The sequence below is a fragment of the Kitasatospora herbaricolor genome, assembly GCF_030813695.1.
GTDB lineage: Bacteria > Actinomycetota > Actinomycetes > Streptomycetales > Streptomycetaceae > Kitasatospora > Kitasatospora herbaricolor.
The window spans coordinates 5136027-5247786 of record NZ_JAUSVA010000002.1 but is presented as its reverse complement, the minus strand read 5'-3'; the positions used below and the strand labels follow the sequence as shown (position 1 = coordinate 5247786).

General features: G+C 74.0%; 111 protein-coding genes, 1 pseudogene and 1 riboswitch (2 of these 113 only partly in view). Of the genes and pseudogenes, 44 read left to right on the top strand and 68 right to left on the bottom strand.

Features of this window, described 5'->3' with window-relative positions:
* Positions 1-818: the 5' portion of a DUF4231 domain-containing protein gene (locus J2S46_RS23360; RefSeq protein ID WP_191290644.1), read on the bottom strand. It extends 106 nt beyond the left edge of the window; only the first 818 of its 924 coding nucleotides appear in the window; it begins with the start codon at positions 816-818; the stop codon falls past the left edge of the window.
* A gap of 264 nt (positions 819-1082) precedes the next feature.
* Here J2S46_RS23360 and J2S46_RS23355 point away from each other — a divergent pair, with 264 nt between their 5' ends.
* The gene (locus J2S46_RS23355) at positions 1083-1847 is read left to right on the top strand and encodes a CDP-alcohol phosphatidyltransferase family protein (RefSeq protein WP_191290643.1); all 765 of its coding nucleotides are present in this window, start codon (positions 1083-1085) and stop codon (positions 1845-1847) included.
* 106 nt (positions 1848-1953) lie between these two features.
* Here J2S46_RS23355 and sigJ read toward each other — a convergent pair whose 3' ends face one another.
* Complete coding sequence (gene sigJ / locus J2S46_RS23350) at positions 1954-2838, bottom strand: RNA polymerase sigma factor SigJ (protein WP_191290642.1); 885 nt, start codon at positions 2836-2838, stop codon at positions 1954-1956.
* A gap of 188 nt (positions 2839-3026) precedes the next feature.
* Positions 3027-4484 carry an NCS2 family permease gene (locus tag J2S46_RS23345; protein ID WP_191290641.1) on the bottom strand — a complete coding sequence of 486 codons (1458 nt, stop codon included), beginning with the start codon at positions 4482-4484 and terminating at the stop codon, positions 3027-3029.
* Between the two features lie 267 nt (positions 4485-4751).
* On the opposite strand from J2S46_RS23345, the gene J2S46_RS23340 reads away from it, so the two are divergent.
* A complete protein-coding gene (locus J2S46_RS23340) occupies positions 4752-5063 on the top strand; it encodes a DUF2530 domain-containing protein (RefSeq protein ID WP_191290640.1) in 312 nt (103 codons plus the stop codon).
* A 166-nt stretch (positions 5064-5229) separates the two neighbouring features.
* Entirely contained in the window at positions 5230-7752 is a 2523-nt protein-coding gene (locus J2S46_RS23335) for an HAD-IC family P-type ATPase (RefSeq protein ID WP_307351005.1), read from the top strand.
* Between the two features lie 22 nt (positions 7753-7774).
* Here the strand turns inward: J2S46_RS23335 and J2S46_RS23330 are convergent, their stop codons facing one another.
* The 11 genes from J2S46_RS23330 to J2S46_RS23280 all read right to left on the bottom strand — a co-directional run bounded on the left by J2S46_RS23330 (position 7775) and on the right by J2S46_RS23280 (position 18099).
* Complete coding sequence (locus J2S46_RS23330; RefSeq protein WP_191290638.1) at positions 7775-8284, bottom strand: hypothetical protein; 510 nt, start codon at positions 8282-8284, stop codon at positions 7775-7777.
* A gap of 85 nt (positions 8285-8369) precedes the next feature.
* Complete coding sequence (locus J2S46_RS23325; RefSeq protein WP_191290637.1) at positions 8370-9599, bottom strand: ATP-grasp domain-containing protein; 1230 nt, start codon at positions 9597-9599, stop codon at positions 8370-8372.
* The gene (locus J2S46_RS23320) at positions 9596-10651 is read right to left on the bottom strand and encodes an EamA family transporter (protein WP_191290636.1); all 1056 of its coding nucleotides are present in this window, start codon (positions 10649-10651) and stop codon (positions 9596-9598) included. Before J2S46_RS23320 ends, J2S46_RS23325 begins: the two co-directional genes overlap by 4 nt.
* A gap of 92 nt (positions 10652-10743) precedes the next feature.
* Entirely contained in the window at positions 10744-12105 is a 1362-nt protein-coding gene (locus J2S46_RS23315; protein ID WP_191290635.1) for a TrpB-like pyridoxal phosphate-dependent enzyme, read from the bottom strand.
* Positions 12089-12787 (bottom strand): transglutaminase-like domain-containing protein, encoded by a 699-nt coding sequence (locus J2S46_RS23310; protein ID WP_191290634.1) that lies wholly within the window; start codon positions 12785-12787, stop codon positions 12089-12091. Before J2S46_RS23310 ends, J2S46_RS23315 begins: the two co-directional genes overlap by 17 nt.
* Complete coding sequence (locus J2S46_RS23305; protein WP_191290633.1) at positions 12784-13962, bottom strand: acyl-CoA dehydrogenase family protein; 1179 nt, start codon at positions 13960-13962, stop codon at positions 12784-12786. The genes J2S46_RS23310 and J2S46_RS23305 overlap by 4 nt, the downstream gene beginning before the upstream one ends.
* A 42-nt stretch (positions 13963-14004) precedes the next feature.
* Positions 14005-14382, bottom strand: coding sequence for an ectoine synthase (locus tag J2S46_RS23300; RefSeq protein WP_190212769.1), 378 nt, complete (start codon positions 14380-14382; stop codon positions 14005-14007).
* Positions 14383-14407: 25 nt separating this feature from the next.
* Positions 14408-14656, bottom strand: coding sequence for a phosphopantetheine-binding protein (locus J2S46_RS23295; RefSeq protein WP_191290632.1), 249 nt, complete (start codon positions 14654-14656; stop codon positions 14408-14410).
* On the bottom strand, positions 14653-16119 hold the full coding sequence (locus J2S46_RS23290) for an AMP-binding protein (protein ID WP_191290631.1): 1467 nt from the start codon (positions 16117-16119) through the stop codon (positions 14653-14655). Before J2S46_RS23290 ends, J2S46_RS23295 begins: the two co-directional genes overlap by 4 nt.
* A 145-nt stretch (positions 16120-16264) precedes the next feature.
* Complete coding sequence (locus tag J2S46_RS23285; RefSeq protein WP_229912814.1) at positions 16265-17653, bottom strand: FAD-binding oxidoreductase; 1389 nt, start codon at positions 17651-17653, stop codon at positions 16265-16267.
* A gap of 269 nt (positions 17654-17922) precedes the next feature.
* Positions 17923-18099: a hypothetical protein gene (locus J2S46_RS23280; protein WP_191290630.1), complete on the bottom strand. Its 177-nt coding sequence runs from the start codon at positions 18097-18099 to the stop codon at positions 17923-17925.
* Between the two features lie 120 nt (positions 18100-18219).
* On the opposite strand from J2S46_RS23280, the gene J2S46_RS23275 reads away from it, so the two are divergent.
* Positions 18220-19263: a helix-turn-helix transcriptional regulator gene (locus J2S46_RS23275; RefSeq protein ID WP_229912813.1), complete on the top strand. Its 1044-nt coding sequence runs from the start codon at positions 18220-18222 to the stop codon at positions 19261-19263.
* Between the two features lie 97 nt (positions 19264-19360).
* On the opposite strand, the gene J2S46_RS23270 is transcribed toward J2S46_RS23275, so the two are convergent.
* Both J2S46_RS23270 and J2S46_RS23265 read right to left on the bottom strand, forming a co-directional pair.
* Complete coding sequence (locus tag J2S46_RS23270; RefSeq protein WP_191290629.1) at positions 19361-22666, bottom strand: sacsin N-terminal ATP-binding-like domain-containing protein; 3306 nt, start codon at positions 22664-22666, stop codon at positions 19361-19363.
* A gap of 475 nt (positions 22667-23141) precedes the next feature.
* Entirely contained in the window at positions 23142-24023 is an 882-nt protein-coding gene (locus tag J2S46_RS23265) for a DUF3027 domain-containing protein (protein WP_191290724.1), read from the bottom strand.
* A 650-nt stretch (positions 24024-24673) separates the two neighbouring features.
* On the opposite strand from J2S46_RS23265, the gene J2S46_RS23260 reads away from it, so the two are divergent.
* The 4 genes from J2S46_RS23260 to J2S46_RS23245 all read left to right on the top strand — a co-directional run bounded on the left by J2S46_RS23260 (position 24674) and on the right by J2S46_RS23245 (position 28334).
* Positions 24674-26041 carry an MFS transporter gene (locus tag J2S46_RS23260; RefSeq protein ID WP_191290723.1) on the top strand — a complete coding sequence of 456 codons (1368 nt, stop codon included), beginning with the start codon at positions 24674-24676 and terminating at the stop codon, positions 26039-26041.
* Between the two features lie 130 nt (positions 26042-26171).
* Positions 26172-26696, top strand: a complete 525-nt coding sequence (locus J2S46_RS23255) for a hypothetical protein (RefSeq protein ID WP_191290628.1) — start codon at positions 26172-26174, stop codon at positions 26694-26696.
* A gap of 11 nt (positions 26697-26707) precedes the next feature.
* Positions 26708-27469 carry a futalosine hydrolase gene (locus tag J2S46_RS23250; RefSeq protein ID WP_191290627.1) on the top strand — a complete coding sequence of 254 codons (762 nt, stop codon included), beginning with the start codon at positions 26708-26710 and terminating at the stop codon, positions 27467-27469.
* Positions 27462-28334 (top strand): 1,4-dihydroxy-6-naphtoate synthase, encoded by an 873-nt coding sequence (locus J2S46_RS23245; protein WP_191290626.1) that lies wholly within the window; start codon positions 27462-27464, stop codon positions 28332-28334. The genes J2S46_RS23250 and J2S46_RS23245 overlap by 8 nt, the downstream gene beginning before the upstream one ends.
* Positions 28335-28376: 42 nt before the next feature.
* On the opposite strand, the gene J2S46_RS23240 is transcribed toward J2S46_RS23245, so the two are convergent.
* Positions 28377-28760, bottom strand: coding sequence for a cold-shock protein (locus tag J2S46_RS23240; protein ID WP_191290625.1), 384 nt, complete (start codon positions 28758-28760; stop codon positions 28377-28379).
* 501 nt (positions 28761-29261) lie between these two features.
* Here J2S46_RS23240 and J2S46_RS23235 point away from each other — a divergent pair.
* Entirely contained in the window at positions 29262-29498 is a 237-nt protein-coding gene (locus J2S46_RS23235) for a hypothetical protein (protein ID WP_191290624.1), read from the top strand.
* A 69-nt stretch (positions 29499-29567) separates the two neighbouring features.
* On the opposite strand, the gene J2S46_RS23230 is transcribed toward J2S46_RS23235, so the two are convergent.
* Entirely contained in the window at positions 29568-30254 is a 687-nt protein-coding gene (locus tag J2S46_RS23230; protein WP_191290623.1) for an HAD family hydrolase, read from the bottom strand.
* Positions 30255-30435: 181 nt separating this feature from the next.
* Between J2S46_RS23230 and J2S46_RS23225 the strand changes: the two genes are divergently transcribed.
* From J2S46_RS23225 to J2S46_RS23195, 7 genes and pseudogenes are all read left to right on the top strand, one after another.
* Positions 30436-31464 (top strand): FecCD family ABC transporter permease, encoded by a 1029-nt coding sequence (locus J2S46_RS23225; protein WP_191290622.1) that lies wholly within the window; start codon positions 30436-30438, stop codon positions 31462-31464.
* Positions 31461-32510, top strand: coding sequence for a FecCD family ABC transporter permease (locus tag J2S46_RS23220; RefSeq protein WP_191290621.1), 1050 nt, complete (start codon positions 31461-31463; stop codon positions 32508-32510). The genes J2S46_RS23225 and J2S46_RS23220 overlap by 4 nt, the downstream gene beginning before the upstream one ends.
* Positions 32510-33406, top strand: a complete 897-nt coding sequence (locus J2S46_RS23215) for an ABC transporter ATP-binding protein (RefSeq protein ID WP_191290620.1) — start codon at positions 32510-32512, stop codon at positions 33404-33406. Before J2S46_RS23220 ends, J2S46_RS23215 begins: the two co-directional genes overlap by 1 nt.
* Positions 33407-33454: 48 nt before the next feature.
* Positions 33455-34357 (top strand): ABC transporter substrate-binding protein, encoded by a 903-nt coding sequence (locus J2S46_RS23210; protein WP_191290619.1) that lies wholly within the window; start codon positions 33455-33457, stop codon positions 34355-34357.
* A 110-nt stretch (positions 34358-34467) separates the two neighbouring features.
* Positions 34468-34599 (top strand): annotated as a pseudogene (locus tag J2S46_RS23205) (AAA family ATPase); the annotation flags it as partial.
* Positions 34600-34963: 364 nt separating this feature from the next.
* The gene (locus J2S46_RS23200; protein WP_229912812.1) at positions 34964-35893 is read left to right on the top strand and encodes an AAA family ATPase; all 930 of its coding nucleotides are present in this window, start codon (positions 34964-34966) and stop codon (positions 35891-35893) included.
* The gene (locus tag J2S46_RS23195; RefSeq protein ID WP_191290618.1) at positions 35890-36519 is read left to right on the top strand and encodes a hypothetical protein; all 630 of its coding nucleotides are present in this window, start codon (positions 35890-35892) and stop codon (positions 36517-36519) included. The genes J2S46_RS23200 and J2S46_RS23195 overlap by 4 nt, the downstream gene beginning before the upstream one ends.
* Positions 36520-36529: 10 nt before the next feature.
* Here the strand turns inward: J2S46_RS23195 and J2S46_RS23190 are convergent, their stop codons facing one another.
* The 3 genes from J2S46_RS23190 to J2S46_RS23180 form a co-directional block, all read right to left on the bottom strand.
* Complete coding sequence (locus tag J2S46_RS23190) at positions 36530-36823, bottom strand: hypothetical protein (RefSeq protein ID WP_191290617.1); 294 nt, start codon at positions 36821-36823, stop codon at positions 36530-36532.
* Complete coding sequence (locus tag J2S46_RS23185) at positions 36820-37059, bottom strand: hypothetical protein (protein ID WP_191290616.1); 240 nt, start codon at positions 37057-37059, stop codon at positions 36820-36822. Before J2S46_RS23185 ends, J2S46_RS23190 begins: the two co-directional genes overlap by 4 nt.
* 61 nt (positions 37060-37120) lie before the next feature.
* Complete coding sequence (locus J2S46_RS23180) at positions 37121-37534, bottom strand: ATP-binding protein (protein WP_191290615.1); 414 nt, start codon at positions 37532-37534, stop codon at positions 37121-37123.
* A gap of 296 nt (positions 37535-37830) precedes the next feature.
* On the opposite strand from J2S46_RS23180, the gene J2S46_RS23175 reads away from it, so the two are divergent.
* Together J2S46_RS23175 and J2S46_RS23170 are read left to right on the top strand one after the other, a co-directional pair.
* Complete coding sequence (locus J2S46_RS23175) at positions 37831-38694, top strand: helix-turn-helix domain-containing protein (protein ID WP_229912811.1); 864 nt, start codon at positions 37831-37833, stop codon at positions 38692-38694.
* Positions 38687-38890 (top strand): DUF397 domain-containing protein, encoded by a 204-nt coding sequence (locus J2S46_RS23170; RefSeq protein ID WP_191290613.1) that lies wholly within the window; start codon positions 38687-38689, stop codon positions 38888-38890. Before J2S46_RS23175 ends, J2S46_RS23170 begins: the two co-directional genes overlap by 8 nt.
* Before the next feature lie 40 nt (positions 38891-38930).
* On the opposite strand, the gene J2S46_RS23165 is transcribed toward J2S46_RS23170, so the two are convergent.
* Positions 38931-39341: a hypothetical protein gene (locus J2S46_RS23165; protein ID WP_307350994.1), complete on the bottom strand. Its 411-nt coding sequence runs from the start codon at positions 39339-39341 to the stop codon at positions 38931-38933.
* Between the two features lie 216 nt (positions 39342-39557).
* Positions 39558-40418 (bottom strand): energy-coupling factor transporter transmembrane component T family protein, encoded by an 861-nt coding sequence (locus tag J2S46_RS23160; protein ID WP_191290611.1) that lies wholly within the window; start codon positions 40416-40418, stop codon positions 39558-39560.
* A gap of 135 nt (positions 40419-40553) precedes the next feature.
* Between J2S46_RS23160 and J2S46_RS23155 the strand changes: the two genes are divergently transcribed.
* Both J2S46_RS23155 and J2S46_RS23150 read left to right on the top strand, forming a co-directional pair.
* A complete protein-coding gene (locus J2S46_RS23155; RefSeq protein WP_191290610.1) occupies positions 40554-43100 on the top strand; it encodes a helicase C-terminal domain-containing protein in 2547 nt (848 codons plus the stop codon).
* Positions 43101-43215: 115 nt separating this feature from the next.
* Entirely contained in the window at positions 43216-43614 is a 399-nt protein-coding gene (locus J2S46_RS23150) for a hypothetical protein (protein ID WP_191290609.1), read from the top strand.
* A gap of 60 nt (positions 43615-43674) precedes the next feature.
* Here the strand turns inward: J2S46_RS23150 and J2S46_RS23145 are convergent, their stop codons facing one another.
* On the bottom strand, positions 43675-43941 hold the full coding sequence (locus J2S46_RS23145) for a hypothetical protein (protein ID WP_191290608.1): 267 nt from the start codon (positions 43939-43941) through the stop codon (positions 43675-43677).
* Positions 43942-44049: 108 nt separating this feature from the next.
* Between J2S46_RS23145 and J2S46_RS23140 the strand changes: the two genes are divergently transcribed.
* Positions 44050-45687, top strand: coding sequence for a DNA repair helicase XPB (locus J2S46_RS23140; protein WP_191290607.1), 1638 nt, complete (start codon positions 44050-44052; stop codon positions 45685-45687).
* Positions 45688-45817: 130 nt separating this feature from the next.
* Here the strand turns inward: J2S46_RS23140 and J2S46_RS23135 are convergent, their stop codons facing one another.
* Positions 45818-46030, bottom strand: coding sequence for a hypothetical protein (locus J2S46_RS23135; protein WP_191290606.1), 213 nt, complete (start codon positions 46028-46030; stop codon positions 45818-45820).
* A gap of 299 nt (positions 46031-46329) precedes the next feature.
* Here J2S46_RS23135 and J2S46_RS23130 point away from each other — a divergent pair, with 299 nt between their 5' ends.
* Positions 46330-48399 (top strand): HelD family protein, encoded by a 2070-nt coding sequence (locus tag J2S46_RS23130; RefSeq protein ID WP_191290605.1) that lies wholly within the window; start codon positions 46330-46332, stop codon positions 48397-48399.
* Between the two features lie 101 nt (positions 48400-48500).
* Here J2S46_RS23130 and J2S46_RS23125 read toward each other — a convergent pair whose 3' ends face one another.
* The 3 genes from J2S46_RS23125 to J2S46_RS23115 all read right to left on the bottom strand — a co-directional run bounded on the left by J2S46_RS23125 (position 48501) and on the right by J2S46_RS23115 (position 50639).
* The gene (locus J2S46_RS23125) at positions 48501-49205 is read right to left on the bottom strand and encodes a copper homeostasis protein CutC (RefSeq protein WP_191290604.1); all 705 of its coding nucleotides are present in this window, start codon (positions 49203-49205) and stop codon (positions 48501-48503) included.
* A gap of 148 nt (positions 49206-49353) precedes the next feature.
* Entirely contained in the window at positions 49354-50295 is a 942-nt protein-coding gene (locus J2S46_RS23120) for a hypothetical protein (RefSeq protein WP_191290603.1), read from the bottom strand.
* Positions 50292-50639: a PadR family transcriptional regulator gene (locus J2S46_RS23115; protein ID WP_191290602.1), complete on the bottom strand. Its 348-nt coding sequence runs from the start codon at positions 50637-50639 to the stop codon at positions 50292-50294. The genes J2S46_RS23120 and J2S46_RS23115 overlap by 4 nt, the downstream gene beginning before the upstream one ends.
* Before the next feature lie 121 nt (positions 50640-50760).
* On the opposite strand from J2S46_RS23115, the gene J2S46_RS23110 reads away from it, so the two are divergent.
* The gene (locus tag J2S46_RS23110) at positions 50761-51396 is read left to right on the top strand and encodes an HD domain-containing protein (protein ID WP_191290601.1); all 636 of its coding nucleotides are present in this window, start codon (positions 50761-50763) and stop codon (positions 51394-51396) included.
* 69 nt (positions 51397-51465) lie between these two features.
* Here J2S46_RS23110 and J2S46_RS23105 read toward each other — a convergent pair whose 3' ends face one another.
* The 5 genes from J2S46_RS23105 to thrC all read right to left on the bottom strand — a co-directional run bounded on the left by J2S46_RS23105 (position 51466) and on the right by thrC (position 56442).
* Complete coding sequence (locus tag J2S46_RS23105) at positions 51466-51822, bottom strand: DUF8819 family protein (RefSeq protein ID WP_191290600.1); 357 nt, start codon at positions 51820-51822, stop codon at positions 51466-51468.
* A 160-nt stretch (positions 51823-51982) separates the two neighbouring features.
* Entirely contained in the window at positions 51983-53605 is a 1623-nt protein-coding gene (gene groL / locus J2S46_RS23100) for a chaperonin GroEL (protein ID WP_073924018.1), read from the bottom strand.
* 408 nt (positions 53606-54013) lie between these two features.
* Positions 54014-54217, bottom strand: a complete 204-nt coding sequence (locus J2S46_RS23095; protein ID WP_030289665.1) for a cold-shock protein — start codon at positions 54215-54217, stop codon at positions 54014-54016.
* Positions 54218-54830: 613 nt separating this feature from the next.
* Positions 54831-55109: a MoaD/ThiS family protein gene (locus tag J2S46_RS23090; protein WP_073924017.1), complete on the bottom strand. Its 279-nt coding sequence runs from the start codon at positions 55107-55109 to the stop codon at positions 54831-54833.
* Between the two features lie 31 nt (positions 55110-55140).
* The gene (gene thrC / locus J2S46_RS23085) at positions 55141-56442 is read right to left on the bottom strand and encodes a threonine synthase (RefSeq protein ID WP_191290599.1); all 1302 of its coding nucleotides are present in this window, start codon (positions 56440-56442) and stop codon (positions 55141-55143) included.
* A 17-nt stretch (positions 56443-56459) separates the two neighbouring features.
* A riboswitch (SAM riboswitch) is annotated at positions 56460-56593 on the bottom strand.
* A gap of 179 nt (positions 56594-56772) precedes the next feature.
* Here thrC and J2S46_RS23080 point away from each other — a divergent pair.
* The gene (locus J2S46_RS23080) at positions 56773-57804 is read left to right on the top strand and encodes a glucosyl-3-phosphoglycerate synthase (RefSeq protein ID WP_229912810.1); all 1032 of its coding nucleotides are present in this window, start codon (positions 56773-56775) and stop codon (positions 57802-57804) included.
* 38 nt (positions 57805-57842) lie between these two features.
* The gene (locus tag J2S46_RS23075) at positions 57843-59312 is read left to right on the top strand and encodes an alpha,alpha-trehalose-phosphate synthase (UDP-forming) (RefSeq protein WP_191290597.1); all 1470 of its coding nucleotides are present in this window, start codon (positions 57843-57845) and stop codon (positions 59310-59312) included.
* Here the strand turns inward: J2S46_RS23075 and otsB are convergent.
* Positions 59296-60162 (bottom strand): trehalose-phosphatase, encoded by an 867-nt coding sequence (gene otsB / locus J2S46_RS23070; RefSeq protein ID WP_191290596.1) that lies wholly within the window; start codon positions 60160-60162, stop codon positions 59296-59298. The two genes, J2S46_RS23075 and otsB, sit on opposite strands and share 17 nt — an antisense overlap.
* 101 nt (positions 60163-60263) lie before the next feature.
* A complete protein-coding gene (locus J2S46_RS23065; RefSeq protein WP_073924125.1) occupies positions 60264-60491 on the bottom strand; it encodes a DUF3263 domain-containing protein in 228 nt (75 codons plus the stop codon).
* A gap of 124 nt (positions 60492-60615) precedes the next feature.
* Here J2S46_RS23065 and J2S46_RS23060 point away from each other — a divergent pair, with 124 nt between their 5' ends.
* Complete coding sequence (locus J2S46_RS23060; RefSeq protein ID WP_191290595.1) at positions 60616-60975, top strand: cupin domain-containing protein; 360 nt, start codon at positions 60616-60618, stop codon at positions 60973-60975.
* 99 nt (positions 60976-61074) lie between these two features.
* Here J2S46_RS23060 and J2S46_RS23055 read toward each other — a convergent pair whose 3' ends face one another.
* Complete coding sequence (locus J2S46_RS23055) at positions 61075-62343, bottom strand: extracellular solute-binding protein (RefSeq protein ID WP_191290594.1); 1269 nt, start codon at positions 62341-62343, stop codon at positions 61075-61077.
* Positions 62344-62533: 190 nt separating this feature from the next.
* Positions 62534-63328 carry a DeoR/GlpR family DNA-binding transcription regulator gene (locus J2S46_RS23050; protein WP_191290593.1) on the bottom strand — a complete coding sequence of 265 codons (795 nt, stop codon included), beginning with the start codon at positions 63326-63328 and terminating at the stop codon, positions 62534-62536.
* Positions 63329-63639: 311 nt separating this feature from the next.
* Here J2S46_RS23050 and J2S46_RS23045 point away from each other — a divergent pair, with 311 nt between their 5' ends.
* Together J2S46_RS23045 and nagA are read left to right on the top strand one after the other, a co-directional pair.
* Positions 63640-64596: an ROK family protein gene (locus J2S46_RS23045; RefSeq protein WP_191290592.1), complete on the top strand. Its 957-nt coding sequence runs from the start codon at positions 63640-63642 to the stop codon at positions 64594-64596.
* A gap of 157 nt (positions 64597-64753) precedes the next feature.
* Complete coding sequence (nagA, locus tag J2S46_RS23040; RefSeq protein ID WP_229912809.1) at positions 64754-65953, top strand: N-acetylglucosamine-6-phosphate deacetylase; 1200 nt, start codon at positions 64754-64756, stop codon at positions 65951-65953.
* 7 nt (positions 65954-65960) lie between these two features.
* On the opposite strand, the gene J2S46_RS23035 is transcribed toward nagA, so the two are convergent.
* Complete coding sequence (locus tag J2S46_RS23035) at positions 65961-66914, bottom strand: carbohydrate-binding protein (RefSeq protein ID WP_191290591.1); 954 nt, start codon at positions 66912-66914, stop codon at positions 65961-65963.
* Positions 66915-67076: 162 nt separating this feature from the next.
* Positions 67077-68921, bottom strand: coding sequence for a GGDEF domain-containing protein (locus tag J2S46_RS23030; protein ID WP_191290590.1), 1845 nt, complete (start codon positions 68919-68921; stop codon positions 67077-67079).
* A gap of 399 nt (positions 68922-69320) precedes the next feature.
* Between J2S46_RS23030 and J2S46_RS23025 the strand changes: the two genes are divergently transcribed.
* Entirely contained in the window at positions 69321-69857 is a 537-nt protein-coding gene (locus J2S46_RS23025) for a flavin reductase family protein (RefSeq protein ID WP_229912808.1), read from the top strand.
* Between the two features lie 89 nt (positions 69858-69946).
* Here the strand turns inward: J2S46_RS23025 and arfB are convergent, their stop codons facing one another.
* Positions 69947-70378, bottom strand: coding sequence for an alternative ribosome rescue aminoacyl-tRNA hydrolase ArfB (gene arfB / locus J2S46_RS23020; protein ID WP_191290588.1), 432 nt, complete (start codon positions 70376-70378; stop codon positions 69947-69949).
* A 137-nt stretch (positions 70379-70515) separates the two neighbouring features.
* Between arfB and J2S46_RS23015 the strand changes: the two genes are divergently transcribed.
* On the top strand, positions 70516-71013 hold the full coding sequence (locus J2S46_RS23015; RefSeq protein WP_190213821.1) for a hypothetical protein: 498 nt from the start codon (positions 70516-70518) through the stop codon (positions 71011-71013).
* Between the two features lie 197 nt (positions 71014-71210).
* Entirely contained in the window at positions 71211-71786 is a 576-nt protein-coding gene (locus tag J2S46_RS23010) for a TerD family protein (RefSeq protein WP_073927450.1), read from the top strand.
* A 73-nt stretch (positions 71787-71859) separates the two neighbouring features.
* Here J2S46_RS23010 and J2S46_RS23005 read toward each other — a convergent pair whose 3' ends face one another.
* The 7 genes from J2S46_RS23005 to J2S46_RS22975 all read right to left on the bottom strand — a co-directional run bounded on the left by J2S46_RS23005 (position 71860) and on the right by J2S46_RS22975 (position 78573).
* A complete protein-coding gene (locus J2S46_RS23005) occupies positions 71860-73044 on the bottom strand; it encodes a hypothetical protein (protein ID WP_191290587.1) in 1185 nt (394 codons plus the stop codon).
* Positions 73045-73313: 269 nt separating this feature from the next.
* The gene (locus tag J2S46_RS23000; RefSeq protein WP_191290586.1) at positions 73314-73802 is read right to left on the bottom strand and encodes a DUF3180 domain-containing protein; all 489 of its coding nucleotides are present in this window, start codon (positions 73800-73802) and stop codon (positions 73314-73316) included.
* Between the two features lie 215 nt (positions 73803-74017).
* Positions 74018-74617: a 2-amino-4-hydroxy-6-hydroxymethyldihydropteridine diphosphokinase gene (gene folK / locus J2S46_RS22995; RefSeq protein WP_191290585.1), complete on the bottom strand. Its 600-nt coding sequence runs from the start codon at positions 74615-74617 to the stop codon at positions 74018-74020.
* Between the two features lie 42 nt (positions 74618-74659).
* The gene (folB, locus tag J2S46_RS22990; RefSeq protein ID WP_073926649.1) at positions 74660-75019 is read right to left on the bottom strand and encodes a dihydroneopterin aldolase; all 360 of its coding nucleotides are present in this window, start codon (positions 75017-75019) and stop codon (positions 74660-74662) included.
* A gap of 220 nt (positions 75020-75239) precedes the next feature.
* Positions 75240-75752 carry a nuclear transport factor 2 family protein gene (locus J2S46_RS22985; RefSeq protein ID WP_073926597.1) on the bottom strand — a complete coding sequence of 171 codons (513 nt, stop codon included), beginning with the start codon at positions 75750-75752 and terminating at the stop codon, positions 75240-75242.
* 12 nt (positions 75753-75764) lie between these two features.
* Complete coding sequence (folP, locus tag J2S46_RS22980) at positions 75765-76637, bottom strand: dihydropteroate synthase (protein WP_191290584.1); 873 nt, start codon at positions 76635-76637, stop codon at positions 75765-75767.
* A gap of 85 nt (positions 76638-76722) precedes the next feature.
* Positions 76723-78573 carry a phosphatidylglycerol lysyltransferase domain-containing protein gene (locus J2S46_RS22975; protein WP_191290583.1) on the bottom strand — a complete coding sequence of 617 codons (1851 nt, stop codon included), beginning with the start codon at positions 78571-78573 and terminating at the stop codon, positions 76723-76725.
* A 374-nt stretch (positions 78574-78947) separates the two neighbouring features.
* On the opposite strand from J2S46_RS22975, the gene J2S46_RS22970 reads away from it, so the two are divergent.
* Both J2S46_RS22970 and J2S46_RS22965 read left to right on the top strand, forming a co-directional pair.
* Positions 78948-80129 (top strand): alpha/beta hydrolase, encoded by a 1182-nt coding sequence (locus J2S46_RS22970; RefSeq protein ID WP_191290582.1) that lies wholly within the window; start codon positions 78948-78950, stop codon positions 80127-80129.
* Positions 80130-80307: 178 nt separating this feature from the next.
* Positions 80308-81093, top strand: a complete 786-nt coding sequence (locus J2S46_RS22965) for a ferritin-like domain-containing protein (protein WP_191290581.1) — start codon at positions 80308-80310, stop codon at positions 81091-81093.
* Positions 81094-81163: 70 nt separating this feature from the next.
* Here J2S46_RS22965 and folE read toward each other — a convergent pair whose 3' ends face one another.
* The 6 genes from folE to dacB all read right to left on the bottom strand — a co-directional run bounded on the left by folE (position 81164) and on the right by dacB (position 89149).
* A complete protein-coding gene (folE, locus tag J2S46_RS22960) occupies positions 81164-81769 on the bottom strand; it encodes a GTP cyclohydrolase I FolE (protein WP_073926602.1) in 606 nt (201 codons plus the stop codon).
* A 131-nt stretch (positions 81770-81900) separates the two neighbouring features.
* Positions 81901-83958 carry an ATP-dependent zinc metalloprotease FtsH gene (gene ftsH / locus J2S46_RS22955; protein ID WP_190213830.1) on the bottom strand — a complete coding sequence of 686 codons (2058 nt, stop codon included), beginning with the start codon at positions 83956-83958 and terminating at the stop codon, positions 81901-81903.
* Positions 83959-84184: 226 nt separating this feature from the next.
* Complete coding sequence (gene hpt, locus J2S46_RS22950; protein ID WP_073926604.1) at positions 84185-84739, bottom strand: hypoxanthine phosphoribosyltransferase; 555 nt, start codon at positions 84737-84739, stop codon at positions 84185-84187.
* A 73-nt stretch (positions 84740-84812) separates the two neighbouring features.
* The gene (gene tilS, locus J2S46_RS22945) at positions 84813-85952 is read right to left on the bottom strand and encodes a tRNA lysidine(34) synthetase TilS (protein WP_191290580.1); all 1140 of its coding nucleotides are present in this window, start codon (positions 85950-85952) and stop codon (positions 84813-84815) included.
* Positions 85953-86199: 247 nt separating this feature from the next.
* Complete coding sequence (locus tag J2S46_RS22940; RefSeq protein ID WP_191290579.1) at positions 86200-87378, bottom strand: Rv3626c family coenzyme F420 biosynthesis-associated protein; 1179 nt, start codon at positions 87376-87378, stop codon at positions 86200-86202.
* A gap of 160 nt (positions 87379-87538) precedes the next feature.
* On the bottom strand, positions 87539-89149 hold the full coding sequence (dacB, locus tag J2S46_RS22935; RefSeq protein ID WP_191290578.1) for a D-alanyl-D-alanine carboxypeptidase/D-alanyl-D-alanine endopeptidase: 1611 nt from the start codon (positions 89147-89149) through the stop codon (positions 87539-87541).
* Between the two features lie 76 nt (positions 89150-89225).
* Here dacB and J2S46_RS22930 point away from each other — a divergent pair, with 76 nt between their 5' ends.
* Positions 89226-89717 (top strand): inorganic diphosphatase, encoded by a 492-nt coding sequence (locus J2S46_RS22930; RefSeq protein WP_073926608.1) that lies wholly within the window; start codon positions 89226-89228, stop codon positions 89715-89717.
* Between the two features lie 248 nt (positions 89718-89965).
* Complete coding sequence (locus J2S46_RS22925) at positions 89966-90637, top strand: biliverdin-producing heme oxygenase (protein WP_191290577.1); 672 nt, start codon at positions 89966-89968, stop codon at positions 90635-90637.
* A 205-nt stretch (positions 90638-90842) separates the two neighbouring features.
* Here J2S46_RS22925 and J2S46_RS22920 read toward each other — a convergent pair whose 3' ends face one another.
* Both J2S46_RS22920 and J2S46_RS22915 read right to left on the bottom strand, forming a co-directional pair.
* Positions 90843-92414 (bottom strand): HtaA domain-containing protein, encoded by a 1572-nt coding sequence (locus J2S46_RS22920; RefSeq protein WP_191290576.1) that lies wholly within the window; start codon positions 92412-92414, stop codon positions 90843-90845.
* Between the two features lie 42 nt (positions 92415-92456).
* Positions 92457-94046 carry an HtaA domain-containing protein gene (locus J2S46_RS22915; protein ID WP_191290575.1) on the bottom strand — a complete coding sequence of 530 codons (1590 nt, stop codon included), beginning with the start codon at positions 94044-94046 and terminating at the stop codon, positions 92457-92459.
* Between the two features lie 158 nt (positions 94047-94204).
* Here J2S46_RS22915 and J2S46_RS22910 point away from each other — a divergent pair, with 158 nt between their 5' ends.
* Genes J2S46_RS22910 through J2S46_RS22900 form a run of 3 tightly spaced genes read left to right on the top strand, consistent with a single transcriptional unit; the run spans position 94205 to position 97145 of the window.
* Entirely contained in the window at positions 94205-95218 is a 1014-nt protein-coding gene (locus J2S46_RS22910; RefSeq protein ID WP_191290574.1) for a heme/hemin ABC transporter substrate-binding protein, read from the top strand.
* Positions 95215-96333 carry a FecCD family ABC transporter permease gene (locus J2S46_RS22905; RefSeq protein WP_370882226.1) on the top strand — a complete coding sequence of 373 codons (1119 nt, stop codon included), beginning with the start codon at positions 95215-95217 and terminating at the stop codon, positions 96331-96333. Before J2S46_RS22910 ends, J2S46_RS22905 begins: the two co-directional genes overlap by 4 nt.
* Positions 96330-97145: a heme ABC transporter ATP-binding protein gene (locus J2S46_RS22900; RefSeq protein ID WP_191290573.1), complete on the top strand. Its 816-nt coding sequence runs from the start codon at positions 96330-96332 to the stop codon at positions 97143-97145. The genes J2S46_RS22905 and J2S46_RS22900 overlap by 4 nt, the downstream gene beginning before the upstream one ends.
* A gap of 98 nt (positions 97146-97243) precedes the next feature.
* Here J2S46_RS22900 and J2S46_RS22895 read toward each other — a convergent pair whose 3' ends face one another.
* The 3 genes from J2S46_RS22895 to J2S46_RS22885 all read right to left on the bottom strand — a co-directional run bounded on the left by J2S46_RS22895 (position 97244) and on the right by J2S46_RS22885 (position 99353).
* Positions 97244-97459, bottom strand: a complete 216-nt coding sequence (locus tag J2S46_RS22895; protein WP_073926615.1) for a dodecin — start codon at positions 97457-97459, stop codon at positions 97244-97246.
* 139 nt (positions 97460-97598) lie between these two features.
* Positions 97599-98558: an asparaginase gene (locus tag J2S46_RS22890; RefSeq protein ID WP_191290572.1), complete on the bottom strand. Its 960-nt coding sequence runs from the start codon at positions 98556-98558 to the stop codon at positions 97599-97601.
* 69 nt (positions 98559-98627) lie between these two features.
* Entirely contained in the window at positions 98628-99353 is a 726-nt protein-coding gene (locus J2S46_RS22885) for an RsiG family protein (protein ID WP_229912806.1), read from the bottom strand.
* Between the two features lie 440 nt (positions 99354-99793).
* On the opposite strand from J2S46_RS22885, the gene dtd reads away from it, so the two are divergent.
* Complete coding sequence (gene dtd, locus J2S46_RS22880) at positions 99794-100240, top strand: D-aminoacyl-tRNA deacylase (RefSeq protein ID WP_191290571.1); 447 nt, start codon at positions 99794-99796, stop codon at positions 100238-100240.
* Between the two features lie 72 nt (positions 100241-100312).
* Here the strand turns inward: dtd and ygfZ are convergent, their stop codons facing one another.
* The 3 genes from ygfZ to J2S46_RS22865 form a co-directional block, all read right to left on the bottom strand.
* Entirely contained in the window at positions 100313-101275 is a 963-nt protein-coding gene (gene ygfZ, locus J2S46_RS22875) for a CAF17-like 4Fe-4S cluster assembly/insertion protein YgfZ (RefSeq protein WP_191290570.1), read from the bottom strand.
* Positions 101276-101285: 10 nt separating this feature from the next.
* Positions 101286-101750, bottom strand: a complete 465-nt coding sequence (locus tag J2S46_RS22870; protein ID WP_191290569.1) for a Fur family transcriptional regulator — start codon at positions 101748-101750, stop codon at positions 101286-101288.
* A 147-nt stretch (positions 101751-101897) separates the two neighbouring features.
* Positions 101898-102482, bottom strand: a complete 585-nt coding sequence (locus J2S46_RS22865) for a heme-binding beta-barrel domain-containing protein (RefSeq protein ID WP_073926620.1) — start codon at positions 102480-102482, stop codon at positions 101898-101900.
* A gap of 277 nt (positions 102483-102759) precedes the next feature.
* Here J2S46_RS22865 and J2S46_RS22860 point away from each other — a divergent pair, with 277 nt between their 5' ends.
* Positions 102760-103122: a DsrE family protein gene (locus J2S46_RS22860; RefSeq protein WP_191290568.1), complete on the top strand. Its 363-nt coding sequence runs from the start codon at positions 102760-102762 to the stop codon at positions 103120-103122.
* Positions 103123-103157: 35 nt separating this feature from the next.
* Here the strand turns inward: J2S46_RS22860 and J2S46_RS22855 are convergent, their stop codons facing one another.
* The 7 genes from J2S46_RS22855 to J2S46_RS22830 all read right to left on the bottom strand — a co-directional run bounded on the left by J2S46_RS22855 (position 103158) and on the right by J2S46_RS22830 (position 107670).
* On the bottom strand, positions 103158-103430 hold the full coding sequence (locus tag J2S46_RS22855) for a DUF3099 domain-containing protein (protein ID WP_191290567.1): 273 nt from the start codon (positions 103428-103430) through the stop codon (positions 103158-103160).
* A gap of 141 nt (positions 103431-103571) precedes the next feature.
* Entirely contained in the window at positions 103572-103862 is a 291-nt protein-coding gene (locus J2S46_RS22850; RefSeq protein ID WP_073926623.1) for a DUF1416 domain-containing protein, read from the bottom strand.
* Between the two features lie 39 nt (positions 103863-103901).
* Positions 103902-104735: a sulfurtransferase gene (locus tag J2S46_RS22845; protein WP_073926624.1), complete on the bottom strand. Its 834-nt coding sequence runs from the start codon at positions 104733-104735 to the stop codon at positions 103902-103904.
* A 217-nt stretch (positions 104736-104952) separates the two neighbouring features.
* Positions 104953-105033: an Ms5788A family Cys-rich leader peptide gene (locus J2S46_RS40905; RefSeq protein WP_353652343.1), complete on the bottom strand. Its 81-nt coding sequence runs from the start codon at positions 105031-105033 to the stop codon at positions 104953-104955.
* Between the two features lie 234 nt (positions 105034-105267).
* Positions 105268-105981 carry an LmeA family phospholipid-binding protein gene (locus J2S46_RS22840; RefSeq protein WP_191290566.1) on the bottom strand — a complete coding sequence of 238 codons (714 nt, stop codon included), beginning with the start codon at positions 105979-105981 and terminating at the stop codon, positions 105268-105270.
* Between the two features lie 127 nt (positions 105982-106108).
* On the bottom strand, positions 106109-107356 hold the full coding sequence (locus J2S46_RS22835) for a hypothetical protein (RefSeq protein WP_191290565.1): 1248 nt from the start codon (positions 107354-107356) through the stop codon (positions 106109-106111).
* 5 nt (positions 107357-107361) lie between these two features.
* Positions 107362-107670: a MoaD/ThiS family protein gene (locus J2S46_RS22830; RefSeq protein WP_073926626.1), complete on the bottom strand. Its 309-nt coding sequence runs from the start codon at positions 107668-107670 to the stop codon at positions 107362-107364.
* A gap of 726 nt (positions 107671-108396) precedes the next feature.
* Between J2S46_RS22830 and J2S46_RS22825 the strand changes: the two genes are divergently transcribed.
* From J2S46_RS22825 to J2S46_RS22810, 4 genes are all read left to right on the top strand, one after another.
* Complete coding sequence (locus J2S46_RS22825) at positions 108397-109128, top strand: response regulator transcription factor (protein ID WP_073926627.1); 732 nt, start codon at positions 108397-108399, stop codon at positions 109126-109128.
* Between the two features lie 123 nt (positions 109129-109251).
* Positions 109252-110295, top strand: a complete 1044-nt coding sequence (locus J2S46_RS22820; RefSeq protein ID WP_191290564.1) for a LacI family DNA-binding transcriptional regulator — start codon at positions 109252-109254, stop codon at positions 110293-110295.
* A gap of 101 nt (positions 110296-110396) precedes the next feature.
* The gene (locus J2S46_RS22815; protein WP_191290563.1) at positions 110397-111611 is read left to right on the top strand and encodes a S1C family serine protease; all 1215 of its coding nucleotides are present in this window, start codon (positions 110397-110399) and stop codon (positions 111609-111611) included.
* 113 nt (positions 111612-111724) lie between these two features.
* On the top strand, positions 111725-111760 hold the start of the coding sequence (locus J2S46_RS22810; protein WP_073926629.1) for a response regulator transcription factor. The gene runs 738 nt beyond the window's last position; 36 of the gene's 774 nt are visible here — the first part of the coding sequence; it begins with the start codon at positions 111725-111727; its stop codon lies off the right edge, out of view.

Here is a 111760-nt window from a genome sequence, read left to right as displayed (position 1 = left end):
TTCAGGTCCAGGTCGGAGAGCTGGTTCCCGACGTTCTCCAGCTCACGGGCGGCCAACTGGTACGCGGAGGCCAGCGGCCGGAGCTGCTTCAGCTGGGTCCAGGCGATCACCGAGGCGGCCGCCGCCGAGCAGGCCCCGAAGATGTGCACCGGCAGCGCGCCCATCGCCTGCGCCACCGCCGCGGCCCCGCCCACGATGATCAGCGCGACGGTGGCCAGCCCCCAGGAGACCGACTGCGACTCGCAGGCGTCCGCCCGTGCCCGGTACCAGGTCCGCTGCCCCTCCACCCGGGCCCGCAGGTACAGGGTGCGACGCTCGGTCAGCCCGGCCGCCCGTACCCGGCGCATCTCCGGGGTGATCTCGGGCACCGTCCCCGGCGGGACAACGGACGGGTCCTCGAAGGCCTTCAGCACGTCGGCGACCTGCAGCAGGTAGCCGCGCTCCACCTCGGCGGAGTCCGCCGGCCCGTCGAACGGCCGGGCCCGCACGGTGTACTTCCACGCCAGCGTCTTGACCGACTCCGCCGCCGCCCGCGCCTCGTACCAACGCCCCTGCGGGTTGTTCTGGCGCAGCCGGAACCAGAAGTAGCCGGCCGCCAGGAACGCCGCGACCGAGAACAGCGGTGTGACGTCCGCGTCCCCGCGGTGGCTGGGCCCCGGCACGGTGCTCACCACCGCCGCGACCACCAGCATCACGATCTGCCCCCGGTACCAGCGCAGTGTCTGCCGCTGCCCCTGCAGCGACGCCTTGTCCGCCGTCCAGAACGGCTCCGGCAGCAGCCGTGCCTCGTCCGTCCCCGGTGGATCCTCTTGGACCATCGCGAAAGCCCCTCCCCGTCTCCCGTCCAGGCAGTATGCCCACCACCAACTGGGCTACACAGAACCTTGGTTGGAGATCGGCCCCGCGGGCCGTGCGGCACCGGTCGGGCGACCCCGCCGGGCCCGCGGCCCCGGGGGCGGCCGGCCCGGCCGCGCACCCGCCCGCCGGCCGTTTGCGCTGACGCCGTACCGTGCGCTTGCGTGTGATCGCACACCCGGCCGAATCAGCCGCACGGGTGCGCCCGAGCCAGCCACGGAGACAGCATGACCAGGGTCCAACTCGAAGAACTGCGCGGGGTCGTCCACCCGCCCGGCAAGCTCGACAGCCGGGCGGAGCACTGGGCCGGCCGCCTCTACATGCGCTCCGTCTCACTGCGGATCACCCGCCTCCTGCTCGACACCCGCTGGTCGCCGAACCAGATCACCGGCGTGATGGTGGTGGCGGGCGTGCTCTCCGGGGCCGCCCTGCTGGTCCCCGGCATCGGCGGGGCGGTGCTGTCCGTGCTGTTCATGCAGCTCTACCTGCTGCTGGACTGCGTGGACGGCGAGGTCGCCAGGTGGCGCAAGCAGTACAGCCCGCTCGGCGTCTACCTGGACCGCCTCGGCGCCTACCTCGCGGACGCCGCCGTGATGATCGGCATGGGCTGCCGGGCCTCCTCGCTGCACCTCGGCCCCTACCTGGTGGCCGGCCTGGCCGCGGCGATCGGCGTGCTGATCCTCAAGGCCTCCTCGGACCTGGTCCACGTGGCCCGGGCCGACAGCGGCCTGGCGAAGGCCACCGACGCCTCGGTGGTCCCGCGCTCCTCCGGTCTGGCCCGGGTCCGCCGGCTCGCCTCGGCCGTCGGGATCCACCGTCTCTGCAACGGGATCGAGTGCACCCTGCTGCTGCTGGTCGCGGCCCTGGCCGATCTCGCGCTCGGCGGCCTCACCGCCACGAGGATCGCGGTCGCCGTCGTCACCGCCGTCGTGTGGGTACTGGTCCCGGCGCACATCGTCTCGATCGTCGCCTCCTCGCGACTCAAGAAGTAACGCCGCACGGGCCTGCGGGCCCGACCACCGTCGGGCCCCGCCGCTGCGGGGCCCGACGGCGTTCCGGCCGCGGCACCCCCGGCGCCGGGGGTGCCGGGGCACCGCCTCAGGCTTCGAGGCCCGCGAGGTCGATCCTGCCGAGCCGGTCCGGGTCCGCGATCACGTCGATGGCGACGATCCGGCCGCCGGTGACGGTGAAGGCCATCACGGACATCGCCCGGCCGGCCGCGGCCACCACCACTCCCGCCGCCCCGTTGACCAGCGCCGGGCGGACGAACGGGGACAGCTTGCGGAAGGTGAGCGCCTGCGAGGCCACCGTCCGCGCACCGTCGAGCCGGACCGTGCGGCGGGCCCGCAGTCCGCCGCCGTCGGACCGCAGCACCACGTCCGGGTCGAGCACCGCGACCAGCGCGTCGAAGTCGCCGTCCCGGGAGGCGGCGAAGAACGCGGCGACCACCTCGCGCTGCCGGGCCCGGTCCGGGTCCGGCGCGGGGGCCTGCCCCTGCACGCGGCGACGGGCCCGGCTCGCCAGCTGCCTGGTCGCGGCGGAGGACTTCTCGATCATCGGGGCGATCTCGTCGAAGGGCACCGCGAACATGTCGTGCAGCACGAAGGCGATCCGCTCGGCCGGTGTCAGCGACTCCAGCACCACCAGCAGCGCCAGCCCGACCGAGTCGGCCAGCAGCACCTCGTGCTCCGGGTCCAGCGCGTCCTCGCGGCGGACGACCGGATCCGGCATCCGCACCTCCAGCGGGTCCTCGCGGCGCTGCGCGCGCCGGCGCAGCCCGCTCAGGCAGATCCGCGCCACCACCGTGGTCAGCCAGCCGCCGAGGTTCTGCACCTCGGTGACGTCCGTCCGGCCGAGCCGCAGCCAGGTCTCCTGGACGGCGTCGTCGGCCTCGCCGAGGGAGCCGAGCATCCGGTAGGCCACGGCCCGTAGATGCGACCGGTGCTCCTCGAACCGCTCGGCCAGCACGTCGCTCTCGTCCACCTGTCGCGTTCCTTCCGCCTGAGGGTCCTTGCAGTAGATCACCGGAAGGACGACCGCGGCCGAAAGTTCGCACAGTTGGGCGGGGCCCCGGGCCCGGACGCGGACGGGCCCCACCGCTGCGCACACGCGGTGGGGCCCGTCCTGCGTACCGGCCGGGCGCGGGGGCGGCCCGGGCACGGCGGGGTGGGTCAGAGCAGCCCGAGGGCCGGCATCAGGTAGTAGAAGGCGAAGACGGCCGCCACGCCGTACATCGCCACCGGGACCTCACGACCCCGGCCGACGGCCACCCGCAGCACGCAGAAGGTGATGAAGCCGATGCCCAGGCCGTTGGTGATCGAGTAGGTGAAGGGCATCATCACCATGGTCAGGAAGGCCGGGATGGCGATGGTGTAGTCGCTCCAGTCGATCTCGCGGATGGAGTTCGCGAGGATCAGGAAGCCGACCGTGACCAGGGCCGGGGTGGCGGCCTGGGCGGGCACCATGGTGGCCAGCGGGGTGAGGAACAGCGCCACGGCGAACAGCCCGCCGGTGACGATCGAGGCGAAGCCGGTGCGGGCGCCCTCGCCGACGCCGGCGGTGGACTCGACGAAGCAGGTGTTGGCGGAGGCGGAGGTGGCGCCGCCGGCGGCGGTGGCGATGCCGTCGACCATCAGGATCTTGTTGATGCCCGGCAGGTCGCCGTTGCGGTCCAGCAGGTGCGCCTCGTCGGCGACGCCGAGGATGGTGCCCATCGCGTCGAAGAAGCAGCTCATCAGGACGGTGAAGACGAACAGGATGCCGGTCAGGATGCCGACCTTGCCGAAGCCGCCGAACAGGCTGACCTCGCCGACCAGTCCGAAGTCGGGCGCGGCGACCGGGTTGCCCGGCCAGGCCGGGACGGTCAGGCCCCAGCTCATCGCGGGGATGTCGGCGAGCTTGTCGATCACCAGCGCGACGCCGGTCATCACCACGATGCTGATCAGGATCGCGCCGGGCACCTTGCGGACCAGCAGGACGAGGGTCAGCAGCAGGCCGAGGATGAAGACCAGCACCGGCCAGCCGTTGAGGTGCCCGTTGCTGCCGAGCTGGAGCGGGACGGTGGTGTGGGCCGCGTCCGGGATCCGGCTGACGAAGCCGGAGTCGACCAGGCCGACCAGCACGATGAAGAGGCCGATGCCGATGGCGATGGCCTTGCGCAGGCCGAGCGGCACGGCGTTCATCACCCGCTCGCGGAGCCCGGTGGCGACCAGCAGCATGATCGCGAAGCCGGCCAGCACGACCATGCCCATCGCGTCCGGCCAGGTCATCCTGGGGGCGAGCTGGAGGGCGACGATGGTGTTGACGCCGAGGCCGGCCGCCAGGGCGATCGGGACGTTGCCGATCACGCCCATCAGCAGGGTGGTCAGCGCCGCGGTGAGGGCGGTCGCGGTGACCAGCTGGGCACTGTCGAGGTGCCGCCCGTTCATGTCGACGGCGCTCGACAGGATGATCGGGTTCAGGACCAGGATGTACGCCATCGTGAAGAAGGTGGCGACACCGCCGCGGACCTCGCGGGAGAGGCTGGAGCCCCGCTCGGAGATCTTGAAGAAGCGGTCGAGGGCGCCGGAGGGGGCCGGCGTCGTCGGGGAAGGCTCGGGCGACTCGGTGGTCGGCTGGGCCACTGGCATACGTGCATCCTCGGGTGGGGGCGGAGGAGAGGGCGTGCACCCGAGCGTCGGCGGCCGGGCGATCCGGGCGGACCTGGGGGTGGTCAAGGCGACACGCCGGGGCCGGCCGGAGATCCAAGTATGAGGACCTTGGTCGTGCACGCGCTATCTTCGCGCGTAGAACGCACTTCAGGTGGGCATGGACCGATCGCGCCCGGCACTTCTCCGATCATCCTCCGCCGGATGGGCGCTGCACAGGACCGCCACGCCGGCCGTACTCTAGGGCCCATGCCGAAGACCGCGCTGCGCCCCTCCCCCCCGCCCCTGGAGGCGAACGACGTCGCCATCGTCGGCGGCGGCACGGTCCTGTGGTTCGTCGCCTTCCTGGTGCTGCTCCCCTTCCACGGCACGCTCGCCGCCCAGGGGCGCGGTGACTGGCAGTGGATCTGCCTGGCCGGCGCCGGCCTGGGCCTGATCGGCCTCTGGTACTGCCGGGCCCGCCGGGCGGCCATCGCCCGCGACCGCGCGGCCGCCGCCGACGCCTCCGCCGCCGGGGGCCCCGAGCGCGAGACGGACGGCCGGAGCCCGACCAACGGCTGACCCGGCCCGCGCCCCGGCCCGCGCCCGTCCGGCGGGGCCCGCGACGGGCCCGCGGGACCCGCCGGACGGGCGACGCCGAGCAGGCGCCGGACCTCGGCCACCCGGTCGGCCCGAATCGGCCGTTACCACCACGCACCGGACAAAACCCGCCCGTACAGTCGGTGCCATGACGCACCCCGCGGAAGACACGGCCGGCAACGGGAGCGACGGCTCGCCGGAGTCCGCCCCGGGCGCCCGTCCGCTGGGGCTCGTGCCCGGCCGGCGCGGCGGGCTGACGGCGGCCGAGGTCGCCGAACGGGTCGCCCGCGGTGCCGTCAACGACGTGCCGGTGCGGTCCAGCCGTTCGGTGAAGGAGATCGTCCGGGCGAACGTCTTCACCCGGTTCAACGCGATCATCGGCGTCATGTTCGCCGTCATCCTGGTGGTCGGACCGATCCAGGACGGTCTCTTCGGGCTGGTCATCGTGGCCAACACGGCGATCGGGATCATCCAGGAGATGCGCGCCAAGCGCACGCTGGACAGCCTCGCCCTGATCGGCGAGGCCAAGCCGCAGGTCCGCCGGGACGGCCGGGTCGAACAGGTGGCGGTCGCCGGGATCGTGCTCGACGACACCGTGCTGCTCGGCATCGGCGACAAGGTGATCGTCGACGGCGAGGTGACCGAGGCGGACGGCCTGGAGATCGACGAGTCACTGCTGACCGGCGAGCCCGACCCCGTCCTCAAGCAGCCCGGCGACCAGGTGATGTCGGGCAGCTTCGTGGTGGCCGGCGCCGGCGCCTTCAGCGCCACCAGGGTCGGCCGCGAGGCGTACGCGGCCCAGCTCGCCGAGGAGGCCAGCCGCTTCACCCTGGTCAGCTCGGAGCTGCGCAGCGGCATCAACAGCATCCTGAAGTTCATCACCTGGCTGCTGATCCCCACCGCGATCGGCCTGATCATCAGCCAGCTGGCGGTGGAGGGCAGCGACTGGCGCGAGGCCGTCCGGCGGATGGTGGCCGGGATCGTCCCGATGGTGCCCGAGGGGCTGGTGCTGCTGACCTCGGTGGCCTTCGCGATCGGCGTGGTGCGGCTCGGCCGCAAGGACTGCCTGGTGCAGGAACTGCCGGCGATCGAGGGCCTGGCCCGGGTCGACACCGTCTGCCTGGACAAGACCGGCACCCTCACCGAGGGCGGCATGGACGTGGTCGAGCTGCGGCCGCTGCCCGGCCCGCACCCGGCCGGGGGCCCACCAGGGGCGGACGAGGCGCCCGGGGCGGCCGGGCCTCCGGGCGCGGACGGCCCCGGCGGTGCGGTGGACCAGGCCGTGCTGCGCACCGCCCTCGGGGTGCTGGCCGGGGCGGACGCCCGGCCGAACCCCAGCATGCGGGCCATCATCGACGCGTACGGCAGCGCCGCCGGCTCCGACGGCGAGTGGCGGGTGATCGAGGCGATGCCGTTCTCCTCGGCCCGCAAGTGGAGCGGGGTGCAGCTGCTGGAACCGCAGGGCGCCGAGGCCAGCTGGCTGCTCGGCGCCCCCGACGTGCTGCTGACCGAGGGGCACCCGACGCTCGCCGAGGTCGACGAGCTGGGCGCCAAGGGCCTGCGGGTGCTGCTGCTCGGCCGCACGCTCGTGCCGCTGGACGCGCCCGACCCGGCCGCCGGCCTGCGGCCGCTCGCGCTGGTGGTGCTGGAGCAGCGGCTGCGCGACGACGCGGCCGACACCCTGCGCTACTTCGAGAGCCAGCAGGTCCGGGCGAAGGTGATCTCCGGCGACGCGGCCGTCTCGGTCGGCGCGGTGGCCGCCAACCTGGGCCTGCCGGGGGCGGAGCACCCGGTGGACGCCCGGACGCTGCCCACCGACCCCGAGGAGCTGGCCGACACCGCCGACCGGACGTCCGTCTTCGGCCGGGTCACCCCGCAGCAGAAGCGTGAACTGGTCGGCGCCCTGCAGGCGCGCGGGCACACCGTCGCGATGACCGGCGACGGCGTCAACGACGTGCTCGCCCTCAAGGACGCCGACATCGGCGTCGCGATGGGCTCCGGCAGGGAGGCGACCCGGGCGGTGGCGCAGATCGTGCTGCTGAACGACAGCTTCGCCACCCTGCCCTCGGTGGTCGCCGAGGGCCGCCGGGTGATCGGCAACATCGAGCGGGTGGCGACCCTCTTCCTGGTGAAGACGGTCTACTCGGTGCTGCTGGCGATCCTGGTGATCTGCACCCATTCGCCGTACCCGTTCCTGCCCCGGCACTCCACCGTGCTCTCCACCCTGACCATCGGCGTGCCGGCCTTCTTCCTGGCGCTGGCCCCGAACAACGAGCGGGCCCGGCGGGGCTTCGTCCGGCGGGTGCTGCGGCTGGCCGTGCCGGGCGGGCTGATCGCGGGCACCGCGACCTTCACCGCCTACGCGCTGGCCCGCGCCAACCACACCACCGACCTGGAGGCGGACACCAGCGTGGCCACCCTGACGCTGTTCCTGGTGGCGATCTGGGTGCTGGCGATCGTCGCCCGGCCGTACAACTGGTGGCGGCTGCTGCTGATCGCCACCATGGGCGGGGCGTTCGCGCTGGTCCTGCTGGTGCCGTGGCTGTCGGACTTCTTCCAGCTCTCGCTGGCCGGCACCCGGGACCCGTGGGCGGGGGTGGGGATCGCGATGATCGCCGGGGTGGCGCTGGAGGTGGTGTGGCGGTACGTCGGGCGCGGTTCGGAGCCCTGACGTACCGCCGTCACCGGACGGATCAGACCAGGATGCCCGTGCAGCGGTCGTCCAGGTAGGCCTGCTTGGCCGCCTCGTCGCGGTCCGAGCTGAGGTAGCGGGACCAGCCGCGCCGCTCGTGCGAGGTGACGTCCAGCTCCAGGATGTCCATCGTCGGCCTGGGCACCTCGGCCCGGACGGGGTAGGGCAGGAAGCCCGCGTCGTCCTTGAAGTACAGGCCGGTGTGCAGCTCGTTGATGTTGCGCCAGACGCAGATCATCAGGAAGTACTTGTCACCGGCCCGGTGCAGCAGCGCGTAGCCGATCTCCTGGCGCAGCTCCAGCCGCCCGGCCGCCGCCTCCGAGCGCAGCCACTCCTGGGCCTCCTCGCGGACGTCCTTGGGGACGTCCTGGTCGGCGCGGAAGATGTCGTACCACTTGAACACCGCGGTCGGGAGCAGCAGCTCGTCGTCCGGGCGGATGGTCTTCTCGGTGTGCACGTACTCGGCGGGGATGCTGCCGAGCTCGCCGAGGTTCGGTATGGCCTGGGTCATGACTTCCACCTTCGTAGGATCGGACGGCTTCACGGGGTCGGACATGTGACGGGGTGGGACAGTGACGGGGCCGGGCCGCGGACGCTCAGGCGTCGTACAGCCCGTCCGCCTCCAGTTGCCGCAGGCGCCGGTAGTCGGCCTCGACCTGGCCGGCGTCGTCGGAACTGAGGTAGAGGTAGCCGGGCACGGTGGCCAGGTCGACCGTGCGGGCGACCGGCTTGCCCGGCGGGATGGTGAGCACCATGTCCAGGAAGGACGGCAGGGCGCGGACCTCCGCCCAGGCCTCCTCGGACGGGACCACCCCGTCCCGGGGGCTCATCAGGTTGAGGTACCGCAGGTGGGTGAGGAGCCGGTACGGCGGCAGGGTCCGGCCGGTGATCCGCTCGGGTCGGGCGATGGCCAGGGCCAGCAGGTCCACCTGGTCGGTGCCGATGGCACGGTTGACCACGTCGGGCAGGTGGGCGCCGCCGAGCCGGGCGCCGCACTCCACCAGCACCGGACCGCGTGCGGTGAGCATCACCTCGGTGTGCGCCGAGCCGTTGCGGATCTCCAGCGCGTCCAGCACCTTCGGCACGTAGTCCCCGAGCTGCCGGGCGGCCGGGTCCTCCGGCGGCACCGGGTGCTCGAAGGCGGGCGGAATCGAACGGCCGCCGCCCTTCGGGAGGTCGTGGTAGCGCCAGACCTCCACGATGTGGTGAACGCCGTCACGGCTCACGGTGTTGACGAAGTACTCGTCACCGTCCAGGAACTGCTGGGCCAGCACCTGCGTGTTGCGCCGGCCGTAGCGGTCCACCGCGGCCAGCACGGTAGCGTGCGCGGTGCGGATCTCCTGCGGCGAGTCGCAGAAGAAGACGTGGTCGGTTCCGGCGCTGGCCACCGGCTTCAGCACCACCGGCCACTCGCCGAGCCGCTCCGCCCAGGCGACGGTCTCCTCCGCCGAGGCCGAGAGCAGCGACTCGGCGGCGGCCAGGCCGGCCTCCTTGACCGCGGCGGCCATCGCGAACTTGTCCCGGCGCGACGCGGGCCGGGTCATCCCGTTGCCCGGGGTGCCCAGCTCCGCCGACAGCGCGTCGGCCAGCAGCACCCCGGACTCGGCGCCCGCCACCACGAAGTCCACCCCGTGCTCGCGCAGCCGGGCGGCGGTGGCCGCCAGGTCGCCCTCGTGCTGGAGATCGACCGTGAAGTCCTCCGGCCGGTAGGCCAGGTGGATGTCCGGCTCCTGCGAGCGGACGTGCAGGTACTCGACGCCGTACCGCCGCAGGGCGGCGGGCAGGAACCGGGCGATGCCGTAGGCGTCGACGACGGCGGTTGTCACGAGGGCTCTCCTTGGGTGTCCGTGCCGAGGGCCGCGCGGGCGGCCCGGTCGCCGGCCGGGCGGCCGGCGGCCCCCGCCGGCACGGGCGCGGGCCGGGCCGCGGCCTCCCGCACGCGCAGGTCGTGGCGGCCCCGGGCCGCCGTGCCGACCCCGACCAGCAGGGTGATGACGAGGATGCAGAGCAGCGTCAGCGTGGACTGCGTCAGCCGCCGGTCGGGCAGTTGCAGCAGGTAGGCGAAGAGCGGCGACAGGGTGCACAGCAGCGAGGCGGTGATCGGCTCGGTGTGCTTGATGCCGACCTGGATCAGGTACAGCGGCAGGCCGACCCCGATCACCGCGATCACCGCCGCGGGCAGGAACACCGCGCCGAGCCCCGGCTGGTCGCCGAGGCCCACCGCCGCCCAGGTCACCACGATGGTCAGGAAGAACCGCACCGACAGCACCGACTGCGGCCCGAGACCGGCCTCGCTCAGCCGCTTGGAGTAGATGACGTTCCCGGTCGACGCCAGCCCGCAGACCAGCGTCAGCACCAGGCCGAGCGCGGCGTCCCCGGCGTCCACCGCGCCGACCCCGCTGCGTCCGGTCACCGAACCCCAGACCAGGACGGCGATGGAGAGGCAGATCCCGGCCGAGACCACGGCCTCCGCGCGGAGCACGGTGGTGCCCCGGCGCAGCAGCGGGCCGAACACCAGGGTCAGCACCGGGCCGATCGCCAGGCCGACCACGTTCACCACCGCCGGCTCCAGGTACTTCAGCGCGTAGAGCATCGACAGCCAGGTGACGGCGGTGGAGACGTTCAGCGCCAGCACGTCCCAGCGCTGGGCGGAGAGCGGCCGCAGGGCCGCCGCCAGGCCCTTGCGGGCGATGTCCAGGCCGAGGAAGAACACGGCCGTGAGCGAGAACGACACCGCCGCTATCGCCAGCGGATCGAGCGACTGCAGGCGGTTCCCCGCGTACACGTCGACCGCCGCGGTGAGCGCGGCGAACCCCGTCAGCGGGGCCACCCCGCGCCACAGGCCGCCGGTCTGGCCGGCCTTCTGTCCGTCCGTCATGTTCTTCCCTTCCGGGGCCGCCCGGCGCGGGCCGCCCCGGGTGGGGGCGGCCCGCACGGGCGGTCGAAGCGAGGCGCCGTCGACCGGTCCGGTCAGAGCGCGGGGATGCTGGCGTCGGCCGCCGCGAGCACCGCCTCGTCCAGCACGTCGTCCTCCAGACTGCCCGCGAAGTACTTTTCGTACGCGACCAGGTCGAAGTGCCCGTGCCCGGAGAGCCCGAACAGGATCGCCTGCGAGCGGCCCTCCTCCCGGCAGCGGATCGCCTCGTCGATCGCGACCCTGATCGCGTGGGTCGACTCGGGCGCCGGCAGGATGCCCTCGGTGCGGGCGAACTGCACGCCCGCCTCGAAGCACCGGGTCTGCGCGACGGCCACCGGCTCGATCAGCTTGTCCTCGACCGTACGGCTGATCAGCGGGCCGATGCCGTGCGCCCGGAGGCCTCCCGCGTGCATCGCCGGCGGCACGAAGGAGTGCCCGAGGGTGTGCATCCGGAACAGCGGGCCGACCCGGCCGGTGTCGGCGTAGTCGTACGCGATCCGGCCGCGGGTCAGGGTCGGGCAGGAGGCCGGCTCGACCGCGATGATCCGGACGTCCGGGCCGCCGCGCAGCTGCGCGCCCAGGAACGGGAAGGCCAGCCCGGCGAGGTTGCTGCCGCCGCCGGCGGCGCCGATCACGATGTCCGGGTAGTCGTCCGCCAGCTCCATCTGGCGCAGCGCCTCCTGGCCGATCACGGTCTGGTGGGCCAGCACGTGGTTGGCCGCGCTGCCGAGCACGTAGCCGAGCGAGGGGTCGCCGGCCGCCGTCTCCAGCGCCTCCGAGGTGGCGATGCCGAGGCTGCCCGGCGACTTGGGGTCGGCGGCCAGGATGGCCCGGCCGGCCGCGGTCTCGACGCTGGGGCTGGGGGTGCAGACCGCGCCGTAGGTCTCCATCAGCGACTTGCGGTACGGCTTCTGCTCGAAGCTGACCCGCACCATGAACACCTTGGCGGTCATCCCGAAGAAGGCCGCGCTGAGCGCGGTGGCGCTGCCCCACTGGCCGGCGCCGGTCTCGGTGACCAGCCCGGTCTTGCCCGCCTCCTTGTTGTAGAAGGCCTGCGCGATGCCGGTGTTGGGCTTGTGGCTGCCGGCCGGCGAGACCCCCTCGTACTTGTAGTAGATGCGCGCCGGGGTGTTCAGCGCGCGCTCCAGCCGGCGGGCCCGGAACAGCGGGGCCGGGCGCCACATCGCGTAGATCTGCCGGACCGGCTCGGGGATCTCGAACTCCCGCTCGGTGCCGATCTCCTGGTCGATCAGCGGCTCGGGCATGAGCGCCGCCAGCTCGTCGCGGCCGAGCGGGGCGCCGGTCGCGGCGCTGAGCGCCGGGGCCAGCGGCGCCCCCGGCAGGTCCGCCGCCAGGTTGTACCAGGTGGTCGGGACGTCCTTGTCGTCGAGCTGGAACTTAACCCTGTCCACCATCGGAGCCTCCCTCTGCGGCCGCCTCGTCCATGAGGGAGCCTGATGTGGTCGTGTGCGAGCCTGCGAAGAGCAGCGGGTGGGCGTCCCTGATGCCGCCCACCACCTGGTCGTACGGGACGTCGTCGAACTCCCCGCGGTCACGCAGGAATTCCATGTGCCGACGGCCTTCGAGGTCGTAGGGGTGGTAGACGCTGTCGGAGCGCCCGTCGAAGTCCAGCGGCCGCATCCGGTAGAGCCGGCAGAGCATCTTGTTGAAGACCGGGGTGGCCTTCAGCCAGGCGCCCTCCAACTGGACGGACGTCCAGCTGTGGTAGCGGAACACGTCACCGCCCACCAGCCGGCGCAGCCGCTCGGAGGCCAGGTGGTTGCGGACGTCGCCGTAGACGATCCGGCTGGGCACCCCCACCGACCGGACGGCGGCCGCGTACACGATCGACTTGTGCACGCAGAAGCCCTTGCCGCGCTCCAGCACCGAGCTGGCCCGCAGGCCCTCCCGGGACAGGTCGGCGTCGTACACCTCGTAGTTGATGCCGTCACGGACGGCGTAGTAGAGCGCGACCGCCCGCTCCACCTCGGTGAGCCGCCCGGGCTCGGGCAGCGCCTTGTCGACGAAGGCCCGTACGGTCGCGGATTCGTAGTCGAGGAACTCGGTCGGCTTCAGCAGTTCGTCGGTAGTAGTCATTCCAACCCCTGTTCGGTTCGGGCCGGGGCGGGGCGGCCCAGGCCCATCAGCGCGGCGATCCGCTGCTGCTGGATCTGGGTCGTCCCCGAGTAGAGCGTCCCCGCGACGGCGTTGCGCAGTTCCTTCTCCAGCCCCACCTCGGCCATGTAGCCGTGTCCGCCGTAGATCTGAATGGCCGTCAGCGCGCTGCGGACGTTGGCCTCGCTGACCACCAGCTTGCTGATCGCCACGTCGACGGCCGCGTTCTCGCGGCCGACGATCTTCTCCGCCGTGTCGTACAGCCACTTCCGGGAGGTCTCCACGTCGACCCGCATCCCCACGATCAGGTTGGAGACCGACTGGTAGGAGCCGATGTGCCGGCCGAACTGCCGGCGGGTCCTGGCGTAGGAGACGCACTGCTCCAGCCGGTGCTGCATCTCACCGACGTTGATCACGAAGGAGCAGAGGATCTCCCACTTCATCACGTGGTCGAGCACCAGGAAGCCCGCCCCGGCCGAGCCGATCACCTGCGACCTGGGCACCCGGACGTCGTCCAGGAACAGCTCGCACAGCGGCGAGCTGCGCAGTCCCATCTTGGCGATCGGCCGGCCCACCGTGAGGCCGGGCGTGTCCCGCTCGACCAGGAAGGCGGTCAGCCCCGCCGGGTTGCCCGGCCGGCCCGTCCTGGCGTACACCACGATCAGGTCCGCGATCGGGCCGTTGCTGACGAAGGCCTTGGAGCCGTTCAGCACGAAGGCGTCATCGCCGTCGGGGACGGCGGTGGTCCGCATCCCCATCACGTCGGAGCCGCCGTCCGCCTCGGTGATGGCGTGGGCGCCGATCGTGCTGCCGTCCACGATGCCCGGCAGGAAGCGGCGCTTGAGTTCGGCCGAGCCGAACCGCTGCACCGGGACGCCCGCGCTGACCAGATGGGTGGAGGCCGAGAAGTTCAGCCCGGCGTCCCGGCAGCTGTGGCCGAGGCCCTCCAGGACGTACATCGTGGTGGACAGGGACTGCCCGAGGCCGCCGTACTCCGGCTCGAAGGGCAGGGCGGGCAGCCCCGCCTCGCACAGTCGCTTCCAGCCGTCGTGGGAGAAGCTCGCCCCGGCGTCCCGCTCCAGGTGACCGTCGCCGATCACCTGGCCGAGCGCGGTGACCGCCGCCCGCAGGGCCTTCTGGTCCTCGTTCCACTGCATCGGTTCCCCCGCGTGGTTGGTGGTCGGGTGCCGGCGGGCCGCTCAGTAGTGCGAGAAGCCGTCGCCGTCGAGCTGGTGGCGTTCCTCGCCGTGCAACGGCGGGTTGAAGACGCTGACCAGTTCCAGGTCCTCGTGCGGGGAGGCGATCAGGAAGTGGGCGTCGTGCTCGTCCAGCGCGTACAGCACGCCGGGCCGGATCTCGTAGCTCTCGCCGGTCTCGGCGCTGACCACCTGGCCGGACCCGCCGATGCAGTAGCAGGCCTCCAGGTGGCGCCGGTACTCCAGCTTCGACTTGCTGCCGGCCCGCACGACGGTGTGGCAGACGGTGAACCCCATCCGGTCCCGCTCCAGCAGGAACCGGTGGCTGGTGCCGTTGCCCCAGTCGACAGCCTTGATCTCGTCCATGCTTCTGATGAACATCTTTCGTACCCCCTGTCGGAAGCGCTCAGGCGCTCTTGGTGATCTCGATGAACCGCAGGATCGCGTCCACGGACCGGAAGTCGTCGGGCGAGATCTCGACCTCGTCGACCGGGACCCCGAACCGCTCCCCCACCCAGGTGATCAGCCCCAGCAGAGCCAGGCTGTCCACCAGACCGGTGTCCAACAGGTCGTAGGACGAAGGGAGTTCGTCAACGGACGTGTCCGGTGCGTACTCCGAGACGATGTGCTGCTTGATGACGGTCGCGGCGCTCACGTGCTCTCCTCCAACAACTCGGCCCTCAGCCGGCCTCGGTCGACCTTTCCGGTGGACGTGCTGGGCAGCGGTTCGCCGGTCAGCCGGAAGGCCGCCGGGATCGCTGCCTTCGACAGCCGCTCGGCGCAGTACGCCCGCAGCGCCAGAGAGTTCAGCCGTTCGGAGCGGCGCCGCACCACGGCGTGCAGCCGCACCCCGGCCGCCGGGTCGGGCAGCGCGAGCACCCCCGCCTCGGCGATCTCCGGGTGGCCCAGCAGCACCCGTTCGACCTCCTCCAGGCTGACCCGCACCCCGCGCACCTTGACCTGGAAGTCGGTCCGGCCGACCAGCGTCAGCGTGCCGTCCACGGCGCGGGTGACCAGGTCGCCGCTGCGGAAGTACCGGGTGCCGTCCGCGGCGGTGGTGAACCGGCCGCCCTGGTCCCCGTCCGCGAGGTAGCCCTCGGTCTGGAACGGGGTGGCCACCAGCAGTTCGCCGGTGCCGGCGCCCGCCAGCAGCCCGTCCGGCCCGGCCAGCGCCGTCCGGACGCCCGGCAGCGGACGGCCCAGCGGCACCGTCCCGCCCTCGCTCAGGTCCGCGGGCCCGAGGGTGTGCAGGAAGCTGTCGTTGGTCTCCGTGCAGCCGTAGACGCTGTGGAACTCCGCGGCGGGGAACAGTCCGGGCAGCGCCCGGCGCACCGGTGGCGGGGTGTGGTCGCCGGTCAGCACGACGTGCACGACCTCGGGCGCGGGCGCCGCGCCCGCCTCCGCGAGGATGCGGAACAGCATCGGCACGGCCTGGACGACCTGCGGGCGGGTGCGCTCGAACAGCTCCACCAGCCGGCGCGGGTCCACCGCGTGCTCCGGGTCGACCAGGGCGGCGCAGCCGCCGGCCCGCAGGGTGGCCCAGATGTCCAGCAGGCAGAGGTCGAAGTTGAGCGGCGCGTAGTTGAGCACCGTCCGGCCCTCGCCGAGCCCGAACCGCTCGTGCGCCCAGCGGGTGAAGCGGTCCAGCGCGGCGGCGCCGAGCGGCACCAGTTTGGGCGTGCCGGTGGAGCCCGAGGTGGTCAGCACCAGGCAGGCGGCGGCCGGGTCGAGGGCCGCGGCGCCGGGCCGGGCCGGGCCGAGGTCCGTCCACTCGGTCGTGTGCTCGTCGGCCTGGGCCAGCCAGCCGCAGCCGGCCCGCTCGACCAGCTGGTCCAGCGTGCGGCGGCCGAGGCTCTCGGAGACCAGCAGCAGCGGGCGGCCCGCCCGCAGGCAGGCCAGCACCAGGGCGATCGCCCGGGGGGACTTGCGGGCGGGCAGCGCCACCGGGCCGCCCGGATGCGCGGCGAGTTCGGCGTACGCCAGGTCGGCCAGCGCGGCGAGGCCGCCGTAGTCGACGACGGTGTCGTGCCAGTGCAGCGCCGGGGCGTCGGGCCGTCGGACGGCCCGGGCGTGGAAGTCCTCGTAGAGGGGGTTCGTCGGGAGTGTTCCGACCGGCATGTGGGGGTTCCCTCCTTCCGGTGTCACAGGGGGCGCCGCCCCGGGTGGCGGGGCGGCGGGGCGGAGCCGGCGGGTGGCCGGCCGCCGCCCGGCCGTGCGGGGCGGAGCGGTCGGGGCGCGCGGGGCGCCCCGGGACGGGTGCGGTTCAGACCGCCGGCACGACGTTGCGCCGGCCCCGGAAGAGGTTCTCCGGGTCGTAGCGGTCCTTGACGTCGGCGAGCCAGGCGTCGGCGGCCGGGGCCGCGGACTCGTCCTCCGGGACGTAGTTGCCGTAGCTGCCGGCCGTCTGCCAGGGCGACAGCGCGGCCATGGTGCCGCGCGACCAGGCGACGTTCGCCTCGTCCTGCTCGGGGTCGAGCCAGGCGGCCCAGGCGGTGCACAGGTAGGCGGCGTCCCGGTGCGGGAAGGCCGAGGGGCGGCCGGTGCCCTCGGTGATCGCGCCGCGCAGGAACTCGACGTCGATCGAGGACAGCCGGGACGGGTTGCGGCGGGCGGCCTCGACCAGCTGCTCGATGGTGCCGTCGGCGAGGTCCGCCAGGTAGCAGGTCTTGGTGAAGTAACGCCGTCCGGCGGGGCCGCTGGCGTCCAGCCGAGCCTGCAACTCGTAGTAGGACATGGTCTGTTCGAAGTAGGAGGCGGCCGGCACGGCGTCCAGCAGCTGCCCGCTCAGGGCCAGGCTCTCCGGGTCGTCCGCCGAGCAGACCACCGCGAGGTCCAGGGCCTGCCGGCCCCGCAGCTCGGCCGGGACGGACTCGTCGTGGCCGAGCTCCTGGAAGGCGCCGAAGACCCGGAGGTCGTCGGGCTGCTTCTCGGTGAACGAGCGGAAGGCCCGCAGGACCGCCGGGGCGTCCTCCATCGGGTACAGCGCGCTGCGGTAGCTCAACGGGCCGACCGGGCGCAGCTCCAGGGTGAAGGCGGCCACCACGGCGAAGTTGCCGATGCCGCCGCGCAGGGCCCGCAGCAGGTCCGGGTGGCTCTCGTCGGTGGCCCGGACCACCGTGCCGTCGGCCAGCACGACCTCGGCCTCGACGATGTGGTCGCAGGTCAGGCCCCACTTGCGGGTGAGCCAGCCGTAGCCGCCGCCGAGCGCGAGGCCGCCGAGACCGGTGTGGCCGACCACGCCGGCCGGGCAGGCCAGGCCGTGCGCGGCGGTCGCGGTGTCGAGGTCCTTGAGCAGGCTGCCGCCCTCCGCGCGGGCCCGCCGGGCCTGCGGGTCGACGGTGACGGTGCGCAGCAGCGAGAGATCGATCATCACGGCGTCGTCGTCCACGGCCGTCCCGGCGACGTTGTGGCCGCCGCCGCGGACCGTCGCCGGCAGCCCGGCGGCCCGGGCGAAGCGCACGGCGGCGGCGATGTCGGCGGTGGAACGGCAGCGGGCGATCAGCGCGGGCCGGCGGTCGTGCATGCCGTTCCAGATCGCGCGGACCTCGTCGTACCCCTCGTCCGCGGGGAGCAGCAGCGGCCCCTCGAAGCCGGAGCGCAGTTCGTCGAGCGCGGCGGCGGAGCCCGGGAGGTCCGCGTCGGTGATACCCATACCCATCCATCCTCATCCGTGCGGCCGGGCAGGGCGGAGCCCGTGCGCGGCCGACTGCTGTACGTGGGGTGGTTGTTGCGGTGTGCCGCCGCCCGGCGGGTGGCCGGTGGCGCGCGGTGCGGCCCGCCCGGCGGCGGGCCCGGCGCGACGGGCGCGCCGCTCCCGGGGCGCGGGAGGCGTGGCGGGGGAGCGGGCGCCGGACGGCGGCCGCGGTACTGGTGGTGGTGGAGGTGCCGGGCGCCCGGCGCCGGGGGACGGTGCGGCGGGGATCAGCCCCAGCCGGTGTCGCCCCCGGGAATGGGGCCGGAGGGCCCGGTGGCGGCGCCCGCGACGACGGCGGTTGCGGCGGTGGCGCTTGCGGTTGCGGCCTGAACTGCACCGATGACGGTGATGCCGGGCACTGCCGCGACGATCAGCAGGAGGAGGAAGGAGCGGGCGATCTTCATGATTTCCGGGTGTCTCCTAGCAGCGGCGAACACGTCAACAATCACACTGGCAACAGGTCGAGGTCGAGATAGTTTGGAGGCGGAAACACGCCTGACGGATGACTGAGGGGGAGCCAATCAATGGCGATTGGTGACATACCAGGGCTAACAAGTACTCCGGAACTGAGCGAAACCGCCCACCGCGTCTACGCCTACGCGGTGAACCGGATGCGCTTCTCGCCCGAGGAGTTAGAGGCGGCCCTCGGGCTGCCGGCCGAGACCGCGGAGCAGGTGGTGGACGAGCTGGAGCGGCTCCACCTGGTCGGCAGGATCATCAACGACGATCGTCAACTCACACCGGTGGCACCGCAGTCCGCCGCCGCGCGGGTGCTGGCCCCGCTGGAGAACCTGCTCCGCGACCTCCAGCTGACGATCGACCGGACGCGGTGTCAGATCCTGTCGCTGGAGCCGGAGTACCACGCGGGCGCCGCCCATCTGGCGCGTATCGAGCGGGTGGAGCTGGTCACCGACCTGGCCTCGGTGCGGGCGATCATCCAGGACGCCGCGCACCGCTGCCTGAACGAGGTGCTGACCGCCCAGCCGGGCGGCGGCCGGCGGACCGAGGTGCTGGCGGAGGCGGCCGCGCGGGACGAGGAGATGCTGGCGCGGGGGGTCGCGATGCGCACCATCTACCAGCACACCGCCCGGTACAGCCCGCCCACCATCGCCTACGTCGAGCACATCACCGCGCTCGGCGGCCAGGTGCGCACCACCGGCGACCGGGTGCGGCGGATGCTGGTCTTCGACCGGAGCGTCGCGGTGATCGAGGTCCAGGAGAACCCGGACGCCGCGCTGGTGATCCGCGAGCCGAACATCATCGACTTCATGCGGGCGACCTTCGAGCAGAGCTGGCTGCGCGGCCTGCCGTTCGCCACCTCGGTGGACCGGGCGCAGGCCAGCGCGATCTCGGACGACCTGCGGCAGGCGATCATCAGCCTGCTCTCGCTGGGCATGGACGACAAGTCGATCGCCCGCCGGCTGGGCATGTCGGACCGCACCTGCCAGCGCCACATCTCGGACATCATGTCCAGGATCGGCGCGAAGAGCCGCTTCCAGGCCGGGTACCTGATCCGCGACCGGCAGGGGCCGGACCCCGCGCGGCCGCCGGACGGCGCCGCCGCCTGACCCCTCCCGGGCGCCGGTGCGGCCGGCGGCGGCCAGGAGCAGCAGGCGGCCCCGGCCGGCCGGCACCCGCAGGCGCCGCCGGCCGGGGCGGGCGGCGTCAGCCCTCGAAGTCCCGGGCGGCCGAGAGCTCGTAGGCGCGGTCCGGCTCGGCGAGGGCGGCCAGCACCTCGAAGCGGCGGTGCCACTGGCCGACCGACCAGGCGAGCCCGGCGGCCAGACCTTCCGGGGTGGCGGCGTGCAGCAGTCCGGGGGCCGGCGGCACCTCGAACTCGTCGTCCTCGTCGGCCTCCTCGGCCGTCTCGGGGTCGTACGGCGCGTCCGGGGTCCCGGCCGAGGTGTCCCAGCGCCAGTCGACGGCGGCCTCCTCGCCGTCGGGGCCGACCACCAGCAGCTCCTCGTGCTCCTCGTAGGCGACCGGGCAGCCGGGCAGCAGCTCCCGCACCACCGCGGGGACCCGGTGCAGGGTGCCCTCGGAGAGCACCCGCCCGCCGGCCACCTCGCTGGCCAGCGAGACGTGCAGCCGTTCGGCCAGGGCGCCGGCCAGCGCCGGGGCGACCGGCAGCAGCGGGTAGGGGTGGAGCAGCTGGACCAGGTCGGGCGCGTCGGCGACGACCGCCTCGGTGGCGTCCACCAGGACGGTTCCGGCCGGCCGGCGGCCGGTCTCCGGGTCCATCGGCGGCACCGCGCGGACGACGTCCAGCGGCTCGATCCGCTCGGGGTCCACCCCGGCCAGGGCGCTGTGGATGCCGTGCAGCTGGCGATGCCCGACGATCGAGGCCGGGTCGGTGAGGCGGTCCAGCAGCTCGTCCGGGCCGTGCGGCTCGGCCAGCAGCGCGGCCAGCGTGGTGCGCACCCCGAGGGCGTGCAGGAACTGCTCGTCCAGGGTGGTCCTGGCCTCGTCGTAGAGGCCGCGCAGCAGCGGGTCGGCGCCGGCCGCGCGCAGGCCGGCGGGCTCCCGGCCGTCCAGCACCGGGTGGTCCCGCAGCCACCAGGCGGTGTAGGGCGGCAGGTCGACGTAGCCGCCGTCCGGCAGCAGCGTGCGCACCGGGTTGACCACGGCCTCCCGGTACGGCGGGCGGGCCAGCAGGGCGAGCGCCTCGGGCCAGGCCCGGTCGTCCACCAGGTCCAGGTCGCGGACGGCGAGCAGTTCCGCGGCGACCGGCGGCACGCCCAGTTCGCCGTCGTCGTCCGCGTGCAGGGCCTCCAGCGCGTCCTCGCACCAGTCGGCCAGGCCGTCGGGGGCCTCGTCGATCAGGCCGGTCGGGGCGCCGCCGGCCGCGCGGTCGGCGGGGACGGTCGGGTCGAGCCGCTCCAGGTCGTCCGGGTCGAGCGGGACGTCCTCGGCGCGGACCAGCACGAAGGCGCTGAGCACGCCGACGGCGGCCAGCACCTCGGGGCCCCAGCGCTCCAGCAGGTCCTCGTCCGGGTAGCCGGCGTCGTCCTCGCGGGCCAGGGCGGCCAGCGGACTGTCCGGCAGCACCAGCTCGCCGGCCCGGCTGGCCTCGCCCTCGTCGTCCAGCAGGGCGAGACGGGACAGCCAGGGGTGCTCGCCGGGGGTCGTCCCGGCGGCCTTGACCAGGGCCAGGACGGCGTCGGCGAGGTCCACGGCGGCGTCCAGGTCGTCCTCGGCCACGTCGTAGGAGCGGGCCACGGCGGCCCGCACCTCGGGCGTGTCCAGCACCCCGGCGGGGGTGGCGGTGCCGGCGCCCAGCTTGGCCAGCAGCGGGTGCGCGGCCTCCGGGTGGGCGAGGCGAAGGTCGAGCAGGGCGAGCGCCCCGGCCAGCGCGTCGGGGTAGCCCGGGTAGGCGGCCCAGTCGGCGGCGTCGGAGGGCAGCAGGACGCGGCGCGGGCCGGTCACCGTCCGGCCGTCGGCGAGCGGTACGGGCAGCGCGCCGAGCGACTCCGGGTCGGCGGCGGCCAGCGCCGCGTACAGGTTGCGCCACCAGGCGGGCTCCCGCTCCAGGCCGCCGAGCTGGTCGACCACCTCGGCGAGCGGGATCCGGCGGACGTTCAGCACCCGCAGTTCGCTGCGGCGCTCCAGCCCGGCCGGCAGCAGGCCGGGGAAGATCGGCGCGAGGGCCTCGACCACCGAGGTGTCGGCGCCCTCCAGCAGCGTGGCGTCCCGGGGGCGCAGCGCGGGGGTGCCCTCCTCCACCGGTGCCGGGTGCGGCAGGAAGGGGATGCCGGGCAGCCGGCCGAGCACCGCAGCGCGCACCGCGTTGTCGAGCGCGCCCTGGCCGAGCGGACCGGGCACCAGGCCGAGCGAGCCGAGGTCGCCGCCCCGGGCGCGCAGCAGGTCGGCGTAGGTGTCGGCGGCGCGCTCGGTGAGGAAGTCGGTGAGCGGGCCGGGCGCGACGTGCCGGCGGGTCGGGTCCAGCGGGTACGAGGCGATCAGCAGCGCGGGCACGCCGAGCGGCTCGTCGCTCGGGGTGGGGGCGTGCACCACGGGGGTGGTGCGCAGCGCCTGCGGGACCCCGGCGGCGCTCACCGGGACGGCCCAGGTCACCGTCCAGTACGGGCGGGCCCGCTCCTCGGTGGGGCGGTCGGCGAGCAGGTCGGCGGTGAGGGTGCCGGAGGCGCCGGCGATCTGCCAGGTGGTGCGGGCAGCCTGGCCCCCGGCGTCGTCGGTGAGGGTGACGAGGGTGAGGCCGTCGGGGCTCTGCTCGCCGGCCGAGCGGGTCAGCACGCGGGTGCCGTCCGGGGTCTCCACGACGATCTCGGCCAGGCCGGGCAGGGTGAGCAGCAGGGCGTCGTCGATCTCGGTGAGCAGCCGCCGGGCGAGGTCCTCGGCGGCGGCGTCGCGCAGCGGCAGGACCACGACCGTGTCGTAGTCGGCGGGGGCCTCGCCCTCGGCGGCGAACGGCAGCCGGAGCAGCGGCACGTGTCCGTCGCGGCGGCGCAGTTCCTCGGTCAGCACGGGTTCGGTCCCGGCCAGCGCGTGCGCCTCGGCCAGCGACCAGCGCACGCCGCCGGCGGCGCCGAGCACGGCGGGCTCGTCCGTGACGGCGAGCACGGCGGCGAAGCCGACACCGAACCGGCCGACGGTCGGGGTGCCGTCGGCGCGCTTGGAGGAGGCGCGCAGGGTGGAGAGCGACTCCACCGCCGCGGCGTCCAGCGGCGCGCCGGTGTTGGCGGCGGCGAGCACGCCGCCCTGCAGGGTCAGCCGGAGCCGGCCGGGGGCGCCGCCGGCCCGGGCGGCCGCGTCGGCGGCGTTCTGCGCCAGCTCGACCACCAGCCGGTCGCGGTAGCCGCCGAGCGCCAGCTCCTCCTCGGCGTTGGCGTCCTCCCGGAACCGGGCGGGCGAGGCCGACCACGCGTCCAGCACCCGCCGCCGCAGCGCCGTGGTGCCGAACGGGTCCGCGGCCTGCTCGTCCGAACCGCTGCCGATGATGCGAGGCTCCACTGGACCTGCCTTCCGCCGCCCTGTACTTCGTCCTTCGTACGAGGGCATTCTTCCCTGCGCCGGGGTGGGCGGCGGACCAGGGGCGGCGGCCGGGCCCGGACGGCCACCCGGCGGGGCGGCGGGGCGGGGCTCAGACGGCGCTCGCGGCGGGGCTCGGGGCGGGGCTGAGTGCGGTGCCCGGCGCGGCCGGGGCCCCTGGTCGGCCTCGGCCCGCGGGGCCTTCGGCGGGGTGCCGCGGAGCGTGCGGGCCCGGGCCGGCGCGGCCGGACGGAAGGGGGCCGGGGCGGGCCCGGACGGCGCCGCCGCCGGGAGTTGATCCCCCGCCAGGACGCCACCGGCACGAGGACGCCACCGGGACGCCGCAGGGCGGGCCCGCCGGCCGCGCGGCCCGGGGCCGGACAGCCCGGAGGCCGCCCCGGGCCTGGACGGCCCCGGACGGCCTCGGACGTGACAGCGCCCGGAGGGGACGGACCCCTCAGGAGTGGCCGAGCTCCTCGGCCGGGGCGTCGGGCTCGACCGAACCGCTGGAGCGGTCCGGGTGGAGCTGGAGCGGCTCGATGACCAGTTCGTCGAGGATCAGCTCGGACGGCGCCGGCGGCGCCGGGATGACGGCGGCCTCGGAGTGACCGCCGCAGCCGTAGGCGAAGGACACGATCTGGCCGTCCGCCGGGCCGAACTCGTTGCCGCAGACACCGAAGGCCTGGCCCAGCGAGCCGCCGATCGGGATCAGGAACCCACAGCTGTTGCAGGACGCCGGAGCGGCCTGCGCCATCGGGGTCTGCGGGCCGTGCGCCTGCTCCCAGCGGTCGGCTGCCAAGTGCAGGCCGAGCCGGGAGAGCACCCGGGGGCGGCCCAGGCCCAGCTCCTCGGCGATCGCCCCGATCCGGGCCCGCGCCGGGGCGGGCTGGATGGTCGGGTCGGTGATCTCCAGGTCGTCGGCGTCGGCGAGGGCCACGACCGAGTTGGGTGCGGGCTCGTCCTCGCCCGTCCAGCCCGGCTCCAGCCGGAGGTCGTCGGCGTCTGTGGGCAGCAGGTCGCCCGGGCCCATGTCGCCGGGGCGCAGCCGCTCGCTCCACGGCACCCACTGCGGGGCGAGGACGGCGTCGTCGCCGGGCAGCAGGACGACCTCGTCCAGGGTGACGTTCTTGGCGCGCGGGGCGCGGGCCACGGTGACGGCCCAGTGCCAGCCCCGGTAGGCGGCGTCCAGACACTCGAAAGTGTGGGTGACGACCCGCTCGGCGTCCGCCTGGGCGCCGAGGTGTGCCCCCACGGTTTCCGCTCCGACCGCCTCGGCCGCTGCCTGCCGGGCGAGTTCGACGGCCTCGGCACAGAGCCGATCGGGGGTACGGCTTCGCATCGCAGCACTCACGGCGTCGATTCTCTCCCAGTTCTTCTGTTGCCTACGGCGTGTTGCCTGTTCCGTCGCGGCTCGGGTTCTCTCGTCCATTCTGCGCGACCGCGAGCCCCTCCGGGTACCGACCGCGCCGCTCGCCTCGCCCGGTTCCCCCCTCGGCGGCCCTGCGGTACGTGTGGTGACGCCCAGGGTGGTGACGCACAGGGCAGGCTACCCGTCGGTCAGCCACCGGGGACAGCCCGGGGCCCGAGCCGTCCGACCGTCGGACACCCCGGCGGGTGCACGGGCCGCGCCGAGCGGAGCCCAATCCCTCGTCCCGGCCGGGTTTCTCGGGCAGGATGGCCTATGTGGCGGAAGATGACCCGTCGCAGCACGCACGGCACGCCTCGCAGGCCGGCAGCCCCGACGAGTCGGCCGCCGTGCCGCGACGACAACCCCAGGTCCTCCCTGCTGACGGCGACGAGCCGCGGCCGGTGGACGGTTCGCCGCCGCCCGGCGCGGGCGCCGAGCACGGCCCTGTCGCAGGGCCCGGCACCCGTCCTGACCTCGACAAGGCCCCCGAGCTCGACGAGGCCTCCGGCGGGGAACCCGGCCTCGGCGAGGCCCCCGAGGGGGATCCCGGCGAGGACGAGTTCCCCGACACCCGTAATTTCCTGGTCCGCGGCGCCTCCGCCGCCGGGCTGCGGACCGGCCGGGTGGTGCACGGCACCGGCCGGCGGATCCGCAAGGCCACCTCGGCCGAGGGCGCCGGCGAGTCCGGTCTCGCCAAACTGATCGAGCTGCACGCGCTGAACTCCTTCGGCGACATGCTGATCACCATCGCGCTGGCCTCCACGATCTTCTTCTCGGTGCCCACCGGCGAGGCCCGCGGCCGGGTCGGGCTCTACCTGCTGATCACGATGGCGCCGTTCGCCCTGCTGGCCCCGGTGATCGGCCCGCTGCTGGACCGGCTGCCGCACGGCCGCCGGGCCGCGATGGCCACCTCGATGCTGGCCCGCGCCGTGCTGGCCTGGACGATGGCGGGCACCGTGGTCGGCGGCGGCATCGCGCTGTACCCGGAGGCGCTCGGCGTACTGGTGGCGTCCAAGGCGTACGGGGTGGTGCGCAGCGTCGTGGTGCCCCGGCTGCTGCCGAGCCGGCTGTCGCTGGTGAAGGCGAACTCCCGGGTCACCCTGGCCGGGCTGCTGGCCACCTTCGTCGGCGCGCCGATCGGCGCGGGGCTGCACCTGATCGGCCCCGGCTGGCCGCTGCGCGGCGCCTTCCTGGTCTTCGTCGTCGGCACCCTGATGGCCTTCCACCTGCCGCACAAGGTGGACTCGGCCAAGGGCGAGCAGCGGGCCGTGCTGCACGCCGACGACCAGCCGCACGGCCCCCTGCACCTGCACCCGCGGCCGGAGCCGCCGAAGGCCCAGCAGCCGAAGGCCAACCTGCGGACCGTCGGCCCGTCGGTGATCCTCGCCCTGCGGGCGGTGGCCACGCTCCGCTGGCTGGTGGGGTTCCTGGTGATGTTCCTGGCCTTCCTGCTCCGGGACGACCCGATCGGCGGGCTGCAGCCGACCGTCGCGCTGGGCCTGGTCGCGGTGGCGGCCGGCGCCGGCAACGCGCTCGGCTCGGTGCTCGGCTCCTGGCTGCGCACCCGGCGCTCGGAGGCGATCGTCACCGCGATGCTGCTGGTGGCCACGCTGGCCGCCGGCGCCGCCGCGCTCTGGTACGGGGTGCTGACGGTGGTGGTGGTCGCCGCCGCGGCCGGGACGGCGGCCTCGCTGGGCAAGCTGGCCCTGGACGCGCTGATCCAGCGGGACGTCCCCGAGTCCGTCCGGACCTCGGCGTTCGCCCGCTCGGAGACGCTGCTCCAGCTGAGCTGGGTGGCGGGCGGCGCGCTGGGCATCACCATGCCGCTGGACGGCGCGCTGGGCCTGTCGGTGGCGGCGGGCGTGGTGGGCCTGGTCCTGCTGTGGACCGTCCGCTCGCTGTTCAGGATCGGGCTGCGCCGCCGGCCCGCGACCGCCAAGGTGGCCTGAGCGGGACGGCGGCCGCGGGGAGGCCCGGGCCGGCCCGCGAGCGCCCCGGGCGGCCCGTGCGGGGGCGGGACAACACGCGGTGGCCGACCCCGGCGTAGCGTGATCGGCAAAGCCCGGTAGCCTCTCTGCCATGAGCCTCAGCACCCGTGTCATCGCCGCAGTCGGCGCCGTCGTCGTGATCGGCGCCGGCACGGTCGGCGGGTCCATCGCGTACGCGACCGGCCAGGACCAGCCCAGTGACAAGCGCGTCACCGTGACCGTCGGCCGCTCCTCGCAGGAGATCGACCGCCCGTTCTGCGGCGGCACCGGTACCGCCATGACGGAGAACGAGCAGGCGGACTGCCAGACCAAGGCCAAGGAGGCCCTGGCCGACGGCAAGATCCCGTCCTCCGACGTGGTCGCCAGCGACCGGATCGGCGTCGGCGTGACCCCCCAGGTGGCCGACAAGGGCTGGTTCGCCTTCACCAACGGCGGCCAGCAGGGCCAGTTCAGCCTGGCGAACGCCAACACCGGCCAGACCTGGTCCGGCTCGGTGCCCGCCTCGACCGCGCTCTCGGCGACCGGCAAGACCCTGCTCACCGTGGTCGAGTCCGACCCGAAGACCCAGGACATCTACGCGGTCTGGTACTTCCAGCTGAAGACCCAGGACGCCTGACCGCGCCCGCGGTGACCACCCGAACGAGCGACACCGAGCAGCCGGGCCTCCCGCAGGCCCGGCTGCTCGTCGTGGTCGCCGTCGCCCCCGAGGCCGAGGCGGTGCTGCGCGGCCTGGGTGACGACTCCCGCCCGCTGCCGCTGCCCGGGGGCGTCCTGCACCGCGCCGGGCGGGCCGGTACCGCGATCGACGTGCTGGCCGCCGGGGTGGGGCCCGCCGCGGCCGCCGCCGGCGCCGCGACCGCTCTCGCGCTGCACCGCTACGACCTGGTGGTCCCGGCCGGGATCGCCGGCGGCTTCGCCCCGCACGCCCCGATCGGCTCGGTGGTGGTCGCGGACGCGATCGTCGCCGCCGACCTGGGCGCCGAGACGCCCGAGGGCTTCGCCGACGTCACCGCGCTGGGCTTCGGCACCGTCCGGCACACCCCGCCGCCGGGCGCGGCCCTGGCGGCCGCCGGGGCGCTGCGGGCCGCCGGCCTGACCGTCGCCACCGGGGCCGTGCTCACCGTCTCCACCGTCACCGGCACCGCCGGGCGGGCCGCCGAGCTGGCCGCCCGGCACCCCGGCGCGGCCGCCGAGGCGATGGAGGGCTTCGGCGTGGCCGAGGCCGCCGCCCGGCACGGCCTGCCGGCGCTGGAGGTCCGTACCGTCTCCAACGCGGTGGGCCCGCGCGACCGCTCGGCCTGGCGGATCGGCGAGGCGCTGGCCGCGCTGGCCGGGGCGTTCGCCGCCCTGCCCTACCCGGAGCTGCTCAAGGAGGTCCACCGTGGCTGAGACCCTGCGCATCGCCTACTCCCCCTGCCCGAACGACACCTTCGTCTTCCACGCCTGGGCGCACGGCCTGGTGCCCGGCGCCGACGCGCCCGAGGTGACCTTCGCGGACATCGACGTCACCAACGGCCTGGCCGCACGGGGCGGGTCCCCCCGGCCCGGCGCCGGGCGAGAGCTCGACGTGCTGAAGATCAGCTACGGCGCGCTGCCCTGGGTGCTGGACGAGTACGCGCTGCTGCCCTGCGGCGGGGCGCTGGGGCGGGGCTGCGGCCCGCTGGTGCTCACCCGCCCGGACGCGCCGGACGACCTGAGCGGAAAGACCGTCGCGGTGCCGTCCGAGCGCTCCACCGCCTACCTGCTGTTCCGGATCTGGGCCGCCCGGGCGGTGCCGGGCGGGCTCGGCGAGGTGGTGGTGCTGCCGTTCGACGAGATCATGCCCGCCGTGCGGGACGGCCGGGTGGACGCCGGCCTGGTGATCCACGAGGCCCGCTTCACCTACCAGGAGTACGGCCTGCGCAAGCTCGCCGACATGGGCGAGGCCTGGGAGCAGGACACCGGCCTGCCGATCCCGCTCGGGGCGATCGTCGCCCGGCGCTCGCTCGGCGCGCAGCGGCTGCGGGAGATCGCGGAGACGATCCGGGCGTCCGTCCGGCAGGCCTGGGCGGACCCGGCCGCCAGCCGCGGGTACGTCCTGGCGCACTCCCAGGAGATGGACCCGGCCGTCGCCGACCAGCACATCGGGCTGTACGTCAACGAGTTCACCGCGGACCTCGGCGAGGAGGGCTACGCCGCCGTGCGCGGCCTGCTCACCCGGGCCGCCGCCGAGGGACTCGTCCCCGCGCTGGGCCCGGGTGCGCTGGACTTCTGAGCCCCGGCGCGGACGCCGGGGGTCGGAGCGGCCGGACCGGGGTCAGACGTCGAACTGGTCGGCGACCGCGCGCAGCAGCGCGGCCAGCTTCTGGCCGGTCGGCTTCGCCGGGTAGCGCCCGTGCTGGAGGCCCGGGAGCACCGCGTCCAGGGTGGTGATGAGGTCCTGGACGATCGGCGCCATGTCGTCGGCGCTCTTGCGCTGGGCGGCGGCCACCGACGGCAGCGCCTCCAGCAGCGCCACGGACATCGCCTGGTCGCCGCGGTGGCCGGCGACCACGCCGAACTCCACCCGCTGGCCCGGCTTGAGCACGGTGACACCGGTGGGCAGCGCCTTGGTGTGGACGAAGACCTCGCCGCCGTCGTCGCGCGACAGAAAGCCGTAGCCCTTCGTCTCGTTGAACCACTTGACCTGGCCGGTGGGCATCTCGAACAGTCCTCGGGGTGGGTGTGAAGGCCCCCGGCGCGCCGGGGATCCCTGGATGGATGGCTCTGGACGAACGGTCGGGGTGACCGCTGCGGACGGCTCCGGGTGACGGGGGGCCGGGATCGGCCCGTACCGCGCGGCGACCCACGTCCGGCGCCCCGCCGGAGCAGACTAACGGTCTGTCACGGCCTCGGATCCTCGGCGTGGGCCCGTTCTCGTACCGCGGGCCCCCACGCGAGTCTGGCGGAGGGGGCCGGACCGGGCCTGGCCTGGCCGGACCGCGACACGGCGCTGTCCACTGGCTCACACCCCCGGCCGGAAAGCGGGGCACACCTGACGCGCCCCGTGCAGTGGCTGCATACCCCCGCCCAGCAGCGATCGAAACTCCCAGCGCCCGTGAAACTGCGTAACGTGACGGGCCTCTCCCCGGGCCGCCCGGGGCGCCCCGGCCCCTCTGCGACACTGGGGCGGAACACCACGTCCCGTCCGAGGAGCACACCAGTGAGCAGCCAGCGCGCCGACCGCGGCGACCGTTACGTCCGGGTGGGTGCGATCGTCTTCGCGCTGGGCGCGGTGTCCACCCTGGTGACCTTCGTCCCGCTGTTCTTCCGCCTGACGCCGCTGCCGACCGCCGCGTACTGGTTCAGCATGCTGATGCCGCTCGGCTTCCTGCTGGCCCTGGTGGGGATGCTCAGCTCGGCCCGCTCCCAGCGCCGCCGGGCCGCCGCGACCGACTGACCGACTGGCCAAACCGCCGGGCCGGCTTCCCGGGCGCCCCTCCCGGGTGCGGCCGACCGCTACCGGCGGCTACCGGCCGAGGTGGCCGGCCAGCCAGCCCGGGAACTCGGTGAGGTCCGCCAGCACCACGTCCGCGCCGGCCGCCAGCAGCTCCTCCGCCGTGTACGGGCCGGTGGCCACGCCGACCGCCACCGCCCCGGCCCGGATCGCGCCGCGGACGTCGCCCAGGTGGTCCCCGACGTACACGGTGGCGCCGTGCTCGCGCAGCGCGTCGCCCTTGCCCTCCGCCCAGAGGTCGCCGACCAGCACGTCGGCGTGCAGGGCCGCGTGCTCCAGATGCAGCAGGGCGTTCGGCTCGTACTTCCCGGTGATCACGGCCACCCGGCCGCCGGCCGCGCGGACCGCCTCGATCGCCTCGTGGGCGCCGGGCAGCGCCACCGTCGGGGCGAAGGCCAGCTCCCGGTACAGCTCCCGGTACCGGGCGGCGACCGCCTGCACCTCCGCCTCCGGGAACCAGTTGCGCAGCTCGTCGGTCAGCGGCGGGCCGAGCCGGGTGGTCACCAGGTCGCCGTCGACGTACGTGCCGGTCTCGGCCGACAGGGCCTGGTAGGTGGCCTTGATGCCGGGCCGGGTGTCCAGCAGCGTCATGTCGAGGTCGAAACCCACGGTCAGCGGGCCGGCGGCGGCCCCTGCGGAGGCGGCGGGCGAGGTCACGGCCGAGGGGAGGACCGCGGCTGCGGCGGGCGTCGAGGGCATGCCGCCAGGCTATGCCACCCCTGGTCCGGGGCCTGGTCCGCCCCGTCGCCGACCTCGAGGTTAGCGTTGCCTAAGCTGTTGGCGGTCCCTCTCCCCCGAGCCCCACGCCCGGGCGGGGCCACCCCGGCCGGTCGCCGGGGAAGCCCTCGGCGACGCCCCGGGGAGGAGCAGGAAGGGACCCATGACCGAGACCACCGCGCCCGGCAAGCTGCGCCTGCTGCGCCGGCGCATCCTCTGGCTCGCCGCCGCGCTGGCCGTGCTGGCCGCCGCCGTGCTGCTGAGCCTCACCGTCGGCAGCCGCGGCATCCCGCTCGGCGAGACGGTCGCCGCCCTGCTGCACGGCGGGGACACCACCGACGCGGTGGTCGTCCGCGAGCTGCGGGTGCCGCGCACCGTGGTCGGCCTGGCGGTCGGCGCGGCGCTCGGACTGGCCGGCACCGTGATGCAGGGCATCACCCGCAACCCGATCGCCGACCCCGGCATCCTCGGCGTCAGCCAGGGCGCGGCGGCCGGCGTGGTGGTCGCGATCTCCGTCTTCGGGGTGGGTTCGCCCACCGGGTACGTCTGGTTCGGCTTCGCCGGCGCGGCGCTTGCCGCCGTCCTGGTCCACGCCCTGGCCGGGCGCGGCCTCGGCGGCGCGACACCGGTCAAGCTGGCCCTGGCCGGGGCCGCGATGTCCGCCTTCATCGCCTCGCTCAACACCCTGGTGCTCACCACCGACTCCGCCACCATGGACCAGTTCCGGTTCTGGCAGGTCGGCTCGCTCTCCGGGCGGACCGCCGACGTCGCCTGGCAGCTGATGCCCTTCCTGCTGGCCGGGCTGCTGCTGGTGTTCGCGGTCGCCCGGGGCCTGGACGCGCTGGCGCTCGGCGACGACACCGCCAAGGGCCTGGGGGCCAGGACCGGACTGGTCCGGGCCACCGGCGCGCTCGGCGCGACCGTGCTGACCGGCTCGGCGGTCGCCGCCGCCGGCCCGATCGCCTTCGTCGGCCTGGCCGTGCCGCACGCGGCCCGCGCCCTGGTCGGCGCCGACCACCGCTGGGTGCTCACCCTCTCGGCCGTGCTCGGGCCCGCGCTGCTGCTGCTCGCGGACGCCCTGGGCCGGGTGCTCTTCCCGCCCTCGGAGGTGCCCGCCGGGGTGATGACCGCCCTGGTCGGCGTCCCCGTCCTGGTCGTGCTGGTACGCCGCCGCAAGGTGGTGGCCGCGTGAGCGCCGCCGTCGTGCCCGCCGGCTACCGCGTGCTGCGGGCCGGCCCGGCGTCCTTCCTGCTGCACCGGCGCTCGGCGCTGGCCGCCTGCGGCCTGCTGCTGCTGCTCGCCGCCGCCGTGGTCGCCTCGCTCTGCCTGGGCGAGTCCACCGTGTCGCCGGCCGAGGTGCTCAAGGTCGTCACCGGCCGGCCCAGCCCGCACGAGCTGGTGGTCGGCGAGTTCCGGCTGCCCCGGGTGCAGGTCGGGCTGCTGGTCGGCCTCGCCCTCGGGCTGGCCGGCGCGCTGATCCAGACCGTCGCCCGCAACCCGCTGGCCAGCCCGGACGTCGTCGGCGTCTCGCACGGCGCGGCCGCCCTGGTGGTGGGCCTGCTGGCGTACGGGGTGGTCGGCTCGACCGGCCAGGTGCCGTACGCGGCGGTCGGCGGCGGGCTGCTCGCCGGGCTGCTGGTCCATTCGCTGGCCTGGCGCGGCGGCCTGCACGCCCAGCGCTTCGTGCTGATCGGCATCGGGATCAGCGTCGCGCTGTCCTCGCTGACCACCGTCTTCCTGACCAAGGGCGACGGTCTGCAGGCCCAGCAGGCGAAGGTCTGGATGACCGGCAGTCTGAACGGCGCCGGGCACGCCCAGTCCGGCTGGCTGTCCTGGGTGCTGCTGGCGGCCCTGCCGGTGGCGCTCTGGGCGGCCAGGGCCCAGCGCAGCATCTCCTTCGACGACGCCAGCGCGGTCGGCCTCGGCCTGCGGCTGAACCGCACCCGGGCCGGCATGGCCCTGCTCGGCGTCGTGCTGGCCTCCTGCGCGGCGGGCGCCACCGGACCGGTGGACTTCGTCGCGCTGATGGCTCCGCAGATCGCCGTCCGGCTGGCCCGGTCGGCACAGATCCCGCTGCTCTGCTCGGCCCTCACCGGGGCGGTGGTGGTCGTGCTCGCCGACCTGCTCGCCCGCCGGATGCTGGCGCCCGTCGAACTGCCGGTCGGTGTGGTCACCGGCCTGGTCGGCGCGCCGTACCTGATGTGGCTGCTGCTCCGATCCCGCCGTGGAGGCTCCTGATGACCGCGCCGAACACGCAGAACGCGCAGAACGTGCCGACCGCGGAGAGCGTGCCGACCGCACGGACCGCGACCGCCACGACCGCAACGACCGGCCACCGCCTGGAGGCCCGCGGGCTGACCCTCGCCTACGAGGCCCGGACGGTCGTCGAAGGACTGGACCTGACCGTCCCCGACGGGCGGGTCACCGTCATCGTCGGCCCGAACGCCTGCGGCAAGTCCACCCTGTTGCGGGCCCTCGGGCGGTTGCTGAAGCCGGCCCGCGGCGCCGTCCTGCTGGACGGCGCCGAGCTGGCCCGGATCCCCACCAGGCAGATCGCCCGGCGGATCGGCCTGCTGCCGCAGTCACCGGTGGCCCCCGAGGGAATCTCGGTCGCCGACCTGGTCTCGCGCGGCCGCCAGCCGCACCAGAGCTGGTGGCAGCAGTGGTCGGCCGAGGACGAGGAGGCGGTCACCGAGGCGCTGCTGCGCACCTCCACCACCGAGCTGGCCGACCGCAGCGTGGACGAGCTGTCCGGCGGACAGCGCCAGCGGGCCTGGATCGCGATGGCCCTCGCCCAGGGCACCGACATCCTGCTGCTGGACGAACCCACCACCTTCCTGGACATCGCGCACCAGGTGGAGGTGCTGGACCTGGTCCGGCGGCTGAACGTGGAGAAGGGCCGGACGGTGGTCGCCGTGCTGCACGACCTCAACCAGGCCGCCCGGTACGCCGACCACCTGGTCGCGATGCGCGGCGGGCGGATCGTCGCGCAGGGGCCGCCGACCGAGATCGTCACCGCCGAACTGGTCCGCGAGGTGTTCGGGCTGGACTCCGTGGTCGTTCCGGACCCGGTCACCGGAACACCGCTGGTGGTACCGGGCGCGCCCTGGGCGGGAAAGACCGAAGCAGGGTGACATTCCGGACATAATCGACGGACCGTCGACCATGTCCGAGAGGTCCCGATGCCGCCTCAGATCACCCGCCGGGCCCTGCTCACCGGGCTCGGCGGAGCAGCCCTCGCCGCCTGCTCCGGTCCCGGCACGCCGACCGCCGACAGCGCCACCGACAGCCCGCCGCCGGCCGGCCCGCGCGTGGTCACCCTCGACACCGCCGAACTCGACTCGGCGATGACCCTCGGCATCACCCCGGTCGGCGCCGCCCGGGCCCAGGCCGACAGCGGCCTGCCCGACTACTGGCCCGCCTCCCGGCTCGCCGGGATCACCGTCGTCGGGGAGATCGGCTCGCCCGACACCGCGGTGATCCGGCGGCTGAAGCCGGACCTCATCCTCGGCAACCAGATCCGGGACGCCGCGCACTTCGAGACCCTGCGCCGGATCGCGCCCACGATCCTCACCCCGGCCACCGGCCACCCCTGGAAGGCGAACTTCCAGCAGCACGCCCAGGCGCTCGGCCGGCAGGCCGCCGCCGACGCCGTGACCGCCGCCTACCAACGGCACGCCGGCCAGGTCGCCCAGGCCCTCGGCCAGACCGGACGGCGGATCAGCCTGGTCCGCTTCGTCGAGAACGCGCCGATCCGGCTGTACGCCCGGCTGAACTTCCTCGCCACCCTGCTCGACGACGTCCAACTGGCCCGGCCCGACCAGCAGAACGCCGCCCAGTTCGCGACCGAGATCCCGGCCGACCAGATCGCCCGGGCGGACGGCGACGTCCTGCTGTACGCCGTCTACGGCGACCCGGAGGCGGCCGGCGCCACCGCGGCCCTGGCCGGCCCCGGCTGGCAGGCCCTGGCCGCGGTCAAGGCCCACCGCGCCTTCCCGGTCTCCGACCAGCTGTGGTTCCAGGGCATCGGCTACACCGGCGCCAACGCCGTGCTGGACGAGTTGCAGCACCTGCTGGGGGCCTAGGCGGCGCGGGCCGGAGCGGTCGGCCACCGTCCACGGCGGCTGACTCCTCGGCATATCCTGCACTGGAACCCTGACCGCGCCGGGTCTTCCGGCCGCACGCTGGAGGACACATGCTCACACGGCTTGAGGTCGACGGGTTCAAGAACCTCCTCGACCTGGCCGTCGAGCTGGGCCCCTTCACCTGCATCGCGGGTGCGAACGGCACGGGCAAGTCGAATGTCTTCGACGCCATTCAGTTCCTGAGCCTGCTGGCCGACCGTTCCCTGATGGAGGCGGCACAGGAGGTACGTGGTACGCACAGCGAGCGCCACGGCGACGCCCGGGACTTGTTCTGGAACGGGTACGCGCCCGGTGGGCACCGCATGCGGTTCGCCGCCGAAATGATCGTGGCACCGGAACCGACGGAGGACGACTTCGGGCGGCTCTCCGAACCGCCGACCTCCTCCTTCCTCCGGTACGAGCTGGAACTCGGGTACCAGCCCCCCCGCTGGTGCCGAGAAGATCGGCCGGCTGGTCCTGCTGCACGAGAGCCTCGGCTACATCCGCAAGGGGGATGCTCCCGCCCGTCTGCGCTTCCCCCACAGCAAGCCCCGGTTCCGGGATCCGATGATCAGGAGCAAGCGGTACGGCACCTCCTTCATCTCGACCTCCTTGGAGGAGGGCGACCCGATCATCCGGATCCACCAGGACGGGGGCAGCCGGGGCCAACCCAGGCCTGCCGCGGCCTCCCGGGCACGGGCAACCGTGGTGTCGACGGTTACCTCCAGCGACGACCCGACGATTCTCGCCGCCCGACGGGAGATGCAGTCCTGGCGGCGGCTGGCGCTTGAACCCTCGGCCTTGCGGAGCTCCGACCAGTACATGGATCCGCGCTCCATCGGCTCCAACGGGCTGCACCTCCCGGGTGCCCTTTTCCGGATCGCCCTGCAGGGCCCGGCCGGCCAGCAGGATCCGGCCCAGGTATACGCCAGGGTCGCCGGGCGCCTGTCCGACCTCTCCGGTCTCCAGGTACGCACCCTGGATGTCCAGGAGGACGACGTCCGGGAGCTCCTCACCATTCGCCTGCACGAGATCGACGGCATGGTGCTGCCGGCACGCAGCCTGTCCGAGGGCACCCTGCGATTCCTCGCGCTCTGCGTACTGCTCGAAGACCCCGAAGTGCGCGGGCTCATCTGCATGGAGGAGCCGGAGAACGGGATCCATCCCGCCAACCTTCCCGCCATGGTCGAACTGGTCCGGGACCTCGCCGTGGACTCCGACGAGATGCCCGGGCCGGAAAATCCTTTCAGGCAAGTGCTGATCAACACGCATTCCCCTGGCGTCGTCCAACTCGTCGACCCGGCCGACCTGCTGTTCGCCGACACCTCGGCCTTCAGGAGCGCCGACGGGAAGATCACCCGCCGGCTGCGGCTGCGGCCGCTCACCGGTACCTGGCGGGCACGGGACTCCGCGGAGTACGTGACGAAGGGGGACATCCTGCCGTATCTGGAGACTCCCCCTGGCGCCCAGTTGACCATCGAGGGGAGCTTCGCGTGACGCTGCGCGTTCTCTTCCTGGGCGAGGGCTCCAGCGACGAGGGGCTGGTGCCCCACATCGAGAGGATCGCGGCGGAACTCGATGTGCCTGTGGCGGTGAGCTCGCCGGCCCTCGACTGGATCTCTCCGCCGGTCGGCCACAGTGTGGCTGACAAGTTGCGCGCGGCCCGAGGGCTCAGCGACACGTACGACCTGGCCGTCCTGCAGCGCGATGCCGATCGCGGCCCGGACCAGGACAGGCGGGACGAGATCGCCGCAGCCGTTCGTACCGAGTGGCCCGGGCTGGCCCACATGCCGGTCGTGCCGGTTCGAATGCTGGAGGCCTGGCTACTGCTCGACGAGCAGGCCATCCGGCAGGTGGCAGGCAATCCGAACGGGCGGATGGACCTCCAACTGCCCCGGCCCTCAACGGTCGAACGGATCCCCGATCCCAAACAGCAGCTGAAGGAAACCCTGGCGCTGGCGAGCGGAGCCAAGGGACGCCGCCTGGCCGAACTCCAGAAGCGGTTCCCCCGCAACCGCCACCGGCTCTTCGAACTGCTGGACCAGGAAGGCCCGGTGAGCCAGGTCCCGTCCTGGCACCGGTTCGTCACCGACCTCACCACTGCCCTCACGAACTGGCCGTAGTATCCGCCCGTCAGGGATGAGGGCCAGCTTCCCGTGCCCGGGGCATGGTGGCGGTGGCCCGGGTCTCGGGACCGAAGTGGCCGGCCTGGCGGGCGATCCAGGAGTACTCGTGGCTGCCGTCCGGGAGTCGGCGCAGCTCCCAGCGGCCGTGGCGGGTGATCGGGGGCGGCGGGGCGGCCGGATGCTCGTCGGGGTACGGCGCCCGGAGTGTCGCCAGGACCCCGAGGGCCACGGTGACGAGGGCGAGCGCCAGGAGGATCACCAGAGCCGCGCCGACGAGGAAACTCGCGGTCCCGCTCCTCATCGGTGCAGCCGGATCACGCGGGTGCCGAGGTGGGCGGCGAGAGCCTGCAACAGTTCCTCCGCCTGGTCACGGGTGAGCGGAAGGGCGAGTTGCTCACCCGGGGCGAGGCCGATGTCGAGATCGACGGCGCAGCGGAGCTGGACGGCGGCGTCCGGGACGCGCTCGACGGTCAGGTAGGGCACGGTGGTGCGCTCGACGTGCACCGACGGCGGCACCAGCGGGATCAGCACTCCCACGGTCCACCCCGGTTCACAGCGGGGAGCGGGACGGGGAGCGGGACGGGGCGGCGGTCGTCGGTCATGCGGCGGCGTCCAGCTCGAACCAGATGCTCTTGCCCGCCTTGCGGGGTGCGGTACCGAAGCGGTGGGTGAGGGTGCGGACCAGGTGGAGTCCCCGGCCGGACACCTCGTACGGGTCGGAACAGGGCCGCTCCTCGGGGAGGTCGGGGCTGTCGTCGGAGACGGAGACCCGCAGCGTGCGGTCGGCCAGCACGACCACCACCACGACCGGGGCCGGACTGCCCCCGTGCTTCCAGGCGTTGACGTACAGCTCGCAGAGGGCGAGTTCGGCGTCGTGGACGGCGTCCGGCGGCCAGCCGGCCAGGGTCATCGCCTCCCGCAGCTCCTCGCGGGGGGCGGACCAGTCGGGCGGCTCGGGCGACCGGGGCGTACCGGGCTGTCGGGGCGATTCGGGCTGGCTGCGGGCAGGCATGGGAGACCTCCGTGCGGGATGGAGTGAGGTACGCGGGTGAGGTACGCGTCGGCGGGTTCGTCGCCGTGAGCCAGGCCGGACGCGGCTGCTCTGCGGTGCGGGCAGCAGGTGGCTACTGCCTTGGAATCAAGCGTTACTGACGATCCGTCCGATCGATTGGGAAGACCGTATCGCACGCACATGGAAAATTTTCCATGTATTCAAGATGTTCCCTCTTTCGTGGCATCGCCGCCTCAGATGGACCTCCGTCCGGTCAACGCGGCAGACTGGGGCAACCCTTGCGCCGGAAGGAACCCATGGCTCGTACCAACCCCACACTCCGTCAGCGCAGGCTGGGCACGGAGCTGCGAAGGATGCGAGAGCAGGCAGGTTTCGGAGGCAGCCAGCTCGGCCGGGCCGTCGGAATGAACCCCGCCCAGGTGACGCAGATGGAGTCGGGGAAGATCGGCATCAGCGTGGAACGGCTGCGGACGATCGCCGCAACGTGCATGTGCGTCAACGAGCCCCTGATCGACGCCCTCGCCGACATCGTCACGGCCCGCGAGAAGCCCGGATGGTGGGAGGAGTACCGCGAGACCCTGGCCACGGACTTCCTTGAGGTCGCGGAGCTTGAAGGACACGCGCGGAGGCTCTTCACCTATACGAGCACCTTCGTACCCGGGCTCCTTCAGACCGGCGCATACGCCTCCGCATTGTTCGCCCAGACCTACCCTCCGACGGCCCGCCATGATGTCGATCTCAGGACGGCCTTTCGCATGCAACGGCAGCGCGTAGTCCGGTCCGGCGTGACGCCATACACCGCATTCGTCCATGAGGCAGCCCTACGCATGCAGTTCAGTGGGCCGAAGGTCCAAGCCGAACAAATCGGCGCTCTCGTCGAGGACTCCGCGAGCCCGAACATCTCCGTTCGAGTGGTTCCGTTCGACGCAAACGCTGTCCCGAGCCCAAGCGAGAACTTCACATATGCAGAGGGGCCAGTCACCGAGCTGGATGCCGCACAGATGGACACCGGTCACGGCATTCAACTTTTCGACTCCCCGGCCCACCTCGCGAGGTTTCGCGCGCTCATCGATCAGATGAAGTCCACCGCGCTGGACGAAGACGAGTCACGACACTTCATGCGGTCCATCAAGGAAGAAATGGAAAACAAGCATGGCTAGCACGGCCTGGCAGAAGGCAAGCCACTCCGGCGCGAGCGACAACTGCGTCGAGGTCCGCACCGTCGACGGCCTGGTCGAACTCCGCGAGTCCGACGACGGCGAGGTCATAGTCCGCACCACCCCCGCCAAGTTCGCCAAGTTCCTCCTGGGCGTCAAGGCCGGCGAGTTCGACGGCTACGCCGACTTCGGCGCCTGACGACACCGACTGAGGGTTGCCCCCGCAATTGCTCTTCGGCTCAGGCGGTACGCAGTCGGTCGCCTGGTGCCGGGAGGCCGGGGGGCACGTAGCCGTCGCCGTCCTTGGGGTCACCGGCGTGCAGCCCTGGGCGCAGCTGGTCCGGCAGGAGGACGACACGGGCCGTTTCGGACAGACTGCGGGGGAGGTCGGCGGGGCCGATCCAGGAGTCGCCGTCCTGAATCCGGGGATCTTCCTGTCGCGCGACGACGGCGGTGCACAGCAGCACGACGTTCGCCGCGTCCACCGCGCACACCGCGACCTCCACGGTGACTTCGGGCAAGTAGCCCGTGGCGGTGCTGCGGTAGCTGACGTGCACGGCGTTTCCCCGCTCCGGGACCTGCGGATGCGGACCGACCTGCCAGTCCGTGACCCGGATGGTGAGGGGGTACACCTTGCCGCCACGCACCACGGTGACCTCCCCGGCCGCGGCACCGGGACTGCGCTTCCCGGGCTCCCCGCCCGCGGGGAAGCAGCCGGCGAGGGGGATCGCCGCGCACGCGGCCACAGCGATCCGGACCGCCCGCTCGACATGACGTCGAGTCCGCTGTTGCACTCCGGATCCCCCTGTCGATTCGCCTGCACGACCTGATGTTCGGGACGCGGTCCCGCACGTCGCAGTTCCGGATCACGGCCCGCGCCGCCGCGTCGTCACCACCAGCAGGTACGCGGCGGAGAGGACCGCCGCCAGCCTCAGCACCCCCGGCGCCGCGCCCCAGAGCTGCTCGCCCGGTTGCAGGGCCGGGCCCCACTTTCCCTGGCCCCGGCCCCAGAACCAGAGCACCAGTCCGCTCAGGGCCAGCAGCGGGATCCCGAGGACGGCGAACTTACGGCTGCGGTCGCCGAGTCCGCGGGAGAGGTAGGCCAGTGCCCATCCCACCAGCATCACCAGCACCGTCCTGGTCACCGCGCCGCCCACCAGCAGGGCCGAGGCGAGCAGCAGCAGCGGTGCGGGCCGGCGGCCGGCCATCAGGCCGGGACGAGCGGCCGGCGCGGTCCCGTCCTGAGCCGCCTGCTCCTTCGCCGCCCTGCGTGCGGCACGGCCCCGGCCGGCCGGCTTCGCGGCAGTGGCCTGCTCCCGGCTCGCCTCGGCCGCCTCGGCCACGCCCGGTGCCGCGTCGCCGTCCCGGGGTTCCGGCACGCTCGCGGCCTCGGGCTCGTCGACGGCCGAGAAGTCGATGTGCACGGCGTCCCAGTCGGCGAACCCGCCACCGGCCTGCCACTGCACCCCGCCCCGGCGGGCCGACGGACCGGCGGACGGCTGCGAGGGCGTCGACGAGGGTGCCGAGGGCGATGGGGCCGACGGCGACGAGGACGGCGGCGCGGGCACCCGCGCGGCCGGTGGGTCCGTCGGGGGCGCGGGAGCCGGCACCGCGGCGGCCGGCGGCAGGTACACGCCCTCGGCCGGCTCCTCCGGACCCTTCGCCGCCCCGCCGCCACCGTCGCCACGCCGCGGCCCGTTCAGCCGCCACCACTCGCCGTCCACCATCGCCCACCACCCCGGTCACCCGCCCGATCCCGCCCACCGCGACGCTACCCACCCGGCGCCTCCCACCACCACCCGCCAGGACCCCGGGGCTCCCGACGCCGCCACCCCCGCCCGAACCCGACTAACCTAGGCCGGATGACCGCACAGCAGGGCGAGCAACGCCCCGGAGCCGCCGCCGCAGGCCCGCGCACCCTCGCGGAGGAGCTCCGCAGCCGGCCCGACGCGGCCCTGGCCGCCCTGCTCCGGTCCCGTCCCGACCTGCTCAACCCGGTGCCCGGCGACCTCACCCAGCTCGCCGCCCGGCTCTCCTCCCGGGCCTCCGCCCTGCGCGCCCTGGAGCGGCTGGACCGCTTCACCCTGCAGGCCGCCGAGGCCTTGGCCGCCCTCCCCGACGGCAGCCCGCTGACCGCCGTACGGAACCTGCTCACCGGCCCGGCCCGGGTCAAGCCCCACCCCGGCGCCACCCCGCTCGGGCCGGCCGAGCGCGCCGCCGTCACCGAAGCCCTCCCCGGCGCCCTGGCCACCCTGCGCGAGCGGGCCCTGCTCTGGGGCCCGGACACCGCGCTGCACCTGGTGATCGCGGCCCGCGAGGCGCTCGCGCCCAGCGCCGCCAACCCCGGCCGGACGGGCCTCGGGCCGACCCTCGCCGAGGCCACCGTCGGGATGTCGCCGGCCCGGCTCCAACAGCTGCTGGCCTCGGCCGGACTGCCGCCGACCCCCGACCCGGTCACCGCCGTGGCTGCGCTGGCCGCCCTGCTGGCCGACCGCAAGCGCTGCGCCGCGCTGCTCGACCAGGCGCCGGAGGCCTCGCTGCGACTGCTGGACCGGCTGGTCTGGGGGCCGCCCAACGGCACCGTCCCGGACGCCACCCGGCCGGTCACCGCCGAGGACGCCCGCAGTCCGGTGGAGTGGCTGATCGCCCGCGGTCTGCTGCTGCCCTCCTCGCCCGGCAGCGTGGTGCTGCCCCGCGAGCTGGCCCTGCACCTGCGCGGAGGCCGCAGCCACCGCAGCGTGGAGCCCGTCCCGCCGGCGGCGGTCGCGGGGCCCGCCGTCCGCGATCCACAGGCTGTGGACAGCGCGGCGGCCGGCCAGGCCCACACCGCCGTGACCACCGTCGAGGAGCTGCTGGACCTCTGGGGCCTGCAGCCGCCCGCCACCCTGCGGGCCGGCGGCGTCGGCGTCCGCGACCTCAAGCGCGCCGCCCAGGCCCTCGACAGCAGCGAGCCGGTCACCGCGTTCTGGCTGGAACTCGCCTACGGCGCCGGGCTGCTGGCCCCCGACGGCGAGGCCGACGAGCGCTGGGCCCCGACCCCCGCCTACGACACCTGGCTCCAGCAGCCCACCGCCGAGCGCTGGGCCCTGCTCGCCCGCACCTGGCTCGCCGGCACCCGGGTCGCCGCCCTCACCGGCACCCCGGACGGCAAGGGCAAGGCCCGGGCCGCGCTCGGCCCCGAACTCGACCGCACGCTGGCGCCGACCGTGCGCCGCGCCGCCCTCACCGCGCTGGCCGGCCTGCCGCCGGGCTCCACCTCCACCGCCGAGGGCCTGCTCCCCGCCATGCGCTGGCACCGCCCGCTGCGCGGCGGCCCGGCCACCGCCGAGGGCCGCGACCTGCGCGACGAACTCACCGACTGGACCCTCACCGAGGCCGAGCAGCTCGGCGTGACCGGCCGCGGCGCCCTGTCCTCGCAGGCCCGCGCCCTGCTGGAGGGCCGGGACGCGGCCGCCGTGCTGGCCCCGCTGCTCCCCCGCCCGCTGGACCACGTGATCCTCCAGCCCGACCTCACCGCCATCGCCCCGGGCCCGCTGCTCGCCCCGCTGGCCCAGGCCCTCGCGCTCTGCGCCGACGTGGAGTCCAAGGGCGGCGCGACGGTGTACCGCTTCACCGCCGAGTCCGTCCGGCGGGCCCTGGACGCCGGGCGCAGCGCCGCCGACCTGCACGCCTTCCTGGAGCAGCACTCCCGCACCCCGGTCCCGCAGCCGCTCAGCTACCTGGTCGACGACGTGGCCCGCCGGCACGGCGTGCTGCGGGTCGGCGCCGCCTCCTCGTACCTGCGCTGCGACGACCCGGCGCTGCTCGCCGAGGTGCTGGCCGACCGCCGCTCCGCCGACCTGCGGCTGCGGCTGCTGGCGCCCACCGTGCTGGCCGCCCAGGCCGGCCCCGAGGCGCTGCTGAGCGCCCTGCGCCAGATGGGTTACGCGCCGGCCGCCGAGTCGGCCGAGGGCGATGTGCTGATCACCCGGCCGGGCAGTCACCGCACCCCGCCGCGCACCGCGCCCACCCCCGTGCCGGACGGCCCGCCCGTCCCGGACGACGCACTGCTCGGTGCGGCGGTCAAGGCCGTCCGGGCCGGCGACCGGGCGGCCACCGCCGTCCGCCGGGAGACCGTCACCGGCCCGGCCACCACGCCGCACCAGGACGGCCCGGCCCGCACCGACACCCGTCGGCTGCCCCGCTCGCAGGCGGCGGACACGCTGGCCGCGCTGCAGACGGCGGTCCTGCTCGGCGAGCGGATGTGGATCGGCTACATCAACGCCGAGGGCCTGGCCTCGCAGCGGGTGATCGACCCGGTGAAGGTGGAGGGCGGCTTCGTCACGGCCTTCGACCACCACTCGGACGAGCTGCGCACCTTCGCGCTGCACCGGATCACCGGCGTCGCCGAGCTGGAGGACACCGCCTGAGCCCGGCCGCCCCGCGTCCCCCGGACCGCCCGGAGTCTCCCCCGGTTGACGCCGCCCCCGCCCCGGCGTAGTCCGGAAGGACGGGGTACCGGGGGGATCCGGGAAGGGAGTCATCATGCTCGGCGACCAATTGGGCGAGGTGCACAGCCGGGAGACCGCGAAGCGGGTGCTCCCCGGCGGCGATGTCGAGGTCTCGTACGAGGCCGAAGGGGAGCTCCTGGGCGTCGCGACCACCGAGATCGCGACCTACGAGTCCACGATGGACGCCAACGGCGTCCTGGTCGGTGAGGGCCAGGGCGTGACCATGACCGCGGACGGCGACGTGGTGGTCTGGCACGGCAACGGCATCGGCCGGTTCACCGGCACCGCGCCGGGCGCGATGAGCTGGCGGGGCGCGATCTTCTTCGACACCTCGTCGGAGCGGTTCGCCCGGCTCAACTCCGCGGTCGGCCTGTTCGAGTACGACACCGACGGCAGCGGGAAGGGCGCCGCGAAGTTCTGGGAGTGGAAGTGAAGTCCTGGGAGTGACCCCCGGCCCGTCCCGGTGGGACGGGCCCTGATCCGGCCGGGCCGGTCAGCCCTTCGCCTTCGTCGCGCCGTCGGCCAGCTTGCCGATCGAGTCGGGGCCGACCGGCATGCCGCCGAGCAGCCCGGCCATCGTGAGCGCGGCGCCGGCGCCGACCTGGCCGACCGGGCCGCCGGCCTTGCTGACGTCCGGCACGGCCGACTTGCTCAGCTCGGCGGCCTGCTGGTCGTCCACGGCGTGGGCGGAGCCGGCGGCGGCGGAGAGGGCGGCACCGGCGAGGGTGAGGGCGAGGAGGGCGCGCTTGGACGTGTTCATGCGCTGCCCAACGACCTCGACGGGTCGGAGGTCACCGGCGCCGCGGGCATTCACCGGAGTGCGCGACACTGGAGGGTCTGCGCCGGACCCCATGGAGGACTGCTCAAGGTGAACGACGGCCCGCTGATCGTACAAAGTGACAAGACGCTCCTGCTGGAGATCGACCACCCCAAGGCCGCCGACTGCCGCCGGGTGATCGCCCCCTTCGCGGAGCTGGAGCGCGCACCCGAGCACGTCCACACCTACCGGGTCACCCCGCTCGGCCTGTGGAACGCGCGCGCCGCCGGGCACGACGCCGAGCAGGTCGTCGACGCCCTGGTGAACTACTCGCGCTACCCCGTCCCGCACGCCCTGCTGGTGGACATCGCCGACACCATGGCCCGCTACGGGCGGCTGAAGCTCAGCAAGCACCCCACCCACGGCCTGGTGCTCACCACCACCGACCGCCCGGTGCTGGAGGAGGTGCTGCGCTCGAAGAAGATCATCCCGCTGGTCGGCGCCCGGGTCGACCCGGACACCGTGGTGGTGCACCCCTCCGAGCGCGGCCAGATCAAGCAGGTGCTGCTCAAGCTCGGCTGGCCGGCCGAGGACTTCGCCGGGTACGTGGACGGCGAGGCGCACCCGATCGAGCTGGAGCAGGACGGCTGGACGCTGCGCCCGTACCAGCAGCAGGCCGTCGAGGGCTTCTGGCACGGCGGCTCCGGCGTGGTCGTGCTTCCCTGCGGCGCCGGCAAGACGCTGGTGGGCGCGGCGGCGATGGCCGAGGCCAAGTCGACCACGCTGATCCTGGTCACCAACACCGTCTCGGCCCGCCAGTGGAAGCACGAGCTGGTCAAGCGGACCACGCTGACCGAGGACGAGATCGGCGAGTACAGCGGCACCCGCAAGGAGATCCGCCCGGTCACCATCGCCACCTACCAGGTGATGACGACCAAGCGGAAGGGCACCTACGCGCACCTGGAGCTGTTCGACGCCCGCAACTGGGGCCTGGTGGTCTACGACGAGGTGCACCTGCTGCCCGCGCCGGTCTTCAAGTTCACCGCGGACCTGCAGGCCCGCCGCCGGCTCGGCCTGACCGCGACCCTGGTGCGCGAGGACGGCCGTGAGGGCGACGTGTTCTCGCTGATCGGCCCGAAGCGGTTCGACGCGCCGTGGAAGGAGATCGAGGCGCAGGGCTACATCGCGCCCGCCGACTGCTGCGAGGTCCGGGTCACGCTGACCGACTCCGAGCGGCTGTCCTACGCCACCGCCGAGCCGGAGGAGCGCTACCGGTTCTGCGCCACCACCGCGACCAAGCGGCGGGTGGTGGAGGCCCTGGTCAAGAAGCACGAGAAGGACCAGACGCTGATCATCGGCCAGTACATCGACCAGCTGGACGAGCTGGGCGAGGTGCTGAACGCCCCGGTCATCAAGGGCGAGACCAGCAACGCCCAGCGGGAGAAGCTCTTCGAGGCGTTCCGGACCAAGGAGATCAGCGTCCTGGTGGTCTCCAAGGTCGCCAACTTCTCGATCGACCTGCCGGAGGCGACGGTCGCCATCCAGGTCTCCGGGACCTTCGGTTCCCGCCAGGAGGAGGCCCAGCGGCTCGGGCGCGTCCTGCGGCCGAAGGCGGACGGGCACTCGGCGCACTTCTACTCGGTGGTGGCCAGGGACACCGTGGACCAGGACTTCGCCGCCCACCGGCAGCGGTTCCTGGCCGAGCAGGGCTACGCGTACCGGATCATCGACGCGGACGACGTGCTCTGACCGACGGACGACGTGCCCTGGCCGTCGGCTTGCCCGGCCGGCGGTTCAGGTCGCCGGTCCAGGTCGCCGGTCCAGGTCGCCGGTCCAGGTCGCCGGTCCAGGGCGGCCCGGGGGCGCCGCCGGGCGGGGTTCAGTACCGGACGCCGTCGCGGCCCAGCAGCGTCACCCGGGCGACGGTGTCGAGCGCGATGCCGACGTTGCGCACGGCCCGCGCCAGCGGGTTGCGGCGGCGGCCGGGCCCGGCCGCCGTGGCGCCGCCGGGCGTGGTCCTGTTGCCTCTGGGTGTGCGCGCCCGGGGGGCCTTGGCCGCTGCCCGGGGCGCCGTTCCGTGAACGGTGCTCATGCCATCAACGGTAGGTTTTCGGACACCCCCGGCGCATCACCCGAAAGGCCCTCCCGGGCAGGAGTTCGGTCGTCCTCCAGGTGTACGGGGATCTCAGGGACGACCCGGGTTCATTCGGTTAGCACCCTGAGGCGGACGGGTCTAGGATTCTTCGTCTGCCCCCTCCCGAACCGTGGTGCCCGCCGACTCGCGCAGGCAGCCGGGGGAGGCGCCCGCCGCTTGGTAACCGGCCGGCTGTCCCCCACACGTGCGCTTCACGAGTCCGCTGTCCCCCTACGGGTCAGCCGGGAAGGTCCGCTGTGCCCGCCACCTCCTCCACCGACCCCCTCCAGCGCGAACGCGACCACCTCGCCGCCTCCCGCGCCGCCCTGCGCGTGATGCGCGAGGACGTCGAATCGCTGGACACCACCGACGTGACCGGCACCTGGGTCACCGCCATCGTGCTGAACAAGCAGATCGAGGCCAGGATCGCCGCGCTGGCCGACCTCGCGCACACCCCGCTGTTCTTCGGCCGGCTGGACTACCTGCACGCGATCAGCGAAGAGCTGGCCGAGGGCGCCACCGGGGAGAGCTTCTACATCGGCCGCCGGCACGTGCACGACGCGGCCGGCGACCCGATGGTGATCGACTGGCGGGCGCCCGTCTCGCAGCCCTTCTACCGGGCCAGCCGCACCGACCCGCAGGACGTCGAGCGCCGCCGCCGCTTCGGCTACACCGGCGGCGAGCTGACCGCGTACGAGGACGAGCACCTGACCGACCCGGCCGAGACCGACGCCGCCTCGGCGCTGCTGGCCGCCGAGATCGAGAAGCCGCGTGTCGGACCGATGCGCGACATCGTCGCCACCATCCAGCCCGAGCAGGACGAGATCGTCCGCGCCGACGTGGGCGGCACCGTCTGCGTCCAGGGCGCCCCCGGCACCGGGAAGACCGCCGTCGGCCTGCACCGGGTCGCCTACCTGCTGTACGCGCACCGCGAGCGGCTGGCCCGCACCGGCACCCTGGTGATCGGCCCCAACGACGCCTTCCTCTCCTACATCGAGCAGGTGCTCCCGGCCCTCGGCGAGCTGGCGGTGGCGCAGTCCACCGTGCAGCAACTGGTGGCGCACGTGGAGGTGCGCGCCGAGGACGACCCCGAGGCGGCCGGACTGAAGGGCGACGCCCGGATGGCCGAGGTGCTGCGCCGGGCCGTCCGCGCCGGGATCGCGCTGCCCACCGAGCCCTGCGTGGTGGTGCGCGGCTCGCGCCGCTGGCGGGTGCCGGTGCACGAGCTCACCGAGATCGTCGAGGAGCTGAAGGCCCGCGACATCCGGTACGGGGCCGCCCGGGAGGCGCTGCCGCAGCGGATCGCGCACGCCGTGCTGCTGAAGATGGAGCAGGGCGGCGAGGCCCCCGACGACCGGGTGCAGGACGCCGTGGCCAGGAACGCCCAGGTCAAGGCCGTGGTGAAGGCCTGCTGGCCGCCGGTGGACCCGGCCAAGCTGGTGCACCGGCTGCTCAACGAGCCGGAGTTCCTGGCCGCCTGCGCCGACGGCGTCCTGGACGAGGAGGAGCAGCGCGCGGTGCTCCGGGCCAAGCCCGGCCGTTCGGTGAGGACCGCCCCCTGGACGCCCGCCGACGCCGTCCTGATCGACGAGGCGACCGACCTGGTGCAGCGCACCGCCTCGCTCGGCCACGTCGTGCTCGACGAGGCCCAGGACCTCTCCCCCATGCAGTACCGGGCGGTCGGGCGCCGCTGCAGCACCGGCTCGGCCACCGTCCTCGGCGACCTCGCCCAGGGCACCACCCCGTGGGCCACCGCCGACTGGGCGCAGGCCCTGCACCACCTCGGCAAGCCCGGGGCCCACGTCGAGGAGCTCACCAAGGGCTTCCGCGTCCCGGAGGAGGTGATCGCGTACGCCTCCCGGCTGCTGCCCGCGATCGCGCCGGGCCTGGCGCCGGCCACCTCGGTGCGTGACGCGCCCGGCTCGCTGACGGTGGACCGGGTCGAGGACGGCCTCGACGCCGCCGTGGTCGCGGCCTGCCGCGAGGCGCTCGCCCACGAGGGCTCGACCGGCCTGATCGCGGCCGACGCCCGGATCCCGGCGCTGGCCGGGGCACTGGACGCGGCCGGTCTGAGCCACCTGACCCCCGGCACCGAGACCACCTCGCAGGCCCGGCTGACGCTCGTCCCCGCCTCGCTGGCCAAGGGCCTGGAGTACGACTACGTGGTGCTGGACGAGCCCGCCGCGGTGGTGGCCGGCGAGCCGGACGAGCGGACCGGCCTGCGGCGGCTGTACGTGGCGCTGACCCGCGCCGTCTCCGGCCTGAAGGTGCTGCACGCGCAGCCGCTGCCGGAGCAGCTGGCGGCCGTGCCGGCCTCGGTGGGCTGACGCCGGGGAGGGGCGGCCGACGTGCCGGCCGCCCCTCCCCGGTGGCGCCGGGCCCTGCCTGCGTACGGGGACGCGGGCGCTGTTCGTTCGTCGATCGGCTCTCAGGCCCCGATCAGGGCCGGGGCGTCGATCAGGGCCCGCCACTCGGCGACCTTGGCCCGGTCCACCGGGGAGTCCCAGCCGCCGACCCGGACGGCGCCGCCGACGTGGAACGCGTCGAAGCCGGCCGCCCGCAGGCCGGGCACGTGCTCGGCGCGCAGGCCGCCGCCGATCAGGATCCGCTGCCCGTAGCCGGGCTCCCCGGCCCGGGCGAGTTCGGCGGTGATGACCTCCCGGCCCGCGTCGACCCCGGCGGGCGCGCCGGACGTGAGGAAGGTGTCCAGGCCCGGCAGGGCGCCGACGGCCGTCCTGACGGCGGCCCGGTCCGCGCTGTGGTCGAGCGCCCGGTGGAAGGTCCAGCGGCAGCCCGCGACGGCCTCCGCCACCGCTCGGGTGGCGGCCAGGTCGACGGCGCCGTCGGCGTCCAGGAAGCCGAGCACGAACTCGTCCGCCCCTTCGGCCCGCAGTTCGGCGGCGCGGGCCAGCAGCTCGTCCACACCGCCGGGCGCGAAGCCGTCCTGGATCCGCAGCATGACCCGCAGCGGGAGGTCCACGGCGGCGCGGATCTCGGCGAAGTCCTCCACCGAGGGGGTCAGCCCGTCGGCGGCCATGTCCGTGACCAGTTCGAGCCGGTCGGCTCCGCCGGCTTCGGCGGCCCGGGCATCCTGGGCGGTCAGCGCGATGACTTCGAAGATTGGTCTAGACATATCGGTAGCCTGCCACATCACCCCGCCCGGCGGCGAGCCCCCACGGCGGAGGGATCGGCCACGCCGCCGGCGCGGGCGCCCGGCCCCCGCCGCGCACCCGCGACCCGGACGGCCCGGGGCGGGGCCGGGGCGAGGCCGCGGCGGCCCCCTACTCCGCGGCCGACCGCGAGCCGCCCACCTCCGGCGCCTTCGGCCCGGTCAGCCGCACCGCGACGGCCACCCCGGCCGCCACCAGCAGCGCGAACGGCAGCAGGACCCGGGTCGAACCCAGGGTGTTGCCCGCCTCGACGGCGAAGATCCCGAGCGCCGGGGGCGCCAGCGCGAGCAGCAGCGCCAGCGGCAGCACCTGCCCGCGCCGCACCCCGACGTACGCCAGCACGGCCGCCCCCACCATCAGCAACTGGAGCGGCGCGACGCCGCCGGCCGTCCCGAAGCGCGACAGGCCCGGCGCCGCGCTCTGCACCGCACCGAACAGGAAGGCCCCGAGGACGACCAGGCGCTGACGCCCGGTCACCCGGCCCAGCAGGTCCGCCGGCGCGGCCGGCACGCTGAGCCCCCAGAGCACGGCCGGCACCGAGAAGGCCGACATCCGGGCGAACAGCGAGAGGTTCGGCATCTCGCGGGTGGCCGCCCAGTACCCCAGCACCACCACGACCGGCGCCACGGTGGCGGCCGGCAGCGCCAGCATCCGGGCCGGCTTCCAGCTGCCGAACAGCACGCCTAGCACCGCCACCACCGGCAGCACCGAGAGCAGGGCCAGCAGCAGCCAGGTCCGACCGCCGGCCCCGGGGTCGGGCAGGCCCTCGAAGGCCGTGAGCAGCAGGACCAGCCCCGCGTGGCCGGCCGCCGCGCCGACCGCGAACGGCGCGGCCGTGGCCAGCGCCCGGCCGGGCAGCCCGGCGGAGGTCAGCCCGGTGCGCAGCCGCAGCCCGTAGGCGCCCAGGTCGAAGGCCTCCCGCAGGGTGGCCGCGCGCCCCGCCCCCGCGGTCGAGTCGGCGAAGACGGCGGCCAGTTCCTCGCCGCGCTCGCCGCGGTAGCCGGCGGGGTAGCACCGCAGCGCGGCCCGCAGCGCCGTGTCGGAGATGGTCATGCGAAGGCCCCCTTGATCCTCGGACGGATGACGGTCAGCCGGCGGTCGGCCTCGGCGACCACCGCGCGCAGCCGGTCGGCCTCGGTGGCGAGCGCGGTGCGGCCGGCGTCGGCGAGCGCGTAGGTGCGGCGGGCCCGGCCGTCCACCACCTCCTCGCTCTCGACCCTGATCAGGCCCTGCTGGAGCAGCCGGTCGAGGGCGCCGTAGAGCGTGCCGGTGCGCATCCGGACCCGGCCGCCGGAGATCGCGGCGATCTCCTGGATGAGTGCGTAGCCGTGCCGGGGGGCATCGGCGAGAGCGGTGAGCAGAAGCAGCGTCGGCTCCTGCATGGAGCGTTCTGTCATGGCTCTATATATATCGGTGAACTACATATGCTGTCCAGCAGAATCAGCAGGCCGCCGGGGCCCCGGCGCGGACCTCCGGGGCGCCCGACGGCGCGGCCGGCCGGCGCGCCACAATGTCCCCATGCCGTCGCCCGAAGCCCTCCCCGACCGCTGGTCCGCCCTGCTGCGCCGCTGCGGCGCGAGCGTCGACCCCGAGCCCTACGGGCGCGAGCTGCTGCGGCGCTGGGCCGAGCCGCAGCGCAGGTACCACACCACCGAGCACCTGCGGGCCGTGCTCGACCGCGTCGACGACCTCGCCGGGCACGCCGACGACCCGGACACCGTCCGGCTGGCGGCCTGGTTCCACGACGCGGTCTACAAGCCGGACCGCTCCGAGAACGAGGAGCGCAGCGCGGCCCTCGCCGTCCGGGCACTCGCCGAGGCCGGGCTGCCGGAGCGGCAGGTGGCCGAGGTGGCCCGGCTGGTCCGGCTCACCGTCACCCACCGCCCCGAGCCGGGCGACCGGGACGGCGAGGTGCTCTGCGACGCCGACCTGGCCGTCCTCGGCGGGGCGCCCGAGGCGTACGCCGCCTACGCGGCCGCCGTCCGGGAGGAGTACGCCTTCGTGCCGGACGAGGACTTCCGGGCCGGGCGCGCGGCAGTCCTGCGCGGGCTGCTCGCGCTGCCGGCGCTCTACCGGACCGCGGCCGCCCTGGAACGCTTCGACGCGGCCGCCCGGGCCAACCTGGCGGCGGAACTCGGACGGCTGGAGGCCTGAGCGGCCGGGCACGGCAGGGGCGGGCAGGCCCGGCCGGGGAGGCTTTCGCCGGAGAGCGTCCCGCCGGGGTCAGCCGAGCTGCCCGACCGGCGCGACCACGGTGGCCTCCTTGCCGCAGACCCAGTGCGGGTCGGGCCCCAGCTCGGGCTCCACGCTCAGCGCGTGCGGGTCGCCGTCCAGCGCGCAGGTCGGGCAGAGCGGCCAGCGGCCGTACGCCTCCAGCAGCGCGTCCTGGACGTCCTGGGCCACCAGCCCGAGCACGTACCCGGTGCCGTCCGGCCACTGCTCCAGCCACCACCGGCGGTGGGTGACGGCGTCCTCGACCAGCGAGACCACGGCGGCGTCCGCCACGTCCCGGGCGCTGAGGTCGGCGAGGATCAGCGCCCTCGCGCTGTGCAGGGCTGCTTCGATTTCAGGGCTGGACATCCGTCCATTGTCCCGTACCGGCCCACCCGCCCGGCCGCCCGCCGGAACCGGGCGGCGGGCGGCCGGCGGCGGGCGCGGCGACCGCACGGGGGAACGCCGCGAGGGCGGCCCCCCGAAGGGGACCGCCCTCGCGATCAGAACCGACCGACCCTCGGAAGGATCAGAAGTCCATGTCGCCACCCGGCATGCCGCCGCCCGCGGGGGCACCGGCCTTCTCGGGCTTGTCGGCGATGACGGCCTCGGTGGTGAGGAAGAGCGCCGCGATGGAGGCGGCGTTCTGCAGCGCCGAGCGGGTGACCTTCGCCGGGTCGATGATGCCCGCGGCGATGAGGTCGACGTACTCGTTGGTGGCGGCGTTCAGGCCGTGACCGGCGGGGAGGTTGCGCACCTTCTCCACCACGACACCGCCCTCAAGGCCGGCGTTGACCGCGATCTGCTTGATCGGGGCCTCCAGCGCCACGCGGACGATGTTGGCACCGGTGGCCTCGTCGCCCTCCAGCTCCAGCTTGTCGAAGGCGACACCGGCCTGCAGCAGCGCGACGCCACCACCGGCGACGATGCCCTCCTCGACGGCGGCCTTCGCGTTGCGGACGGCGTCCTCGATGCGGTGCTTGCGCTCCTTGAGCTCCACCTCGGTGGCCGCGCCCGCCTTGATGACGGCCACGCCGCCGGCCAGCTTGGCGAGGCGCTCCTGGAGCTTCTCGCGGTCGTAGTCCGAGTCGCTGTTCTCGATCTCGGCGCGGATCTGGTTGACCCGGCCGGCGACCTGGTCGCTGTCGCCGCCACCGTCGACGATGGTGGTCTCGTCCTTGGTGATGACCACCTTGCGGGCGGTGCCCAGCAGGTCGACGCCGGCGTTCTCCAGCTTGAGGCCGACCTCCTCGGAGATGACGGTGCCACCGGTGAGGATGGCGATGTCGCCGAGCATGGCCTTGCGGCGGTCACCGAAGCCCGGAGCCTTGACGGCGACGGACTTGAAGGTGCCACGGATCTTGTTCACGACCAGGGTCGACAGGGCCTCGCCCTCGACGTCCTCGGCGATGATGACCAGCGGCTTGCCGCTCTGCATGACCTTCTCCAGCAGCGGGAGGAGGTCCTTGACCGAGCCGATCTTGGAGTTGGCGATCAGGATGTAGGGGTCCTCGAACGAGGCCTCCATCCGCTCCAGGTCGGTGGCGAAGTACGCCGAGATGTAGCCCTTGTCGAAGCGCATGCCCTCGGTGAGCTCGAGCTCAAGGCCGAAGGTGTTGCTCTCCTCGACGGTGATGACGCCTTCCTTGCCGACCTTGTCCATCGCCTCGGCGATGAGCTCGCCGATCTGGGTGTCGGCGGCGGAGATGGAGGCGGTGGAGGCGATCTGCTCCTTGGTCTCCACGTCCTTGGCCTGGGCGAGCAGCTGGTCGGAGACGGCCTTGACGGCCTTCTCGATACCGCGCTTCAGGGCCATCGGGTTGGCACCGGCGGCAACGTTGCGCAGGCCTTCCTTGACCAGGGCCTGGGCCAGGACGGTGGCGGTGGTGGTGCCGTCGCCCGCGACGTCGTCCGTCTTCTTGGCGACCTCCTTGACGAGCTCGGCACCGATCTTCTCGTAGGGGTCCTCGAGCTCGATCTCCTTGGCGATGGAGACACCGTCGTTGGTGATCGTGGGGGCGCCCCACTTCTTCTCAAGGACGACGTTGCGGCCCTTGGGGCCGAGCGTCACCTTGACAGCGTCGGCAAGCTGGTTCATCCCGCGCTCAAGGCCGCGGCGAGCTTCCTCGTCAAACGCGATGATCTTTGCCATGTGAAGTGGTCCTCCGAGACGGCGGTGAATGCTCGGACCGGAAGGTGCCCGCGACGGACGGCCCTGGTGTGCGGGGGTCCTTTCCCCTACCGCTCCCGGGGGCCTCACCGACCCGGTCCGTTGTCACTCTCAAGCTGTGAGTGCTAACGCCAATGATTAGCACTCCGGCATGGCGAGTGCAAGCCCCATCGAGGATCCGGCCGGTCGCGTCCCCCCTCCCGCAGCACTCCCCCGCGGCCGGGCCGGCACCGACGGCTCCGGTACGCACCATCGCCCCGCCCGGACCGGACAGGACCGAACCAGGCCCGGACATGCCGACGGGCCCGTACGACGTGAGTCGTACGGGCCCGTCGGTCGAAGCGGATCACCAGCCCGTGGGCCGAGCCGAGGCTCCGGGGTCCGGAAAGGTCAGACCGCCGCGCGGACCATGTCCGCCTGCGGGCCCTTCTGTCCCTGGGAGATCTCGAACTCGACCCGCTGGCCCTCCTCGAGGGTGCGGTAGCCGTCCATCTGGATCGCGCTGTAGTGGACGAACACGTCCGCACCACCGTCGACCGCGATGAAGCCGTAGCCCTTCTCCGCGTTGAACCACTTGACGGTGCCCTGAGCCATTCCGAACTCCCCTAGTGCTGTGCTGGCCCTTCACGGATCCCGCAGGTCGCGGGCCCGGGTCTGGTTTCGAGGCCGGCCCGGGGAACCCCCCCTGAGCGCAGCCGTGCACGCCGCAGTTGCCCGTCCTGGACCACCGGAGGGTGGCCCGTTGGGCGGGTGAATGCGTCGACCGCGGCTGAATGTATCCGTATCAACGCCCTCTGCAACAGGCCCAGCTGCCGGGAATTCACGGCGCCCGCGGGGGAGCGATTCAGGATGGATGCGGAGAAATTCGGCATTTCATGCCGGGCATACCGGACGAATTGCGCAAATCGCAGCAGGAATTCTGACACCTGCCTGACATGTTTCACAGGCACGACACAAGCGCCGGTCTCAGCGACCGGACCGGCAGGGTCGTACGGGACGCCCACGGGGGCGGAGATCCGCCGGCGGGGGAGGGGGCCCGGTCATCGGCTGTCGGACACTTTACTCCGCCACGGGCGGCCGAATTCCCACCCCTGTGCGGCGAGCCGCCTCCACGACCGGAGAATCGCATTCCGGACGTGAAGGCGGCTCGGGGGTGCGGGGCCTCACCCGGGCGTCCCGGGCGGGTCCGGCGCGCGGCCGGTCGGGGTCAGCAGCCGCCGGCCACCGCGGGGATGATCGAGACGCTGGCGCCGTCCTTGATCTCGGTCGCCAGGCCCTCGGCGAAGCGCACGTCGTCGTCGTTCACGTAGATGTTGACGAAACGGCGCAGCTTGCCCGTGTCGTCGAGCACCCGGGCGGCGATGCCGGCGTGGTTCTTCTCCAGGTCGGCGATGACCTCGGCGAGGGTCGCGCCCTCGGCGGCCACCTCGGCGGCGCCGCCGGTGTAGGTGCGCAGGATGGTCGGGATGCGGACGTTGGCGCTCATGGCGGTCGCTCTCCTAGCGGGGTGGGGGGGATCAGGCGGACGCGAGGCCGGCCGACCGGAAGGACTCCAGGGTCGGGCGGATGGTCGCGGTCAGACCGGCATCGGCCACCGCGTCCAGGGTCTTGAGGCCGTCGCCGGTGTTGATCGCCACGGTCTCCTTCGACGGGTCCAGCTGACCGGTCTCGACGAGCTTCTTCAGCACGCCGATGGTCACCCCGCCGGCGGTCTCCGCGAAGATGCCCTCGGTGCGGGCCAGCAGCTTGATCGCCTCGACCACCTCGGCGTCCGTGACGTCCTCGACGGCGCCGCCGGTGCGGCGGGCGATGTCCAGCACGTACGGGCCGTCCGCCGGGTTGCCGATGGCCAGCGACTTGGCGATGGTGTCCGGCTTGACCGGGCGGATCACGTCCCGGCCGGCCTTGAAGGCGGCGGAGACCGGGGAGCAGCCCTCCGCCTGGGCGCCGAAGATCTTGTACGGCCGGTCCTCGACCAGGCCGAGCTTGATCAGTTCCTGCAGGCCCTTGTCGATCTTGGTGAGCTGGGAGCCCGAGGCGATCGGGATCACGATCTGCTCCGGCAGGCGCCAGCCCAGCTGCTCGCAGATCTCGTACGCCAGGGTCTTGGAGCCCTCGCCGTAGTACGGCCGCAGGTTGACGTTGACGAACCCCCAGCCCTCGCCGGCCGGGTCGCCGATCAGCTCCGAGCAGAAGCGGTTCACGTCGTCGTAGTTGCCCTCGATGCCGACCAGCTCGCCGCCGTACACCCCGGCCATGACGACCTTGCCCTGCTCCAGGTCGTGCGGGATGAACACGCAGGACTTGAAACCGGCCCGGGCCGCCGCCGCGCCCACCGCGCCGGCCAGGTTGCCGGTCGAGGAGCAGGAGAGGGTGGTGAAGCCGAACGCGCGGGCCGCCTCGATGGCGCAGGCCACCACGCGGTCCTTGAAGGAGTGGGTCGGGTTGCCCGAGTCGTCCTTGACGTGCAGCTGGGCGGTGAAGCCCAGCTCGCGGCCCAGGTTGTCGGCCTTCACCAGCGGGGTCCAGCCCGGGTTCAGGTTGGGCTTGGAGGCGACGTCGGCGGGGACGGGCAGCAGCGGCGCGTAGCGCCAGATCGACGCCGGGCCGGCCTCGATCCGCTTGCGCAGCTCGTCCGCGCCGGCCGAGCCGAAGTCGTACGCGATCTCCAGCGGGCCGAAGCACTCCAGGCACGCGAAGCTCGGGCCGAGCGGGAAGCGGGTGCCGCACTCGCGACAGGAGAGTGCGGTGGCGGGGCCGAGGTCGACGGAATCGGTCACGTCTGCGGCGCCGGGGGCGGTGTTCGCGGTGATAGCCATGATGGCGGAGGCCTCTCTCCTCATCTTCCCCATGACGCGGGCGCGCCACAGGACGGAATTGGCACCTGTCCCGCCAGGGCCGCCGAAGCCGCCGTGCGAGAAGGTTGCCGGGACGTCGACGGGCCGTTCCCTCAGTCCCTCTGGATGAGCTCTGTGAAGTTGTGGTCCTGCTCAGCGGGCGACCCCGGCGTGCGAAGGTCTAAGCGCTGTACGAAGACTGTATCCGAAGGCGTCAACCGCCAAGCGGTCCGTCCGCCACGCGAGATGCCCGAGCGAGCGGACCGCCCCACCCGACCCGCGCCGCCGAGGCGCCCCAGCAAGGAGTGTGCCGTGCCTGCCGAGCTGCCCCCCGCGCTTCTCCCGGAGGTGGCGTCCTGGCTGCGCCGCCGGTCCTGGAGCGCGGCCGACCGACCGGTGCACAGCCTGCTCGCCGCCAAGGAGGCGGCCGGCCGGGCCGGGACGATCAGCGTGGTGCTGCCCGCCCTGGACGAGGAGTCGACCGTCGGGGCCATCGTCTCGGTGATCCGCCGGGAGCTGATGGAGCGTCTGCCGCTGGTCGACGAACTGGTGGTGGTCGACTCCGGCTCCGCGGACCGCACCGCCGAGGCGGCCGCCGAGGCCGGCGCCCGGGTCGTGCACCGGGACGCGATACTGCCCCGGCTGCCGGCCGAGCCCGGCAAGGGCGAGGTGCTCTGGCGCTCGCTGCTGGCCACCTCCGGCGAGATCGTCTGCTTCGTGGACGCCGATCTGCGCGAGTTCGACCCGGCCTTCGTCTCGGGCATCGTCGGCCCGCTGCTGACCGACCCTGGCATCCAGCTGGTCAAGGCGATGTACGACCGGCCGTACGAGCTGCCGGGAGCCGGCGAGGGCGGGGACGCCACCATCGACCCGGTCGGCGGCGGCCGGGTCACCGAACTGGTCGCCCGCCCGCTGCTCAACCTGCACTGGCCGGAACTCGCCGGTTTCGTCCAGCCGCTGGGCGGCGAGTACGCGGCCCGCCGCTCGTTGCTGGAGCGGCTGCCGTTCCCCACCGGCTACGGCGTGGAGCTCGGGCTGCTGGTGGACGCCCTGGAGGCGGCCGGCCTGGACGCGCTCGCCCAGGTGGACGTGGGCGTGCGCCACCACCGCCACCAGGACAGCCAGGCGCTCGGCCGGATGGCCGCGACCATCTACCGCACCGCCCTGGAACGGCTGGACCGCACCCACCGGCTCAAGGCCTCCGCCGACCTGGTGCACCCGCTGCTGACCCAGTTCACCCGCACCGGCACGGGCTTCACCGCGCACAGCCACCCGGTCGGCGCGCTGGAGCGCCCGCCGATGCACACCGTCCCGGAGTATGTGAGCCGTCACAGCGGGTACTAGGAAGTTTGGCGGTGCCGGACCACGGCAAGGTTCCCATCATGGGCGATCTCACGACGGCACGTTCGAGTCCGACCGGCAGCGCCCCCGTCCTGGTGGCCTCCAACCGTGGTCCGGTGTCCTTCAACCGCCAGGAGGACGGCACCCTGGCCCTGCGCCGGGGCGGCGGCGGCCTGGTCTCCGGGCTCTCCGCCATCGACGACCCCTCGGCGGTCTGGGTCTGCGCGGCGCTCGGCGAGGCCGACCGGGAGGCGGCCCGGCAGGCCCCCGACGGCCGGCTGGACCGCGCCGGGCACGAGGTCGGCGGGCAGGCCGTCCGGATGCTGGACATCGACCCGGAGACCTTCGCCCGGGCCTACAACGGGGTCGCCAACTCCACCCTGTGGTTCGTCCACCACCTGCTGTACGCCACCCCGACCGAGCCCGCCTTCGACGCGGGCTTCCGCACCGAGTGGCAGGCCTACGAGGCCTACAACGCCGCCTTCGCCGACGCGCTCGCCGCCGAGGCCGCCCCGGACGCCGCCGTGCTGGTGCAGGACTACCACCTGTCGCTGGTGCCCGCGCTGCTCCGGGCCCGCCGTCCGGACCTGCGGATCGGCCACTTCTCGCACACCCCCTGGGCCCCGCCGGACTACTACCGGATGCTGCCGGACGACGTCGCCGAGGCGGTGCTGACCGGCATCCTGGGCGCCGACCGGGCCGGCTTCCTGACCCGCCGCTGGGCGCTCGCCTTCGCGGACTGCTGCGCGGACGTGCTCGGCGCCGAGGTCGACCGCGAGGCGCTCACCGTCACGCACGCGGGCCGCACCACGGCGCTGGGCGTGCACGCGCTGGGCGCCGACGCCGACTTCCTGCGGGAGCGCTCGCACCGGGCCGACGTCGAGGAGCGGCTGGCCGCCCTGCGGGCGGCCGTGGGCGGGCGCCGCACGATCGTCCGGGTGGACCGCACCGAGCTGAGCAAGAACATCGTCCGCGGGCTGCTGGCCTACCGGCACCTGCTGCGCACCCGCCCCGAGTGGCTGGACCGGGTCGTCCACGTCGCCTTCGCCTACCCCTCGCGGACCGACCTGGCCGAGTACCGCGCGTACACGGCCTCGGTGGAGCGGATCGCCGGCGAGATCAACGAGGAGTTCGGCACCGAGGACTGGCAGCCGCTGATCCTGCACGTCAACGACGACTTCCCGCGGTCCCTGGCGGCCTACCGGCTGGCCGACGTGGCGCTGGTCAACCCGATCCGGGACGGCATGAACCTGGTCGCCAAGGAGGTGCCGGTGGTGTCCGACGCGGGCTGCGCTCTGGTGCTCTCCCGGGAGGCCGGCGCCTTCGCCGAACTCGGCGAGGACGCCGTCACCGTCAACCCGTACGACGTGATCGCCACCGCCGAGGCCCTGCACAGCGCCCTCACCATGCCCACCGCCGAGCGCACCGAGCGCACCAAGCGGCTGGCCGCGGCGGCCACCGCGCTGCCGCCGCAGCAGTGGTTCCTCGACCAGCTCACCGCGCTGGGCTGACCTCCGGGCCGTCCGTCAGCCGCCGCACCAGCGCCTCCACCAGCCCCACCACGCCGGCCGGGCCGGGGACCACCAGGTCCGCCCGGTCGGCGAGGTCGCGCACGGGGGCGTCGCCCACCGCCCCGCTGCAGACCAGCAGCCCCGGCACGCCCTCGGTACGGCCCTTCTCCACCGCCGCGAAGGCCGCCAGGTCACCCAGGTCGTCCCCCGCGTACAGGACGCCGCGGGCGGCCCGCTCCCGCAGGAAGCCGCCGAGCGCCGCGCCCTTGTCGACGCCCGGCGGGCGCAGCTCCAGGACGAGGCGCCCGGGCTCCACCATCAGCCCGTGCTCGGCGGCCAGCGCGGCCATCGGCTCCCGGAGCAGCTCCAGGACCTCCTCCGGGGCGTCCGCCCGGCGGGTGTGCACGGCCAGCGCCCGGCCCTTGTCCTCCACCCAGGTGCCGGCGCCGGCACCCAGCTCCGCCAGCCGGCCCGGCAGCAGCGCGCGGACCTCCGCCACGCCCGGGTGCGGCGCGGGCGCCCGCACCTCGCCGCTGGCGGCCTCCCAGCGCTCCACGCCGTACTGGCCGAGCACGACCAGCCCGGGCACCCGCGCGAGGCCGCCGTACTCCACCGCCAGCGCGGCCGGCCGGCCGGTCACGACCACCACCGAGCCCACCAGCGGCGCCAGGGCGGCCAGGGCGGCGGCGGCGCGGGGGTGGGCCCGGGCCGCGGCCGGGTCGGGGACGATCGGCGCCAGCGTCCCGTCGAAGTCGAAGGCCGCGACGGCCCCGCCGGGGTCGGCGAGCAGCGCCGCCAGCCCTTCGCGTCCAGCAGCGGTAACCGGCTCCGGCAACTCGGTGATGGCCATGCTCCGACCCTACCCAGGGCCCCGCGCGGCACACCGCGCAGCGCGCGGGCGCTCCCCCGGCGGGCCGCCGGGGGCGGTCGGCGGCGGGCCGCACGCCTGCGTCAGCGGGCCTCGCGCTTGCGTTCGCGGATCCGGCGCAGCCGGTTGACCAGCAGCGGGTCCCGGGCGAGCGCCTCCGGACGGTCGAGCAGGGCGTTCAGCAGCTGGTAGTAGCGGGTGCTCGACAGGCCCAGCTCCTCGCGGATCGCCCGTTCCTTGGCGCCGGCCGTCCGCCAGGGGCGGGCCTCCAGTGCCAGGACGGCCAGGTCGCGCGCTCCGAGTTCGGCCACCGCCGCCACCTCCGCATCCGTCCGGCCGGGCCCGCGCCGGGCCCTACGAGGTGTCATTCTCCCCCGGCGGTCCGACACACTGTGGCGCCCCCGCCGGCGGGGGCGGCCGGGTTAGCGTCGGGGCATGACCGACAGCTTCGCCGTGCACATCCCGAGCGCCGAGCTCGAACCCGACCCGCTCGACCCCGCCCAGATCGTCTCCGGCACCCCCGAGGTGTCCGGGAAGGTGCTCTGGGAGTCCGAGGAAGGCCGCCAGCTGCGCGGGATCTGGCAGATCACCCCGGGGGTGGTCACCGACACCGAGGCCGACGAGCTCTTCGTGGTGCTCAGCGGCCGGGCCACGATCGCCTTCGAGGGCGGCCCGACGCTGGAGGTGGGCCCGGGCGACGCCGCGGTGCTGCACGCCGGCGACCGGACCACCTGGACGGTGCACGAGACGCTCCGCAAGGCGTACGCCCTGACCCTGGCCCGACCCCTGGCCTGACCCCCTGGCCTGCTCTCGTCCCGAGCACGGCCCGACCTCGTCCCGCCCCTGGGCCGGCCCGCCGCCCGGCCGGCCCAGGCCGGATCAGGGGCCCGGCCGTCAGCGGACCCGCTTGGCCTCCGCGACCGCCGCCTCCTGCAGCCCGCCCAGCACCTGCTTGGCATCGCCGGTGACCGCGTGCCCGATCTCCTTCTTGATCTTGCTGCTGACCTGCTCCCAGGCGGGGTCGCCGAGCGGGTAGAAGCTGGCGTTCGGCAGCACCGCGAGGAACTGCTTGAGGTCCTCGTGCTTCCCGTTGCTGCTCATCTCCGCCAGCGTGTCCTGGGTGACCGGCAGCAGGTTGTACTTCTCGTCGAACGCGAGCGTGTTCTCCTTCGAGTACACGAAGTTGAGGAGCTGCTTGATCTCCAGCTTGTGCCCGTTCGCCTTGAAGGCCATCATCCAGTCGGCCACCCCGAGGGTGCCCGTCTTCCCCACGCCGTCCTTGCGCGGGATGGCCGCCGTGCCGAAGTCGACCTTGGCGGCGGTGGCCTTGCCCAGCAGCGAGGGGTGGCCGTTCAGCATCGCCACCTTGCCGGTCGCGAAGTCGTTGAAGGCGGTCTTGCGGTCGACCGTGCCCGGGTCCGGGTAGGTCAAGTGGGAGTCGACCAGGTTGGAGCGCAGCCAGCTGAAGGTGGCCAGGTTCTGCGGACTGTCGATGCTGTAGTTGCCGACGTCGTCGGAGAGGGCGCCACCGCCGCTCATCGCCCACATCATCGATTCGCCCTGGGCCTCCTCGGGCCCGAGCGGCAGCGCGTACGGGGTCACCCCCGGCACCTTCGCCTTGATCTTGTCGGCGTCCGCCTTGAGCTCGGACCAGGTGGCCGGCGGCGCGGTGATGCCCGCCTTCTGGAAGATCGCCTTGTTGTAGAAGAACACCCGCGAGGAGGAGACGAAGGGGATGCCGTACTGGGTGCCGAGCACCTGCCCGGCATGGGCGAAGCCCTCGCTGATGTTGGCCTGGGTCTCCATCGAGAGCACGTCGGCGGCGGGGTAGAGCCGCTTGGCGGCGACCTGGTCGGCGAAGCCGCCGGTCTGCACGAGGTCGGGCGAGGAGCCGCTCTTGATCAGCTCGGCGACCCGCTTGTCGATGTCGTTCCAGCTGACCACCTCGACCTTGACCTTGATCTTGGGGTTGGCCGCCTCGAAGCGCCGGGCCAGGTCCTCCCAGTACGGCCTGGAGCTGGTCGCCTCGTCGTCGCCGTAGTCGGCGGCCACCAGCTTCAGTGTCACGTCGGAGCCCGAGGCCCCGCCGCAGCCGGTCAGCAGCAGCGCGCCGACGACCGCCGAACCGATCAGCCGGAAGGACCCGTGGGCACGCCTGTTCACCGCGATGTACCGCCTTCTTCGGGGGAGATTGGCGGTAACACTCCCAAAGCGGACTCCCAGAGGTCCAGACCTCACGGAGGTAGTTATCGAAGTGCCGGATCACGTTGCAGCACGCGCAATGGCAATCAGGTGATTCGGGACAGAACACCCGTCCGTCCGTTCGGGGTTCGGACGGTCGTCGCACCGGGGTTCAGGCCGTGATCACCTGCACGCCGGCCTCGGTGAAGGCCGCGGCCAGCTCCTCGTCCACCTCCGCGTCGGTGACCAGGGCGGAGATCCGGTCCAGCCCGCAGATCCGGGCGAAGACCCGGCGGCCGAGCTTGGAGGAGTCGGCGACCACGACCACCCGGCGGGCCCGCTCGGCCAGCAGCCGGTTGACGCTCGCCTCACCCTCGTGATGGGCCGTCGCACCGTGCACCACGTCGACCGCGTCGACGCCCAACACCGTGACGTCGAGGGTCAGTTCGTCGAGGACGGCGTTCGCCAGCGGGCCGATCAGCTCGTAGGACTGCGGCCGGGCCACCCCGCCGGTGACGACGATCTTCACCTGCGGACGGACCGTCAACTCGTTGGCGATGTTGAGCGCGTTGGTGACGATGGTCAGCAGCCGGCCCGGCGCGCCCTCCGCGCGCTCGACCAGCTCGGGGCGCACCGCCAGGGCGCGCGCCACCTCGGTGGTGGTGGTCCCGCCGTTCAGGCCGACCACCTCGCCGGGGGCGATCAGGGCGGCGGCGGCCGCGCCGATCCGCTGCTTGGCGCCGGCGTGCCGGGCGGTCTTGTAGCGCAGCGGCAGGTCGTAGGAGACGTTGTGCGCCACGGCGCCGCCCCGCGTCCGGGTGACCATCTGCTGGCGCGCCAGCTCGTCCAGGTCGCGGCGGATGGTGGCGGCCGAGACGTCCAAGGCCTGGGCGGCCTCCTCGACGTCCAGCCGGCCGTTCTCGGCCAGCAGCTCCAACAGTGAGTTCCACCGCTCGTACCTGGACACGCGCCGCTGCCCCTCCTCCGTCCCCGCCGCGCGCGATCACGCGGGCGGGGCCAGCCTCGCACATTCCGGCGCCCTGGGGGCCTGCCCTGCCGCACGGACCGCCCGACTGCCGCGGGGAACCGGCGGGGCACGGGGGGCTCGACGGTGCTCACGGGGGTACACAGAGGTTCGCGGGGGCACGGCCGGCAGCCGTGCAACTCACCACAAATCACCCGAGCTGCCCGCAGAGCGACAAATCTCACTGGTCCAGGGGCTGACCAATAGCCCAACTGGACTAGACCTCTCCGACCTGACCAAGGAAACTGTCCACCGTGAAGCACGTCATCGCACTCGATGTAGGCGGCACCGGCATGAAGGCCGCGCTGCTCGCCCAGGACGGCTCCGTGCTGTTCGAAGCACGCCGACCGACCGGGCGGGAGCACGGCACGGACGCCGTGGTCACCGCCATCCTCGACTTCGCCGCCGACCTGGCGGACGAGGGGCGCGGCCGATTCGGCAGCGACCCCCTCGCCGCGGGCGTCGCCGTCCCGGGGACGCTCGACGAGAAGAACGGGATCGCGGTGTTCTCCGCCAACCTCGGTTGGCGCGACCTACCGCTGCGCAAGCTCCTCGGCGAGCGCCTGGCCGGGAAGGACGGCACCGCCATGCCGGTCGCCCTCGGCCACGACGTCCGCTCCGGCGGGCTCGCCGAGGGCCGGCTCGGCGCCGGCCGCGGCGTCGACCGCTTCCTGTTCATCGCGCTCGGCACCGGCATCGCCGGCGCCATCGGCATCGGCGGACGGATCGAGGCCGGCGCGCACGGCTACGGCGGCGAGATCGGCCACGTGGTGGTCCGCCCCGGCGGCCCCGCCTGCGGCTGCGGCGCCCGGGGGTGTCTGGAGACCCTCGCGTCGGCCTCCGCCGTCTCCCGGGCCTGGGCCGCGGCCAGCGGCGACCCGCAGGCCGACGCGGCGGCCTGCGCCGACGCCGTGGACGCCGGGGACGAGCGCGCCGTCCAGGTCTGGCAGCTCGCCGTCGACGCCCTCGCCGACGGCATCGTGCTGGCCCAGAGCCTGCTCGACCCGTCCACCGTGATCGTCGGCGGCGGACTGGCCGAGGCCGGCGACACGCTCTTCACCCCGCTCCGCGCGGCGGTGACCGAGCGGCTGACCTTCCAGATGCCCCCGGTGGTCGTACCGGCCATGCTCAAGGACACGGCGGCCTCACTGGGAGCCGGCCTCCTCGCCTGGGACCTGCTCTCGGTCACCCCGCACTCCCCCCGCGCGTGAGACCGCGCGTGGGAGGGGTCCCGGACCGGCCCGCGGCGCCCCCCGGCGGCGGGGCCCCGCGACCCGCACCCGGGCGGGTCACCGGCGGCGGCCGGACCACGGCGCTTCGCGCATCCGAACACAGGGATCTGAAGTCCCGACTAATGGAGGTGACCGCGTGACTGCCGCGCGGAATCAATCGGCGGCTCTGCCGCGGGGTGCCGCACTGGCCGGCGCCCGACTGGTCCTGCCAGGCGGCGTCGTCGAGGACGGCCGGCTCACCGTCGAGGGGACGACCCTGTCGTCCTTCGGCGGCGACCGGCAGCCGGGCGACCTGGACCTGACGGGCCACACCGTCGTCCCCGGCTTCGTCGACCTGCACGTGCACGGCGGCGGCGGCGGCTCCTACGCCTCCGGGATCGCCGAGGAGGCGCTCACCGCCGCCCGCACGCACCTGGCGCACGGCACCACCACCACCGTCGCGAGCACCGTCACCGGCGAGATCGACGAGGTCTGCCGCCAGGCCGCGGTGCTCTCCGAACTGGTGGAGGACGGCGTGCTCGCCGGCGTCCACTTCGAGGGCCCCTTCATCTCCCACAACCGGTGCGGCGCCCACCGCCCCGACCTGCTCCGCGACCCCGACCCGGCGCTGGTGCGCAAGCTGGTCGACGCCGCCCGCGGCCACGCCAAGATGGTCACCCTGGCACCGGAACTGCCCGGCGGACTCGACTCCGTCCGGATGCTGGCCGACCTCGGCGTGATCGCCGCCGTCGGCCACACCGACTCCGACTACGCCAAGACCCTCGAAGCCATCGAGGCCGGCGCCACCGTCGCCACCCACCTGTTCAACGCGATGCCCGGCATCCAGCACCGGGCGCCGGGCCCGATCGTCGCCCTCCTGGAGGACGAGCGGGTCACCGTCGAGCTCATCAACGACGGCATCCACCTGCACCCCTCGGTGCTGGACCTCGCCTACGGCACCGCCGGCGCCTCCCGGGTCGCGCTGATCACCGACGCCATGGGCGCGGCCGGCATGGGCGACGGCCTCTACCCGCTCGGCCCGCTGCAGGTCCGCGTCGAGGACGGCGTCGCCCGGCTGGTCGAGGGCGGCTCCATCGCCGGCTCCACCCTCACCCTGGACGTCGCCTTCCGCCGCTCGGTCACCCTCAACGGCCTCAGCCTGAACCAGGCCGTCGAGTCGCTCTGCACGGTGCCCGCCCGCCTGCTCGGCCTCGCCGACTCGATCGGCTCGCTGGAGACCGGCAAGAGCGCCGACCTCGTCGTGCTGGACTCCGAGAGCTACGAGCTGGTCGCGGTGATGCGCCGCGGCGCGTGGGTCTCCGGTGCCGACCGCTTCACCGCGGTCGGCACCGGCTGAGCACGGCTCAGCCGCTCGGGGAGACCGTGATCTGGTCGACCAGGACAGTGCCCCCGGCCGGGGCGGACACCGTGATCGTGTTCGGCCCGGCCGTCAGCTGCGGCAGGATGTACGTGCTGTACCAGGACTGCGTCGCGTCGTTGCCCGGCGCGTAGTTCTTGAAGTCCAGCCCGCCGTCGCGGTCCTTGCCGTTGACGTTCACCGTCCCCTTGAGGTCGGCGCCGGCGTTGTTGAAGCGCACCAGGAACTTGTAGGTGCCCGCCGTCGGCACCTCGCCCTTCCAGGTCACCGAGGAGCCCGGCTGCAGCGTCAGGTAGCCGCCGTCCGCGGACTTCGCGCCCTTCACGGCGCTGGCCAGCGGGGCGTTCTGGCCCTGGAGCTGCGAGGCGTCCGTGGTGGTCGGCCCGGCCACGGTCGCGGCGGCGGTCGGCGAGGCGCTCGCCGAGCCGGAGGAGGTGGCGGTCGGGGACTCCGGGGCGCTGGTCTGCCCGCCCTTCGCCTTGGTGTCGCCGGGGTCGCCCGAGGACAGCGCGATGCCGGCGCCGATCGCGATCGCCGCCACGACGGCCACCGCGCCGATCACCGCGCCCTTGCTGCGCCCGCCGCTCGGCCGCTCCTCGCCCGGCTGCGGACGGGAGCGCTCGGCGTACCGGTTCTGCTGGGTCGGGAGCTCGCCGTGCGACGGCCGGCCGCCCTGGTACCGGTCCTGCGGGCCGGGCTCGGGCTGCTGGCGGGACTGCGGCTGCGGCCGGTACCCGGGCTGGCCGTACTGGGTGCGGCCGACCTCGACCGGCCGGTTGTACGAGGTGCGCGGGACACCCGGCTGCTGGCCCTGGCCCTGCTGGGCGGGGGCTCCCTCGGCCGGCCGGTAGAGGTAGCCGAACGGGTCGTCCTCCTGCGGGGCAGCGCTGTCGGTGCCCTCGGGCACTCCGTTGTTGCCGGCGCTCGTCACGGTGGTCAACTCCCCATCGCAGTGCCCCGCACGGCAGGCACGCCGTACGCGCAAAGTTGGACGCTCGTACCCGGGAACCCTACCTGCCCCGCGTGACCCGGGGAAAAGGCCCGTTCGGGCGGGCGGCGGCCGCCGCCCCGGCCGCCCCCTCCCGGGGCGTCCGCCCCGGGCTCAGCCCGCCCTGCGGTGCGAGCGCTCACCGCGGGCCCCCCGGACGGCTCCGCCGCGGGCCCGCTTCTCGTCGTACATCCGCTCGTCGGCGGTGTGCAGCACCTCTTCGATGCTCATCCCGCAGCCCGCCCAGCCGATCCCGAGGCTGACCCCGACCCGCATCGCCCGGCCGTCGATCCGCATCGGCGGGATGATCGCCGTGCGGAGCCGGTTGGAGAGGTCCTTGGCCTCCTCCCGCCCGATGCCGTCGGCGAGCACCACGAACTCGTCGCCGCCCAGCCGGGCCACCGTGTCACCCTCCCGGACGACCTGCTGCAGCCGGCGGGCCACCTCGACCAGCACCGCGTCGCCCGCGTTGTGGCCGAACCGGTCGTTGATCGACTTGAAGCCGTCCAGGTCGCAGAAGAGCACCGCGAGGCCCTTGTCCCCCGCCGCCGCGGCGCCGGGCCGCAGCGCCCCGCTCCACAGGTCGCCCGAGGAGCCCTGGTCGGCCGGCACCACCGCGTGCGCGTGGTCCGGCGCCACGCCGCGGCCGCCGGCCCGGCCGGCCGCGTGCTCCCCGTGGCCGTGGTGCCCCTGGCTCTCGGGCAGCCCGTAGCCGTGGGCCGGCGCGGGGCCGGCCCCGAGGCCCTCCAGGCCGTCGAAGGCGGAGTGCGCGCTGTACGAGGCGGCGCCCGCCACCGCGGCGTACCCCGGCTCGATCGCGCCCGCGCCGCTGTAGGCCACCGCCCCGTGCGGGGGCGCGCCCACCGGCGCCTGGGGCTGGGCGCACAGCCGCCGGCCGAGCCGGGCCTTCAGCTCCGCGCCGTTGGGCAGGCCGGTCAGCGCGTCGTGGCTGGCCCGGTGGGCCAGCTGGAACTCGTGCCGCTTGCGCTCCTCGATGTCCTCGACGTGGGTCAGCAGGAAGCTCGGCCCCTCGGCCGCGTCGGCGACCACCGAGTTGCGCAGGCAGACCCACTGGTAGCCGCCGTCCCGCCGGGACAGCCGCAGCTCGGCGCGGCCGCTCTCGGCGCTGGTGCGCTCCAGCAGGCCGCGGTCCTCGGGATGCACCAGGTCGGCGAAGCTCTGCTGGCGCAGCACCGCGCGCGGGCGGCCGAGCAGGCGGCAGAGCGCGTCGTTGACCCGGGTCAGCTGGCCCCGGCCGGCGCCGTGCAGCTCGGTGATGGCCATGCCGCTGGGCGCGTACTCGAAGGCCTGCCGGAAGCTCTCCTCGCTGGCTCTCAGCGCCTGCTGCTCCTTCTCCAGCCGGGCCAGGGCGCGCTGCATCTCGGCCCGCAGGCGGGCGTTGCCGATCGCGATGGAGGCCTGCAGGGAGAACATCTCCAGGGCCTCGCGGGTCCAGGCGCCGGGCCGCTTGCCGCTGCGCGGCCGGTCGACCGACAGCACGCCGAGGAGGTCGCCGCCGGCGCTGTACATCGGGGCGAGCAGGCCGTCACTGGGGTGCCAGTCGTTGGTGTAGACGGGCAGCGGGCCGTCGCCGGTCCAGCGCGGGATGTCGCTGCCGACCGCCCAGCCCCGGTCGTGCGGCAGGAAGCGCAGGGTGCCCCAGTGGTCGCTGACGCCGAGCAGGCGGTCCCAGGACTCCCGGGAGCCGACCTGGCCGAGCAGCACGGCCGGACCGCCCAGGGCGCTCTCCTCCAGCTCCCAGACGGCCGCCACCACCAGATCGCCGTCGGGTCGCACCAGGCTCACCGCGGCCGCGTCGAAGCCGAGCCCGTGCACCGCGCCCTCGACCACGGCCTGCAAGGTGCCCGCCAGGCTGCGGGCAGCATTGAGGTCCGCCACGACCCGGTGCAAGGTGCGGAGGGTCGCCAGGCGGACGTACGGCTCCGACTCGGCTTCCATGCGGGGGCTCCCCGGCTGCTTCGGATAGTTCTTGATTGGTTATCGTCCGATTGCCAGAAGAACTGAATCACAGGGAGCACAACGATCGGCACTCTCGGTCAGCAATAGGCGCCCACTTGTGACCCAAATCACACGATAGTTATGCACCCTTATTCAGTTCATCCGTCCAATAACCGGACATATCGCCACATCGCGACCTTTCGCGACCTTTCAGATGGTCGGTCACCCGGCCCGGCCCCTGAAGCCTCCCGGCGGCCGGCAGGCCCTCCCGTTCACCCCTGGGGGTGAACGAACCCCCTCGGCCGGCCCGATCCGCCGCCTCCCGGGCCGGCCCGGACCGATGGTCCTACGACCAGGGCCCGATGCCGCTCCGGCCGGCCGGCGGCTACCGTGCGGTACGTGTACTCGTCCCCGCAGCCCGCCGCTGCCCCCCTCGCGACGCCCGACGAGTTCCGGGCCGCCCTGTCCCAGCTCGCCGCCGGCGTGACGCTGGTGACCGTCCACGACCCCGAGGAAGGGGCCAACGGCGAGGACGTCGGCATGACCGCGACGTCGTTCCTCTCCGTGTCCCTGGAGCCGCCGCTCGTGCTGATCTCGGTCCGCGAGGACTCCCGGATGGACGAGGTGCTCTCCCGGGTCGACACCTGGGCCGTCTCGCTGCTCGGCGAGGAGCACAAGGCCCTCGGCTCGCGCTTCGCCATGAAGGGCCGGCTCAGCGACCGGCTGCTGTTCGCGGACACCCCGCACCGGCGCGGCCCGCTCAGCGGCGCGCCGCTGATCGACCGGGCGCTGGCCACCGTCGAGTGCCGCACCGAGCAGCGGATAGCCGCCGGCGACCACACCCTGCTGCTCGGCCGGGTCCTGGAGGCACGCGTGCCCGACCCCGGCGGCAACCCGCTGCTGTACTTCCGGGGCGGCTACCGCCGGCTCGGCTGAGCCCGCGCGGCGACGGCGCCGTACGGGGCGTCCCGGCCTCGCGCCGGGGCCGTGGGGCCGGGCCGGGCCGGGGCGTCGAGCGTCGCGGCCTAGTCGCCGCGCTGCAGCCGCCGTCCCTGCTTCAGCTCGGAGCGGTGCCGCTTGTTGAACAGCCGCCGCTCGACCATGCCCTTGCTGGGCCTGGTCGCCCGCCGGGTCTTCGGCGGCGGGGCGGTGGCCTCGCCCAGCAGCGAGGCCAGCCGGGCGGCCGCGACCTCCCGGTTGCGCCACTGCGAGCGGTGCTCGGAGGCCTTCACCACCAGCACCCGGCCGTCCACCAGCCGGTTCGCGAGCCGCTCCAGGGCGCGCTGCTTCCACACCTCGGGCAGGGCCGCCGAGGCCGCCAGGTCGTAGCGCAGCTCGACCTGGGTGTCCGAGGTGTTGACGTGCTGTCCGCCGGGACCGGAGGAACGGGAGAAGCGCCAGACGAGCTCGGCGTCGGGGACGACCACCGATCCCCGTACGCGGATGGGCTCAGGCATGGCCCCATCATCCCGCGCCCGGCGGCCCGGGGTCACCCGGTTATCCGGCCGGCCCGGGACGGCCCCGCCCGGCCCCGGACGCCCCCGGGCCCGGGCCGGCGCCCGACGGTTATCCACAGCCGTCCGCAGCCCCGACAATGGCGTACGTGATCGAGCTCGGCTACTCCCTGTCCAACCGCTTCCCCGACCCCCCGCAGACGGACTACCGCAACGCCTCCGTGCGCACCCTGCGGTACGACCTGTTCTGCGGCGACGTCTTCCTCGACGCCGACGACGGGGAGTTGTCCACAGCCTGGGGATGGGTGCCGGTGCTCGACTTCGCCTGGGCGCTCTGCGACATCGCCGAGGAGCTGGACCGCGACCCCGACGGCAACCGGGCCGCCCGGGTGCAGACCGCCGACCTGGACTTCACCCAGAACACCGAGCTGCTCCGGTTCGCCCGCCGCTTCAACTGGGTGGAGGTCGGCGCGACCTGGCTGCCCGACGAACCGCCGGTGGTGGTGCGGCACTCCGAGCTCCGGCGCGAGGCCAGGGATTTCCTGCAGGACACCCTCGCCGACCTCTTCGACATGCACCCCGAACTGGCCGACAATCCGAACATCTGGACCGTCCAGGGGCGCTTCCCACGGATCTGAGGAGATCGGCCCGGACACGAAGGAAATCACCCGGACCAACCGGGCCCGGGCGGCCCGACCGGCATCGGACACCGGTGATTGATCTGCCCATTGCTCAAACTTCATTCGACCAAAAGAATTTAGAAGCCCGGCTGCGGAACCAAGCCCCGCTACTCTCGCGTTATCTCCGGCAAAGCAACGAAGGGACAGCAATCACCATGCCAGTGAGCCTCTCCAAGGGTGGCAACGTCTCGCTGACCAAGGAGGCCCCCGGCCTGTCCGCGGTCACCGTCGGCCTCGGCTGGGACGTCCGGACCACGACCGGCGCGGAATTCGACCTCGACGCCAGCGCGATCGTGCTGAACGCGGACGGCAAGGTCCTGTCCAACAGCCACTTCGTGTTCTTCAACAACACCAGCACCCCGGACAGCACCGTGGTGCACACCGGTGACAACCGCACCGGCGAGGGCGCCGGCGACGACGAGGCGATCAACGTCAACCTCGCCGGCCTGCCCGCCGAGGCCGCGAAGATCACCTTCCCGGTCTCGATCTACGACGCGGTGGCCCGCTCGCAGAGCTTCGGCCAGGTCCGCAACGCCTACATCCGCGTGCTCAACGCGGCCGGCGGCGCCGAGATCGCCCGCTACGACCTCTCCGAGGACGCGGCCACCGAGACCGCCATGATCTTCGGCGAGCTCTACCGCAACGGCGCCGAGTGGAAGTTCCGCGCCGTCGGCCAGGGCTACGCCTCCGGCCTGGCCGGGATCGCCCAGGACTTCGGCGTCCAGCTCTGACCGAGCCCGGACCACGACGCCGGAGGCCCGGCCCCCGAGGGGGCCGGGCCTCCGGCGTCTTCGCGTCCCGCGCTCAGCGACTGGCGCGCAGCTCGGGCAGCTCGATGTACTCCGTCTCGTCCTCGGCCGACAGGTCGACCACCCCGGGCCCGGCCGTCCCCGGGACCGGCTCCGGGCCGGCCGCCGCCCCGGCGGTCGCGGCGGCGTCGACGGCCGTCCCGTCGGCCGGGCCGTCGCCGGCCGCCGGCCGGGTACCGAAGCCGGCGCCCGCGGCGATCGCCTCGTCGCCCAGCACGTCCGCCAGGTCGGTCCGGTCGCCCAGTTCCGAGACGCTGCCCACGGCCGGTGCCGGGGCGGCCGCGCGGACGGCGGCGCCGCCGCGGCCGAAGAAGCTGAAGTTCTGGCCCCGGCCGGCCCCGGCCTGCGGGGTGCGCGGCCGCTGGCGCTCGGCGCGGACGACCGCGGTGGCCGGGGCACCGCCCAACTGCTCCACGGTGGCGGTGAGCACCGGACGGACCGGCGCCGCGCCGACCGCCCGGGCGCCCGTGGCGGGCCGCTCGGCGGCCGCTGCGGCCGGGGCCTCCACCGGGCCCCGCTCGGGCTGCACGGCGGGCACAGCGGCCCCGGGGACGGGCTGCGCGGGCACCACCGGCGCGGGCGCCGGGGCCGCGGCGGCCGCCGCGGCGGCGACCGTGCGGGCCAGCGAGGGGGCGGGCACCGCCGGCGTGGGCGCGGGCGCGGCAGGCAGGCTGCGCGCCCGCAGGACGGGCCGGGCCCGCTCCGCGCGCTCGCGCTGGGCCTCCGCGGCCGCCGCCCGGCGCTCCAGGTGCCGCAGGACGGACGCCGCGCGGACGTAGGCGGCCGGGCTGGCCGGGTACTTGGGGCGAGCCGCGGCGAGCGCCCGCTGGGTCGCCTCGGCCTCCTTGAGGGCCTGCTCGGCGACGGCCACGGCGCGCTCGCGCAGCAGCCGGGCGATCTCGGTCTCGGCCTTCGCCAGCCGGGACTTCTCCGCCGTCAGCCGGCGCCCGAAGCGGGTGGCCCGCTCCTCGGCGACCTCGGCCGCGTACTCGGTCTCGGCGAGTTGTTCCTCGAACCGCTCCTCCGCCCGCAGTCTTTGGGCGGCGGCCACGTCGGCGGCGGCCCGGGCCGCGCGGTCGCGCTGGCGCAGCAGGAGCGCGATCCCCAGTGCGGCCAGCACGGCCGCCACGCCCACCGACCTGACCAGGAGCGGGTCCTGACTGAATACCAGTGCGGTCACGGCGGCCACGACGAGAACGGCGGCGGCGGTGGGGGGAACGGCCCGGCCGAGGACGGAGGAATGACGATGACGTCCGCGAGACATGCCAAGAAACTAGCGTGCGAATTGGGGCCGTGTCAGCCCAGGGTGCCGTTAACGGTGGCACGGGCCTCTCCTGCGTCGCCGCCCGGGCCGCCCGGACAGCGGGCTGGACGGTGGGCGGGACGGCGGCGGAGCAGCGCGAAGGTGCGCCGGCGGGAGGGACCCGAGGACGGCGCGCGGGGCGCCCGTCAGCGTGGCTGGGCCGCCCGGGCGGTCGGGTCGTCGTGGTCCTCGGGCAGCTTGCAGATGTGCTGCAGCCAGAGCGCGGCCGCCATCACGGCCACCCCGGCGAGCACCGCGAAGCCGGCCGTGACGGCCTGGCCCCGGCGGGCGGCGACGTCCAGCTCGGTCAGCAGCTCGATGCCCATCCCGGCGTAGATCCCCGTCACCACGGCCGAGACCAGCGCGCTCGCCTGCCCCAGGACCAGGGCCCGGGCGGCGCCCAGCGGGTCGACGCCCTTGGCGCCGGGCTGCCGCTCGCGGGCCGCCTTCAGCCGGGAGCGCAGCGAGAGGGCGGTGGCCAGCAGCACCACCGCGACCGCCGCCAGGACGAGGGGCGCCGCCGCGGGCACGCCGGGCAGGGTGTCCAACGAGGCCCACAACCTGGCACCGGCCCAGGACAGCGCCGTCGTGACGGCGGTGATGGCGACCAGCAGACGGATGCGGAGCAGCTTCACGCGGACGAGGTCCTTCCCGGATGCCGGAGAGAGGGGCGGCCGCACCGGGGGGCGCGGCGGCGGCGCCAGGCCACCGTATCGGGCCCGGCCGTGCGGACACCTACTCGTACGGCCGGGAGCCCCCGCTAGTTCCTGCCGGGCCGAAGCCCGCCGTCCGGGCGCCCCCGGTCCGGCGCGGGGCGGGCGCCCGCCCGCCGCGGCCGGACGGCGGTGTCCTACTCGGGCAGCCGCAGGTTGATGTCGTCGCGCCGGCGGACGCCCTGGGCGTCCTCCCCGCCGAGGTCGTCCAGCAGGTCGGCGACCAGGCCGAGGCCCGGCAGCTCCGCCTTGGGGTCGGCGTCCAGCCACGGGGCGAGCACGAAGGCCCGCTCGTGCGAGCGCGGGTGCGGCAGCAGCAGCTCCGGGTCGTCGCTGGTGACGCCCTCGTAGGCGAGGATGTCGACGTCCAGGGTGCGCGGGCCCCAGCGGACGGTACGGACCCGGCCGAAGGCGTCCTCGACCGCGTTGCCCCGCTCCAGCAGGGAGTGCGGCGGCAGGGTGGTGCGCAGCACGACCACCGCGTTGTAGTAGTTGGGCTGCTCCTCGGGGCCGCCGAGGGCCTCCGTCTCGTAGACGGCGGAGACGGCCTTGATGCGCAGCCCGGGGGTGTCGGCGAGCGCGTCCACGGCCCCCTGGAGGGTCTCCAGCCGGTTGCCGAGGTTGCTGCCGAGGGCGATCACGGCGTAGCGCGGGTTGTGCAGGGTGGTGTCCGCCGAGTCGACCCTGCGCTCCAGGTCGAACGTGGTCGGCGAGGCGGTCGGGTCACTGGTGCTCATCGGATTCCCTCTGCGGCTGGGCGGCGGGACTAGGCGCGCAGGTCATGCGCGGCCCCGGTGGATGGTGACGGTGACGTCGTCGAACGGCACGGTGATCGGGGCGTCGGGCTTGTGCACCGTCACCTCGACCTCCTCGACCGGATCGTGCTTGAGGCACTGGTCGGCGATGCGCTGGGCGAGCGTCTCGATCAGGTCGACGGGCTCACCCGCGATGACCGCGGTGACCTCTTCGGCGATGACGCCGTAGTGGGCCGTGCGGGTGAGGTCGTCGCCGGACGCGGCCGGACGGGTGTCCAGGAACAGCACGAGGTCGACCACGAAGGTCTGGCCCTCGACGCGCTCACGCTCGAAGACGCCGTGGTGGCCCCGGGCACGCAGACCCCGCAGGGTGACGCGGTCCAGCAAACGAATCACTGCTCCCAGTCGGACGGGCCGCCCTGCCGGGGCAGGGCGAAGGCGGGCATCGTCGCCCGCCGGTCTTCGAATCTACCTGCGAGCACGGACAACGCCAGACCGTCCTACCCGGCACGGCACGGCGTCACGCACGCCACTGTGGCGATTGACGTGAACGTTCGGTGCCGGTCCGGGGATTCCCGGGGCACAACCGCGCGGCCCCCCGGGATCAGTCCTCGTCCTCGTCGTCGCCGCTGGTCAGCACGGGTGAACCGTGGTGGGACCAGAGCTTCCAGCCGTCGGCGGTGCGCCGGAAGAGGTTGGTGGAGACGACCTTGCCCCCGACCAGCGGGCCCAGCTCGCCCTCCTCCTCGGCCTCGCCGCCGGAGAGGATGTTCTCGGTGCAGGTGACAAGGGCCACATCGCCCTGCACCTCGGCCTCGACATCGGTCAGGAAGAACTGGATGTACTCGGTGTTCATCATGATCAGCATGTAGGACCGGGTGACCTGGGCCCGTCCGCGCAGGACCGGCCAGCCGGGGTGCACGCACACCACGCCGCCCTTGTCGTCGGCCTCCCCGGCCCCGAGCCAGGCCTGCTCGACCGCCTCCAGGTCGCCGGTCTCCAGCGCCTCGTACAGCGCCTGGTTCGCCGCCAGGACCGCGTCCCGGTCGGCCTCCGCCGCCTGCTGGTCCGGTGTTCCGCCGCTCAACCTGCCGTCACCTGCCACAGACCCTCCCATTCATGCCGGCCCTCACCCCTGCCGGGCCGCGCGCTGCCAGGCCGCGACCACCCGGACGGCGTCCGCCGTCCCGGCCACGTCGTGCACCCGCACCGCCCAGGCGCCGGCCCCGGCCGACAGTACCGACACCGCGGCGGTCGCGTCGTCGCGCTCCCGGGCCGGGCGCAGCTCCCCGGTTTCCGGGTTGGCCAGCAGCGTACCCAGGAACCGCTTGCGCGAAGCGGCCACCAGCACCGGCCTGCCCAGGGCGGTGAGCGCGTCCAGCCGGCCGAGCAGGGCCCAGTTGTGCTCGGTGGTCTTGGCGAAGCCGAGGCCCGGGTCCAGGATCAGCTGCCGCTCCTGGACACCGGCCGCCAGCAGGGCCTCCATCCGCCGGGTCAGCTCGGCGACGACGTCGGTGACCACGTCCCCGTAGACCGCGAGGCTCTCCATGTCGGCGGACTGACCGCGCCAGTGCATCACCACGAAGGGCGCGCCGGTGGCGGCGACCACCTCGGCCATCGCCGGGTCGGCGAGGCCGCCGGAGACGTCGTTGACCAGCCGGGCGCCGGCCGCGACCGCCTGTTCGGCCACGCTCGCCCGCATGGTGTCGATGCTGACGACCACACCCGCCTCGGCGAGCTCCCGGACCACCGGCAGGACCCGCTCCAGCTCCTCCTTCTCGGTCACCCGCCGGGCACCCGGCCGGGTGGACTCGCCGCCGACGTCGATCAGGTCCGCGCCCCTGGCGCGCAGCGCGAGCCCGTGGGCGATGGCGCGCGCCGGGTCGTGCCACAGGCCGCCGTCCGAGAAGGAGTCGGGGGTCACGTTGACCACGCCCATCACGGCGCAGCGGTCGAGGTCCGGGAGGCCGGCCGGCAGGGAGCGGTAGCGCGGGTTGTCCATGCCCCCATTATCGAGCCGGGCTCCTCCCGACCACCGGTCGGGAGGAGCCCGGGGGCTCGCGCGTGCCTGCTCGGGCCGCCCCGGTTCAGGCCGCCTCGGTGACCTCCGGGCGGGCCGGGGCGGGCATCAGGCCCTGGCGCTGGCGCTTGCGGCCGAACTTCGGCATGCCGAGGGTGATGAAGGCCTCGGCCTGCATCGCGGCGAAGCCGATCCGGGGCAGGTCCCTGGTCTGCGGGTAGACCAGGAAGCGCGGCTCCCAGGCGGGCTGGAACTTGGCGTTGAACTTGTACAGCGACTCGATCTGGAACCAGCGCGAGGAGAAGACCAGCAGTCCGCGCCAGGCACGGAGCACCGGGCCGGCCCCGATCCGCTCGCCGCGGGCCAGCGCGGAGCGGAACATCGCGAAGTTCAGCGAGACCCGGCGCACCCCCATGGCGGGGACGGCCTGCAGGGCGGCCACGATCAGCAGCTCGTTGAGCCCGGGGTCGGCGGCCCGGTCGCGGCGCATCAGCTCCAGCGAGATGCCGTCCGGCCCCCACGGGACGAAGTGCAGGACGGCCTTCAGGTCGTCCCCGGGTTCGGCCGGGAAGCCGTCCTCCTCGGGTGCCTTGTGGGCGGTGACGACCACGCAGTCCTCGTCGCCCGGGTCGCCGAAACGGCCGAGGGCCATCGAGAAACCGCGCTCGGTGTCGGTGCCGCGCCAGCGGGCGGCGGCCTCGGCGATCCGGAACTTCTCCTCCGGGTCGAGTTCGGAGACCCGGCGGACCTTGCAGGAGTACCCGTTGCGCTCGATCCGCTTCACCATCTGGCGGACGTTGCGCATGGCGCGCCCGGCGAGCGAGAAGGTGGTGGCGTCCACGATCGCCTCGTCGCCGAGCTCCAGGGCGTCCAGGCCCGCCTCGCGGGTCCAGACCTCGCCGCCGGTCTCGCTGCAGCCCATCACGGCCGGGACCCAGGCGTGCTCGCGGGCCTCCGCCATGAAGACCTTGATCGCACCGGGCCAGGCCTCGACGTCGCCGACCGGGTCGCCGGAGGCGAGCATCACGCCGGAGACCACCCGGTAGGAGATGGCGGCCTTGCCGGTCGGCGAGAAGAGCACGCTCTTGTCCCGGCGCAGGGCGAAGTAGCCGAGCGAGTCCCGCTCGCCGTGCCGGGCCAGCAGCGCCCGGACCTTCTCCTCGTCCTCGGCGGTCAGCTCCGGCTCGGGCTTCTCCGGGCGCAGCGCGAGGTACGTGGTGGTGCCGGCGGTCAGCAGTCCGAGCGCGCCGAGCAGGTAGGCGACCAGGTCGGAGATCCGGTCGGAGTTGTAGTCGATCGGCCCTTCGAACCCGAACAGCCCGTAGACCACGTGCTGGAGGCGGTCCAGCATGCTCGGGTCGTGGATCTCGGCCTTCCAGCGGACGCTGACAATCAGCAGGCCGAGGAGCACGCTGACGGTGCCCATCACGATCAGGTTGGCGACGGCCCGCCAGCGGGTGCGCGGGTCGGCCTTGGCGTAGAACTCGCCGCGGTGCACCAGCATCACCGCGAGCAGCACCAGCGAGACGACCGCGGGGCCGATCTGGTGCCAGCGCAGGATGTGCAGGCCGGCGCCGATCGGCAGCAGGACGCAGACGGCCCGCCAGGCGCGCTTCTTGCGCCGGCGCAGGGCGTGCGCGAGCAGCACCAGCAGCAGGCCGACCATCAGGGTGCCGACGGCGGCGAGGGTGGTCGTCCCGCCGGGCAGCTGGCCGGCGAAGGAGTGCATCCGGGTCCGGCGGAGCTTGGGGAACACCGCGCTCGCGACGTCGAGCAGGCCGATCAGCAGGCAGGCGTACCCGACCGCACCGGGCAGCCAGGCCCGCGGCACGGAGGCCGCTTGGGTACGAAGCGTCTGGAAGCCGCTGCGGCGGGGCGGCGGGGGCGACGGCGGCTCAACGGACACGGGAACGCTCATGGGTGCTCAGCGTAGAGGCTGCGGGGCGCTGTCCGATCCCCCGGGAGGGGGACTTGTGATGGACCTTCATGTCATTTCCTCAATCACACAATGCGCGCACCAAATCACGGAAAACGGGAGGTAAAGCCCGCATCCGCTCCCGCGCGTCGGTTGGGCCATGGGTGGGGACTGCCCCTGGCGCCGCGCGGCGCTCAGGGCTGCGCGCGCACGCGGTACGTACGGTGGGCGCCGCGTTGCAGGGCGTCGGTTGCAGCCGCCGCGACCGTCTTCGCACCGCGACCCGCTGCCCGGTCAGCCTAGCCCCGATGGCCCGATCTGACGCTCTGTCACACGATGAATCCTGAACCGACAGTGATCCACCGGAAGGCGACGGGATGGAACTGACCAGCGATGCACTGGTGAACACGCTGCTCGCGGCGGGCTCCCTGTCGCTGCTCCTGACCCTCTGGCTCTGGCCCCGGCTGGCCCGCCAGCGCCCGCTCCCGATGCTGGGCCGGATCGCCCTGCTGACCGTCACTCAGGTCACGGTGCTGGCGGTGCTGGCGGTGTCGGTGAACAACTCGTTCGGCTTCTACACCTCCTGGGACGGCCTGCTCCACCCGGGCGGGGCGGCCCTCTCGCTGACCTCGGCCGGGCATCCCAAGAGCGCCGCCCCGGCCACCGAGGCCCTGGTGGCACCGACCGCCGAGGGAGGCCTGGAGACCGTCGCCGACCTCCCGAAGGGGACGCCGGAGGAGGTCGGGAAGGTCGAGTCGATCCGGGTGACGGGCAAGGAGTCCGGTCTGTCCGACCAGATGTTCATCTACCTGCCGCCCGAGTACTTCAACCCGAAGTACTCCCGGATGCGCTTCCCCGTCCTGGTCGCCCTGGCCGGCTACCCCGGCACCGCGCTCCACCTGCTCTCCGAGCTGCGCCTGCCGCAGACCGCCTGGGAGCTCCAGCGCACCGGGCAGATGGTGCCCACCGTGATCGTGATGGCCCGGCCGACCGTCGCGGAGCCCCGCAACACCGAGTGCGTCAACGTGCCGAACGGGCCGCAGACCGAGACCTGGTTCGCCAAGGACGTGCCCGCCGCGCTGCGCGCCACCTACCGCCTCGGCCGGGAGGCCCCCTCCTGGGGCATCTTCGGCTACTCCACCGGCGGCGGCTGCGCGCTGCGGCTGACCATGCGCTACCCCGACGTGTTCGGCAGCGCCGCCGGGCTGCACGCCGACTTCGCGGTGCCCGAGGACTACTCCACCGGGGGCAACCTGTTCGGCGGCGACCGCACCCTGCTCAACCACAGCGACCTCACCTGGCGGCTGAACAACCTGCCCGTCCCGGACATCTCCCTGCTGCTGGTGAGCACCCGCAAGGAGGAGGACTACGCCGCCACCCAGGCCTTCCTCGGGGTCGCCCAGCAGGCCTCGGCCGCCCACCCCGAACTGAAGGTCGACTCGCTCTTCCTCGACGACGGCGGCCACAACTTCGACAGCTGGCGGCGCGAGCTGCCGGCCTCGCTGGAGTGGATGAGCGACCACCTCGCGACCCCGCAGGACCGTGAGCCCCGGCAGTGAGCCGGCCGGACCCCCGCCCGCAACCCCACCCGGGGCCCCGCAACCCGCCGGGCCCGCCCGCCGCCGGACTTCACGCGACCGGGTGAATCCCGCCCGGCCCGCCGCAGCCGCCGGCCCCGCCGGGGGAACGCATCAGGACCGTCCGCCGGACGTACGTCGGGCCCGTACAGGAGGCATTGTGCTGACCACCCGATCTCTCTTCAACGAGATCTACCTCAACGACGAGGCGTACCAGCTGTTCTGCAGCATCGCTGCCGGGGGTGAGGACCAGGGCGGCTGGGAGAACGAGCGGATCCACTCGCTGGCGCAGGATCCGGTACTGGCCCCCAAGATCGCCCGGCACGGCGCCGACGAGCGCAAGCACGGCCGGATCTTCACCCAGCTGCTGCACAAGCGCGGGCTCGACAAGGTGGCGGTGCCGCCGAAGGCCGACTACTGCATGCTGCTGGAGCGCCAGGGCATCGGCCTGGCCCACGAGCGGCTGAAGTCCGACGTGCCGCTGGCCGAGCGGGAGATCATCACCTACCTGGCGCACAGCCGGGTCACCGAGCAGCGCGCCTCGGAGCAGATGCGCCAGCTGATGAAGGCCTATCAGGACAACCCCGACCTGGGCCGGGCGATGCAGATGATCTCCGCGGACGAGGACAACCACCTCGCGTACTGCCACGAGGAGCTGCTCCGGCTGGCCGCCGCCGGGCACGGCCCGTACATCCGGCACACCCTGGAGCACATCGCCAAGGGCGAGATCCGCACCCACCGGGACGTCGGCCTCACCGTGATGGCCGCGATGGGCCGGATCCTCGGCTGGCCGCTCCCCCGGCGGGTGCTGCTGGCCGCCGGCCTCTACGGGCTGTACCTGTACGAGGCCACCGTCGGATGGCGGCGGATGGTGCGGCTGCGGATGCCCGCCCGCCGCAACGCGCTCGGGACCCCGGCCCCGCCGCACGCCGAGCTGCCGCGCTGAACGACCCCGGCCGGCCACCGGCCCGGCGCGAGCCGGAGCGCCGGTGGCCGGCCGGTGGCCGCGGCCGCCGTCAGCGGCCGATGATCAGGCTCATCGCCTCGGCGCGGGTCGCCGGGTCGCGCAGCTGGCCGCGCACGCAGGACGTGATCGTCTTGGCGCCGGGCTTGCGGATGCCGCGCATCGACATGCACATGTGCTCGCACTCGACGACGACGATCGCCCCGCGCGGCTCCAGGATCCGCATCAGCGCGTCGGCGACCTGGCTGGTGAGCCGCTCCTGCACCTGCGGGCGGCGGGCGTAGACGTCCACCAGCCGGGCCAGCTTGGAGAGACCGGTGATCTTGCCGCTGGCCGACGGGATGTACCCGACGTGCGCGACGCCGCGGAACGGCACCAGGTGGTGCTCGCAGACCGAGGTCAGCTCGATGTCCTTGACCAGCACCATCTCGTCGTGGCCCAGGTCGAAGGTGGTGGTGAGGACGTCCTCCGGCTCCTGCCAGAGCCCGGCGAATATCTCCTTGTAGGCGCGGGCCACCCGGGCCGGGGTCTCCAGCAGGCCCTCGCGGTCCGGGTCCTCCCCCACGGCCAGCAGGAGCTCCCGGACGGCGTTCTCGGCCCGCTTCTGGTCGAAGACCCCGACGTTGGACGGACCGTCGAAGGTGACCGGGTCGATCATGCAGGCCTCGCTCGTTCGTGGATGGCGGATGGGTGGGGCGGTGCCGGCGGCAGGGCCGGGTACGACGGATGCCGCGCCTCCAGGGTACAAACCCCGGCGACGCGGCATCCATTCCGTCCTGCTGTGCGGGCTCAGCCCTCCGCGGGGGCCTCACCGGGAACCGGCGGGACCTTCACGGTGTCCACCACCGGAGCGGCCTCCGTCAGGGCGGCGGCGCCGTTGGTGAGCGCCAGCTCCTTCGGGGACTGCACCGGCGGGCGGGTGGACGGCGTGCGACGGGACGAGCCCGTCCAGGCCGGCCGGGCCGGGCGCTTGACGATCGGCGCGAAGATCTCGGCGATCTGCTCCTTGTTGAGGGTCTCCTTCTCCAGGAGCTCCAGGACCAGGTTGTCGAGCACGTCGCGGTTCTCGACCAGGATCTCCCAGGCCTCGTTGTGCGCGTTCTCGATGAGCTTCTTGACCTCTTCGTCGACCAGCCCGGCGACCTCTTCCGAGTAGTCGCGCTGGTGGCCCATCTCGCGGCCCAGGAACGGCTCCGAGTCGCTGGAGCCGAACTTGATCGCACCCAGCCGCTCGGTCATGCCGTACTGCGTGACCATCGCGCGGGCGGTGGCCGTGGCCTTCTCGATGTCGTTCGAGGCGCCGGTGGTCGGGTCGTGGAAGACCAGCTCCTCCGCCGCGCGCCCGCCCAGCATGTACGCGAGCTGGTCGAGCATCTCGTTGCGGGTGGTGGAGTACTTGTCCTCGTCCGGCAGCACCATGGTGTAGCCGAGAGCCCGCCCGCGGGACAGGATGGTGATCTTGTGGACCGGGTCCGCGTTGGGGGAGGCCGCCGCGACCAGGGCGTGACCGCCCTCGTGGTACGCGGTGATCTTCTTCTCCTTCTCGGACATGATCCGGGTCCGCTTCTGCGGACCGGCCACGACCCGGTCGATCGCCTCGTCGAGGGTGAAGTTGTCGACCAGCTTCTTGTCGGAGCGGGCCGTCAGCAGCGCTGCCTCGTTGAGCACGTTCGCCAGGTCGGCACCGGTGAAGCCGGGGGTGCGCTTGGCGACGGCCCTGAGGTCGACGTCCGGGGCGACCGGCTTGCCCTTCTGGTGCACCTTGAGGATGTCCAGGCGACCCTGCAGGTCCGGACGCTCGACCGCGATCTGCCGGTCGAAGCGGCCCGGGCGCAGCAGCGCCGGGTCCAGGATGTCCGGGCGGTTGGTGGCCGCGATCAGGATGACGCCGCCCTTGACGTCGAAGCCGTCCATCTCGACCAGCAGCTGGTTGAGGGTCTGCTCGCGCTCGTCGTGGCCGCCGCCGAGGCCCGCACCGCGGTGCCGGCCGACGGCGTCGATCTCGTCGACGAAGACGATCGCCGGGGCGTTCGCCTTGGCCTGCTCGAAGAGGTCGCGGACCCGGCTCGCGCCGACACCCACGAACATCTCGACGAAGTCGGAGCCGGAGATCGAGTAGAACGGCACACCGGCCTCACCCGCGACCGCGCGGGCGAGCAGGGTCTTGCCGGTCCCGGGCGGGCCGTAGAGCAGCACGCCCTTGGGGATCTTCGCCCCGACCGCCTGGAACTTGGCCGGCTCCTGCAGGAACTCCTTGATCTCGTGGAGCTCCTCCACCGCCTCGTCCGCACCGGCGACGTCCGCGAAGGTCGTCTTGGGGGTGTCCTTGGTCAGCAGCTTGGCCTTGGACTTGCCGAACTGCATGACCCGCGAGCCGCCACCCTGCATCTGGTTCATCAGGAAGAGGAAGACCAGCACGATGATGACGATCGGCAGCATCGACAGCAGCAGGCTGACGAAGGTGCTCTGCTTCTCGGGGCTGATGGTGTAGCCCTCGGGCAGGGTGTTGGCATCCTTGTCGTCGATCTGCGTCTGCAGCCGCGCCGCGATGTCCTTGCCCTGGTCCCCGATGTAGGAGGCCTGGAACTTGCTGCCCGAAGGCGTCTTGCCCGTCCCGGAAGTCGGGAGCGTCGCGCCGTCCTTCAGCTGGATCTTGACAGTATTCGAATCACCAGTGGTGATCTGCGCCGATTTGACCTCGCCGGCATTGATCGCCGCGACGACCTGCCCGGTGTCCACCGTCTTGTAGCCGTTCGAGTCCGAAACGACCTGCATCAGCACAATGACGGCGAGGACGGCCAGCACGATCCACATGATCGGCGCACGGAAGTATCGCTTGACGTCCATCCATGCGGGGCGTTGCCGCCCCGTCCCTCCTGCCACTCAACGGCGCAGTGCGGCCGTTGGCCGCCGGCGCATCCGGGTCTGTGCTCATGTGAAGAGCGGTTTTATTGGACCGTACCGCAGTCCGTCCCCCTCTAGGCGGGAGCACGGCGGTACGACCTGTTTTCTTGTCCCCCGACCCAACGGGCGGGAACGGCGTACTGTTCCCGCCCGTGGTCCGAACGGGGTGTCAGCCGCCGTAGACGTGCGGGGCCAGGGTGCCGATGAACGGCAGGTTGCGCAGCTTCTCCGCGTAGTCCAGGCCGTAACCGACCACGAACTCGTTGGGGATGTCGAAGCCGACGTACTTGACGTCGATCTCGACCTTGGCCGCGTCGGGCTTGCGCAGCAGCGTGCAGACCTCCAGGGAGGCCGGGCGGCGCGAGCCCAGGTTGCCGAGCAGCCAGGACAGCGTCAGGCCGGAGTCGATGATGTCCTCGACGATCAGGACGTCCCGGCCGGCGATGTCGGTGTCGAGGTCCTTGAGGATACGCACCACGCCGGAGGACTTGGTGCCCATCCCGTACGAGGAGACGGCCATCCAGTCCATCGTCACCTGCGAGTGCAGCGCGCGGGCGAGGTCGGCCATGACCATCACCGCACCCTTGAGGACGCCGACGATCAGCAGATCACGTCCGGCGTAGTCCCGGTCGATCCGCTCGGCCAGCTCCAGGAGCTTGGCGTCGATCTCGTCCTTGCTGATGAGCACCTTCGCCAGGTCGGCGCCCATGTCCTTGTCGTCCACCGGGGATACGTCCTCAAGCGTTCGGGGGTCTGTGTCGGCGGCGGCCAGGCTGCCCCGGGGCCATGCCTGCCCGTCAGTCGCCCTGTCGCCGGAAGACCAGCGTGCCACACCTGCGGGTGGCCTCGACGCCCCCGGGTAGGTGCAGGGGCCCCTGGCCGCGCCAGCCGGTGACCAGCAGGTCGACCGTTTCGAGGTGCCGGGCGAACAGGTCGCCGGCGGGGCAGCCCGCCCGCAGCGCGGCCCGGCGGAGCACCCGGCGGCGGACCGCCGGGGGCAGTTCGGCGAGCTTCGGGACGTCCAGCGCGCCTTCGCCCGTACGGAGGTCGCGCTCGGCGAGGGCCGCCCACTGGTCGAGCGCGTCGGCGTCGTCGCGGAACAGCCGGGCCGTCCGGGCGAGCGCCTCGACCACCCCGCCGCCGAGGTGCTTCTCCAGCACCGGGAGCACCTCGTGGCGGACCCGGGAGCGGGTGTAGGCAGGGTCACAGTTGTGCGGGTCGTCCCAGACCGGGATGGCCTGGGCGGTGCAGGCCTGCCGGGTCGCGGCCCGGTCGAGTTCGAGCAGCGGCCGGCGGTAGCGGCCCTTGTGGGCGGGCATGCCCGCCAGCGAGCGGGAGCCGGAACCCCGGGCGAGGCCGAGCAGGACGGTCTCGGCCTGGTCGTCGCGGGTGTGGCCGAGCAGGACGGCGAGGGCCTGGTGGCGTTCGGCGGCCTCGTCGAGCGCCGCGTAGCGGGCGTCCCGGGCGGCGGCCTCCGGTCCGCCCTGGCGGCCGACCCGGACGGGCACCGCCTCGACCGGGTCCAGGCCGAGCGAGCGGAGCCGCTCGGCGACCTGGGCGGCCCGCTCGGCCGAGCCGGCCTGCAGGCCGTGGTCGACCGTGACGGCGCCGACCCGCAGGCCGAGCTTGGGGGCCTCGAAGGCGGTGGCGGTGGCCAGCGCCATGGAGTCCGCGCCACCGCTGACCGCGACCAGCACCAGCGGGGAGCCGGGGGCGGCGGGCGTGCGGGGCAGCCCGGACGGATGACGGTGGGCGTTGCCGATCAGCGTGGTGGCGGCACCGGCGTTCGCGCCGGCGTTCACCAGGGCGGCGCCGCCCGGGCGGCCGTGCGGGGCGCGGGCGGGCGCGGTGAAGGTGGTTCCGGCCTCGGTGGCGAGGTCGGCGAGCGTGCGGCGTACGGCCAGGCGTATCGCGGCGACGGCGGGGTGTGGGCCCACGGCGGAGCACTCCTTGGCGGAGGGGACAGACGGCGACGGGACGCGGCGGGGAACCGCGCGACTGTGAGCGCCTTGTTACCGGGCGCTCACAGATGGTGGCAGAAATGAGCCGCCGGCTACGCCACCCGCGCCACCAGTACGACCACCGTCCCACGTACGGGTGAATGAAGAAACGTATCTCCACCCGCCGTCTGCACGATTGGACCACTCGTGCGAGCGCGTCCGGCCGGGGCGGGGCGGCGCCGGGTCAGCGGCCGACCCGGGCCACCCAGGCCGCCGGGTTGTGGATCTCCTCCTTGGTGGGGAGCGTGTTCGGCGAGGTCCAGACCCGGTTGAAGCCGTCCATCCCGATCCGGTCCACCACCCCGCGCACGAACACCGCGCCGTCCTGGTACTGGCGCAGCTTGGCGTCCATCCCCAGCAGCCGGCGCAGCACCAGGTCGAGCCGGTTGGCCCCGCGGTCCCGGCGCTGCTGGAACTTCTCGCGGATCTCCGCCACGCTCGGCACCACCGCCGGGCCGACGCCGTCCATCACCACGTCGGCATGGCCCTCCAGCAGCGACATCACGGCCGTCAGTCGGCCGAGGATCTCGCGCTGGGCCGGCGACTGGACGACCTCCAGCAGCCCCGCCGGCGGGGAGCCGTCGCCGCGGGTGCCGAGGCCGGTCAGACCGCCGCCGACCGAGCCGGCCGCCTCCCGCACCCGCTCCAGCAGGGCCCCCGGGTCGACGTCGGTCTCGGCGAGGAAGGACTGCACCTCGGACTGGATGTGGTCGCGCAGCCAGGGCACCGCGGTGAACTGGGTCCGGTGGGTCTCCTCGTGCAGGCAGACCCAGAGCCGGAAGTCGGCCGGGTTCACCTCCAGCTCGCGCTCCACCTGGACGATGTTCGGCGCCACCAGCAGCAGCCGGCCCGGGCCCGGGCCGGCCGGGCCGAGCCGGGGCTTGTCGAAGAGCGCCGCCGGGCTGTCCGGGGTCTCCACCGAGGACTCGGCCGGCGCGAAGGTCTCGTACTGCCCGAGCACCTTGGCGGACAGGAACGCCAGCAGCGCGCCCACCTCGATGCCGGTGGCCTTCTCCCCCACCGTGCCGAACACGCCCGCGGCGGCGGAGGACGACCGGCGCGCCTGCAGCTTCTCCACCAGCGGCTGGACGATCGTGCGGAAGCCCGCCACGTTCGCCCGCACCCAGCCCGGCCGGTCCACGATCAGCACCGGGGTCGCGGTCGCCGCCGCCAGGCTGCTGGAGCGCATCCCGGTGAACTCCCGGACGTGCTCCTCGGCCTCCAGCGCGTGCCGGCGCAACTCGGCGACCACCTCGGCCGCCTGTGCCCGGGTCACCTCCGGGCCCGGCCGGACCAGCCTGGTCGCAGTCGCGACCGCGAGATTCCAGTCGACCATGTCAGCACCGCCGCTCGCGCTCGTCATGCCCTCACCGTACGTGCTCCACCGCACCGGGGGGAGTCGCATGCGCCGACGTGCTAAGAGCGTTCGGTGGACGGCGGCCGTCCGGTCGGCGCGGACCGGACGGCGGTGACCGCCCGGCGGTGACCGGCCGGCCCTTGCCGGGCGGCCGGTGTCCGGAGGGTCAGTGGCAGCCGCAGGCGGCCAACCGGGCGACGATCCGGTCCATCGCGGCCCGGGCGGTGTCCGCCGGGGCGGTCGTCCTGGTCATCACGGCGAAGGAGAGCAGCCGTCCGTCGGCGTCCACCACGGTGCCCGCCAGCGTGTTCACCCCGCTGCGGGTACCGGTCTTGGCCCGGACCAGGCCGGCCGCCTCGGCGGCCCCCGAGCCCGCGCCGAAACGCTTGCCCAGCGTGCCGGTGAACCCCGCGACCGGCAGGCCGGTCAGCACCGGGCGCAGCTCCGGATGGTCCGGGGAGGAGGCCAGACCGAGGAGCTGGACCAGCACCGCGGGCGGGATCGTGTTGCCCGCGTGCAGCCCGCTGCCGTCGTGGAGGACGAGCCCGGCCGACCGGACGCCCAGCCCGGCCAGCGTGTCGGTGACGGCCGTGGCCGCGCCGTCGAAGCCGGCGGGCTTGTGCGCGGCCAGCGCCACCTGCCGGGCGATCGCCTCGGCCAGGGTGTTGTCGGAGGTGGTGAGCAGCCGCTCCACCAGCCGGGCGACGGTCGGCGAGGTGACCTCGGCGAGCACCGCCGCCCCGGCCGGGGCGGCCGCCGCCGTCTGCTTGGCCTTCCCCTCCACGGTGATGCCGTGGGCCTTCAGCAGCGCGGCGAACGTCTCGGCGGCCTGGCCGGCGGGGTCGGCCACCCGGGCGGGCGCCTCCTCGCGGCTGCGCGGGTCCGCCTTCCCCTCGTCCGCCATCAGCGGGGTCATCAGCGGGATGTTGAGCGCGTCGTAGTCCGCGTGCTGCGGGCTGCCGGTGTACAGCGAGACGTCGTAGCCCAGCCGGACGGTGGCGGTGCCGGCCGCCCGGAGCGCGGCCGCCGTCCGCGCGGCGAGCGCCTCCAGCGAGGCGGGGGCGGTGTCGGCGTCCGCCGGGGCGCCGTCGATCTGCACCTGGTCGGCGGGCAGTGCGGTGAGGGTCGGGTCCCCGCCACCCACCAGGGTGATGTCGGCGGGGCTCGCGCCCGCGACCACCCTGGTGGCGATCCGGGTGTCACCCGGGATCAGCGTCAGGGCGGCCAGCGAGGTGGCCAGCTTGGTGGTCGAGGCGGGCGTCGCGGGAGTGTTCTCCCCGGCGCCGTAGAGGATCTGGCCGCTGGTGGCGTCCGCGACCGCGAAGGTGACGGTGCCCAGCGACTTGTCCTGCAGGGCGGCCGCGAGCGCCTGCCGCAGCCCCGCCACGGTCGGGATGCCGACCGCGGCGCCGTCCGCGGGCTGCAGCACCAGGCCGGCCGGCGGCGGGCCGGGTTTGCGGGCCGTCGCCGGGGCCCCCGAGCCGGTCACGCCCGCGGGCCTGCCCACCGGGGAGCCGCCGGGGCCGGCGGCGGGCTTCGCCGCCGGGGAGGTCGCGCTCGGCGAGGCCGTCCGGTCGTCACCGTGCCGGTCGCCGTGCCCGTCGCTCCTGCCGCCCCGGCCGTCGTCGTGCCCCGTGCCGTGCCCGGTCGGCGAGGGGGACGGCGCGGCGTAGGCCCCGCCCCCGCCCAGCACCACGCCGCCGGTCAGCAGTGCCGCCCCCAGCAACCGCGCCGTCGCGACGCCGCGCCCGCGGCGCTCCCCCGTACCTGCTCCCACCGACCGGCCCCTTTCCTGAGCACTCACTCCCGTAGGAGACACTTGGATTCTGTCAGTCCCTACCTTGGAGGAACGCGTGGAGTTCGACGTCCTGATCGAGATCCCGAAGGGCTCGCGGAACAAGTACGAGGTCGACCACGAGACCGGTCGCCTTCGCCTCGACCGGATGCTCTTCACCTCGACCCGTTACCCGGCCGACTACGGCTACGTCGAGGGCACCCTCGCGGACGACGGCGACCCGCTGGACGCCCTGGTCATCCTCGACGAGCCGACCTTCCCGGGCTGCCTCATCAAGTGCCGCGCCATCGGCATGTTCAAGATGACCGACGAGGCCGGCGGCGACGACAAGCTGCTCTGCGTCCCCGCGACGGACCCGCGCTGGGAGCACCTCAAGGACATCCACCACGTGTCGGAGTTCGACCGCCTGGAGATCCAGCACTTCTTCGAGGTCTACAAGGACCTGGAGCCCGGCAAGTCCGTCGAGGGCGCCGACTGGGTCGGCCGCGCCGAGGCCGAGGCCGAGGTCACCGCGTCGATCAAGCGCCTGGCGGACTCCGGCGGCCACTGAGCCGCGGACGCCCGGCCTCCTGCGCGAGTCCCGGGGCCGGGGTGGACGGAGCGATCCGTGCACCCCGGCCTTCGTCGTACCCGGCCGGTGACCGCGACCCGGGCCCGCGGGTGCTTGACGGCGGGCCGGGTCGGGCAGGCTCTTACCGACGGACCGTCGGAACGTTTACCGACAGACTGTCGGAACGACATTGACTTAGGTAAGGCTAACCACAACAATCGGACTGTTCCCGATCACTGGAGGCCCACGTGCCCAGCCCCGAGCAGCCCACCCCGTTCTCCACCGTGCTCCGCACCGCAAGCAGCGAGGAGCACGAGGCGGCCGAGCAGTCCTCCTTCATGAGCCGACTGCTCGGCGGGCGGCTCGGCGTCGAGGCCTACGCCGACCTGACCGGCCAGCTCTGGTTCGTCTACCGCGCACTGGAGGGCCGCAACGCCGAACTGGCGGACCACCCGGTGGCCGGCCCGTTCATCGAACCCGCCCTGCTGCGGACGGCCGCCGTCGAGCGCGACCTGCGGCACCTGCGCGGCCCCGACTGGCGCACCGGCCTGGAGCCGCTGCCCGCCACCGCCGCCTACGTCGCCCGGATCGAGGCGCTCGCCGCCACCTGGCCGGCCGGCTACATCGCCCACCACTACACCCGCTACCTCGGCGACCTCTCCGGCGGCCAGATCATCCGCGGCATCGCCGAGAAGACCTGGGGCTTCGAGCGCAAGGGCGACGGCGTGCACTTCTACGTCTTCGAGGACGTCGCCAACCCCGCCGCCTTCAAGCGGGAATACCGGGCGAAGCTGGACGCCGCCGGGCTCGCCCTGGACGAGATCGAGCGCCGCCGGGTGGTCGAGGAGTGCAAGCGGGCCTTCACCCTCAACGGCGCCGTCTTCCGTGACCTGGACACCCGTTACCCGCTGAGCGCCTGACCGGCCCGGGGCCCGAGAACCGCACCCGCACCGCCGCACCCGCACCGCGCAGGACGTCCGGTGCCCGGCCCCGTGCCGGACACCGGACGACACGTCGGCCCCGACGAGCAACCGCTCGCCGGGGCCGACGGCCTGGCCCCGACGCCGGACCGTGGCGCCGGGCCGTGGCGCCGGGGCGGACCGGCCCCGGCGGGTACGAAGGGGGTCAGGCCCCGGCCGACCCGGTGCGGCGACGGACCAGGACGGTCGTGCCGCCGCCGGCGAGGAGCAGGCCGGCGGCCGTCGCGAGCAGCGGCACCACCGGGGTGCCGGAGCCCGTGGAGGCCAGCACGGCGCCGCCGCCGAGACCGGTGCTGCTCACCGAGGCGCCCGTCCCGGCGGCGCCGCCCGTGCCGGTGCCCGATCCGGCCGGCACCCGGGCGTTCCGGTCGAAGGACAGCGAGACGGTGACCGCGTCCAGGGCCTCGCCCGCGGGGTAGTTGCCGAAGGCGGGCACGCCCTCGGCGGTCAGCGTGGCGGGCACGGCGGTCAGCGTCACCACGCCGCCGACGGGCGCGAAGGCCGCCCCGGAGAGGTCCAGCTTCGCGATCCGGGCGCCGGTCAGCACGGACGTCCTCCCGTCCGGGGACTTGGCGTTGACGTCGGCGGTGAGGAAGGCGCCGTCCTTGTCGATCCGCAGCCCGAAGTGGTCGAAGGTGGTGTCCAGCGCGTACCCGCCGTCCGAGGGGTGCCCGAGGAAGCGCACCGACCCGGCGAAGCCGGCCGAGACCGCGTGCGTCCCGGTGTGGTACGTGCCGGTGGCACCGCCGAAGCGGTAGTCGGCCGCGCCGCCGCCGAACTCCGCCTTGCCGTTGGCCACCGGGCCGGCCAGGTACTTGCGGAAGCTCTCCTTGACCGTCCAGTCCAGGCGGCCGTCGACGACGGCGAGTTCACCGGTCGCGGGGGTGGTGACGGTCGGCGAACCGGACGCCGAGGGGGAGCCGGTGGCGCTCGGCGAGGCGGTGGCGCTCGGCGAACCCGTCGCGGTGGGCGAACCGGTGGCGCTCGGCGAACCCGTGGAGGACGGCGAACCGGTCGCGGTCGGCGAGGCCGAGGCGGACGGGGAGGCCGGCGCGGAGGGCGAGGGCGAGGGCGAGGGCGACGGGGCCGGGGTCCGGGCCAGCAGCAGCGACAGCGGGTCGAGGTCGGAGCCGGCCGGGTAGAAGCCGGCGAAGACCTTCGCGCCCTCCTCGGTCAGCCTGGCCGGGGTCGCGGCGCCCGTGGTGGTGTCGCGGCCGACCGTGAAGGTGGCCAGCGGGACGTCCTGGCGCTCGGTGGCCTGCGGGGCGCCGACCTGCTCCTTGGAGGCGGTGTCGGCCGTCAGGGTGCCGGTCGTGCCCGAGGTGGTGAGCCTGAGGTCGCTCAACCCGACGTCCAGCTGGCCCCCGTGGGCGAGGAAGCGCACGCCGCCGGTGAACGCGGCGGACAGGGTGTGCGAGCCGAGGTCGTAGCGGGCGCTGCCGAAGCCGAAGCGGAAGGTCCCGTCGGCGTTGCGGGTCGCCCCGCCGGTCAGCTCGATGCTGCCCTGGCCGGCCGGGCCGGTCACGTAGCTGCGGAAGCTCTGCTTCACGCCCCAGTCGAGCGAACCGGTGTCGTAGGTGACCTCGGTGGGGCCCGCGCCGAAGGCCACCGCGGGGGCGCCGAAGGCGGCCAGGGCGAGGCCCGCCGTCGCGGCACCGAGGGCCGCCAGGGAGGTGCGGTTGCGCCGACCGGGGCGCTGGACAGTGGTACGCGGCATGGCTTCGAACGCTCCTTGTGGTGAAAGTGGCATGACGATGCGTCAGGCGCGGGGCCGGACGTCCTCGTCGGCGCTGGCGGGGCCGGCGGGACCGGCTGCGGCCGGAGCGGCGGCCCCGCCCGCGGCCCTGCGGCGGCGCCGGGCGAGCACTCCCCCGGCCGCGCCGAGGGCGAGGACCAGCAGGCCGCCGACGACCGCGGCGGTCGTCCGGCCGCCCCCTCCGGCGGCCTCCGCGGTGACCGGGGCGGTGGCCGGGGCGGGGCTCGCGGCGGCCGGGTCGGGCGATGCGGCGGGGGCGCTGCCGATGTCCGGCAGCGGGGGCAGGGCGGCCGCCGGGTCGAGCGCGACGGCGAAGCTCAGCGGATCCATGTCGGTGCCGGCGGGGTAGAGCCCGCCGAACACCCTGGCGCCCGACTCGCTGAGCTTGAGCGGGAGTTCGACGGCCTTGAGCAGGCCGCCCGCGGGCTTGAGGGCGGCCGCCTCGAAGGTGGCCAGCTCGACACCGGGCGCCTGCTGGACGGCTCCGTCCGCGGTCCGGCCGAGGACGTCGGCGGTGAGCCTGCCGTGGCCGTCGGCGACGGTGACGGCGGCGTTGGCGAGGACGAGGTCCAGGCCGTAGGTGTCACCGGTCCGCATGCCGGTGAAGTGCACGCCGCCGGCGAAGGCGGCGGTCAGGGCGCCGGTCGCCGGGTCGTAGCCGCCCTTGGCCGGGGTCCAGCGGAAGAACGCCCCGCCGTCGGCCGCGCCGCCGGTGACCTCCCAGGCGCCCTTGGCGATCGAGCCGGTGACGTAGTCGCGGAAGGTCCGGCGGACGCCCCAGTCGAGGGCACCCGCGGTGAACTCGGTGCGTGCCGGGGCGGGCGCCGGGCTCTCCCCGGCCGGCGCGCCGGTGCCGGCGGCGGGGGTCGCGGCCGGTTCGGCGACGGCCGGTTCGGTGACGGCCGGTTCGGTGACGGCCGGCTGCCCGGTGGCGGCCGGCGAAGCCTTCGCCGCCGCCGCGAGGTTGACCGAGAGGGTGAGCGGGTCGAGGGCGGTGCCGGCGGTGTAGAAGCCGCCGAAGGCGCTCGCCCCCGCACCGGTCAGGGTGACGGGCACGTTGCCGAGCGTCAGGGTGCCGGCGGCGCCGCGCAGGTCGAGTCCGGCGAGCGAGAGGTCCGCGAGCCGGGCCTGGCTGACGGCGGCGACCTTGCCGGTGTCCTTGGACTTGCTGCTGATGTCGGCGTAGAGCCCGGCGCCGCCGCCGGCGACGGCCCGCAGGGTGAGCCGGCCGACGCTCATGTCGAGCGCGTTCACGCCGTTCTCCTGGTGGCCAGTGAAACGGACGCCGCCGGAGAAGGCGGCGGTCAGCGCGCCGGTCTCCGGGTCGTACGTACCCGTCGCGGAGTGGAACCGGAAGCTGCTCCCGCCGACCGTGGCGGCGCCCCCGGTCAGACCCCAACTCCCCTTGGCCATGGGCCCGGTGACGTACGTCAGGAAGGACTGCTTGATCCCCCAGTCCAGCCGCCCGCCGGCGACCCGGCCCTCGGCCGCGGCCGCGGCCGCCTGGAAGGGCAGCAGCGCCAGCGCCAGCAGGGCGGCGAGAGCGGCCACCAGGGTGGCGGCGATTCGGCGGAGCCGTCGCGGCACGGACATGGCTGGGCGCTCCTCGGCATGACGGGGGGAAGGGGCCGGTGAACACCGCCCTCTTGCGAAAGCTAGGTAAGGCTAACCTAATATATGAGTCAAGAGCGCCGCAGGTCACCCTGCCCCCAGCAGTCCCCCGGCGCCAACAGCCATCGAAGGGGCCGCAGTTGAGCAGGACCATCCGATACCGGGCGAAGCGGCGACCCGCCGGCCTGCTGATCGCCGCGGCCCTGCTGCTCACGGCCGTGGGCTGCGGCCAGGCCGCCGGCTCCCCCACCGCCGCCACCCCCGACGTCGTCGAACCGCTGAACCCGCCGCCCGTCCCGCAGCTGCCGGCCACCGCCGCCTCGGCCGACGGCAGGCAGGTCACCGTGGCCAGCGCCGAGCGGATCATCCCGCTCGACGGCAGCCTGGCCGAACTGGTCTTCAGCCTCGGCCTCGGCCCCCGGGTGGTCGCCCGGGACGTCTCCACCACCTTCCAGCAGGCCGCGGCCCTCCCGGTGATCACCCAGGCGCACGACGTCTCGGCCGAGGGCGTGCTCTCGCTGCACCCCACCGTCGTCCTCGCGGACCGCTCCACCGGCCCGGCCGAGGCGGTGGAGCAGATCCGCGCCGCCGGCGTCCCGCTGCTCGTCCTGGACGACGCCAAGCAGCTCGCCGACATCGGCCCCCGGATCGACACCGTCGCCGCGGCGCTCGGAGTCCCCGCCGCCGGCGCGCAGTTGAAGGCCCGGACCGACGAGCGGCTCCAGCAGGCCAGGGGCGAGCTCAAGCCCGCCGCCCGCCGCCCCAAGGTCGCCTTCCTCTACCTGCGCGGCAGCGCCTCGGTCTTCCTGCTCGGCGGCGCCGGCTCCGGCGCCGGCTCGCTGATCGAGGCCGTCGGCGGCCAGGACGCCGGCGAGGCCGCCGGGCTGGCCGGCGACTTCACCCCGCTCACCGGCGAAGCCCTGGTCAAGGCAGCACCGGACGCGATCCTGGTGATGAGCAAGGGACTGGAGTCGGTCGGCGGGGTGGACGGCCTGCTGAAGCTCCCGGGCGTCGCGCAGACCCCGGCCGGTCTGGACCGCCGGATCGTCTCCGTCGAGGACGGCAAGCTGCTCAGCTACGGCCCCCGCACCCCCGAGGTGCTGCGCACCATCGCCGCGCAGCTGTACGCCGGCTCGGCCGAGGCCGCCCGGTGACCGCCGCCGACACCGCCGCCGACACCGGCACCGGCACCGTGGAAGGCGCCGCCGCACCTCCCGCCACGCCGCCCGCGGCACGCCCGCGGCGCAGCCGGGCCGCCCTGCTCACCACCGGCCTCGCCGTCGCGCTCGTGCTGTCCGCCCTGCTCGCGGCGGGCGTCGGCGCGTACCGGATCCCGACCGGTGACATCCTCGCCTCGGCCGGCCACCGGCTGGGGCTCGGCGGCCACCCGCTCGGCCGGGTGCCGGAGTCCGTGCTGTGGAACGTCCGGCTGCCCCGGGTGGTGCTGGCCCTGCTGGTCGGCGCCTCGCTGGGCTGCGCGGGCGCCCTGATGCAGGGCATGTTCGGCAACCCGCTGGCCGAGCCCGGCGTGATCGGGGTCTCCTCGGGCGGCGCGGTCGGCGCGGTCGGCTGCATCGTGCTCGGCCTGGACTCGCTCGGCAGCTGGACGATCACCGTCTTCGCCTTCGCCACCGGCCTGTTGACGGTCTTCGCGGTGTACGCGATGTCCCGCTCCGGCGGGCGCACCGAGGTGGTCACGCTGGTGCTGACCGGGGTCGCGGTGAACGCCTTCTGCGGAGCGCTGATCGGCATCTTCCTGTTCACGGCCGACAGCGCCGCGATCAACCAGGTGACCTTCTGGCAGCTCGGCTCGCTCTCCCAGGCCACCTGGGGCAAGGTCCTGGGCGTGCTGCCGTTCGCGCTGATCGGGCTGGCGGTGGCCCCGCTGTACGCCCGCAAGCTGGACCTGCTGGCGCTCGGCGAACGCCCGGCCCGCCATCTCGGTGTGGACGTCGAGCGGATGCGGCTGGTGTTGATCACCTTGGTCGCGCTGCTCACCGCGGCGGCCGTCGCGGTCAGCGGCATCATCGGCTTCGTCGGCCTGGTCGTCCCGCACCTGCTGCGGATGGCGGCCGGCCCCGGCCACCGCTTCCTGCTGCCCGGCAGCGCGCTCGGCGGCGCCCTGGTGCTGGTGGCCGGCGACCTCGCGGCCCGCACCCTCGCCCGGCCCGCCGAACTGCCGCTCGGCGTGCTGACCGCGCTGATCGGCAGCCCGTTCTTCTTCTGGCTGCTGCGCCGGACCAGGACCAAGCAGGGTGGCTGGGCATGAGACTGCGAACCCGACAGATCCCCGAACGCCCGTCCCCGGGGGAGGAGTTGCTGAGTGCCAAGGCCGTCCGGCTGACCCTGGGCGGCCGCGAGCTGCTGACCGGGGTGGACGTGTCGGTCCGGGCCGGCGAGGTGCTGGCCCTGCTCGGTCCGAACGGCGCGGGCAAGTCCACCCTGCTGTCCGTCCTGGCGGGCGACCTGCCGCCGGCCGCCGGCGCGGTGCTGCTGCGCGGACGGGCGCTGGACTCCTACGGGACGGCCGAACTGGCCCTGCACCGGGCGCTGCTGCCGCAGTCCTCGGCGCTGTCCTTCCCGTTCGCGGCAGGCGAGGTGGTGCGGATGGGCCGCGCCCCGTGGGCCGGCACCGCGGCCGCCGCGCAGGACGAATCCGCCGTGGCCCTGGCGATGGCGGCCACCGACTGCACGCGCTTCGCCGGGCGGCCGTTCACAGCGCTCTCCGGCGGCGAGCGGGCCCGGGTCGCACTGGCCCGGGTGCTGGCCCAGCAGGCGCCGCTGCTGCTGCTGGACGAGCCGACGGCCGCGCTCGACCTGCGCCACCAGGAGCTCGTCCTGCGGGTCGCCCGCGAGCGGGCCGCCGCCGGGGACGCCGTGGTGGTGGTGCTGCACGACCTGTCGCTGGCCGCGGCGTACGCGGACCGGGTGGTCCTGCTCGCCGACGGCGCGACGGTGGCGGACGGCCCGGTGGCCGAGGTGCTGCGCGGGCCACTGCTCAGCGAGGTGTACGGCCACCCCGTGGAGGTGCTGGCGCACCCGCGGACCGGCAGCCCGCTGGTGCTGCCCGTCCGCGGGTGACCGTCCGCGGCTGACCGGGCGCGGGCTGAGGCGGGCGCGGCCGTTCCCGATCCGCCCGGGCCGCCCGCGGACGGGCGGCCCGGCGGCCTCGCGGGGGCTCAGCCCTCGTCGTCCAGCCGGAAGCCGACCTTGAGGCCGACCTGGTAGTGCGCCACGTGCCCGTCCGCGATGTGCCCGCGGATCTGCACCACCTCGAACCAGTCGAGATTGCGCAGGGTGCGCCCGGCCCGGTCGACGCCGTTGCGGATCGCCTGGTCGATCCCCTCGGTCGACGATCCGACGATCTCGGTGACCCGGTAGATGTGGTCGCTCATGACGGCCTCCGTGAGGTGCGCGGTGGGTGGGCACGGTGTGCTGGGTGCACACGGCTGGGTGCGGGCCGGGACGGTGGGCGACGAACCCACCGTCCACCGTGCACCCGGGCGCCGCCGTCCGCACGCCCGGAGCGTCCGGTCAGACCAGCGCGCGGATCCCGCCCACCGGGACGCCGCCCCCCAGCAGCGGGGCCTCGGCGATCCGCTCCACGGTGCCGTCCTCGGTGGTGACGCCCAGCCGGCGCAGCGCGGCCGCCAGGACCGGGCCGCGGGCCCGCTCGGCACCGTCGTCGATCTTGAAGGCCAGGGCCCGGCCGTCGGCCAGCGCCACCACCTGGACGGCCTCGGCGCCCATCTTCGACAGCGCGCCCGGCACCGCCCGCATCAGCCAGGTGTCGGCGCGCCGGGTGCCGCCGACGTACTCCGGATGGGCCCGCATCGCGTCGGCGACCCGGCGCTGCGGCGTGCCGGGGTCGGCCAGCACCAGCGAGCGGTAGCCGCGGGCCAGGGCGGTCAGCGGGACGGCCAGCAGCGGGGCTCCGCAGCCGTCCACGCCCGCGTGCGCGGCAGGGCCGCCGGTGCCCTCCTCCAGGGCCTCCCGGGCCAGCTGCTGGATCGGGTGGGCCGGGTCCAGGTAGCTCGCGGTGTCCCAGCCGTTGGCCACGCAGGCGGCCAGCCAGCCGGCGTGCTTGCCGGAGCAGTCCATCAGGATCGGCGCCCGCTCGCCGCCGGCCCGCAGGTGCAGCTCGGCCTCGGTCTCGTCCAGCGGCAGGTCGGCAGGGGTGCGCAGGGCGCTCTCGTCGAGGCCCGCGGAGGCCAGGATGCGGCGCACCCCGTCGCGGTGGAACGCCTCGGCCGAATGGCTGGAGGCGGCCAGCGCGAGCAGTTCACCGTCGAGCTCCAGCCCGGCCCGCAGGGTGGCCACGGCCTGGAACGGCTTGGCGCAGGAGCGTGGGAAGACCGGGGCGTCGGGCGAGCCGAGCGCGTACTCCACCGAGCCGTCCGCGGCGAGCAGCACCAGCGAGCCGTGGTGCCGGCCCTCGGTGAAGCCGGAGCGTATGACCTCGGCGAGGACGGCGAGGGGGGCAGACTGCGACATGAGGGTGGGTGCCTTCCGGGTGAGGGTGGCCGGGCGCCGCCGCCCCCGGGCGCCCTCCACCAGGGCCCGTCACTCGGCCAGGGAACCACCCGTGAGCAGGTCGTCGACCCGTGCTTCCCCTTCACGGTACCTGCGGGCGATCTCACCGCTGCAGTCGTCCGCCGTGCGTTGCAGGATCTGCCGCCGTCCGGACACCTCGCGCTCGTGCGCCCGCAGCCGCTCCAGCGCGGCGATCAGGTCCTCGGCGGGGTGCGCGGCGAGATCGGCCAGCCTGACGTCACCCATCAGGGCGTCGGCCTCCACCTGGTACTGCTCGCCGCGCGGCGGGCCCAGCGTGACGTGCCGGGCCGAGCTGCGCACCGTGGAGGGCGCGTCGGTGAGGATGGCCGGCAGCCGGTCGAGCAGCGCACCGGTGTCCGCGCCGGCGCCGTTCGGGGCGGTGGCGGGGAGGCCGGCCGCCGGGCGGCCGTCGAGTTCGGCCCGCAGGATGTCCATCCGGCCGTGCAGCAGCCGGCGGAGGTAGGAGAGGTCCGCCTCCTGCTCCTGGGCGTCGCGCCGCAGGATCCGCAGCTCCTCCAGGCCGAGGCCGCCGAGCGGGACCGGGGGGGCCGCCACGGCCGGGGCGTCCGGCGGGGTGGTGCCGTCCGGGCCGTGCGGTTCGGCCGGACCGGCCGAACCCGTGGTCCGGGGCCCGGGGTTGTGCGGTCCGGGGGCCGGCTGCCCAGAGGGGTCCCCGTCCGGCGCGCCACCCGGCGCCGCCCCGGACCGACCGTGCACCGCGCTGCTCGCGTCCATCAACCAACCACCTGCCGTTGTCCTGATCCCGCCCGCTCGCGCCACTTCTCGTGTGCCACGTGTTCGGTCCCGTCCCTGGCGTGCCGTCTGTTCGCACGCACGGGCGCCCCCGAGAGTTCCCGCCGGACGCCGGTGCCACTCCCCGGGGCGACACCACCAGAACGGCTGCCCGACTGGCTCGACCGCCCGACCGAACCGGCCCGTCGCGGCGAGCCGTGGCGCCCCGGGCCGTCCTACCGAACACCAGCGTGCCACCCCGCCCGTCGCCCGCGCACCGCCCGGCCACCCGAACGGCCCCCTGGCGAACAGGGGTGGCTGATACGACCAGCGCATTCGGCTGAGAGATCGTCGGCAATGGGGGCGCGCACGCACACCACCCGGCGTGCGCCAGGCCCGCGCGCGCCTGCTGAGCATCCGCGCGCCTCCGGCAGAATGGGGCCATGCGAGCAGTGGTGCAGCGAGTGACCGAGGCCCGGGTGACCGTGGCCGGCGAGACCGTCGGATCGATCGAGGGCCCGGGCCTGTGCGTCCTGGTCGGCGTCACCCACGAGGACACCCCCGAGAAGGCCGCCCAGCTGGCCCGCAAGCTCTGGACCCTGCGGATCCTGGACGGGACGCCCGACTCCGGCGGCGTCGAGGCCTCCTGCTCCGACCTCGCGGCGCCGCTGCTGGTGATCAGCCAGTTCACCCTCTACGGCGACGCCCGCAAGGGCCGCCGCCCGACCTGGAACGCCGCCGCGCCCGGCCCGGTCGCCGAGCCGCTGGTCGACGAGGTGGTCGCCCGGCTGCGGGCGCTCGGCGCCAAGGTCGAGACCGGGCGGTTCGGCGCGGACATGCGGGTGGAACTGGTCAACGACGGCCCGTTCACCGTCCTCGTGGAGATCTGAGTACGGCTCACGGTCGAGGTCCCCCCGCGCGGCACCGGCGGACGCACGCGGGGCTCCGGGCCCGGCCCGCCGCTACTGCGGGACCACGACCTCCTGGCCGGCCGCCACCGTCCCGGCCAACAACGGCGCGTCCACCGGAACGTTCCGCTTCACCACGGCCAGCGCGATCGGGCCCAGCTCGTGGTGGCGCGCCGAGGAGGTCACGATGCCCAGCGACCGCCCCTGCGGGTCCGAGGCCAGGTGCACCTCGGTGCCGTGCGGCGGCAGCACCTCCTCGGTGCCGTCCAGGTGCAGGAAGACCAGCCGGCGGGGCGGACGGCCCAGGTTGTGCACCCGGGCGACGGTCTCCTGCCCCCGGTAGCAGCCCTTGTTCAGGTGGACGGCGGTGGACAGCCAGTCGACCTCGTGCGGGATGGTCCGGTGGTCGGTCTCGAAGCCCAGCCGCGGCCGGTGCCCCTCGATCCGCAGCGCCTCGTACGCCCACACCCCGGCCGCCGGGCCGTACCCGGCGGTCAGCGCGGCCAGCTCCGCGCGCGGCAGGAACAGGTCGCGGCCCCAGGGGACCTCCCGGACCGCGGCGGCGCCCTCGGCGGAGGCGGTCGACCCGGCCGGCAGGTGCACCACCGCGTGGTCGGCGGTCGCGTCGGCGACCTCCACCCGGTAGAAGAACTTCATGCTCTCCAGGTAGGCGATCAGCGCCTGCTGGGTGCCCGGCTCGACGTGCGCCCAGGTGGTGGTGCCGTCGTCGACCAGGTAGAGGGCGTGCTCGACGTGCCCGTTCGGGGAGAGCACCAGCGCCTCGGTGGCCTGCTGCGGCGCGAGCGCGCTCACGTGCTGGGTGAGCAGCAGGTGCAGCCAGCTCAGCCGGTCGTCGCCGGTGACGGTGAGCACGCCCCGGTGCGAGAGGTCGACGAAGCCGGTGCCCCGCGCCAGGTTCCGTTGCTCGCGGAAGATGTCACCGTAGTGGGCGGCGACGCCCTCGTCGGTTCCCTCGGCGGGGACGGCACCGGGCAGCGAAAGCAGCGGGCTCTTCATACCGGTCAGCTTACGACTGCGCCCCGGGCAGCTTGGCGGTGCAGTCGGCGCAGCGGCCGAAGATGGCGAAGTGCTTGAGGTCGGTGTCGAAACCGTGCTTGGCGCGCAGGCTGTCGATCAGCGGCGCGGCGATCGCGGTGTCGGTCTCGGTGACCTTGTCGCAGTCCCGGCAGACCAGGTGCAGGTGGTGGTGGCGGCCGGCCAGGTGGTACGTCGGCGCGCCGTGGCCCAGGTGTGCGTGGGAGACCAGGCCGAGCTCCTCCAGCAGCTCCAGCGTCCGGTAGACGGTGGAGATGTTGACGCCGCTGGCGGTCAGCCGGACATGGGCGAGGATCGCGTCCGGGGTGGCGTGGTCGAGCACGTCGACGGCCTCCAGCACCAGCTGCCGCTGGGGGGTCAGCCGGTACCCGCGCTCACGCAGGTCGGCCTTCCAGTCGCCGGAGAGCTGCCAGTCGGTGGTGCCGGTGTCCGCCACGGTGCTGTCCCTGCCAGGTAGAGGTCCTGGGACAAGTGTAGGGACCGATCACCGATCGGTCCCTACCTCGGAGCGTCCGCCCGTCCCGCACGTCCCGCACGGTCCGGCCCGGCGCACCCGTCGACCGGGCGTCCGCCGGCCGGGCGGTCAGCGGAAGAACGCGATGCCGTCGTCCGGCAGGTCGTTGATGTCCTTGATCAGCTGCGCCGGGCTCAGCACCTTCTTCAGCTGCGCCGACATGTAGGGGCGCAGCGACACCTCGGGCGCGGCCTTCTCGCCGACCCAGAGCAGCTCCTCCTTGACGAAGCCGTAGAGGCGCTTTCCGCCCGAGTACGGGGCCGAGCCCTCGATGCGGGCGACCGCGTCGGTGCTCACCTCGACCTGCGGCTTGCCGTCGGCCAGCTCGCCGTACCAGATCTCCACGGTGCCGTCGTCGCGGACCGAGGAGATCTCGACCCCGCGGGCACCGCTGGTGCCGTGCGGGTTGCTGGTGATCCGCCAGAAGGAGTGCTCGTTCTCCAGCGGGCGGACCTTCTCACCCTCGTTGTCCAGCACCCAGGTACGGGAGCGGAACTCCAGGAAGGGGCGGCCGTCGTGCCGGAAGACGATCTCCTGGCCGAAGTTGCACTTCTCGGCCCCGGGGAAGTCGAAGACTCCCGCGCCCTCCCAGGTGCCGAGGAGGAAGGCGAGCGGGACGACGTCCTTGTGGAGGTCAGAGGGGATCTCGATCATGTTCCTGGTCACTGTCGGCGGTGTGGGGACTCGTCAACCGTACGGCAGAGAGGTCAGCGCTGGCCCTGGTAGAGCTTCATCACGGAGAAGATGGCGAACCAGGTGATCAGCACGGCCATCAGGGCCAGCAGGGAGTCGAAGAAGATTTCCAGACCGGACACGGGGCGCTCCCATTGCGGTGACATGTGGCGACAGCACGGATACGACCCCGCGAGTCTAGCCGCCGCCCCCGGGACGGTCTCGGTGAGGCCCGCCACGTCGCCGCTAGTGTGTCGGCATGGCGAAGAAGCTGGTCATCAAGGTCACGGCGGGGGCGGACGCGCCCGAGCGCTGCTCGCAGGCGTTCACGGTGGCGGCGGTCGCCGTCGCGAGCGGGGTGGAGGTGTCGCTCTGGCTCACCGGGGAGTCCTCCTGGTTCGCGCTGCCGGGGCGCGCGGCGGAGTTCGAGCTGCCGCACGCGGCGCCGCTGCCGGACCTCCTGGAGTCGATCCTGGCGGCGGGTTCGGTCACCCTCTGCACCCAGTGCGCGGCCCGGCGCGGCATCGAGCAGAAGGACACCGTCCAGGGGGTGCGGATCGCCGGCGCCCAGGTCTTCGTCAGCGAGATCATGGCCGACGGCGTGCAGGCGCTCGTCTACTGACCCGCCCCGGCCCGGCCTGAGCCGGCCGCGGGCCGCTACGGACGCTGCTCGTGGTCGGGTGTGTCGCGGCCGTGCCCCGGGTCGTCCCACTTCGGGTCGTCCCAGCGCGGGTCGTTCCACCAGTCGTCCTCGGGGTCCCGCCGGTTCGCGAAGACGGCGGCGGCCGGCGGGATCACCATCGCGACCACGCACATGCCGATCGCGGCCGGGACGGACACGAAGCGCACCACGCCCCAGGCCAGGACGAACAGCGTCAGGCAGACGCCCATCATCACGAAGTAGCGGACATGCCGCCGGTGTGCCTGCACCCCTCCACGGTACGACCGGGGGCGCCCGCGGTCAGCAGCCGTGCGGCGGCGGAGCACCTCCGTCCGGTGGCAGCGCACGACGAGGGCCTTCCCCGCCCGGCGGTTGCCGGGCGGGGAAGGCCCTCGGGGCGTTCAGCGGTCTCAGACCGCGATCGCGACCTCGGTGAAGGCGCCCTGGGAGGCGACCACCACGCGGTCGACGGTCGCGCCGGGGACGAGCGCGCGCAGCGTCCACTTGCCCGGGCGGGCGAAGAAGCGGAACTGCCCGGTGGCCGAGGTCGGAACCTCGGCGGTGAACTCGCCACCCTCGTCGAGCAGACGGACGTAGCCGTTGACCGGCTCTCCGTCGCGGGTGACCGAACCCTGGATGATCGTCTCGTTCGCCACGTCAACTCCTGCCAGGTCCGGGCCGCCGGCCTTCGCACCACACATGTCTGATTCTCCTAACGACTTACTGGGTGAAGCCGGTGCTCAGTTGCCGAGCTCGATCGGCACGCCCACGAGGCTGCCGTACTCGGTCCAGGAACCGTCGTAGTTCTTGACGTTGGTCTGGCCGAGCAGCTGGTGCAGCACGAACCAGGTGAGCGCGGAGCGCTCGCCGATGCGGCAGTAGGCGATGGTGTCCTTGTCCAGGTCCACGCCCTCGGCCTGGTAGAGCGCGCGCAGCTCGTCGTCGCTCTTGAAGGTGCCGTCGTCGTTGGCGTTCTTCGCCCACGGGATGTTCGCGGCGGTCGGGACGTGCCCCGGACGCTGCGACTGCTCCTGCGGGAGGTGGGCCGGGGCGAGCAGGCGGCCGGAGAACTCGTCGGGCGAACGGACGTCGACCAGGTTCAGGGTGCCGATCGCGGCGAGGACGTCGTCGCGGAAGGCGCGGATCGAGGTGTCCTGGGCCTTGGCCTTGTACTCGGTGGCGGCGCGGACCGGCACCTCGGCGACCAGGTCGCGGGAGTCGAGCTCCCACTTCTTGCGGCCGCCGTCGAGCAGACGGGCGTCACCGTGACCGTAGAGCTTGAAGTACCAGAAGGCGTACGAGGCGAACCAGTTGTTGTTGCCGCCGTAGAAGACGACGGTGTCGTCGTTCGCGATGCCCTTGGCCGAGAGGAGCTTCTCGAAGGCTTCCTGGTCGACGAAGTCACGACGGACCGGGTCCTGCAGGTCCTTCGTCCAGTCGATCCGGACGGCGTTGCGGATGTGGTTCTTCTCGTACGCGGTGGTGTCCTCGTCGACCTCGACGATGACAACCTTCGGGTCGTCCAGGTGGGCCTGGACCCAGTCGGCGTCTACCAGGACGTCACTGCGGCTCATGGTGATGATCTCCATCCGAGGGCGGTTTGCGGAAGGTGCTGCGGGGCGGCCGGGGCCGACCGGTCCGAATTCTTGTCCGAATGGTGGGACAGAACGGCGGGCAGGCGGTACCGGACTCAGGACTGCGGGGTGCGAAGGGGGACGGCCGGCGTCATTGTGCCGGGCCAGGTCACCGGAGAGGGGCGACGGGCGGGAACTGCCCGACAAGACCGCCCAGTTAGCGCATTCGACACAGACAGGCGGACACGCGGCACAGGTCTACCGCCCGCCGCTTCGTGAGGTCCGTCTGTCGCTTCATGCAGACGATGCTAGGGACACGGAGCCCCCGATGTCATTAGCGTGTCGAATACTGAGACGATTTGGTTCGAATCCTGAGATTTGAGGGTTTCCCGACCAAGAGGGGGCCCGCGAGGGTCGTCGGGAGCACCTGGCAGGCGCAGACGAAACCGCTCCGCGGGGCCGCCTTGGACAGCGCGTCTCGCGGAGCGGTACGGGGAACAGCACGGAAATCGCGGCCCCCGGGGGGCCGGAGTCAGCCGATCAGCTTGAGTCCGGTCCCGGTGAAGGTCAGCCGCAGACCGTCGGGCTGCGGGGCGGCGCCGGCCAGCTTCAGCCCGGCCGGCAGGTTGTTCAACGTGAAGCTCATCGGGCCGATCGCCTGGTTGGTGACCCCGTTCAGCATCGAGGCGACCCCGCTGAGCTGGAACCCGTCCGCCGTGACGGTGCTGCCGTCGCTGTGCACCGAGCCCTCGCCGACCGCGACCGGCCCCAGCGAGGCCTTGACCTTGCCCGGCCCGCCGTAGGACAGCGAGAGCCGGGTGCCGCCCGGGATCACCCGGCTCGCGCCGGGCACCAGCTTGGAGGCCTCGGGCAGCAGCTTGGCGAGGTCCGCGTAGGTGATCAGGCCGTCGCCGCTGCCCTGGTCCACGGTCGCGCTGTTGAAGCTGTCGCTCACCTCCACGCCCGACAGCCTGGCCTTGAACGCGTGCAGCGCGACCTGCTGCCGGCCGTCCCCGACGACGAGGTCCTCCGCCGAGAGCCGGACGTCGTCCAGCTTCATCGACAGCACCTGGGTCAGGAACGGGAAGCCCTCGATCGACACCTGCGGGCGCTGGCTGAGCCGGCCGCTGCGCACCAGCTGGTCGGCCGCCTCGTCCTCGGCGACACCGACGGCGATCCGGTCGGCGCCCACCAACAGGCCCGAGACCACCACCAGCCCGATCGTCAGCTTCAGCCAGCCACGCATCGTCGCTCCCCCTCCACCCGCCACGGACCCACGGTCACTCCGACGTACGGCCATACGGACGTACGGCCCGGAGCCATGGTTCCGCACCGGCCCCGGGCCGCACGCCCCGCCCGGGGCCCGGGAGCCGTCACCCGGCGAGCAGCCGGCTGCCGATCCACACCAGCGGCGAGGCCACCGCCAGCGGCAGCGCCACCCCCGCCGTCATGTGCACGAACCGGGACGGCCAGTCGTACGCCGCCACCCGGCGCCCGACCAGCGCGCCGACGCCGGCGAGCGCCCCCAGTGCGGCGGGCGCACCGACCAGCGGACCGAAAGCGGCCGCGACCAGCAGGCCCAGCACCGGCGCGACGGCCTTCGGGGCCGGCAGCGGCAGCGCCGCCAGCACGGTCGCCAGCGCCACGGCGGCCATCGCGGCCGGCACCCACGCCGCGACCAGCAGGGCCGCGCACAGCACCGTCACCACGGTCGCCGAGCCGAGCACCGTGAGCGCGTAGAACCGCTCCGCCGGGTCGGACGGGCGGAACGTCTGCAGCACCAGCACCAGCAGGAAGAACCCGCCGAGCGTGCCCACCACGGCGGCGGCCTTGGCGTCCCCGTGCGCCAGCAGCACCGCCGCGTCGGCGGTGAACCCCGCCAGCGCCGCCAGCGCGATGCCCTGCCGGGCCGGCCACATGCCGTTCAGCCGGAACCAGCCGGCCGCGGTCAGCACCTGGAGCAGCACCACCGTCAGCGCCAGCGGCACGCTGCCCAGCGCGGCGCCGCCGGCCAGCAGCGCCGCCACCCCGGCCGTGATCAGCGCGGGCTGCAGGCCCGGCTCGATGATCGGGGAGCCGGTGCGCAGCGGCGCGCCGGCGGCCGGCGCGCCCGGCTGCGGCGGCACCGCGGCGGCCGCCGGCGGCGCGGCGGGGAAGGGGTGCGGGAGCGGCTGCTGGAGCGGCTGCCCGGGGTGCTGCAGCACCTGCTGCTGCACCTCCTGGTGCGGGTACTGCTGCGGGTACTGCTCCTGCGCGTACGGCTGCTGCCCGAACGCCGGCTCGGCGGCCGGCTGCTGCTGCTGCGCGTACGGCGGCTGCGCCGGCTGGGCGTAGGGCTGCTCGTAGGGCGGCGCGTACTGCTGCTCGTACCGGCCCTGGTCGTACTCGACCTGCTCGTGCCGGACCTGCTGGGCGTACGGCTCGCCCTGCTGCTGGTGCGGGCCGGCCTGGTACGCCTGCTGTCCGTGGTCCTGCTGTCCGTACTGCGGCTGTCCGTACTGCGGCTGCTGCTGCGCGTACGGCTGCTGCCCGTACGCCGGCCCGGCGGCCGGCTGCTGCTCCGGCCGGCCCGGCGGGACGGGCTGCTGCTGGGGGACGCCGTTCGGGTAGGCCTCGCTCACGCCGCTCACCCGCCCGCGAACGGGGGGAGCACCTCGACGGTGCCGCCCTCGGTCAGGGCGACGGACGCGTGGTCGCGGCCACCCACCGGAGCGCCGTCCACCAGGAAGGAGCTGTGCCCGAGCACCTGGATCAGGCGGGGCAGGTCGGCGTGCCGCTGCCGGACGCCGGCCAGCGCCTCGGCCAGGGTCGCGGCCCGGTAGGGCTCCTCGGCCACCTGGGCCGCCGCCTTCGCGGCCGCCCAGTAGCGGATCGTCCCGCCGACCGGTGTCCCGGTCGGGACCGGGCCGCTGGCGGGCTCGGTGGTCGCAGCCATGGCAACCCCTCCTCGTGGTGCTCGAACGGTTCGGTCGTCCCGGCCCCGGTCCCCGTCGGGGCCGGCCTGTCACCCACCCGAAAGGGTGTCCGCGTGCGGTGCGGCCGATGTCCGTTCCATGATGGCCTGTCCGCCGGCCCGAGCGGCAATCGCCCTGGCCCGCCACCTCCCGGACGGGCTCCCGGTTGTGGCGGGAGTCACCCGCCCGTTGGCCGAAGTGGCGGAACAGGCAGTTCCGAAGCCTCCCGATGCGGGACGTGGTCGGCTATTCTCGTGGCGTAAGGGATCCGGGCAGAGTCGCCCCCGGGTCCTTTTGTGCTTTCAGAACGCCAGTACGGACGCGTCTGCGAGTGTCGTCGGCCCACCCCCGCCGCGCTCGCAGGACCGCCCCGCCACAGCCGCACAACGAAGTGCGGGCCGTCGGACGGGGCGTCGGAACCGGCTCCGGGCCGCCGCCCGGGCCGGAACAGACCGGAAGGTTCGCGGGATGAGCAGGGCAACAACGGAGCATCAGGGGTTGCGGGACTCCTGGCGCGCGCCCCGTACTGCCGTGCACGCCGGCGAATCCTCCGGATCGGCCCTGGCGGACGCTCCCCCTCCCATCCGTCGCCCGGCACCCCCCAACCCGGGGCGCGCGGCGCACGGAAACTTCCCTGCACATGCGCCATCCGGCTGTGGCGGCAGCCGCAACGCGACCGCGACGACCCGGAAAGGGGACTACCGGGTATGAGTTCTCTTCTTCTTCTCACCAACGCGCTGCAGCCCTCCGCTGAGGTGCTGCCCGCGCTGGGCCTGCTGCTGCACACCGTCCGGGTGGCACCGGCCGAGGGATCGGCCCTGGTCGACACCCCCAGCGCCGACGTCATACTCGTCGACGGCCGACGGGACCTGCCGCAGATCCGCAGCCTCTGCCAGCTGCTGCGCTCCACCGGCATCGGCAGCCCGCTCATCCTCGTCGTCACCGAGGGCGGCCTGGCCGCCGTCACCGCCGAGTGGGGCGTCGACGACGTCCTGCTCGACACCGCCGGCCCGGCCGAGGTCGAGGCGCGGCTGCGGCTCGCCATGGGCCGGCTCCAGGTGGTGTCCGACGACAGCCCGATGGAGATCCGCAACGGCGACCTCTCGGTCGACGAGGCGACCTACTCCGCCAAGCTCAAGGGCCGGGTCCTCGACCTGACCTTCAAGGAGTTCGAGCTCCTCAAGTACCTCGCGCAGCACCCCGGCCGGGTCTTCACCCGGGCGCAGCTGCTGCAGGAGGTCTGGGGCTACGACTACTTCGGCGGCACCCGGACGGTGGACGTCCACGTCCGGCGCCTGCGCGCCAAGCTCGGCGTGGAGCACGAGCAGCTGATCGGCACCGTCCGCAACGTCGGCTACCGCTTCGTGGTGCCCGAGAAGCCGGACAAGGGCGAGCGCCCCGGTCTGGAGCAGCGCTCCACCGCCGTACTGGAGGCCTGACCACGAGCCGGGCGGGACTCCCCGCCCGGCTTGTCCGGATACCGCACCGGACCCGCCCGAAGGTACCCGCCGGTAGGCCGCACCCCCCGTGCCTGGGGGACGCCACCCGCGTAGACTCCGCACGTGGCCAAAGTGACGCGCGACGATGTAGCCCGACTGGCTGGAACCTCGACCGCGGTCGTCAGCTACGTCATCAACAACGGGCCGCGCCCTGTCGCGCCCGCGACCAAGGAGAAGGTACTCGCGGCGATCGAGCAGCTCGGCTACCGGCCGAACAGCGTCGCCCAGGCGATGGCCTCCCGCCGCACCAACCTGATCGGCATGGTCGTCCCCGACGCCCGCCAGCCGTTCTTCGCCGAGATGGCGCACGCGGTGGAGCGGGCCGCCTCGGACCGCGGCAAGCTCGTGCTGATCGGCAACTCCGACTACGTGGACGACCGCGAGGTCCACTACGTCCGCGCCTTCCTCGGCATGCGGGTCTCCGGCCTGATCCTGGTCAGCCAGGGCCCCTCGCAGCGTGCCGCCGAGGAGTTCGCCGCCATGGAGGGGGCCAAGGTCGTGCTGCTGCACCGCCGCCCCGAGGCGATCGACGACGTCGCGGTGGTCACCGACGACGTCGGCGGCGCCGAGCTGGCCGTCCGCCACCTGCTGGAGGTGCACAAGGCCCCGTACGTGGCCTGCTTCGGCGGCCCGGTCGAGTCCCCCGCCCCCGGCGACCCGGTCATCGACCACGTCGAGGGCTGGCAGCGGGCGATGGACGCGCACAGCCTGCCCACCGCCCAGTACCTGATCGACGCCCCCTTCCACCGCTACGGCGCGTACGAGGTCGCGGTGCGGCTGCTGCGCTCCCCCGAGCGGCCGCCGGCCATCTTCTGCTCCACCGACGACCAGGCGATCGGCGTCCTGCGGGCCGCCCGCGAGGTCGGCCTGCGCGTCCCCGAGGACCTCGCGGTGGCCGGGTTCGACGACGTCCCCGAGGCCGCCCTCGCCGACCCGCCGCTGACCACCGTCGCCTCCGACCGGGACGCGATGGCCCGGGCCGCCGTCGAGCTCGTGCTGGACGACTCGCTGATGGTGCCCGGCTCCGACACCGAGCGGGTCCGCAAGTTCCCCTCCCGCCTGGTCGTTCGCCGCTCGTGCGGCTGCGGAACGCCCGGGAAGGCGTAACTTCGTGGCCTGACCAGCCTTTATGAGAAGTCAACGGGCTTCTCTGGCCGTTCTGAGCCGCCTCTCATCAAACCTTCATCCGGCGGGCGGACGTTGGTCACATGAGCGACCAGCAGCGCAGCACCGAGACCGGCGGCACCCCCTCGCACGGCTACGCGGGCTGGAACCCGCCGATGCCCGGCCACCCGCCGACCGCACCCGCCACGGACGGCACCACGTACCCCGCCGGCGGGCCGGCCGACGGCGGGTGGCCGGGCAACCGGCCGCAGGTCGTCGAGGGCACCGTCGTCGACCACGGCCACGTCGGCAGCCACCCCGGCGGCGCCTTCGACGGGCCGCCCGCGCCGCCGCCCGGCACCCCCTGGGGCGACACCCCGGCCCCCGGCACGCCCCCGCCCTCCGGCGGGCACGCCCGGCGCGGCCTGCTCCGCGGACGGCTCGCGCTCGTCACCGCCGTGGCGGCCGTGGCCGCCGTCCTCGGCGGGGTCACCGGCGGCGCGATAGCCGTAGGGGAGCGCGGCGGCTCCTCCTCCTCGTCGGCGACCGTCGCCAGCCCCGTCTCGGCCCGCTCCGACGGCACCGCCGACGTCGCCGCGATCGCCTCCGCCGTCTCGCCGAGCGTCGTCCAGATCACCGTGAAGACCTCCGCCGGCACCGCCACCGGCACCGGCGTCGTCCTCGACGCCACCGGCCGGATCCTCACCAACTACCACGTGATCTCGGGCGCCGTCGGCGGCGGTACCGCCACCGTCACCTTCAAGGACGGCAGCACCGCGACCGCCACCGTCACCGGCACCGACAAGTCCCTCGACGCCGCCGTGATCACCGCCTCCGGGGCCAAGAACCTCGCCCCCGCCACCCTCGGCGACTCCGGCCGGGTCGCCGTCGGCGACTCCGTCGTCGCCATCGGCAACCCCGAGGGCCTCACCGGCACCGTCACCTCCGGCATCATCAGCGCCGAGAACCGCGAGGTCACCGTCCAGCTCGACGAGGGCTCCACCAGCGGCAACGGCGGCTTCGGGTTCCCGAACCTGCCCGGCACCCGTGGCGGCCAGGGCTCGGGCGGCTCCGGCAGGGACAGCACCACGTACAAGGCCTTCCAGACCGACGCCGCCCTCAACCCGGGCAACTCCGGCGGCCCGCTGATCAACGCGAGCGGCCAGGTGATCGGCATCAACTCCGCGATGTACTCGGCCGGCGGCTCCAACTCCACCGCCGACTCCAGCAGCGCCGGCAGCGTCGGCCTCGGCTTCGCCATCCCGATCAACGACATCAAGCAGGTGCTGCCCGAGCTGGAGGCGGGGCACAACGTCTAGACGGACAATTGGCCCTACGGGGCACGGCACGGCCCACCAGCCTCTCCAGCACAGAGCCAGCAAGCACGGCAAGCCCCCACGAGCACCGCCACGACGAGAAAGGGCCAGCGCCCATGACTCCCCCCGCCGACGACCGCACCGCCGCCGAG

Excerpts from the sequence above, each read along its gene's own strand:
- J2S46_RS23355 (WP_191290643.1), top strand. The coding sequence starts at position 1,083 with ATGACCAGGGTCCAACTCGAAGAACTGCGCGGGGTCGTCCACCCGCCC.
- J2S46_RS23345 (WP_191290641.1), bottom strand. The coding sequence starts at position 4,484 with ATGCCAGTGGCCCAGCCGACCACCGAGTCGCCCGAGCCTTCCCCGACG.
- J2S46_RS23340 (WP_191290640.1), top strand. The coding sequence starts at position 4,752 with ATGCCGAAGACCGCGCTGCGCCCCTCCCCCCCGCCCCTGGAGGCGAAC.
- J2S46_RS23335 (WP_307351005.1), top strand. The coding sequence starts at position 5,230 with ATGACGCACCCCGCGGAAGACACGGCCGGCAACGGGAGCGACGGCTCG.
- J2S46_RS23330 (WP_191290638.1), bottom strand. The coding sequence starts at position 8,284 with ATGACCCAGGCCATACCGAACCTCGGCGAGCTCGGCAGCATCCCCGCC.
- J2S46_RS23320 (WP_191290636.1), bottom strand. The coding sequence starts at position 10,651 with ATGACGGACGGACAGAAGGCCGGCCAGACCGGCGGCCTGTGGCGCGGG.
- J2S46_RS23315 (WP_191290635.1), bottom strand. The coding sequence starts at position 12,105 with ATGGTGGACAGGGTTAAGTTCCAGCTCGACGACAAGGACGTCCCGACC.
- J2S46_RS23310 (WP_191290634.1), bottom strand. The coding sequence starts at position 12,787 with ATGACTACTACCGACGAACTGCTGAAGCCGACCGAGTTCCTCGACTAC.
- J2S46_RS23305 (WP_191290633.1), bottom strand. The coding sequence starts at position 13,962 with ATGCAGTGGAACGAGGACCAGAAGGCCCTGCGGGCGGCGGTCACCGCG.
- J2S46_RS23300 (WP_190212769.1), bottom strand. The coding sequence starts at position 14,382 with ATGTTCATCAGAAGCATGGACGAGATCAAGGCTGTCGACTGGGGCAAC.
- J2S46_RS23290 (WP_191290631.1), bottom strand. The coding sequence starts at position 16,119 with ATGCCGGTCGGAACACTCCCGACGAACCCCCTCTACGAGGACTTCCAC.
- J2S46_RS23285 (WP_229912814.1), bottom strand. The coding sequence starts at position 17,653 with ATGGGTATCACCGACGCGGACCTCCCGGGCTCCGCCGCCGCGCTCGAC.
- J2S46_RS23280 (WP_191290630.1), bottom strand. The coding sequence starts at position 18,099 with ATGAAGATCGCCCGCTCCTTCCTCCTCCTGCTGATCGTCGCGGCAGTG.
- J2S46_RS23275 (WP_229912813.1), top strand. The coding sequence starts at position 18,220 with ATGGCGATTGGTGACATACCAGGGCTAACAAGTACTCCGGAACTGAGC.
- J2S46_RS23265 (WP_191290724.1), bottom strand. The coding sequence starts at position 24,023 with ATGCGAAGCCGTACCCCCGATCGGCTCTGTGCCGAGGCCGTCGAACTC.
- J2S46_RS23255 (WP_191290628.1), top strand. The coding sequence starts at position 26,172 with ATGAGCCTCAGCACCCGTGTCATCGCCGCAGTCGGCGCCGTCGTCGTG.
- J2S46_RS23240 (WP_191290625.1), bottom strand. The coding sequence starts at position 28,760 with ATGCCCACCGGCCAGGTCAAGTGGTTCAACGAGACGAAGGGCTACGGC.
- J2S46_RS23230 (WP_191290623.1), bottom strand. The coding sequence starts at position 30,254 with ATGCCCTCGACGCCCGCCGCAGCCGCGGTCCTCCCCTCGGCCGTGACC.
- J2S46_RS23225 (WP_191290622.1), top strand. The coding sequence starts at position 30,436 with ATGACCGAGACCACCGCGCCCGGCAAGCTGCGCCTGCTGCGCCGGCGC.
- J2S46_RS23215 (WP_191290620.1), top strand. The coding sequence starts at position 32,510 with ATGACCGCGCCGAACACGCAGAACGCGCAGAACGTGCCGACCGCGGAG.
- J2S46_RS23210 (WP_191290619.1), top strand. The coding sequence starts at position 33,455 with ATGCCGCCTCAGATCACCCGCCGGGCCCTGCTCACCGGGCTCGGCGGA.
- J2S46_RS23200 (WP_229912812.1), top strand. The coding sequence starts at position 34,964 with ATGATCAGGAGCAAGCGGTACGGCACCTCCTTCATCTCGACCTCCTTG.
- J2S46_RS23190 (WP_191290617.1), bottom strand. The coding sequence starts at position 36,823 with ATGAGGAGCGGGACCGCGAGTTTCCTCGTCGGCGCGGCTCTGGTGATC.
- J2S46_RS23180 (WP_191290615.1), bottom strand. The coding sequence starts at position 37,534 with ATGCCTGCCCGCAGCCAGCCCGAATCGCCCCGACAGCCCGGTACGCCC.
- J2S46_RS23175 (WP_229912811.1), top strand. The coding sequence starts at position 37,831 with ATGGCTCGTACCAACCCCACACTCCGTCAGCGCAGGCTGGGCACGGAG.
- J2S46_RS23170 (WP_191290613.1), top strand. The coding sequence starts at position 38,687 with ATGGCTAGCACGGCCTGGCAGAAGGCAAGCCACTCCGGCGCGAGCGAC.
- J2S46_RS23160 (WP_191290611.1), bottom strand. The coding sequence starts at position 40,418 with ATGGTGGACGGCGAGTGGTGGCGGCTGAACGGGCCGCGGCGTGGCGAC.
- J2S46_RS23155 (WP_191290610.1), top strand. The coding sequence starts at position 40,554 with ATGACCGCACAGCAGGGCGAGCAACGCCCCGGAGCCGCCGCCGCAGGC.
- J2S46_RS23150 (WP_191290609.1), top strand. The coding sequence starts at position 43,216 with ATGCTCGGCGACCAATTGGGCGAGGTGCACAGCCGGGAGACCGCGAAG.
- J2S46_RS23145 (WP_191290608.1), bottom strand. The coding sequence starts at position 43,941 with ATGAACACGTCCAAGCGCGCCCTCCTCGCCCTCACCCTCGCCGGTGCC.
- J2S46_RS23135 (WP_191290606.1), bottom strand. The coding sequence starts at position 46,030 with ATGAGCACCGTTCACGGAACGGCGCCCCGGGCAGCGGCCAAGGCCCCC.
- J2S46_RS23125 (WP_191290604.1), bottom strand. The coding sequence starts at position 49,205 with ATGTCTAGACCAATCTTCGAAGTCATCGCGCTGACCGCCCAGGATGCC.
- J2S46_RS23120 (WP_191290603.1), bottom strand. The coding sequence starts at position 50,295 with ATGACCATCTCCGACACGGCGCTGCGGGCCGCGCTGCGGTGCTACCCC.
- J2S46_RS23115 (WP_191290602.1), bottom strand. The coding sequence starts at position 50,639 with ATGACAGAACGCTCCATGCAGGAGCCGACGCTGCTTCTGCTCACCGCT.
- J2S46_RS23110 (WP_191290601.1), top strand. The coding sequence starts at position 50,761 with ATGCCGTCGCCCGAAGCCCTCCCCGACCGCTGGTCCGCCCTGCTGCGC.
- J2S46_RS23105 (WP_191290600.1), bottom strand. The coding sequence starts at position 51,822 with ATGTCCAGCCCTGAAATCGAAGCAGCCCTGCACAGCGCGAGGGCGCTG.
- groL (WP_073924018.1), bottom strand. The coding sequence starts at position 53,605 with ATGGCAAAGATCATCGCGTTTGACGAGGAAGCTCGCCGCGGCCTTGAG.
- J2S46_RS23095 (WP_030289665.1), bottom strand. The coding sequence starts at position 54,217 with ATGGCTCAGGGCACCGTCAAGTGGTTCAACGCGGAGAAGGGCTACGGC.
- J2S46_RS23090 (WP_073924017.1), bottom strand. The coding sequence starts at position 55,109 with ATGAGCGCCAACGTCCGCATCCCGACCATCCTGCGCACCTACACCGGC.
- thrC (WP_191290599.1), bottom strand. The coding sequence starts at position 56,442 with ATGGCTATCACCGCGAACACCGCCCCCGGCGCCGCAGACGTGACCGAT.
- J2S46_RS23075 (WP_191290597.1), top strand. The coding sequence starts at position 57,843 with ATGGGCGATCTCACGACGGCACGTTCGAGTCCGACCGGCAGCGCCCCC.
- otsB (WP_191290596.1), bottom strand. The coding sequence starts at position 60,162 with ATGGCCATCACCGAGTTGCCGGAGCCGGTTACCGCTGCTGGACGCGAA.
- J2S46_RS23060 (WP_191290595.1), top strand. The coding sequence starts at position 60,616 with ATGACCGACAGCTTCGCCGTGCACATCCCGAGCGCCGAGCTCGAACCC.
- J2S46_RS23030 (WP_191290590.1), bottom strand. The coding sequence starts at position 68,921 with ATGGAAGCCGAGTCGGAGCCGTACGTCCGCCTGGCGACCCTCCGCACC.
- arfB (WP_191290588.1), bottom strand. The coding sequence starts at position 70,378 with ATGCCTGAGCCCATCCGCGTACGGGGATCGGTGGTCGTCCCCGACGCC.
- J2S46_RS23015 (WP_190213821.1), top strand. The coding sequence starts at position 70,516 with ATGGCGTACGTGATCGAGCTCGGCTACTCCCTGTCCAACCGCTTCCCC.
- J2S46_RS23010 (WP_073927450.1), top strand. The coding sequence starts at position 71,211 with ATGCCAGTGAGCCTCTCCAAGGGTGGCAACGTCTCGCTGACCAAGGAG.
- folK (WP_191290585.1), bottom strand. The coding sequence starts at position 74,617 with ATGAGCACCAGTGACCCGACCGCCTCGCCGACCACGTTCGACCTGGAG.
- J2S46_RS22985 (WP_073926597.1), bottom strand. The coding sequence starts at position 75,752 with ATGGGAGGGTCTGTGGCAGGTGACGGCAGGTTGAGCGGCGGAACACCG.
- folP (WP_191290584.1), bottom strand. The coding sequence starts at position 76,637 with ATGGACAACCCGCGCTACCGCTCCCTGCCGGCCGGCCTCCCGGACCTC.
- J2S46_RS22975 (WP_191290583.1), bottom strand. The coding sequence starts at position 78,573 with ATGAGCGTTCCCGTGTCCGTTGAGCCGCCGTCGCCCCCGCCGCCCCGC.
- J2S46_RS22970 (WP_191290582.1), top strand. The coding sequence starts at position 78,948 with ATGGAACTGACCAGCGATGCACTGGTGAACACGCTGCTCGCGGCGGGC.
- folE (WP_073926602.1), bottom strand. The coding sequence starts at position 81,769 with ATGATCGACCCGGTCACCTTCGACGGTCCGTCCAACGTCGGGGTCTTC.
- ftsH (WP_190213830.1), bottom strand. The coding sequence starts at position 83,958 with ATGGACGTCAAGCGATACTTCCGTGCGCCGATCATGTGGATCGTGCTG.
- J2S46_RS22940 (WP_191290579.1), bottom strand. The coding sequence starts at position 87,378 with ATGACGAGCGCGAGCGGCGGTGCTGACATGGTCGACTGGAATCTCGCG.
- J2S46_RS22920 (WP_191290576.1), bottom strand. The coding sequence starts at position 92,414 with ATGCCGCGTACCACTGTCCAGCGCCCCGGTCGGCGCAACCGCACCTCC.
- J2S46_RS22915 (WP_191290575.1), bottom strand. The coding sequence starts at position 94,046 with ATGTCCGTGCCGCGACGGCTCCGCCGAATCGCCGCCACCCTGGTGGCC.
- J2S46_RS22900 (WP_191290573.1), top strand. The coding sequence starts at position 96,330 with ATGAGACTGCGAACCCGACAGATCCCCGAACGCCCGTCCCCGGGGGAG.
- J2S46_RS22895 (WP_073926615.1), bottom strand. The coding sequence starts at position 97,459 with ATGAGCGACCACATCTACCGGGTCACCGAGATCGTCGGATCGTCGACC.
- J2S46_RS22890 (WP_191290572.1), bottom strand. The coding sequence starts at position 98,558 with ATGTCGCAGTCTGCCCCCCTCGCCGTCCTCGCCGAGGTCATACGCTCC.
- J2S46_RS22885 (WP_229912806.1), bottom strand. The coding sequence starts at position 99,353 with ATGGACGCGAGCAGCGCGGTGCACGGTCGGTCCGGGGCGGCGCCGGGT.
- dtd (WP_191290571.1), top strand. The coding sequence starts at position 99,794 with ATGCGAGCAGTGGTGCAGCGAGTGACCGAGGCCCGGGTGACCGTGGCC.
- ygfZ (WP_191290570.1), bottom strand. The coding sequence starts at position 101,275 with ATGAAGAGCCCGCTGCTTTCGCTGCCCGGTGCCGTCCCCGCCGAGGGA.
- J2S46_RS22865 (WP_073926620.1), bottom strand. The coding sequence starts at position 102,482 with ATGATCGAGATCCCCTCTGACCTCCACAAGGACGTCGTCCCGCTCGCC.
- J2S46_RS22860 (WP_191290568.1), top strand. The coding sequence starts at position 102,760 with ATGGCGAAGAAGCTGGTCATCAAGGTCACGGCGGGGGCGGACGCGCCC.
- J2S46_RS22850 (WP_073926623.1), bottom strand. The coding sequence starts at position 103,862 with ATGTGTGGTGCGAAGGCCGGCGGCCCGGACCTGGCAGGAGTTGACGTG.
- J2S46_RS22845 (WP_073926624.1), bottom strand. The coding sequence starts at position 104,735 with ATGAGCCGCAGTGACGTCCTGGTAGACGCCGACTGGGTCCAGGCCCAC.
- J2S46_RS40905 (WP_353652343.1), bottom strand. The coding sequence starts at position 105,033 with ATGAAGCGACAGACGGACCTCACGAAGCGGCGGGCGGTAGACCTGTGC.
- J2S46_RS22840 (WP_191290566.1), bottom strand. The coding sequence starts at position 105,981 with ATGCGTGGCTGGCTGAAGCTGACGATCGGGCTGGTGGTGGTCTCGGGC.
- J2S46_RS22830 (WP_073926626.1), bottom strand. The coding sequence starts at position 107,670 with ATGGCTGCGACCACCGAGCCCGCCAGCGGCCCGGTCCCGACCGGGACA.
- J2S46_RS22825 (WP_073926627.1), top strand. The coding sequence starts at position 108,397 with ATGAGTTCTCTTCTTCTTCTCACCAACGCGCTGCAGCCCTCCGCTGAG.
- J2S46_RS22815 (WP_191290563.1), top strand. The coding sequence starts at position 110,397 with ATGAGCGACCAGCAGCGCAGCACCGAGACCGGCGGCACCCCCTCGCAC.